Source organism: Sphingomonas jejuensis (genome assembly GCF_011927695.1).
Lineage (GTDB): Bacteria > Pseudomonadota > Alphaproteobacteria > Sphingomonadales > Sphingomonadaceae > Sphingomonas_K > Sphingomonas_K jejuensis.
The window spans coordinates 442,581-553,631 of the sequence record NZ_JAATJE010000001.1 but is presented as its reverse complement, the minus strand read 5'-3'; the positions used below and the strand labels follow the sequence as shown (position 1 = coordinate 553,631).

Sequence of the window (111,051 nt, the reverse complement as noted above, 5' to 3'; positions counted from 1 at the left end):
GCCTCCCCTGTCCGCTCGCCCTTCGCTACCATGGTCATCAGTTCCGAAGCTACAATCCAGACATTGGCGACGGACGCGGCTTTCTCTACGCACAGTTCCGGGCTGCAGACGGCCGCCTCATGGACCTTGCCACGAAGGGATCAGGGCAGACGCCGTGGAGCCGCTTCGGAGACGGGCGGCTGACGCTGAAGGGCGGCGTTCGGGAAATTTTGGCGACCGAGATGTTGGAGGCGTTGGGGGTCGAGACGTCGCGCACCCTTTCCCTCATTGAAACCGGCGAAGAGCTTCACCGCGGTGACGAGCCGTCGCCGACGCGCTCCGCCGTGCTGGTGCGGCTGAGCCACGGACATATTCGCATCGGCACGTTCCAGCGGCTGGCATATTCGCGCGATGTGCACGGTCTCAAGGCGCTGGCAGGCTATGTACTTGCCAACCTGTTCGAAAAGCAGGGCGACGATCCGGTCCGCCTGCTTGAACTGGTTGTCGCCCGCACGGCGCGGCTGGCAGGCAGCTACATGGCTGCCGGCTTCGTGCATGGTGTGCTCAACAGCGACAACATCAACGTAACGGGAGAGAGCTTCGATTATGGCCCTTGGCGATTTGCGCCGGCTTTCGATCCGGGGTTCACCGCCGCCTATTTCGACCATACCGGCCTCTATGCCTTCGCCCGCCAGGCGGAGGCGATCTGGTGGGACGTCGCGCAGCTTGCCTCCGCGCTCAGCCTCATGACCGATGTTTCTGCGTTGGAGCCGGTGCTCGGACGGTTTGCCGCCCTCTACCGCGCGGCGTTGGTGGAGCGGCTGTTCTGGCGGCTTGGCATCGTGGCGCGCGATGGCGATGCAGATGCGGTTCTGGCATCTCGGATCGAGACCGCGCTATTCGAAAGCCAGGTGCCGCTCGACCGCTTTTTCTTTGATTGGCGTGGGGGTCGTTTGCGGCGCGCGAAACAGGACTACGCGCATCCCGCGTTCACTCCGCTTGCAGCCGCACTGGAGGGACGCGCGACCCCCGATGCGCTTGACCACCCTTACTGGTCCGATGCCGAGCCCTGCGCCATGCTGATCGACGAGGTGGAGGCGCTTTGGCGTCCCATCGCGGAGCAGGACGACTGGGCGCCCCTTCATGCGAAGGTGGCGGCCGTGCGGCGAATGGGCGATGCGCTCGCCCGCAGAGGTGCTTGACCGGCGCGACGGCGCATGATCGGGACAAAGCGACCAAAGGAGTGGCGATGGCGGAAAGATTGATCTCGTACGAGCCGGCGACAGGCGAGGTCCTGTGGGAAGGGTTGTCGAGCGATGTCGATGCCGAGATCGCCGCGGCGCGGGAGGCGCTTGCGCCATGGAGCGCCAAGCCGGTCACCTTCCGCATCGAATGCGTCCGCCGCTTCGCCAACGTCGTACGGGTCAGGGCCGAGGCGCTGGCAGACCTGATCGCCCGGGAGACAGGAAAGCCGCTGTGGGAGGCCAAGACCGAGGTCGACAGTGTGGTTGCCAAGGTCGACATCTCGGTCAAGGCCTATGCCGAGCGGACCGGCCACCGCACGCTTGATGGAGCGATGGGGCAGCGCAACAAGCTCCGACACCGTCCCCACGGCGTGCTCGCGGTGCTCGGCCCCTATAATTTTCCGGCCCATTTGCCGAACGGCCACATCGTTCCTGCGCTGATCGCCGGTAATGCGGTGGTGTTCAAGCCGTCCGAAAAGACGCCCGCGACCGGCGCCATGCTGATCGACTGCTACCGTGAGGCAGGCATTCCGGACGGGATCGTGCGCCTGGCGCAGGGCGGGCCGGATGTGGGTCGTGCCCTGTCCTCACATCCCGGGATCGACGGCCTGCTGTTTACCGGATCGGCGATGACGGGTGCGAAGCTGGCCCGGCAATTCGCTGAGACGCCGGGCAAGATGCTCGCGCTTGAGATGGGCGGGAACAATCCGCTGATTTGCTGGGACGTCAGCGACTACCAATCGGCCGCTGCGCTGATCGTGCAGTCCGCCTACATGACGGCCGGGCAGCGCTGCACCGCCGCCCGGCGCCTGATCGTGGAAGACGGCAAGCACCAGCCGTTGCTGGAGGCGCTCACCACGCTGACCAAGCGACTGATCGTGGGCGCGCCGCACGACACCCCGGCGCCCTTCATGGGACCGGTCATCGACAATGCCGCCGCCGACGCGCTGAGCGAGGCGTTCATGACGTTGATGACAAAGGGCGGCCGTCCGATCCTGCACCTTGCGCGGCCGCAGCCGGACAGACCGTTCCTGGGCCCGGCGCTGATCGACGTGACGGACGTTGCCGATCGGCCGGACGAGGAGTTGTTCGGGCCCTTGCTTCAGTTGATCCGCGTTCCCGATTTCGACGCGGCGATGCAGGAGGCGAACAACACGCGCTTCGGCCTGTCGGCGGCGCTGATCGGGGGAAGCCCTCAGCTCTACGAGCGATTCTGGACAGGTGCGCGAGCGGGCATCGTCAACTGGAACCGGCCGACCACCGGCGCGTCGTCGGGCGCGCCGTTCGGCGGCATCGGGATGAGCGGCAATCATCGGCCGAGTGCCTTCTACGCCGCCGACTACAGTGCCTATCCGGTGGTCTCGTCGGAGGTGGAGCAGCCCCGCGCGTCGATCGGGATGGGTCTGAGCGACGGTTGAGGATCAAGTTGACGCTCGCGACGGTGCCAGGCGGTTGACGATCCACCAGGCGCTGCCGACGGTCAGGGCGTCTTCGACCAGACCGGTTGTTGTCTGCCCGTAACGATCAAGGGCCCACATGCGCGCACGGAAGGTCACGAACGAGGAGGCCACCGCCGCCGCCGCCCCGGCGAGCGCCGCAGTTGCCTGCCGATCCCGCGGGGCGAGCGCCGCGCCGGCCACGGCGCCGGTGACGAGCCGTCCCGCGATGCCGGCGGGCACGATGCGGTCGGGCGCGGTCTTCATCTTGTCACCGGCAAGCTCGCCGAGCGCCAGGGCAGCAGTGCCCGCCGACACCAGCGGATGATCGAGAAGCGGCGGCGCGCCGTTCGCGGGTGGAAGGGCACCGCGGCGGGCGGCGTCGGCGACCGCCGCCAGCGGCGTCATGGCACGCGCGCCGGCAACGACGCCGATCAGGATCGATGAAAGCATGGGGGAAGCCTCCGGCAGGTGGTCCCCTCCAAACGCACCCGGGCGGCGGTCGGGCCCCTGCTTCCCCTGGCGCCGGCCCCCGACCCGGGCCCGCCTAGTTCATGCGCTGAGGCAGGTAGGCATCGTCGATATGATCGCTGAAGCGCGTGATCTTGGCATCGAACTTCAGCTTCACCTTGCCGGTCGCACCGTGGCGCTGCTTGGCCACGATCAGCTCGGCGAGGCCGAACACCCGCTCCATCTCCATCGCCCACTTGGCATGGTCGTCGAAGGTCTTGGCATCGTCGCCGTCGATTCCGACCTTCGGTTCTCGCGCGGCGAGGTAGTAATCCTCGCGGAACACGAACAGCACCATGTCGGCGTCCTGCTCGATCGAGCCGGATTCGCGCAGATCCGACAGCTGCGGGCGCTTGTCCTCGCGCTGCTCAACCGCGCGGCTGAGCTGCGACAGCGCGAGGACGGGCACGTTCAGCTCCTTGGCGAGCGTCTTCAGGCCGCGGCTGATCTCCGAAATCTCCTGCACGCGGTTGTCGTTGCCGCCCTTGCCCGCACCCTGCAGCAGCTGGAGATAGTCGACCACGATCAGGCCGATGCCGTGACGCCGCTTCAGCCGCCGAGCGCGGGTGCGCAGCGCGGCGATGGTGAGGCCGGGCGTATCGTCGATGAACAGCGGCAGCGTTTCGAGATCGGCGGCCGCGCGGGCGAGGTTGCGGAAGTCCTGCTGCCCGATCTTGCCCATGCGCAGCGCCTCCGACGAGATGCCGCTGTTTTCCGACAGGATACGGGTGGCCAGCTGATCGGCGGACATTTCGAGCGAGAAGAACGCCACCTTGGCGCCCACCGACCGCTTCTCCTCGATCCCGTCCTCCATGTCGCGGACCCAGCGGCGCGCGGCATTGAACGCGATGTTGGTGGCCAGCGCGGTCTTTCCCATGCCCGGGCGGCCGGCGAGGATCAGCAGGTCGGAGCGGTGCAGGCCACCGATCTTGGCATTGACGGTGTCGAGGCCGGTGGTGATGCCGCTGAGGCCGCCGCCGGCGTTCAGGGCCTTTTCGGCGTTCTCGACCGCCATCTGGGTCGCCTGCTTGAAGGTCTTGACCCCGCCGCCCTCGCCGCCTTCCTCCGCCACGCGGTAGAGCGCGACCTCCGCACCCTCGATCTGCTTCTTCGGATCGACGGCCTCGCTGGTGTCCATCGCCTGGTCGACCATTTCGCGCCCGACGCCCACAAGGGCGCGCAGCAGCGCCAGATCGTAGATCTGCTGCGCGAAATCACGCGCACCGATCAGCGCCGCGCCCGATCCGGTCAGCTGCGCGAGATAGCCGCTGCCGCCCAGCTCCTTCATCGCCTCGTCGCCGTCGAACATCGGCTTCAGCGTGACGGGCGACGCGATCATCGCCTTGTCGACCAGCCGCAGGATGGCATCGTAGATGCGGCCGTGCAGCGGCTCGAAGAAATGCTCCGCGCGGAGCTTTAGCTGGACTTCCTCCGCCAGCCGATTGTCGATCATCATCGCGCCGAGCAGCGCGGCTTCCGCATCGACGTTGGCGGGAAGCGACTGGGCCGCGGCCTCGTCGGCCGAGTGAATCAAGCGAAGCGTATCGGGCATCCGATCCTTGTCTGCCCAAAGCGCCGCGGCGGCAAGATGGGGACAAGGCCCGCCAAGCCTGTGGAAAGGCTGTGGATAAGCTGTTCACGGCCGGTGGGCGCGTTGGTGACCGGCGCTGCGCCGAGCCGGCGAATGGCACCTTGCGCCGGCACGATCGTCCACAGCCGCGGCTTTGCGACGAACGGTGCGGCGCAATGGATCGTTGAGCCGGGCGCGAACTGTCCTTAGAGCTTTGCCATGTCCGACCCGCGCATCATCGCGATCACGCTCGACGAGCGCACGATCATCAAGCGATCGGAAGACATCGAACAGGAAAAGCGCGTCGCGATCGACGACCTGATCGCCGGCAACCACTTCGCGCCGAACCGTGCCATCGCCGCCGGGCATGGTGGGCCGTACCGCATCAAGCTGCGCGTGGAGGAAGGGCGGCTGGCGATCGACACCGCCGACGCCGACGGCCGGCCGCTGGAGACGGTGATCCTGTCGCTGGCCCGGTTCCGCCGGCCGGTGAAGGATTATTTCGCGATCTGCGACAGTTACTACCGGTCGGTCAGGAGCCAGTCGGCCGAGCAGACGGAGACGATCGACATGGCCCGGCGCGGCATCCACAACGAGGCGGCCGAGCTGCTGCGCGAGCGGCTGGCCGGCAAGATCGACGTGGACTTCGAAACCGCGCGCCGGCTGTTCACGCTGCTTTGCGTGCTGCACATCAAGCAATGACCATCGCCATCGACCCCGATCCGCTGATCGCCGCCGCGCGCGCCGCGGCCGTCCATGCCCATGCCCCCTATTCCCGGTTCGGGGTGGGAGCGGCGCTGCTGCTCAGCGACGGAGCGGTCATCACCGGCACCAATTTCGAGAATGCGAGCTATGGCCTGTCGTTGTGCGCCGAAACGGTGGCCACCGCGACGGCGAGCGCACAGGGGCGGCTGCGCGACATCGTGGCGGTAGCGATCATCGGCGGGATGATGGGCGATGACGGGATCGGCGGGACCGATCCCATCCGCCCCTGCGGCCGGTGCCGCCAAGTGCTGAACGAGGCCGCGCAGATGGGCGGCCGGGACCTTCAGGTCTTCTGTTCGGGCGGCGCAGGCGGAGCGGTGGAGCGCCACCGCCTGTCCGACCTGCTGCCCGACGCGTTCGGCCCGCGCGACCTGGGGCTCGGCTGAGCTACCAGCGGCCGTCGGGCTGGCGGCGCCCGGCGATCTCGTCGAGACGCCGCCGGGTGGCGGGAGACAGCCCCTTGGGGAGGGCATCCAGCGCGAAGAAGCGTGCTTCGGCGATCTCCACACCGTCCGGCACGGGGGTGTCGTCCGTGACGCCACTGAACAGGTGCACCGTGTCCCGGCGGCCTTCCGCCTTCGACTGGAAGACGCCTGTCGCCTCCATGCCGGTCACGCGGCAGCCGGTTTCTTCCAGCACCTCGCGCGCGCCGGCGGCTTGGGGGCTTTCGCGCCGCTTGATGCCGCCGCCGGGCAGCACCCAGCGGTCCGTCCGGCCATAGCGGTTGCGCACCAGCAGCAGCCGGCCCGACCGGTCATGGACCATCACCTTGGCACCCGCCGTGGCCCAGCCGGTGAGGGCCAGCAGCCGGCGGCGGGCCCGGTAGGCCAGATCGATCAGCGGTCGCATGCCCCTCCCCCCTTGCTCACCAGCATGAAACCGGCAAGACGCGGCCCACCTGGAGAAAGAACGCCCATGTCCATCCTGTCAGACCGCTGGATCCGCGAGCAGGCGCTGACCACGCAGATGATCGACCCGTTCGTCGAGACGCAGCGGCGCGACGGGTGCATCAGCTACGGCCTGTCGTCCTATGGCTATGACGCGCGGGTGTCCGACGAGTTCAAGATCTTCACCAACGTCGACAACGCGGTGGTGGACCCGAAGGATTTCGCCGCGAACAGCTTCGTCGACCGCAAGACGGACGTGTGCATCATCCCGCCGAACAGCTTCGCACTGGCCCGCACGGTGGAATATTTCCGGGTGCCGCGCGACGTGCTGGTGATCTGCCTGGGCAAGTCGACCTATGCACGGTGCGGCATCATCGTGAACGTGACGCCGCTGGAACCCGGCTGGGAAGGACATGTGACGCTGGAGTTTTCGAACACCACGCCGCTGCCCGCCAAGGTCTACGCCAACGAAGGCGCGTGCCAGTTCCTGTTCCTGAAGGGCAACGAGCCGTGCGAGGTCAGCTATGCCGACCGCGCCGGCAAATATATGGGACAGCGGGGCGTCACGCTCCCGAAGCTTTGAGGAGATGGCGGTGCGCAAGCTGTTGGTCGCGAGTGGAGCCATGCTGCTGGCAGGCTGCGTGCCGGCCGGACGGCCGCCCGAACCCGTCAGCGCGCCGCGCCCGCAGCAGCCGGCGGGGCGGCTGGTGACGGGGTCCGTCAGCGGCACGGTGGCCTATCGCGAGCGCATGGCCTTGTTGCCGGACGCGGTGGTGGAGGTCCAGGTGCTGGGCGCGGCGGGCGAGGTGCTCGGCCGCTATCGACAGGCGACCGACGGCCTGCAGGTGCCGATCCGCTTCACCGTTGCCTATCAGGCGCGAGAGGGCGCGCCGCTGCGGCTGACCGCCCGCATCCTGGACGGCGACGGGCGTGCGCTGTTCGCCTTGCCGGCGCCGCAGCCGATGACGGCGGCGCCGGCATTGATGCTCCAGCGGGTCGGCTGAGAGCAGCCTAGCGGCTGGCGACCTGCGACAGGGCGAGGCCGCGGCGCGCGATGTCGTGCGACATCATCGTGCGGCCGTCCGCCACGTCGAGCGCGACATTCTCTCCGCCGAGCACCTGCGCGTAGAAGGCACGCGATTCCGCATGGCGGCCCGAACGCTGGGCGAGCAGGGCGGCGTTGAGCAGCGCGGACGGCTCGTTCGGTTCAGCGGCGAGCCGCGCCTGGATGATCGTGCGGGCAAGATCGTCCCGCCCGGCGAGCAGCGCCTGCGCGCCATAATGGCTCTGCGCCATCGCCGGGGCGCCCAGACCGCCCGCCATCACCGCCGCGGCGACAATCAGCTTGTTCATCGTGACATCTCCTCTTCCTTGAAGAGAAGATGACTCTTTCATGACAGCGTTGCAACATAATTGTCATCTAACTGTCATTGGTTTGTAACGCAGCGTCAGCGGTTCTTGTGACGGATGTTGGCGGGGCGTCCGCGGCGCTTCATGGGACGGGGCGCACGCTCCCCGACGCCGGTGCGGTCGCGGCTGCGGGGGGCGTCGGGCAGCTCGAACCGCAGCGCGCCGCTGATCGGGTTGGCTTCGGCCAGCCGCAGCTTCAGCCGCTGACCCGACGCGTACACGGTGTCGCCGTCCGCGGAGACCAGCCGCTGCCCCGCCTCGTCATAGCGATACCAGTCGGGCCCGAGCGAGGAAGCGGGTACCAGCCCGTCGCCGCCCAGCCCCTCCACCGTCGCGAAGAAGCCGAACGGCTGCACGCCGGTGATGCGCACGTCGACCTCCTCACCCACCTTGATCGACAGATAGGCGGCGACGTAGCGATCGACTGTCTCGCGCTCGGCCTCCATCGCGCGGCGTTCGTGCCGGCTGATCACCTCGCCGATGCGGGCAAGATCGGCCTGATCGTCGGTGGACAGCGCGGTGGAGGCGGGGATCTCCGCCACCGCGCCGCCGCCGACCAGCTTCGGCCGGGGCAGCGCGAGGCCATGGGCGCCGGCAAGCGCGCGGTGGACCAGGAGGTCGGCGTAGCGGCGGATGGGCGATGTGAAATGCGCGTAGCTGCCGAGCGACAGCCCGAAATGGCCGACATTGGCGGGGCCGTAATAGGCCTGGGTCTGCGATCGCAGCACCTGCTCCATGATCTGCGGGCGCTGGTCGATGTCGCCGACCCTGGCGAGCAGGCGATTGAAGGTGGCGGGCGTCACCACCTGACCGAGCGCGACAGACACGCCGAAGGTGGCGAGATAATCCTTTAGGGCGACGAGCTTCTCGCGGCTCGGCGGCTCGTGGATGCGGTACATGACCGGAGCCTTCTTCGCCTCCAGCGCCTTGGCGGCGGCGACGTTGGCGGCGATCATGTAGTCCTCGATCAAACGGTGCGCATCCAGCCGCTCACGCGGGGCGACGGACAGTATGCGGCCCTTCTCGTCGAGCACGACGCGGCGTTCGGGCAGGTCGAGGTCCAGCGGCTCGCGCGCGTCGCGGGCCTTTGCCAGCGCCCGCCAGCAGGCCCAGAGCTGCTTCAGGATGGCGGTGAGGTCATCGCCGGCGTCCTCGTCCACCAGCCGCTGCGCCTCCTCATAGGCGAGGTTGTGGCGGATGCGGACCAGGGCGCGGGCGAAGCGCCACGACTTGAGCTTGCCATCCGGCGCCACCTGGAGATGGCAGACCATCGACGCGCGGTCCTCGCCTTCCTTCAGCGAGCAGACGTCGGCCGACAGAACCTCCGGCAGCATCGGCACGACGCGGTCGGGGAAATAGACGCTGTTGCCGCGGCGGCGGGCCTCGCGGTCGAGCAGGCTGCCGGGGCGGACATAGAAGCCGACATCGGCGATCGCGACGGCCGCGACAAAGCCGCCGGCGTTGTCCGGATCCTCGTCCGGCGCGGCCCAGACGGCGTCGTCGTGATCGCGGGCATCCTCCGGGTCGATCGCAAGCAGCGGCAGGTGGCGGAGATCTTCACGCCCGCCCTCCCCCAACGGACCGGTGTCGAGGCGGGCGACCAGCGCCGCTTCCTCCTCCACGCCGTCGCCGAACTGGTCGGGAATGCCGTGCTTATGGATGGCGATCAGCGAGAAGCTGCGCGGCTCAAACGGGTCGCCGAGCCGCTCCGTCACGCGGGCGGTGATGCGGGGCGGGCGCCCGGCCTTTTCGGCCAGCACGAGGTCGCCCGCGGCCGCGCCGCCGGCATCGGACACGCGGACGTCGCGGCGTTCGCGCTTGTCGACGCTGCGCAGCCACAGCACGTCGCCTTCCTGATGGAGCACGCCCAGCATCAGCTCGGCCGTGGCGGCGAGCTTCTTCAGCGGATGCGCGATCCAGCCGGACCCTGCCTCCTCCGTGCGCGCGAGGATGCGATCGCCGACGCCGAGCGCGCCCTTTCGCGCCTTTTCCCGCACCCGCAGCCGCGGCGGCGGGGCCGACGCCTCCCAGGCGGCGGGGACCGCGAACGCCTGGCCGCTGTCGTCCACATCGACGATCTTGAGCACCGTGACCTTGGGGACGCCACCGGCCTGATGGAAGGCGCGGCCGGGCGAGGCGTCGATCAGCCCTTCATCCGCCATATCCTTCAGGAGCGCCTTCAGCGCGATCTTGTCCGCCCCGTGCAGGCCGAACGCACGGGCGATCTCCCGCTTGCCGGCGGGCTGATCCGAGGTGCTGATGAAGTCGAGGATCTGCTCGCGCGACGGCAGGCCGGGGGTCTTTTTCATGAGCCAGCATGTAGGGAGCGGCGCCCGCCCCGTCGATGGCGGCTCCTCCGCCGCCGGTCAGCCTCGCCCGTAGCGTGCCCGGAAGGCAGCCGCGAAGGCGGCAAGCCGCCCTTCAACGATCGCGGCGCGCAGCCCGGCCATGAGCTGCTGGTAGAACCAGATATTATGCTCCGTCATCAGCATGGCGCCCAGGATCTCGCCCGAGCGCACCAGATGGTGGAGATAGGCCTTGGACCATTCCGCCACCGGGCTGTCGGGATCGAGCGGGCTCTGATCCTCTGCGAACTTCGCGTTGCGGATGTTGAGAGGGCCGTCCCAGGTGAAGGCCTGGCCCGTGCGCCCGCTGCGCGTCGGCAGCACGCAATCGAACATGTCGACGCCGCGCTCCACCGCGCCGACGATATCATCGGGCTTGCCGACGCCCATGAGGTAGCGGGGCCGGTCCGCCGGCAGCTGTGCGGGGGCATAGTCGAGCACGCCGAACATCGCCGCCTGCCCCTCCCCCACCGCAAGCCCGCCGATCGCGTAACCGTCGAAGCCGATGTCGACGAGCGCGTCGGCCGACGACTTCCTCAAGCCTTCGTCGAGCGCGCCCTGCTGGATGCCGAACTGCGCGGCCGCGGCGGCATGATCCCCGCCGGACAGGAACGCGTCGCGCGAGCGCCGTGCCCAGCGCATCGACCGCTCCATCGCCGCCGCCTGCACCTCATGCGTGGACGTGGTCGGCACCAGCTCATCAAAGGCCATCACGATGTCCGAGCCGAGCAGTCGCTGGATCTCGGTGGAGCGTTCGGGCGTGAGAAGGTGGCGGCTGCCGTCCAGATGCGACTTGAACGCGACGCCTTGTTCGTCCCGCTTGGTCAGGTCCGACAGGCTCATCACCTGATAGCCGCCGCTGTCGGTCAGGATCGGCCGGTCCCAGCCCATGAAGCGGTGCAGCCCGCCCAGTCGCGCGACACGCTCGGCGCCGGGACGCAGCATCAGGTGATAGGTGTTGCCCAGGATGATGTCGGCGCCTGCCGCGCGGACGGTGGCAGGCTTCAGCGACTTGACCGTCGCGGCGGTGCCGACCGGCATGAAGGCCGGCGTGCGGATGATGCCGCGCTGCATCGCGATCTCACCGGTGCGGGCACGCCCATCGGTCGCGTGAACGGAAAAGGCGAAGCGGGTCATGGCTGCGGCTTTCAGGTCAGGCGGCCGGCAGCAGCAGGCTGGCATCGCCATAGGAATAGAAGCGGTAGCCGCTGGCGATGGCGTGCGCATAGGCGGCCTGCATTCGATCCCGCCCCATCAGCGCCGAGACCAGCATGAACAGGGTCGATCGCGGCAGGTGGAAGTTGGTCAGGAGCCCGTCGATGGCCCGGAAGCGGTAGCCGGGGGTGATGAAGATCGCGGTGTCCCCTTCGAACGACTGGATACGGCCATGATCGCCCACCGCGCTTTCGAGAAGCCTGAGCGACGTGGTGCCGACGGCGATCAGCCGCCCGCCGCCCGCGCGCACGGCGTTCATGCGGTCCGCCGCCGCGGCATCGATCCGGCCCCATTCGGCATGCATCCGGTGATCGTCGGTATCGTCCGCCTTGACCGGAAGGAAGGTGCCGGCGCCGACGTGCAAGGTCAGCGTCTCGTGCCCGATCCCTGCATCCGCCAGCGCAGCAAGCAGCGCCGGGGTGAAATGCAGGCCGGCGGTCGGCGCCGCCACCGCGCCGCCGGGGCCGGCGAACATCGTCTGGTAATCGTCGGCGTCGGCGGCATCGGTGCCGCGCCGGGCCGCGATGTAAGGCGGCAGCGGCATCTGTCCCGCGCGTTCCAGCAGCAATTCAACAGGAGCATCGCCTTCGAAGCGCAGCAGCACGCTGCCGTCGTCGGCCTTGTCGTCGACCACAGCCGCGACATCGGCGCCGAAATCGATCCTGTCGGCCGTGCGCAGGCGCTTGGCGCCCTTGACGAAGGCATGCCAGGACCGCGCGCCGGCCCGTTTGTGCAGCGTCGCGCCGACGGTCGCATCGCCCCGGCGGCCGTGAAGCTGGGCCGGGATGACCCGGGTGTCGTTGAAGACCAGGCAATCGCCGGAGCGCAGGTGGCGCGGCAGGTCTGCCACCCCGGCATCCACCATCCGGTCCCCTTCGAGCACCAGCATGCGCGCGGCATCGCGCGGCCGGGCCGGACGCAGCGCGATGCGTTCGGGCGGAAGGTCGAAATCGAAAAGGTCGACCTTCACGGCCGCGGCACCCTTAGTTGCTGGGCGACGCCCCGGCCGGGCGCTGAACCGGCAACGGCACGGTGACGATGGTGGGGGCACCCGGCGCGGGCGCCGGCGCGGCCGCGGGCGGCGCCAGGGTGGCCACCGCATCGGGCACGCCATCGGCCTGGATATAGGCGCGGGCAATGCGGGTGGGCTCGGCCGGCGGCTCACCCTTGGCGATGGCATCGACACCCTGCATGCCGGTCAGCACGCGGCCGAACGCGGTGTAGTTGTTGTCGAGGCTGAGGCGCGGCATCAACACGATGAAGAACTGGCTGTTGGCCGTGTTCGGCTCGTTGGTGCGTGCCGCCGACACCGTGCCGCGGACATGCGGCATGTCGTTGAACTCGGCCACAAGATCGGGAAGCTGCGACCCGCCCTGTCCGGTGCCCTCCGGATCGCCGCCCTGCGCCATGAAGCCGTCGATGACGCGGTGGAAGGTCAGCCCATTGTAGAAGCCCTGCCGGGTCAGCGTCTTGATACGCTCGACATGGTTGGGCGCCTTGTCGGGGCGCAGCTGCACCGTCACGCGCTGCCCGTTCGAGAGGTCGAGCACCCAGATGTTGTCGGGCGTCGCCGCCGGCACCTCGTTGGTGGCGGCCGGACGCTCCGCATCCTCGCGCGCGATGCGCTCGGCCGTGCGGCGGGCTTCCTCCTGCTGGCTCAATTCCTCCACCGACGGCGGCGGCGCCTGCCGCTGGCCTTGGGCGTGCGCGGGTGCGGCAACGGCGAGGGAGAGCGCGATCAGACTGCCGAAAAGGCGCATCCGGGCTGGTTCCTATGTGACTGGGGTTGTTGCGACACTGGCGGTAGAATGTGGCGGCTTGACGGCGCGTGAACCGGTCAGGCCCGCGCCCGCTGCTCAGCCAGCCGCGCAAGCACGTCGCGCTCCACAGCGGGGCTGACGAACTTGCCGATGGTGCCGCCGAACAAGGCGATCTCCTTCACCAGCCGGCTGGCGATCGGCTGCAGGGACACGTCGGCCATCAGGAAGACCGTCTCGATCCGGTCGTTCAGCTGCTGGTTCATGCCGGCCATCTGATACTCATATTCGAAGTCGGCGACCGCGCGGAGGCCCCGCACGATCATGGTCGCGCCCTGCGCCTCGGCGAAGCTCATCAGGAGCGTGTCGAACGACACCACCTGGATGGCGGCGTCGTCGATGCCCGCCACCTCGCGCTCAACGGCGGCGATGCGCTCCTCCACCGAGAACATCGGCGACTTGGACGCATTGGTGGTGACGCCCACCACCAGCCGGTCGACCAGCTTGGTGGCGCGGCGGATGATGTCCATGTGACCGAGCGTGATGGGGTCGAACGTGCCCGGATAGACCCCGATCCGGCTCAACGGTCGCGCTCCACCGCGTAGCGGGCGACCTGCCGGAGCAGGTCCGCCTCCGCCCCGAAGCCGTGGAGATGCTCGACCGCCTGGTCGACCAGCATCGACGCCTGAGCGCGCGCGCGGTCGACGCCGAGGAGCGACAGGAAGGTGGCCTTGCCGGCCGCCGCATCCTTGCCGACCGCCTTGCCGACCGCGGCGGCATCGCCTTCCACATCGAGGAGATCGTCGGCGATCTGGAAGGCGAGCCCGAGGTCGCGGGCATAGCCCCTGAGCCCGGCCCGCCCTTCCGGCGGCACGCGCCCCAAAATCGCACCGGCCTCCAGACAGACGCCGATCAGCGCACCGGTCTTCAGCGCCTGCAGGCGGGTGACGGTGGCGAGGTCGAAGCCGGCGCCGTCGGCGACAAGATCCATCATCTGCCCGCCCGCCATGCCGGCCGGGCCGGACGCGCGCGCAAGCTCCAGCGCGAGCTCGGCCCGGACGAACGGATCGGGGTGCGTGTCGGGATCGGCGACCAGCCCGAAGGCGAGCGCATGAAGGCTGTCGCCGGCGAGGATGGCGGTGGCCTCGTCGAAGGCCTTGTGCACGGTGGGCTTGCCGCGGCGCATGTCGTCGTCGTCCATCGCCGGCAGATCGTCGTGGATCAGCGAGTAGACGTGGATCGCCTCGATCGCGGTGCCGGTGCGCAGCGCGGCCTGCGGATCGACGTTGAACAGCTGCGCGCTGGCGCACACGAGAAGCGGGCGCAGCCGCTTGCCACCGCCGATCGCGGCATGGCGCATGGCTTCGTAGAGCGGGCGGCGCGCATCGTCGGGCACGGGCAGCAGCGCGTCGAATTCCGCATCAACGGCGGCGGCGATCTGCGCCATGGCGGCGCGCAGGTCGGCGGGCAGCGGGGTCGCCACCGGATCAGCCCGCGTCAAAGGGCTGCAAACCGCGGGGCTGCCCGTCCGAACCAAGGCTGATCTTGTCGATCCGCGCCTGCGCGGCGGCCAGCCGCTCGTCACAGCGGGCGCGGAGCCGGTCGCCTTCCGCGTAAAGGGTGATGGCCTGGTCCAGCGGGATCTCGCCGGTTTCCAGCTGGGCGACGATCGCCTCCAGCCGCTTCAGCGCATCCTCGAAAGACAGGTCGGCGGTCTGGGCGTCGGGGTCGCTGCTCATCCCCGGCTTGTGGCGAGCGCGGCCTGAGCGGTCAAGCGAGCGGACCGGCCCTGATCCGATCGGCGCGCGCCGCGTTTAGGGGCTTCAGCCATCAGGAGAGTGCACATGTTCCAGCAACGGAACCCGGCAACGGGCGAGACCGGCGACAGCTTCCCCGAACTGGACGCCGACGCCATCGAGCAGCGGATCGCCCGTGCCGCGGCGGCCTATGCCGAATGGCGGTTGACGCCGGTGGCGGAGCGCGCCGCGCTGCTCAGCGCGATCGGCGACCGGTTCGAGGCGAACCGCGACCGGCTGGCGGCAATCGCGACCTTCGAGATGGGCAAGACGCTCGGTTCGGCAAAGGCGGAGGTGGACAAGTGCATCGCGGCCTTCCGCCATTATGCGGAACACGGCCCCGCCATGCTGGAGGAACGGCGCATCGACCTGGGCGACGGCAAGGCGGCGGCGGCGCGCTGGTACCCGCTCGGCCCCGTGCTGGCGATCATGCCGTGGAACTTTCCATATTGGCAGGTGGTGCGGTTCATGGCGCCGACGCTGCTTGCCGGCAATGTCGGGCTGCTCAAGCATGCCAGCAACGTGCCGGGCACCGCCCAGGCGATCGAGGACATGGTGCGCGAGGCGGGCGGCGCGGACGGGCTGTTCCAGAACCTGCACATTCCGTCGTCGGCCGTCGGCGCGATCATCGACGATCCGCGCGTGGCGGCGGTGACGCTGACGGGGAGCGAGGGCGCGGGCATCCAGGTGGCCGAGCGCGCCGGCCGCAACCTGAAGAAGGTGGTGCTGGAACTGGGCGGGTCCGACCCGTTCATCGTCATGCCGTCGGCCGACATCGAGCAGGCGGCCAGGGTGGCGGTGACGGCGCGCATCCAGAATGCGGGGCAGAGCTGCATCTGCGCCAAGCGCATGATCGTGCACGCGGACGTCTATGACCGGTTCCGCGAGCGCTTTCTGGCCGGGATGAAGGCGGTCAGGGTGGGCGACCCGACCGCCGACGGGACCGACATGGGGCCCTTGTCCAGCGAACAGGGCCTGAAGGACATCCGCGAGCAGGTGGAGCGCGCAAAGGCCGCCGGCGCCACGGTGTCGAGCGTCGGCGACGCACCGGACGGTCCGGGCTGGTATTATCCGCCAACCGTGCTGGAGGACGTGCCGCTGGACGAGGAAATCGCGCGCGAGGAATTCTTTGGTCCGGTCGCCATGCTGTTCCGCGCCGCCGACATCGACGAGGCGATCCGCATCGCCAACGACGTGCCGTTCGGCCTCGGCAGCAGCATCTGGACCACCGATGCGGCCGAGCAGGAGCGCCTGACGCGCGACTTGGAAGCCGGTATGGTCGCCATCAACGCGATGCTGGCGTCCGACCCGAAGGCGCCGTTCGGCGGGGTGAAGCGATCGGGCCACGGACGCGAGCTTTCGTCGCACGGCCTGCACGAGTTCATGAATTTGAAGACGGTGATGCTCGACCAGGCGAGCCCTGCCGCCACGGAATAGGCGGCAGGCATGAAAAAGGGCGCGGCGTTGCGGCCGCGCCCTTCCTCGATCAACGTGCCGCTGGGTTCAGGCGGCGACCACGGCGCGGCCACGGCGCGCGGCCATGCCGACCATGCCGAAGCCCGCGATCATCATCGCCCAGGTCGCCGGCTCCGGCACGGCAGCCGCCGCGACCTCGAAGTTGAAATCGCCGGCCGGACCGTCACCGAAGGCGAACTGGACGTTGTCGACCGCGCCGCGGAACGTGCCGCTCCAGCCCGATCCCACGCCGATGTTGATCGCGCCGACCGCCAGGCTCGATCCGGAGTTACGGGCGATCCACTGATCAAGCGTCAGCTGGCCGCCGTTCGCGTTGGCGAAGGTCGGGCCCAGCGCGTCGCGCGTGGCCCAGAAGATGCCGCTGCTGCGCGTCGCGCTGAGCGTCTGCCAGCTGCCTTCGACGGCATTGGTCTGGTTCTGGTAGACATTCTCCAGGACGAGCGAGCCGGCATAGGAGCCGTCCTTGAACATCTCGAACCGCAGCACCGGCGCGAAAGCCGCACCCGTGTCCGACGCCGGATCACGGAACCAGTCGAACGAGACGGACTGAAGCGATCCGAGCTCGATCAGGCCGCCGAGATTGTACTGCAGGTCAGCCTTGCTGTCGCCGGAGGCCGTGTTGAAGAACACCGAACCATTGCCGCCGCGCGCATAATCGGTGGTGACGCCGAGCGTGGCACCGCCGCCGAGATTGGCCTGATACCAGGTCATGTTGCCCGGCTGGACGGCCGTCTGGCGGGCGCCCGGATTGGTGGTGCGCGTCCCGGTTGCGTCGGTGGTGGTGGTCCCGCCCGCGATCGTCCTGATATCGCCGTTGGTGACGGTCTGCGCCATGACCGGCGTGGCGAAGGCGAGCAGAGTGGTGGCAGCGAAAGCCGCACGAATCATCATGTTAAGCATCCCCCCTTGGTTGCAGGGGGTGCTTAGCAGCTGAGGCCCGAAGGTAAACCTCGATTAAGCATGCGGCCTATGCAGTTATGGGACGCGGGTCGGCGAGCCGCGCCCCACCGTAGGCTCAGTTGCGCGGTCGGAAAGGATCCGGGAAGGCGCCAAACGGGCTGGTCGGCTCCACCTCGCCCGCGTTGATGCGGTCGCGCTGGGCGCGCAGCTCCTCGATCAGCGCCGCACGGTCGCCCTCCAGGCGGCTGTCGACAGGCGCTTCCGTGCCGGCGGCCTTCGCCGCCTTCGCCACCGCCGCGTCGAGTTCGCGCTGCGTGGTGAGGCCCAGCGTCACCGGATCCTTCGGCGTGATGTTGGAGATGTTCCAGTGGCTGCGATCGCGGATCGCGGCGATGGTCGTCTTCGTGGTGCCGATCAGCTTGCTGATGGTGCCGTCCGACACTTCCGGATGGTTGCGGATGATCCAGGCGATGCCATCCGGCTTTTCCGCCCGCTTGGACACGGGCGTGTAGCGCGGCCCCTTGGTACGGCGCACCTGCTCCGGCCCCTTGGACATGACCATGCGGTAGTCCGGGTTCGCCTGCGCCTTGTCGATCTCCTCCTGCGCGAGCTCGTGCGCGCGGACGGGATCGCGACCGGTCAGCTTGGTCGCGGCGGTGTCGTCGGCGATCGCCTGCACCTCCAGCACGTGGAGGCCGCAGAACTCCGCGATCTGCTGAAACGACAGGGACGTGTTGTCGACCAGCCAGGATGCGGTCGCATGGGGCATGAGCGGCTGGGCCACTGAAAGTCTCCAGGTACAAAAAGGGCCGCCCCTTCACGGAGCGGCCGGTGCATGGCGGGAAGATAGACGCAGCCAGGGTCCGGGGCAAGTCGCGCGCCACTTGCCTTTGCGCGGAAGGCGTCTAGGGGAGCATCCATTCGCAAGGACCCGGTGCAATCCCGGGTGGCTACTCCGGCCGCCGATCCGCCGGACAACAACATGCACGATCATCGAAGGCGCCGGTCGGCGCCCGTGCCCTGTTGTGGATTTCTCAATGACATTCGACATCACAGCCTATCGCCGCCAGTGGTTCACCGACGGCGCCAAACGCCACGTACCGCGTGACAGGCGAGATCTTCTTCGCGTCCGTTGACCGGTTCACGCGGGCCTTTGCCGCCGAGAACAGTGCCCGGCACATCCGCATCGACGTGAGCGGGGCCCATTTCTGGGACATCTCCGGTGTCGGCGCGCTCGACAAGATCGTCGCGCGCCTGCGTCGCGAGGGACGGCAGGTCGAGGTGGTCGGCTACAACCGGGCGAGCGCGGACATCGTCGACCGGTTCGCGCTGCACGACAAGACCGGCGTCGAACTGGGGCTGGCGCCGCACTGAGGAACGGGGCGGACGGCGGGGGTCCGGCCGAACGGCCGGGGCTATTCCTGACCGGCGACCGACAGCACGATCTTGCCGACATGGTCGCCGTCTTCCATTCGCCGGTGCGCCTCCGCGGCCTCCGCGAGCGGGAAGACCCGGTCGATCTCGGGCCGGAGGCGACCGTCGGCAACATGCGGCCATACCTCCCGCGCGATCTCGTCTGCGACCAGCGTCTTGAAGCCTACCGGGCGCGCGCGGAGGGTGGAGCCGGTGAGCGTCAGGCGGCGCATCATCACGTCCGCGATGCTGATCTCCGCCCGGGCGCCGCGCTGCACGGCGATGGAGACGTGGCGGCCGTCGGGGGCCAGGCATTTGAGGTTTCGCGGCACATAGTCGCCACCGACCATGTCGAGCACGACGTGGACGCCCTCGCCCCCGGTCAGGTGGGCGACCTCCTCCACGAAGTCAGACATGCGGTAGTTGATGGCGTGGGTGGCGCCGAGGGCGCGGGCGGCCGCGCATTTGTCGTCGGAGCCGCAGGTGACGATCACCTCCAGGCCGAACAGCCCGCCGAGCTTGATCGCCATGGTGCCGATGCCGCTGGTGCCGCCATGCACCAGCACGCGCTCACCCGCGGTCGCGTACGCGCGCTCGAACAGGTTGCTCCAGACGGTGAACAGCGTTTCGGGAAGCGCGGCCGCCTCCACCATCGACAGTCCGGCCGGGATCGGCAGGCACTGTCCGGCGGGCGCGGTGCACCATTCGGCATAGCCGCCGCCCGACACCAGCGCCGCGACCTCCGCGCCGACCGACAGCGTGTCCACCCCTTCCCCCAGGGCCACCACCGTGCCGGCGATTTCCAGCCCGGGGATCGACGGGGCGCCGGGGGGCGGCGGGTAGAGCCCCTTCCGCTGCATAACGTCCGGCCGGTTGACGCCGGCGGCCGCGACGCGAACCAGAACCTCGCCGGCGGCAGGTGCCGGCACCGGGCGGCGCACGGGCCTGAGCACCTCAGGCCCGCCGGCCGCATCGGGATCGATCGCGAGCATATCCGACGGCGAATGAACGGTCATCCGGAGCGCCTCCCCTTTTGAGCGAAGGGGTTTATTGACAGCGACCTCGCCCCGGTCAACGCTGTCGGACATGGACTCGGACGACAGCCTGCCGCGCCGTGCGAACGACCCCCTGGTTGCGCTCCTCGCCCAGGACCTGTCCCCGCTGTCGATCGCCGAACTCGATGCCCGCATCGCCGCGCTGGAGGGGGAGATCGCACGCACGCGGGCGCGCATCAATGCCGCCACGGACCAGCGCGCCAGCGCCGACGCGCTGTTTCGGCGATGAACCGCGGTCGCCCCCACCTGGCGGCCCACCTGATCCTTGATGCGCGGCCCCGCCGTCCCGACATAGCATGGGACGGGAGCGCCACCCCCCGCGCCCCGGAGGAGTAACCAATGCCCTCTTTCGCCCCCGCGCTCGAGACCACCTTGCACAAGGCGCTAACCAACGCGTCCGGCCGCCGCCACGAATATGCCACGCTCGAGCATCTGCTGCTCGCCCTGATCGATGACGTCGATGCCGCCAAGGTGATGGCCGGCTGCGGCGTGGATCTCGGCGAGCTGAAGGACGCCGTCACACAATATCTCGATACCGAGCTGGAGGCGCTGCGCGTCGACAGCGAGACCGATCCGTCGCCCACCAGCGGCTTTCAGCGCGTGGTCCAGCGCGCGATCCTGCACGTGCAGTCGTCCGGCCGCGAGGACGTGACGGGCGCCAACGTGCTCGTCGCGCTGTTCTCCGAGCGGGAAAGCTATGCCGTTTATTTCTTGCAGCAGCAGGACATGAACCGGCTGGATGCGGTCAGCTTCATCAGCCACGGCGTCGGCAAGGGCGGCCAGCCCGCCGAGCCGCGCGAGGTGAAGGGCGCGGCGGACAAGGACGACGCCAAGGAAACCAAGGCGGACGGCGGCAAGAAGCAGGAATCTGCGCTGAAGCAGTTCTGCGTCGACCTCAACGAGAAGGCCAAGGACGGCAAGGTCGACCCGCTGATCGGCCGTTCGTCGGAGGTCGACCGCACGGTGCAGATCCTGTGCCGCCGGTCGAAGAACAACCCGCTCTATGTGGGTGATCCCGGTGTCGGGAAGACGGCGATCGCCGAAGGTCTGGCGCGCAAGATCATCGAGGGCGACGTGCCCGACGTGCTGAAGCCGGCGGTGATCTATTCGCTCGACATGGGCGCGCTGCTTGCCGGCACGCGCTATCGCGGCGATTTCGAGGAGCGGCTGAAGCAGGTCGTGAACGAGCTCGAAAAGCTGCCGCACGCGATCCTGTTCATCGACGAGATTCACACGGTGATTGGCGCGGGCGCAACGTCCGGCAGCGCGATGGACGCGTCCAACCTGCTGAAGCCGGCGCTGTCGGGCGGCACCATCCGCTGCATCGGTTCGACCACCTACAAGGAGTTCCGGAACCACTTCGAGAAGGATCGCGCGCTCTTGCGCCGGTTCCAGAAGATCGACGTCAACGAGCCGTCGGTCGAGGACACGATCAAGATCCTGGCCGGGCTCCGCTCCGCGTTCGAAGGGCACCACAAGGTCCGCTACACGCCCGATGCGATCAAGTCGGCGGTGGAGCTGTCCGCGCGCTACATCAACGACCGCAAGCTGCCCGACAAGGCGATCGACGTGATCGACGAGGTCGGCGCGATGCAGATGCTGGTGGTGCCGTCCAAGCGCAAGAAGGTGATCACGCCCAAGGAGATCGAGCAGGTCATCGCCACCATGGCGCGGATCCCGCCGAAGAGCGTGTCGGCCGACGACAAGCAGCAGCTGGAAACGCTCGAGACCGACCTGAAGCGGGTGGTGTTCGGGCAGAACGCCGCGATCGAGAAGCTGTCCTCCGCGATCAAGCTGAGCCGTGCGGGCCTGCGCGATCCGGACAAGCCGATCGGCAACTACCTGTTCACCGGTCCGACCGGCGTGGGCAAGACGGAGGTCGCGCGCCAGCTCGCCTCCATCCTCGGCATTCCGCTGCAGCGGTTTGACATGTCCGAATATATGGAGCGGCATTCGGTCAGCCGGCTGATCGGTGCGCCCCCGGGCTATGTCGGCTACGACCAGGGCGGGCTCCTCACCGACGCGGTCGACCAGAACCCGCATTCGGTGCTGCTGCTAGACGAGATCGAGAAGGCGCATCCGGATCTGTTCAACATCCTCCTGCAGGTGATGGACAACGGCAAGCTGACCGATCACCACGGCAAGACCGTCGATTTCAGGAACTCCATCCTGATCATGACGACCAATGCCGGCGCGTCCGACATGGCGCGCGAGACTGTGGGTTTCGGCCAGCTGACGCGCGAGGGCGAGGACGAGCAGGCGGTGCAGCGGATGTTCACGCCGGAGTTCCGCAACCGCCTCGATGCGATCGTGCCGTTCGGCTATCTGCCGCCTGAAGTCGTCGCCCGCGTGGTCGACAAGTTCATCCTGCAGCTGGAGCTGCAGCTGGCCGACCGCGACGTGCACATCACGCTGGACGACGAAGCCAAGCAGTGGCTGACCGCCAAGGGCTATGACAAGCTGTATGGCGCGCGACCGATGGGCCGCCTGATCCAGGAGAAAATCAAGCAGCCGCTGGCCGAGGAACTGCTGTTCGGCAAGCTCGTCCATGGCGGCGAGGTCAAGGTGAAGCTGAAGGACGACCAGCTCGTGTTCGAGATGGTCGGCGCCGCGCCCAAGGCGAAGCGCAAGAAGGGCGGCGCCAAGACCGAAGCCGACGCCTGATCCCGGCATGGGGGCGGATCCGCTGCGGCGGGTCCGCCCTTTGCCGTTGCAGGTGACAACGGCCGAAAACCGACGCTAAGACCGGCAGCATGATTGCTGGTGCGACCGCGCTTGCGGACCGATATTGGCGCTCGCGAGTGATCCGATCGGTCGACCATGTCGATGTAAACGAGCGTGTGCACGACGACGCCGGCTGGTCCGCGCGCTACCTTTTCATGACGACCATGTCGGCCGGCATCGCGGTGCTGGGGCTGCTCTTGTCCTCACCGGCGGTGGTGATCGGCGCGATGCTGATCTCTCCGCTGATGGGCCCGATCATCGGCCTGGGCTTCGCGCTGGCGACAGTGGATGCCAAGCAGATCCGCCGAGCGCTGTTCGCGCTGCTGGCCGGCTCCGCGCTGGCCGTGCTGTTCTGCGCCGCGATCGTGCTGTTGTCGCCGCTGAAGAACCTGACGGCGGAGCTTGCCGCCCGCACGCGGCCAAACCTGTTCGACCTGCTCGTCGCCTTGTTCTCGGCGCTTGCCGGATCCTACGCGACCATTCGCGGGCGGGCCGGGACGATCGTGGGCGTGGCGATCGCGACCGCGCTGATGCCGCCGCTCGCCACCGTCGGTTTCGGGCTCGCCACGCTGAACGGCCCCGTGTTCGGCGGGGCGCTGCTGCTGTTCGTCACCAACTTCGTCACGATCGCGCTGACCGCCGCCGTGATGGCGCGGCTCTACAGCTTCGGCCCGAAGCTTTCCCCCAATCAGACGGCCATGCAGCTGACGGTGGTGATCGTCACGCTGGCAGCGCTTGCGATCCCGCTGGGGCTGTCGCTGCGCCAGCTTGCCTGGGAAGGCCGCGCCGGCAGCACATCGCGCCGCGCGATCGAGCAGCTGTTTCCGAGCCAGGCCCGTGTCAGCCAGCTGGACCTGGATTTCGCGCGCGATCCGATCCGGGTGAGCGCGGTGGTGCTGACCCCGCGCTATCGCGGCGATGCCGAGCAGCAGGCGCGCACCGCGCTGCAGTCCAGCCTTGATCGTCAGGTGGACGTCCGCATTCAGCAATATCGCGTCGGCACCGACGCCAGCGACGCGGGTGCAGCGGTGATCCAGGCAGCACAAGCGCGCGCCACCCCAAGCAGCATCGAGAGCGAGGCGGAGGCGACCGCCCGCGAGGTGGCGGCGATCATGGGAGTGGGCCGGGACAGCCTGATGGTCGACGACGCGGCGCGCCGGATCCGCACGCCGGCCGCACCGCTGCCGGGCGCCACGCTGGCCACCTATCGCGCGCTGGAAGCGCGGGCGGCGGCGTCGGGATGGACGGTGGAGCTGGTACCACCCCCGGTGGCGCCCCCGACCGTTGCGTTCGTCGGCGAGGCGTTCGACCAGGGCGCCGTCGACACAGCCGCATGGGGCGCCGCGCGGCTCGGCTACGGCATCAGCATTTCCGGCAGCACGGCTCAGGTCGGGCTGCTGAGCGCCGCGCTCGGCGAGCGCGGCGTCGTAACAACCCGCGGCCCCGGGACCGGACCGGTTGGCGGCGCGGCACTCAGCTGGACGACGACGGCAACCCCTTCCTAACGCTGTTCGGCCATCTCACGCGCAAGCGCGGCATAGCGCCGGGCCTGTTCGCGGCCCTGGGGATCGTCGGTTTCGGACCACCAGCCGAGCTGGAAGGCGAGGTAGGCCAGGCGACAGAAGGCGACGAGCTCCGCCGATGTACCTAGGGCGGCCGCCAAGGCATCGGCCTGAGCGTCGTCCAGGTGATGCTCGATCGCCGCGCCAGCCACGTCCCAGGCGACATCCTGCGGCCCGACCAGATCGTGCGCCTGGGAATGGTCGATCGCATCGGTCTTCAGCACGCGACCGCCGACCTGCAGCCATTCCCAGTCATGCAGCCGCCCGTCGACATGGATCGGTCGCACCGTCGCCTGAAGACGGCCAAGCCGGTCGTCCCCCCATGGCGCAAGCAGCGCCGCCGCCGCCTCCTCCCCGACGACCGTGGCGAGGTTGAAGCGCGCCATTTTGGAAAGCGTCCGGAGCGAGGCACCGGCATGTGTCGGCGGTGGCATGTTCGCCCGCGCGCGGAGGTAGCGGGTCAGGAGATCGAGGTTCCTGGCGGGTGGCAGGCCGAACATCGCATCGTCGATCCAGCGTTCCAGGAGCATGCCGTAGCGCAGGGCGAGCGGCGCCACCGTCAGTCCCCGTTCGGCCAGGAAGCGAGCGCGCTCGCCAGCCGCCACACCGGCCGCATCTAGGCCGATGAACTTGATGCGAAAGGTGCCGCCTGCCGCGACGAGCCGCCATTTCAGCGCCTCGCGTCCGGGATGTGCCGGCAGGTCCGGCCGTCCGACATGCCGGCGCCACCGGCCGCCGGCGACATCCTCCAGCGGGGCCAAAGGCGGGCCGGTCAGGTCTTGGAACCAGCTGGCGAGCGGGTTGCGCCCCTCCAGCACCACGTCGTCAAAGGAGGCGACGTACCGCCTCAAGCGGCTCCAGCGCGCGCGACCGTGCTCGCTCGCCGCGTGGCCGGGGGAACCGGCGTGACTGGGAAGAACCGCAATGTGGTCGAGCCCGACGCCCCGCTCCTCCAGCCAATCAACCGTGCCGAGGATCGAGCTGCCGGACAGCCCCGGGCCTTCGTCGACGATCGCGACCGCTCCGGTGGTAATTTTGGTGGCCAACGTCTCACCGACCGCCGGCGCGCGGCCGAACGGATGCCCGACCGGCCGGAGCGTCGCTGCGGCATCGCTGCCTGCCGCAGCCGCAACGATGGGGGCGAGCGCGGTGCCGATGCTGCGCAGGCCGATCACCTGCGTTCCCGGCTCAAGCACGCGGGCGGCGGCGGCATGGAGTTCCGGATAGAGCGCGTAGAAGGCGAAGCCTTCGGGCCTGCGGACGCAGATCGGCTCGTCGGTGGCGGCGCAGAGATCGAGCGGCGGCAGCGACTGATCGGCAAAGCCGCTCTGCCAGGAGCGGTCGAGCGCCCCCGCCAGCGTGATCAGCGTGCGCATCAGCCCACCTTGGCGCGGCGACCCGGTGTCGCGCCCCCCAGCCTGCTCCATTTCGAGGTCGGCGATGCCCTGCAGCAGCCCGGCGACCTCCAGAAGCAATCGGGCAAGGGCGCCGTGCCAGTCGAGCCCCGCCCCCGTGAGCGACGCCCGAGCCGCGACGATGCGGGCGCATTCTTCGGCGACGGTCGACCACCGCTCCTGATCGCCATAGACGATCAAGCCGCGAGCCTTCGGCCGCTGCGGGGCGGAGCGGCGGTCGGGCGGCGGTGCTGCGTCACCCGTCTCCCCTGCCCGCGCGCCGACATGCGTGGCAACTGGCAATCCGGTGGCCGCATCGCTATTCCCCCGCGACCGGGCGCCTCCGCCCTGCGCTTCAATCAAGGATCGATCATGGGTTTCCGCTGCGGCATCGTCGGACTGCCGAACGTCGGCAAGTCGACGCTCTTCAACGCGCTGACGGAAACGGCCGCGGCGCAGGCGGCCAACTATCCCTTCTGCACGATCGAACCCAATGTCGGCCAAGTCGCCGTGCCCGACCCGCGCATTACCAAGCTGGCGGCGATCGCAAACTCGGCCAAGACCATCGAGACGCAGCTCGGCTTCGTCGACATCGCCGGGCTGGTGCGGGGCGCGTCGAAGGGCGAGGGGTTGGGCAACCAGTTTCTGGGCAACATCCGGGAGGTGGACGCGATCGTCCATGTGCTCCGCTGCTTCGAGGACGGCGACGTTACCCATGTCGAGGGCAAGGTCGACCCGATCGCCGATGCCGAGACGGTCGAGACCGAGCTGATGCTGGCGGACCTGGAAAGCCTCGAGAAGCGCGTGCCCAACCTCGCCAAAAAGGGGCAGCAGGGCGACAAGGACGCCAAGGCCGCCGCCGTGGTGCTGGGCCGTGCGCTCGACCTTCTGCGCGACGGCAAGCCCGCGCGGCTGACCAGCGTCGGAGACGAGGAGGAGCGACGCATCCTTGAGCAGGCGCAGCTGCTGACCGGTAAGCCCGTGCTCTATGTCTGCAATGTCGACGAGAGCGATGCCGCCAACGGCAATGCACTGTCCGCCCGCGTGTTCGAGAAGGCAGCGGCGGAAGGCGCGCAGGCGGTGGTGGTGTCCGCCGCGATCGAGGCGGAGATCGTCACACTCGACCCCGCCGACCGGGCCGAGTTCCTGTCGGACCTGGGGCTGGAGGAGACCGGCCTCGCGCGCGTGATCCGTGCCGGTTACGCGCTGCTCGACCTCATCACCTTCTTCACGGTGGGGCCGAAGGAGGCGCGCGCCTGGACCGTGTTCAAGGGCGCGCGCGCGCCCGAGGCGGCGGGCGTCATCCACTCCGACTTCGAGCGCGGCTTCATCCGTGCCGAGACGATCGCCTATGACGACTATGTCGCGCTGGGCGGCGAAACGGGCGCGCGCGATGCGGGCAAGCTCCGCTCCGAAGGCAAGGATTATGTGGTCGCCGACGGCGACGTGCTGCTGTTCCGCTTCAACGTTTGATGCGGGTCCGGGGCCTTTCCGGGGTGGGGATCGGCACGGGCGATTATGCGCGTCGCTGAGGGGCAGGAGCTGGAGATCTTCGGCTGCTATGGACGTGGCCGCCCCTCAACACGCCACCCACCGTCGCTTTCGAAGTGGATGACGTCCGTGCGGCACGCGAGGAGCTGATCCGTGGCGGAGCCGAGATCATCGGTGAGATCGATTCGTCGAACGGACATGAATGGCTCTAATTTCGCTCGCCGGATGGCCACATCTTCGAGGTGAAGACATTCCCGCAGGGTCCCGGCGCGATTTGAGGCCCCACGAGAAGGAAGCCGCGCATGCCATGGTTCGAGGACTATCAGGTTGGTCAGGTCCGGCGCTTCGGCCGCTACGAGGTCACCGCACAGGGGGTCGTCGATTTCGCCAGGCGCTATGACCCGCAGCCCTTTCACCTGTCGGAAGAAGGCGGGCGCGCGCACCCCTATTTCGGTGGGCTGACGGCGAGCGGGTGGCATGTCACCGCAATGGCGATGGCGATGCTGGTCGCGGAGATGCCGGAGGGCGGCGACCCGGCTGCGCTCGGCGCCTCCGGCATCGATGAATTGCGATGGCTGAAGCCGGTCAAGCCCGGCGACCTGCTGTCCCTGGAAACGGAGGTGATCGACGCGCGCCTGTCCGAAGGACGGCCGGGTCTGGGGCGCCTTCAGGTCCGTACCACCGTGCTGCGGCAGGGTGACGAGCCGGTCTGCCGCTTCACCGCGCTGGTGATGGTCCGCACGCGGCCGTCCTGAACGGCAACGGGGCGGACGAGGCCACCGCCCCGTCCGCCCCGCCAGATGATCGGCTGGATCGGCCTTAGTGCTTCACGCCCGCCCAGATGTTGCGGTACGCCATCCAGGCCAGGCCGGTGAAGATCAGCAGGAAGATCATCACCGCGATGCCGGTCGAGTGGCGGCTCTCCAGCTTCGGCTCCGCCGTCCACACCAGGAAGGCCGACACGTCGCGCGCCATCTGATCGACGGTGGACGTGGTGCCATCCGCATAGGTCACCTGACCGGTGGAGGTCAGCGGCGGCGCCATCGCGATGTTGAGGTTCGCGAAATAGGGATTGAAGTGCAGCCCCTGGCCCGGCTGGCTCTCGGCCGGCAGCGCCTCACCCTCTTCGTTCCGGTAGGTCGCGGGATCGCGGTATCCGGTCAGGAGCGAGTAGATGTAGGCGGCGCCGCCATGGCGCGACTTGGAGATCAGCGACAGGTCGGGCGGCAGCGCATTGTTGTTCGCCGCGCGCGAGGCGACCTCGTTCGGGTAGGGCGGCGGGATGCGATCGGCCGGGACCGACGGACGCGTCGCGGCCTCGCCCGTGTCGGGGTTGATCGAGGGCGACGGCACCGGCCACTGGGTGGCGATCGCCTTCACCTCGGCCTCGCTGTAGCCCAGCGCCTCCAGATCGCGGAAGGCCACCAGCCGCATCGAATGGCAGGCCGAGCAGACCTCGCGATACACCTTAAAGCCGCGCTGCAGCTGCTGGCGATCAAAATGGCCGGTCGGGCCGTCCGATGCGAAGTGCACCTCCTTGGGATGGAGGTGGAAGGCGTGCTCCGCCGTCTCCACGGCGGGCTCCGAGATGTAGGTGATCAGGCCCGAGACGAGCGAGATCAGCAGCGCGCCGACGAAGCCGAGGCCGACGAGGATGCCGACAATGCGAACCATGAGACGTCGTTCCCCTTAAGCCGCCGGCGCCGTCTGCGCGGTCTGCGTGCTGGTCGAGATGGTGGAGCCGCTCTGCCCCTTCAGCACCGCGTCCGTGATCGAACCCGGCATGGGGAGCGGACGCTCGATGCGCGAGATGATCGGAATGATGATGAGGAAGTGTGCGAAATAATAGGCCGCGAAGAACTGCGACAGCATGACGTAGGGCTCTTCAGCCGGCGCGCCGCCCAGGTAGCCTAGTGCGAGCACCGTCGGGATGAGGCCGAACCAGAAGAACTTCTTGTAGATCGGGCGATAGTTGCTGGAGCGCACCGGCGACCGGTCGAGCCACGGCAGGAAGAACAGCAGCAGGATGGCCGAGAACATCGCCAGCACGCCCATCAGCTTTGCGGGCACGAACAGGATGTCGACGGTGAAGGCGCGCAGGATCGCGTAGAAGGGCCAGAAATACCATTCGGGCACGATGTGCGCGGGCGTGGAGAGCGGGTTGGCCGGGATGTAGTTGTCCGGATGGCCCAGGAAGTTCGGCGCGAAGAAGATCAACGCGGCGAACACCAGCAGGAACACGCCCAACCCGAAGCCGTCCTTGGCCGTGTAATAGGGGTGGAAGGGCACGGTATCCTGCGGACCCTTCACCTCGATGCCGGTCGGATTGTTCGACCCCGGGATGTGCAGCGCCCAAATGTGGAGCACGATCACGCCGGCGATGACGAACGGCAGCAGGTAGTGGAGCGAGAAGAAGCGGTTGAGCGCGGCGTTATCCGGCGCGAAGCCGCCGAGCAGCCACACTTGAATCGGCTCGCCGACCAGCGGGATGGCCGAGAACAGGCCGGTGATCACCTTGGCACCCCAGAAGCTCATCTGGCCCCAGGGAAGCACATAGCCCATGAAGGCGGTGGCCATCATCAGCAGGTAGATGACCAGACCAAGGAGCCACACCATCTCACGCGGGGCCTTGTACGATCCGTAGTAGAGGCCGCGGAAGATGTGGAGGTAGACCACGATGAAGAACATCGACGCGCCGTTGGCGTGCGCATAGCGCAGCAGCCAGCCGGAGTTGACGTCGCGCATGATGCGCTCGACGCTGTCGAACGCGACGCCGGCATTGGCGGCATAGCTCATCGCCAGCACGATGCCGGTGATGATCTGCACGGCCAGGGCCGCGCCCGCGAGCACGCCGAAGTTCCAGAAGAAGTTGAGGTTGCGCGGCACTGGATAGCCCGCGCCCACCGCGTTGTAGACCAGCCGCGGCACCGGAAGCCGGTCATCCACCCACTGCATCAGCGGGTGCTTCGGCTTGTACTGCTCAGCCCAGGGAAAGCTCATCTTTCTGTCTTCCTCAGCCGACTTGGATCACGGTGTCGGACGTGAATGCATATTCCGGCACCTCGAGGTTCAGCGGCGCCGGCCCCTTCCGGATGCGCGCCGCGGTGTCGTAGTGCGACCCGTGGCACGGGCAGAAATAGCCGCCGAACTCACCGCGGTTCTCACCTTCCGCCGCGCCGAGCGGGACGCAGCCCAGATGGGTGCATACGCCCATGGTGACGAGCCACTGGCTTTTGCCCTCCTTGGTGCGCTCGGCGAGCGTCTGCGGATCGCGCAGCGACGCGACGGACACCGCGTTGGCGGCGGCGATTTCCTGCGGGGTCAGGTGGCGCACGAACAGCGGCTGGCGGCGGAACTCCGTCTTGACCGCCTGGCCGGCCGGGATCTGCGACACGTCCACCTCGATCGTGGACAGCGCAAGCACGTCGGCCGCCGGGTTCATCTGGTTGATCAGCGGCAGCGCCACAACGCCCGCGCCGACGCCCGCGAAGCTGACGGCGGCGATGTTGATGAAGTCACGGCGACGAACGGCGTCGCCCGCGGACGTGACGGGGGTGTCTCCCAGCCCTTCGCGCGGCGTGTTGTCCGGAAGCCCGCCGTGATCGGTCGTCGTGGCCATGGTTCGATAAAGCCCTTGCGCAACAAGTCCTCGCGCCCTGGCTGTCCGAATCCGTTCCGGGTTGTTCCAAAGCGCGGCCGTCCATCACGACGGCGGTCGGCGGCCTGATAGCCTCCACCCCGCCAACTTGCCAACATCAATTTGACAGGCTTGTGAGCCGGCGGCCCGCGCGCCAAAGGGACGCATGCGGATCGCGCTGGAACAGCCGGAAATCGCCGGCAACGTGGGCGCCGTGCTGCGGCTTGCCGCCTGCTTCGCGGTGCCGGTCGACATCATCGAACCGTTGGGCTTCGCCTGGAGCGATGCGCGGGTGCGGCGCGCCGGCATGGACTATGCCGACCGCGTGGATGTCAGCCGCCATGCCGATTGGGCGGCGTTCCGGGCGGCGCGGCCCGGCCGCATCGTTCTCCTCACCACCCACGGCGACACCGCGCTGTCCGACGTCGCCTTTTCGGCCGACGACATCCTGCTGATGGGATCGGAGGGGTCGGGCGCGACACCGGTTGCACGCGCGGCCGCGGCGATCGCGGCGCGCATCCCGATCGCACCCGGGCTGCGTTCGCTCAACCTGTCGGTCGCCACCGGCATTGCCGTCCACGAAGCCCTTTGCCAGACCGGAGCCCTTCCCCGATGACCGAGCTCGATCCCGAACAGGCCGCCGCCCGCGCCGCGTTCGAGGCGCTGCGCGACCGCATCTGCGCCGAGTTCGAGTCGATCGAGTCGGAGACCGGCAGCGACGCGCGCTTCACCTTCCTCCCGTGGGACCGGCTGGATCCCGACGGGTCACCCGGCGGCGGCGGCGTGCGCGGCCTGATGACCGGCGCGGTGTTCGAGAAGGTCGGCGTCAACGTGTCCACGGTCGCAGGGTCGCTGGGCGAGGAGTTCGGCCGGACGATCCACGGCGCGGCGGATGATCCGCGCTTCTTTGCCACCGGCATCAGCCTGGTCGCGCACATGATGAACCCGCACGTGCCCGCCGTTCACATGAACCTGCGGTTCCTGAACACGACCAAGCGCTGGCACGGGGGAGGCGCCGACCTCAACCCGCCGATCCCCTACGCCGAGGACACCGAGGCCTTCCACGCGGCCATGCGCGGCGCGTGCGCCGGCGGCCCGCCCGGGGACTATGATCGGTTCAAGGCCTGGGCCGACGACTATTTCTTCATCCCGCACCGCGGCGTCCACCGCGGCGTCGGCGGCATCTTCTTCGATCATCTCGAAGGCGACTTCGACAGCCACCTGGCGTTCCAGATCGCGGTCGGCGATGCGTTCCTGTCGTCGTTCGCCGCCATCGTCCGGCACCGGCGACTGGCGCCCTATGACGATGCCGACGTGCGGCGTCAGCTGGAGTGGCGCGGCCGCTATGCCGAATTCAACCTCGTCTATGATCGCGGCACGCTGTTCGGCCTGAAGACCGGCGGCAATGTCGATGCGATCCTGATGAGCCTGCCGCCGCGCGCGACCTGGGCCTGAGCGGTGGCGCGCACGACCATCCCGGCGGGTCAGGTCGCAACCGTCGTCACCGTGCTTGAGATGACGGCGCGGCCGGCGCCCCGCCCGCTGCCGCCATCCCCTCTCCGGCTGGAACGCTGGCGCCGGCCCGGACTGGATGCCTATCGCGCGCTGTTCCGCCGGGTGGGCGGGCCCTGGCTATGGTATTCGCGCCTTGCGATGCCGGACGCGCAGCTGCGCGCGATCCTCGACGATCCGGCGATCGAGGTGAGCGCCGCCGTGGACCGGTCCGGGGTCGAGGTCGGCTTCCTGGAACTCGATTTCCGCCATGCGCCGGTGGGCGAGCTGTCCTATTTCGGCCTGGTGCCGGAATGGGTGGGCCGCGGCGGTGGCGGCTGGCTGATGACCCACGCGCTGGCGCAGCTCTGGCGGCCGGGCGTCGAGCGGGTGCGCGTCGCCACGTGCACGCTGGACCATCCCCGCGCGCTCGGCTTCTACCGGCACCAGGGATTCCGGCCGACGCAGCAGTGGGTCGAGACATTTGCCGATCCGCGCGCCGTGGGGCTGTTGCCGCCCGACAGCGCACCCCACGTCCCGGCGCTGCGCTAGCCGTCGGCGCGTACCGGGCCGGTCGAGGCGCGTGCCACGAGGCGAAAGGGCAGAACGCTCGCCTCCGCCGTCTCCGCCGGCTGGCCGCGCGCCTCGATCAGCAGCTCGGCCGCGCGCGACGCCATGGCCGCGATCGGCTGTGCGATGGCGGTCAATGGCGGGACGCTGAAGCGCGTAATCGGGGTGTCGTCGAAGCTGATGATCGACAGGTCGCCGGGCACGGCGAGCCCGCGGTCCTGCGCCACGTGCAGCGCGGCGAGCGCCATCTGGTCGTTGCTGGCCACAATGGCGGTGACGGGCTGCGGCCCGCTCACCAGCGTTTCCGCCGCAGCCGCGCCCGACCGGAAGGTGAAGTCGCCGTGGCGGACGAGATCATCGCCCGCGGCAAGCCCGGCCGCCGCCATCGCGCGGCGCCACCCCTCCAACCTTGTTACGGACAGCGCATACTCGTCGCTGCCGGTCACGAAGCCGATGCGGCTGTGGCCGAGTTGGACGAGATGGTCCGTCGCCGCCGCCGCGGCCGCGGCCTCGTCCATCGCGATCGAGAAGCCCGCCCCCTCCCCGGCCGATCCGATCCGGGCGAAGGGCACGCGCAGCCGGGTCAGCAGGTCAGTGATGACGGGATTGTCGCCGTGCGGCGGAGTGAGGATGATGCCGTCCGGATGAAGCGAGGAGATGGCGGCGCTGATCTCCCGCTCCACATGCGCGGCATGCGTGTCCACCAGCTCAAAGATCATGCGATAGCCGTGCTCGGCGCATTTGAGCATGCCGCCCAGCAGCATCTGGTCGACCCAGTCGGTGCCGCCGTCGGACTGCCACCCCTCGATCGTGCGATCCCGATCGTTGAGCGCGAGGATGAGGTAGGAGCGTGATCCGCCCATGCGCCGGGCGGCAAGGCTGGGCACATAGCCGAGCTTGGCGACCGCCGCCTCCACCCGCTCCAGCACCGCGGGGCGGACGTGCGGCTCCTTGTTGATCACCCGGGACACGGTCTGCAGCGACACGCCGGCTTCGGCTGCGACATGTTTGATGGTCACGGTCTGGCGGCGCATCGGCGACATGGTCTCCCCGCCACCGCCTCTGCCAGCAACCTTGCCGGTTCCGCAAGTCGCGGGCGGTTGAACGTTCACAACGGGGCCGGTACCCCCTGCTCGCAAAACAGGGAGAGTATCATGACGAAGCTTGACGGCGGGCGCGGGGTTGGCCGTCGCGCGGTGATCGCGGGACTTGGTGCCGCCGCGGTGACGGGGTGCGCAACGACGCCGCGACCACGCGCCGCCACGACCGAAGCCGATCCGGACCTCGGACCCTATGTGGTCGTGCTGGACCCCGACACGCCACCGGCCGCGCTTCAGGCGCGGCTGGACGCGATCTTCCGGGAGCAGGAACGCGCGCACTTCACCGACCGGCGCTATGCCGTGCTGGCGAAGCCCGGACGCTATCCGCTCGACATCAACGTCGGCTTCTTCACCCAGGTCGCGGGGCTCGGGCGGGTGCCGGGCGAGGTCGTGATCGACGGCCATGTCCACTGCGAGGCGGACTGGAACAACGGCATGGCGCTGGTCAATTTCTGGCGTGGCGTGGAGAACATGGCCGTGCGTCCGCCGGACGGCGCCGACCGCTGGGCCGTGTCGCAGGCCGCACCCTATCGCCGCATGCACCTCCATGGCGACCTGGCGCTGGACGATGGCGGCTGGTCCAGCGGCGGGCTGATCGCGGACAGCCGCATCGACGGGACGGTGCGCTCCGGATCCCAACAGCAGTGGCTGACCCGCACCAGCGCGATCGGCGCATGGGAGGGATCCAACTGGAACATGGTGTTCGCAGGCGTCGAGGGCGCGCCGCCGACCAGCTTTCCGGAGCCGCCCTTCACCACCCTGCCCGCCGTGCCGCTGATCCGCGAAAAGCCCTTTCTCCACATCGATGCCGACGGGCGCTGGGGAGTGTTCGTGCCGGCCGTACGCCGCGATGCGCGGGGACCGAGTTGGGGCGCTGGCCCGGGTCTCGGCCGCACGATCCCGCTCGATCGCTTCCTGATCGCACAGCCGGGCATGTCGGCGGCCGAGATCAACCTCGCCCTGAGCGCGGGGCAGCACCTGCTGCTGACGCCTGGCGTTTATCCTCTGGACGCGCCGATCCGTGTCATGGAGGCCGGTACGGTGGTGCTGGGCCTGGGCCTCGCCACGCTGCTGGCGAACGGCGGCACCAAGGCAATGACGGTTGACGATGTCGCGGGCGTCGTGGTGGCGGGGGTGATGTTCGATGCCGGGCCGGCGTTGTCGCCCGTGCTGCTGGAGATCGGCCCGCGTGGCGCATCCGGCGACTTCCGCGCCAACCCGGTCAGCCTGTCCGATCTCTACTTCCGCGTGGGCGGCGCGACCGTTGGCAATGCGACAACCTCGCTGGAGATCAACAGCCACCATGTGCTGGGCGACCACCTGTGGATCTGGCGCGCGGACCATGGCGACCGCGCGGGCGGGCGGGTGCATGTCGGCTGGGACGAGAGCACGGGCGACCAGGGCCTGGTCGTCAACGGCAACGACGTGACGCTCACCGGGTTGTTCGTGGAGCATTACCAGAAATACCAGACGCTCTGGAACGGAGAGCGAGGGCGAACCCTCTTCTACCAGAACGAACTACCCTACGATCCACCAAGCCAGGCGGCCTATATGGCCGGCAACACCCGCGGCTGGGCGGCGTACAAGGTCGCGCCGCATGTGCAGGACCATAAGGCCACCGCGATGGGCATCTATGCCAACTTCACGGCCGATCCGTCGATCGTGCTGGAAAGCGCGGTGGAGGTGCCGCGACGGCCGGGCGTCCGGATCGACCATGTCACCATCATCTCGCTGGGCGGGGGCAAGGGCACGATCGCGCATCTGGTGAACGAGGCGGGCGACGCCGCGCGGCCGGGCGCGATCCGCCAGACGCTGCTCCACTATCCCTGAGCGCAGAGGGGCGGCCGGCGCGATCGGCCGCCCTGTTGCAAATGGGCGCCAGCGCCGCGGGAGCTGCCGTCCACCCAATCCGAACATCTTGACAATCTCGCGCGCTTTTCGGAAATGAACGTTCACAACCAGGCCGCGACAACAAGCGAGCCAGATCAATAAGGGGAGGAACTCATGCGGAGCTTCAACGCTCGCTCGCTGTCTCGTTTCGCTGTTGGCGCATCCATGCTGGCGCTGATGCCGGCCGCCGCGCACGCGCAGGACGCGGCATCGACGCTCGGCAACACCGGCCCGTCCGAGATCCAGCCCACCCCCGGCATCGAGGAGGATAGCGGCGAGGAGATCGTCATCACCGGCATCCGCGCCTCGCTTCAGGCGGCCGTTGATCTGAAGCGCAATGGCCAGGGCGTCGTCGACGCGATCTCGGCCGAGGACATCGGCAAGTTCCCCGACACCAACCTGGCCGAGTCGCTCCAGCGCATCACCGGTGTGTCGATCGATCGATCGAACGGCGAAGGCTCCACCGTCACCGTCCGCGGCTTCGGTCCGGAATATAACCTGGTAACGCTCAACGGCCGCCAGATGCCGACGTCGACGCTGGGTGACGGCGCCAGCCCGCCCGCATCACGCTCGTTCGACTTCGCCAATCTCGCTTCCGAAGGCATCGCCGCGGTGGAGGTCTACAAGACCGGCCGTGCCGCCGTGCCGTCGGGCGGCATCGGTTCCACCATCAACATCCGCACGCCCCGTCCGCTGGATCGTCCCGGCCTGCGCGGGTCGATCGCGGTGCGCGGTGTGCTCGACACGTCGCAGGACGACGATCAGAGCATCACCCCGGAAGTGTCGGGCATCATCAGCTCGACCTTCGGCAGCGACGACCAGTTCGGCGTGCTGGTGACCGGCATCTACCAGAAGCGCAACGCCCGCACGAACACCGGCTCCGTCGGCTTCGGCAACGCCTTCCTTGGCACGGAGAACGACTGGGGCACGCTCGGGCCGGAAGGGCCGAACGTCATCAACCGCCCCGGCCCGACCGATGTGTACGAGATCCCGCAGAGCGCGGCCTACAACATCAACAATTTCGAGCGTGAGCGCATCAACGGGCAGGCGGTTCTGCAATTCCGCCCCGCCGACGCCCTGACCGCGACCGTGGATTTCACCTATTCACGCAACAAGGTGGAAGCGCGCGACAACAGCGTGGGCATTTGGTTCAACTTCGGCGACACCACCACCCAGTGGACGGACGGCCCCGTGGCCGGTCCAGTGTTCTACACGGAGCGGTTCGGGCCGGGTAAGGACCTGTCCTATTCGGGCGCGCTGACCGCCAACGTCAGCGAAAACAAGTCGCTGGGCGGCAACCTGACTTGGGAGGCGCCGGGCGGCGTCACCGTCGTGCTCGACGCGCACCATTCCACGGCAGAATCGAAGCCGTCCAACAACTTCGGCAGCAGCATGTCGGTGGGCACCGCGGTCTTCGGCGTGCAGTCCCAGACGGTGGACTTCACCAAGGAGCTGCCGATCATCTCCTACATCATGCAGCCGGGCATCGACGCGCTTGACGCATCGCGGATCAACGCCACCGGCAACTCGTTCCGCAACGCTTACTTCAAGGACGAGATCAACCAGGTCCAGCTGTCGGGCCGTTACGATCATGACGGGGATTTCCTCGACTCGATCGATGTCGGCTTCTCCTATGTCGAGAACCGCGTGCGTTCGGCCTATGGCTTCATCCAGAACGACACCTGGGGCGGCCTCGGCACCCCGGCTGATCTGCCGGACGACATCTTCGAGCTCGTCACCCTGCCCGACAAGTTCAAGGGCGTGTCCGGGTCCGGCGACGGCATCATCCCGGCCTTCTACAGCTTCGACATCGCGCGGCTGGTCAACCTGCTCGAGGATCGCTTCGGCATCTGCAGCCGGCCGCTCGGCGGAACCCCGCTCGGCGACGGCTGCCTTGCGACCTTCGATACGGACCGCCGGATCACGGAAAAGACCATCTCGCCATTCATCCAGGCGAACATGGAATTCGACGTGCTCGGTCGCGACGCTCACATCATCGCGGGCGTCCGCTATGACCAGACGAACGTAGAATCGACCTCGCTGACGCCGATCCCGACCGGCACCGCATGGGTCGCGGTGGGCGAGTTCAACATCATCTACGGCTCCTCGACGGACTTCCTGCCGAACAAGGGCAGCTACGACAACTGGCTGCCGGCGATCGACGTGGACGTGGAGCCGCTGGACGGCCTGAAGCTTCGCGCGTCCTACAGCCACACCATCACGCGGGCCGATTACGGCAGCCTGCAGGGCGGCCTGACCCTCAGCCGGCAGTTCGGCATCGCCGGTGGCGGCGGGCAGCAGGGCAACCCGAACCTGGTTCCCTTCCTGTCGAAGAACATCGATCTTTCGGCAGAGTGGTATTACGACGATACCAGCTACGTCTCGGCCGGCTATTTCCGGAAGCGGGTGAGCAACTTCATCAACTCGCAGGAGGTCGAGCGGAGTGCGTTCGACCTGCGCAATCCCGCTGACGGGCCCCGATTCAGGGCCGCGCAGGCGGCGCTGGGCGGAACCACGGACGTGGGCCTGATCCGCGACTATATCCTGCGCAACTTCACCAATGGCGTGGAAGTCGCCCGCGACGCTCAGGGCCAGCCGGTGCTGGACCAGAACGGTCGCTACACGGGTCGGATCTTCGGCCTGGCGGAAGACGGCCTTGTCGACTTCCGGGTCGGCACGCCCTTCAACTCCGATCAGACAGCGACGATCGACGGCTTCGAGTTCGCGATCCAGCACAGCTTCTGGGACACGGGCTTTGGTACGATCCTGAACTACACGGTGGTGCGCGGTGACACCGACTTCGATAATGCGCTGGACCCCAATGTCGGCCAGTTTGCGCTGGCGGGCCTGAGCGACAGCGCCAATGCGGTGCTCTACTATGACCGTGGTGGGCTGCAGGCGCGCGTCGCCTACAACTGGCGCGCAGAGTTCTATGCCGGTGGCAATCCGAACCCGACCTATGTCGAGGATTACGGGCAGGTCGACGCCAGCGCGAGCTACGAGTTCGTGCCGGGGCTGACGGGCTTCGTGGAGGCGATCAACCTGACCAACGCCAGCCGGCGGGGTCATCGTCGATCGGACAACTTCGTTACCTTCTCGCAGCCGGGCTTCGCGCGCTATTCCGCGGGTGTTCGCTTCAACTTCTGATCCGATCCGGCAGGAGCCACCCCGCAGCGGCGGGGTGGCTTTTTCCGCCGGGCGAGAGCAGACCCACGGTTGATGCACGAGGATCGGACAGCCCCTCCGCAGCCGAGCCGGCCCGTTCGCCGCGTCGTGATCGTCGGCGGCGGCACGGCCGGCTGGCTAGCGGCCTGCGTCATCGCTGCGCGGATCGACAAGGCCCTCGCCGATCCGCTGACCGTCACCATCATCGAGTCCCCCGACATCCCCACGATCGGCGTCGGCGAGGGCACCTGGCCCACCATGCGCCGTACGCTGGAACGGATCGGCATCGCAGAAAGCGACTTCCTCCTCGCCTGCGATGCGTCCTTCAAGCAGGGATCGCGGTTCATCGGCTGGCGCACGGGCGCGGCGGGCGACAGCTACCTTCACCCCTTCACGCCTCCGCCCGAGGCCGATCCGCAGGCGGTGGTGCAGGACTGGGCCGCGCGAGCAGACGGCCCCTTTGCCGATCACGCCACCACGCAGGCGCGCATCTGCCGCGACCATCTGGCACCGCGGCAGCGCGCGATGCCCGATTATTCCGGCGCGCTGAATTATGGTTACCACCTCGACGCGGGCAAGCTGGCAGCGCTGCTGACGCGGCGGGCGCAGGCGCTGGGTGTTCGCCACCTGCGCGACCATGTGCTGGCGGTCGAGCGGACACCCGACGGCGACATCGCGGGCGTCGTGCTGCGGGACGCGGGCGCGGTGTCCGGCGACCTGTTCATCGACTGCACCGGCCATGCCGCGATGCTGATCGGCGGCGCGCTGGACGTGCCGTTCGTGGATCGGAGGGACATCCTGCCGAACGACCGCGCGCTTGCCGCCCAGGTTCCGGTTGCGGCCGACAGCATGATCGCCTCGCAGACCGACGCGACGGCGCATCGGGCGGGCTGGATCTGGGACATCGGCCTTCCCACCCGGCGGGGGATCGGTTGCGTCTATGCCTCTGCGTTTATGGATGACGACGAGGCAGCGGAGGTCTTGGCGGCTTACATCGCCCAAGCGGTTCCGGGATCCACGATCAGCCCCGCCGCCTTTCGCCGGCTTGCGTTCCGCTCCGGCCACCGCGCGCGCTTCTGGGAGCGCAACTGCCTGGCGTTGGGCCTGTCGGCGGGCTTTCTGGAGCCGCTGGAGGCGTCGGCCATCGTCCTGATCGAGCTGTCGCTGGATGCCCTGCTCGATGATTTCCCACCCGACCGAGAGACCATGGCGATCCAGGCGGACCGCTTCAACGCGTTGTTTCGGGAACGATGGGACCGCATCGTCGAGTTCCTGAAGCTGCATTATGTTCTGAGCGAACGGAGCGAACCCTATTGGCTCGCGCATCGCACGGCCGACAGCGTGCCGCCTCGCCTCGCTGCCATGATGCGGCTGTGGCGGCATCGCGCGCCGTCGCGCCGCGACCTGCCGCTTGCCGAGGAGCTGTTCCCGGCGGCGAGCTACCAATATGTGCTCTACGGCATGGGCTTTCCCCCGCCCCCTCCCCCGCTGGTCCGGCCCGAAGGTCAGGGCGCGGCCGGGCGGCTGCTCAGGCAGGTGGCGGAGCGCGGGCGCGGCCTGGCGGCGAGCCTTCCCACCAACCGCGCCTATCTGGACGCGCTGAGGGCCGCGACGGCGCCCGCGTCCCTGGAGACACAGCTCACATGACCGCTCATCAGCTGCTCGGCTCCGACCGGCACCGGGACCTTCGCGTGCGCGCCGAGCGCGGGGCGGCGCTTGGCGATGCGGTGATGACCAGCCTGGTGGTTCCCGCCGAGTTCCGGCGTGTGCAGGACGAGTACCCGATCCTCTTCCGCATGAATCAGGAGCGGACCGACTTCGTGGCGCTCGCGCTGTTCGGGTTCGAGAATGGCGAGAACCTGTTTCTTAAAGGGGATCGGTGGGACGCGCGGTACCGGCCGCTGGCGTTGGCCATCCAGCCCTTCCTGATCGGCCATGCCGCCCCCGACAGCGACGTGCGGCAGGTGCATGTCGACACCGCCAGCCCGCGGATCAGCGGCGATGGCGAGGGAATTCGGGTGTTCGACGGGGACGGCCGCCCGACGCCCTATCTGGAGGAGGTGGCCGAGCTTCTGGGCGAGCTCGACGCGGGCTATCGCGAGTCCGCCGCCTTCTTCGCCGCGCTTCGGCAGCACAACCTGCTCGAACCCTTCACGCTCGAGATCGAGTTGGACGACGGGTCCATCAACCGTCTGGTCGGCTACCATGCCATCGACGAGCAGAAGCTGGCCGCACTGGGGCCGGATGCGCTCGGCGCGCTTCATGGCGAAGGCCACCTGATGCCGATCTTCATGGCGGTCGCCTCGCTCGGCCGCATCGCGGAGCTGGTGGCGCGGAAGAACCAGCGCAATGCCGATGGCTGACGCCGACCCCGGCATCTTCGCCGGCCTCGCCGCCGTGCCGGAGGTTGCGGTTGCCGACCAGGCTGCGCTCGACCGGCTGCTCGCCAGCGCAACGAAGCCGTTCGTGGTGCGCGGCCTGGTGTCCGACTGGCCTCTGGTCGAGGCGGGGCGGCGGTCCGCCGCGGACGCGCGGGCCTATCTGGTCGAACATGCGCGCGACGTGCCGTTCACCGTATCCGTCGGCACGGCGGAGAGCGGCGGCAGGCTGTTCTACGACGACGCCATGCAGATGAACTTCCGCATGGCGCGCGCGAAGCTCGCCGACATCTTCGCGCAGATCGCGCGGGAGGACGGCGCGGCCGATGCGCGGCCCATCTATCTCGCGTCGGTCGACGTGCACCAGTTCTTCGACGGCCTGCATGCCGCCAACCATGTCGACCTGGGTGCGCGCCAACCGATCGCCAGCATCTGGATCGGCACCCGGACGCGCATTGCCGCGCACAACGACCTGCCGCGGAACCTGGCCTGCGTCGCGGTCGGGCGGCGGCGGTTCACGCTGTTCCCGCGCGACCAGTTCCGCAACCTCTACCTGGGACCGATCGACCACACCCCGGCGGGACGTGCCGTCAGCATGGTCGACCTGCACCATCCCGACCACGCCCGACATCCGCGGTTCCGCGAGGCGCTGGAGCACGCGCAGGTCGCCGACCTGAACGCGGGCGACGCGATCTTCATCCCGTCCATGTGGTGGCACCATGTGGAGGGGCTGGCCGCGTTCAACGTGCTGGTGAACTATTGGTGGAAGGACACGCCGCGCTGGATGGGGAACCCGCAGGATGCGCTGAACCACGCCCTGCTCGCGATCCGCGACCTGCCCGAAGACGAGAAGCGGCACTGGCGCGATATGTTCGACCACTACATCTTCGGTGACGGGACGGCCGTGACAGCCCATATCCCCGAAGGCGCGCGCAGCGTGCTCGATCCGCTGACGCCGGAGAGCGCCGGGCGGCTGCGCGCCTATCTGCTGCGGGCGCTCAGCCAATGACTGTGGATGCTCCGCGGATCTGCCGGGTCGTCGTAGCCGGCGGCGGCACTGCCGGCTGGATGACGGCCGCGGCGATCGCGCGCACCATGGGCCGCACCGTCCAGGTCACGCTGGTGGAATCGGAAGCGATCGGCACCGTCGGTGTCGGCGAATCCACGATCCCGCCCTTGATCGCGTTCAACCGGCTGCTCGGCATCAACGAGGCCGAGTTCATGCGCGAGACGCAGGCCACCTTCAAACTCGGCATCCTGTTCGACGACTGGAAGCAGCTGGGCCACAGCTACTTCCATTCCTTCGGCCTGACCGGCCGCGACCATTGGTCTGCCGGCTTCCAGCATTTCTGGCTGAGCGGCCTCGAGCGCGGCCATGATGCGCCCTATGACGAGTATTGCCTGGAGCTTGTCGCTGCCCTGGAAGGTCGGTTCGGCCATCTGCCGGGAGACCAGGCCAACTACGCCTATCAGCTCGATTCCGCCCGCTACGCCGGTTTTCTGCGGCGCATGGCGGAAGGCGACGGGACGGTGCGGGTGGAAGGGCGCATCACCGCCGTCGAGCTTGACGGCGAGAGCGGCGACATTGCCGCGCTGATGCTCGATGGCGGCCGGCGGATCGATGGCGACCTGTTCATCGATTGCACCGGCTTTCGCGCGCTGCTGATCGACGGCGCGCTCCATGCCGGGTTCGACGATTGGACCCATTATCTTCCATGCGACGCGGCGATCGCGGTGCAGACCGAGAGCCTGGCACCGCCGGTGCCGTACACCCGTGCGATGGCGCATGACGCGGGCTGGCAATGGCGTATCCCGCTGCAGCATCGCACGGGCAATGGGATCGTCTACTGCACCCGCTATCTCGATCATGAGGCGGCGCTGGCACGGCTGCTCGGCAACATCGAAGGCCCTACGCTGACCGAGCCCAACCGCCTCCGCTTCGTCACGGGTGCGAGGCGGCGGCAATGGCACCGCAACTGCGTGGCGATCGGCCTGTCGGGCGGGTTCATGGAGCCGCTGGAATCGACCAGCATCCACCTTATCCAGCGCGCGGTCCTGCGCCTGATCCGCATGTTCCCTACGGACGGGATCAGCGCGCGTGACGTCGCCGAGTTCAACGACCAGCAGATGGTCGACATGGTGCAGATCCGCGACTTCCTCGTCCTGCACTACAAGGCAACAGAACGGCGTGACAGCGCCTTCTGGCGGCAGTGCGCGGACATGGATGTGCCCGACACGCTCACCCAGAAAATCGAGCTGTTCCGCGAAACCGGTCGCGTGTTCCGCCGCAACGAGGAGCTGTTCGGCGAGAACAGCTGGGTTCAGGTGATGATGGGTCAGGGCATCGTGCCGCGCAGCCACCATCCCATCGCCGAGAAGCTGAGCGATGACGAGCTCGCCAGACTGCTGTCGACATTGCGCGAGACGGTCAGGAAGTCGGTTGCCGGCATGCCGAACCATGCCGCCTATGTCGCGAGTTATTGCGGGGCCGCCGCCTGACGGGAAGTCAGGCGGACAGCTTCTCCGCCTCTCGTGGATCGCCGGCAAGCTGGCGGTAGATCTGCCCCGCCATGACGGTGAAGAAGACGGAGATCACGGCGTTCAGAAGGCCGCTGACCAGCAGGGTCAGGAGCGTTCCCACCGGCCCCGGCTGACCGCCCGATGCCAGCGACACGACGATGCCGAACACGATGGTGACAAAAACACTCACGATGAACGACACGACGACGAGCACCAGGAGAATGCCAAACAGGCGCCAGAAATTGCCGCGGCTGAGCGCCCAGCTGCGCCGGAGGATCGCGATGGGGCCGACGCCTTCGTAGGCCGCGACCGCGGGGCTGAGGAAGCCGATGCGCACGCCGCCATAGGCAAACAGGATGAGGAGCAGCAGCCGTCCGATCGCCGCGCCCACGGCCCCCATCGTCGCGGTGAGGATGCCGCCGATCACGCCGGCCGCCGCACCCGCCACGACCCCGAGCAGCAGCATTGCGATGAACAAGGGAACGCTGCGCCTGAGACCGACCGCCAGCGCCTCGCCGACCGACACGCCCGACCTTCCCGTCAGAAGCAGCACCGCGACCGTGCCGACGATCAGCAGCGCGATGACCGGCAGCCCCCAAAGGTACCAGGATCCTTCGAACACAGTGAAGTCGGTGTTGCCCGACGCCGCGAAGGCCTCCAAGCGCGGCTGTAGCACCAGATACTGGAAGATGACCCCCGGCAGCGCGAGCAGCGTGAACGCGATCGGCCACAACAGCGCAGCATTGGCGAACACCCGCTGGCGCGTTTCGGTCCATGCGCGATCGATCGACAGGCTTTGCATCGGCAGCGTTCCCCTTTTCCGCCGGTTCGGCATGTTGATCGGGAGGCTTGCAGCAAATCGCCCGAGCCGCCAAGTCCGCATCATGCTGGCTGAGGTGGATGGCGTCGAATGGCAGGTGTCAGCCGGCCTGACCGACTATGACGAGGCCGTGCGTATCATGGAGGATCGCGCCGCCGCGATCGCGGAGGGTCGCGCGCGCGAGCTGATCTGGCTGGTCGAGCACCCGCCGCTCTACACCGCTGGAACCAGCGCAGATCCCGCCGAGCTGATCGACCGGCGCTTCCCCGTCCATCCGAGCGGACGGGGTGGCCGTTACACCTATCATGGACCCGGCCAGCGCGTCGTCTACCTGATGCTGGACCTGGGCACGCGCGGCCGCGACGTGCGGGGCTTCGTCCACGCGCTGGAGGACTGGGTGATCGCCGCGCTGGCCGATGCCGGGGTTCCCGCACGCGCGGTCGACGGACGGGTCGGCATCTGGACGGACCTTGCCGGCGGGGTGGAGGCCAAGATCGGCGCCATCGGCGTGCGTGTCCGGCGATGGGTCACCATGCACGGTTTGTCGGTCAACATCGCACCCGATCTGTCGCACTTCGGGGGCATCGTGCCGTGCGGGCTGCCCGACTACCCCGTCACCAGCTTGAAAGCCTTGGGGAAAGATGCCACGGTCGCCCAATTCGACGCATGGCTCCAAATGCGTTCCGAAGCGTTCCTCGCACGCCTCCCCCGAAAGAAGAACTCTTGAGGGGTGAAGATTTTGTGTCTATCGGTTGAGACGATTTGGTTCTCGCGGGTCACCCGGCCGGCCAAATCGCGAGAAATAGGGAGCTTCAAATGCGTGCAATTCTTTCCAAGCTGATGACCGGTTCCGCGGTTGCCGGTGCGGCCCTGCTGGTCGCGGCCTGCGGCGGCACCGAGACGGTCAACACCTCGAACACCGTCACGACCGACATGAACGACATGGGCATGATGGACGGCACCACCACCGACAACATGACCGGCGTCGACGGCGCGATGGGCAACGACATGATGATGTCGAATGACACCATGATGTCGAACGACAGCATGATGTCGAACAACATGTCGGGCGACATGATGTCGAACAACATGAGCGGCAACGCCATGTAATCGGCCTGGCGCCCGCATCCGCGGGTGCCGCTGGTTTGAAGGGGCCGTCCGGATCGTCCGGGCGGCCCTTTTTCGTGGCGCGTGCTCCGAACCCCGGCTGCGTGCAGCAGGGCGCGATCGTTCCGCCCCCGCGTTGCCGGAAGGACTCACCCGCACCCGCTTGTGCGTGGAATCCCAGCAAAATCCTTGGCGTTCACCATGTCCCGCGATAGCAAGGCGGAACCGGTTCGAGAGGATCAAGATGGCTTCGACTTGGCTCGGGCGGATCGCCGCCTTCGCTTTGGCGGCGTGCGCCGCCGCAACACCTGCTTCCGCGCAATTCTTCTGGAAGGCCCCTGACCTGACCTCGCCCGCCGCTCGCGGGGACGAGCCGAACATCGGCTTTTCGCTTCCCGGCGCCACGCCGGAGGAACTGCGCGCCGGCGTGCTCTGGAACATGCGCACCGGCCTGAACGTGGCAGCGCTGCAGTGCCAGTTCGATCCCACGCTGTTGACGCTCAACCAGTACAACCACCTGATCAACCATCACCGGGTGGAGCTGGCGGACGCCTATCAGACGCTGCTCGGCTATTTCCGGCGCATCGACCGGCGCCAGGGCCAGTCCAACTTCGACAAGTTCGGCGATCGCACCTACAACGGCTTCTCGACCGTGCGCGGGCAGCTGACCTTCTGCGCCACGGCCGCGCAGGTCGGGCGGCAGGCGCTGTTCGCCCCGCGCGGCGAGCTGTGGCGCGTGGCGCAGCAGCGACTGCTTGAGCTGCGGCGCAGCCTGCTTCCCGGCGGCGAGCAGCAGTTCCCCGCCGCGAGCGTGCAGCAGGTCCAGTTCGCCCGCGTGCTGGGCCCCGACTGCTTTGACCGTCGCGATCGCCTGCGCCGCCAATGCGGCGGCCGGGCGCGCTGAGGCGCTTCAGCGCAGTCCCAGTGCCTTGTGGTTCTGGAGCGTGAGCCGCCAGCGCGGCCGCTCCATCACCAGCGCCACCGCGGCATCCTCCGCCGCCTGGCGATTGGCGCCGTCCATCGGCTGAACGAGGTGATGGGAAAAATCCCACGCCTCCAGCGCGGCCGGATCGATCCCGGGCTGCGGCCAGACGAGCTTCAGCTCGTCACCCGCGCGCTGCACCACGTCGGTGCCGGCCTTGGGGCTGATGCAGAGCCAGTCGATCCCGGGCGGCGCGGCGATCGTGCCGTTGCTTTCCACCGCCAGCTCGAACCCTGCTGCATGAAAGGCGTCGATCAGCGGTGGATCCAGCTGCAACAGCGGCTCACCCCCCGTCACCACCACATAGGGACGTTCGCCGGACGCATCGCCCCACAGCGCGCGCGCGGCGGAGGCGAGCGCATCGGCATCGCGAAACCGTCCGCCGCCGTCACCGTCCAGCCCCACGAAGTCGGTGTCGCAGAACCGGCACTGTGCGGTGGCGCGATCCTCCTCGCGGCCTGACCACAGGTTGCAGCCTGCCATGCGTACGAACACTGCGCGCCGCCCCGCCTGCCGCCCTTCCCCCTGGAGCGTCAGGAACATCTCCTTGACGGCATAGCTCATGGCCGGGCTGCGTAGACCGTCGGATCGGACAGGCCGGCGGCGACGAAGCCGCCGTGACGCAAGCGGCAGGCGTCGCAGAGGCCGCAGTGCACCGCCTGGCCGGACGGCGCCGGCGCGGGATCGTAGCAGGACCAGCTCATGCCGGCATCAAGCCCGAGCCGATCAGCCTCGCGCGCGATATCGGCCTTCGTCATGTCGATCAGCGGGGCATGGACGGTGAAGCGTTCCCCTTCCACCCCGGCCTTGGTGGCGACGGCAGCCAGCGCCTCGAACGCGCGCAGGAACTCCGGCCGGCAATCGGGGTAGCCGCTGTAATCGAGCGCATGGACGCCGACGAACAGGTCGCGCGCACCCGCCGCCTCCGCCCAGCCCAGCGCAAGCGACAGGAACAGCGTGTTGCGCGCGGGCACATAGGTGGGCGGGATGACGCCTTCCTTCACGCCGTCCTTCGGCACGTCGATGTCGGCGGTGAGCGCCGATCCGCCGAAGCCGCGCAGGTCAAGCGGCACGACGATGTGCCTTTCCGCCCCCAGCTTGGCCGCGATCCGACCGGCCGCCGCGATCTCTACACGATGCCGCTGATTGTAGTCGACGGTCAGCGCCAGCAGCCGAAATCCCGCTTCCTTCGCCATCGCCGCGACGGTCATGGAGTCCATGCCGCCCGACAGGAGAACGACGGCGAACGGTGCCGTCCCGCTCATTGCGCCGGCGCCAGCGACGACAGCGGAATCGGCCACACGCTGGCGCAAAAGGCGCAATCGACGCGGATGATGCCGTCAGCATCGGCCATGTCACGCCGTTCTTCCTCGGGAAAGCGGGAGATCACGTCGGCGACATGCTCAGGATCGCAGCGGCAGGCATTGGTCAGCGCCGCGCCACCCAGCACCCTGACCTCGCCCTCGTCATGGAACAAGCGCCATACGATCGTCTCCAGCGGCAGGTCACCGTCGAGCAGCTCGTCCGCCTTCACCGTCGATCCCAGTGTCTCGACATGGCCCCATTCGGGATGATCGAGCCGGGTGTGAAGCCGCTCGCGCCCTTCCTCCCCTTCCGCCAGATGCTGCATCAGCAGGCCACCCGCCACGCATCCGCCGTCCTGATGGCCAACGGCGATCCGCACCAGGCTGGGGATCTGCTCGGACTGCTCGAAATAGCTTTCGGCGGCCTCGGCCAGCGAGGAACCGTCCAGGGGCACGATCCCCTGATAACGCTGCCCCGCAGCACCGTCGAAGGTGATCGCAAGATAGCCGGAGCCGAACAGCGCGAACAGCGACGGGTCGGCCGGCAGCTCGGCCAGCTTGTCCGGATCATGCTTCAGATAACCGCGCACCTCGCCGCCGCGATAATCGCAGACGAGCAGGTCGACAGCCCCGCCGCCGGTCTGCGCCTGCATCGTCATCTGGCCGCCTTCATCCTTCAGCGTCGCGCCCAGCAGCGCGGTCAGCACCAGCGCCTCCGCCAGCACGCGCTCCAGCACGGGGGGATAGGCGTGCGCCGCCAGCACCTTGTCCAGCGCCGGCCCCAGCCGCACCAGCCGGCCGCGGGCGTTGCGATCCGGAATGGCGAAACCAAGGCTCCGGTCCATGTCCGTGCGCGCAGCATCCACCTGCTTTGTCTCGTTCGTCACCCGATCATCCCGAAGCACCAGAGAAGAACGGCCTTCTGTGCGTGCAACCGGTTCTCCGCCTCGTCGAACACGAGCGAACGGGGACCGTCGATCACGCTGGCCGTCACCTCCTCACCGCGATGCGCGGGGAGGCAGTGCAGGAAGTGGGCATTGCGGGCCGCCTTTTCCATAAGCGCGTCCGTCACCTGGAACGGCATCATCGCCGCCAGCTTCTCGTCGGCATGCGCCTGGCCCATCGAGATCCAGCTGTCGGTGACGATCACGTCGGCACCGGCCACAGCGCTTGCGGCATCGCGGTGGATGGTGATGCCGGCGCCGCGCGCCCGTGCGTCATCGCAAATGCCCCGGTCCGGATCATAACCTTCGGGCACGCCCACCGAGACGTGGAAGCCAAGCAGGCCCGCCGCCTCGACGATCGAATGAAGCACATTGTTGCCGTCGCCCAGCCACGCCCAGCGGCTGCCGGGAAGCGTCAGCCCATGTTCCTCAAGCGTCTGCAGGTCCGCCACGATCTGGCAGGGGTGCGACCGATCGGTGAGCGCGTTCACGACCGGCACGCTTGCCTCCGCCGCGAACTCGATCAGCTTGGCATGATCATCGGTGCGGAGGGTTATGCCATCCACGAAACGGCTGAGGACGCGCGCGGTATCGGCGATCGTCTCGCCACGTCCAAGCTGCGTCGATCCGCTGTCCAGCACCAGCGCCGAGCCGCCGAGCTGCCGCATCGCCATGTCGAACGACACGCGCGTGCGGGTCGAGCTTTTCTCGAACACCGTCGCCAGAACATGCCCGGCGAGCGGTGCGTCGGCGTCCACCCTGCCCTTCGGCCAGCCGGCGCGCGCAGCCTTGCGCCGATGCGCCTCGTCCAGGATCGCGCGCAGGCCGGCGGAGCCGGCATCGGCCAGGTCGCGGAAATGGCGCACTGTCACCATTGATGCCGCCCGTCGAGATCGATGATCCTGATCGTTGAGCGATCGAGATCCTGTGCCATGCGGACATTGTAGCCGGCCTTCATCGAGCCGTCGTTCGCCTCGAAGTCCTGCGAAAGCTGATGCGTCACCATGCCGCAGGTGGCGCAGCTGTAATGCTGCGTGCTGTTGGGCGCGTAGGTGAGAAGTGCCTCCTCGTCGCTCAACAGCGTGAAATCGGCCGGCGTCGAATAGCCCCATAATGCGCCGACGCGGTCGCAGTAGGTGCAGTTGCACCGTGTCAGCGTGTCGGGAGTTGGCGCCTCGAACCGGACCGCGCCGCAGTGACAGCTTCCCTGGATCATGGCGTCCTCCTACTCGTCGGCAGCCGGCACATAGACACGGGCCGCCGCCGACAGCTTTTCGACGAATTCGGCGACATGCTCCTCGCCGATCACCAGCGGCGGCAGGATGCGGACGACATTCTCGCCCGCCGCGACGGTCAGCAGCCCATGCTCGTCGCGCAGGTGCGCGACGAAGCGCCGGCTGTCCGACTTCATCTTCAGGCCGAGCATCAGGCCGGTGCCGCGCACGCCTTCGAACAGGTGATCATGGTTGGGGATCATCTGCTCCAAGGCGCCGCGAAGCCGCTCGCCCATGCGCGTGACATTCTCCAGGAAGCCGTCGGCAAGCACTGCGTCCAGCACCGCCTCGCCCGCAGCCATCGCCAGCGGATTGCCGCCGTAGGTGGACCCGTGCGTTCCGATCACCATTCCCCTGGCGGCATGCTCGGTCGCAAGGCAGGCGCCGAGCGGGAAGCCGCCGCCAATGCCCTTCGCCACCGCCATGATATCGGGGGTGACGCCGTAGAGCTCGTGCGCGAACAGCTTGCCGGTCCGGCCGTAGCCGCACTGCACCTCGTCGAGGACGAGCAGCAGCCCCTTGTCATCCGAGATCCGGCGCAGGCCCTGCAGGAACTCGCGCGACGCCGGGCGGATACCGCCCTCGCCCTGGATCGGCTCCACCAGGAAACCCGCCGTGTTCTCGTCCACTGCCGCCTCGGCTGCGGCGAGATCGTCAAAAGCGACGACGGTGAAGCCTCCCAGCAGCGGATCGAACCCGCTCCTGAGCTTTTCCTGATCGGTCGCGCTGATCGTGCCGATCGTGCGGCCATGAAAGGCGTTCTTGAAGGTGATGAGCGTGTGCCGCTCCGGATTGCCGTTGGCATGGTGGAAGCGACGCGCTGTCTTGATCGCGCACTCCACCGCCTCGGCGCCCGAGTTGGTGAAGAACACCGTGTCGGCAAAGGTGTTGTCGACCAGCCGCTGCGCCAGCGCCTCGCCCTGCGGGCTGCCATAAAGGTTGGACACGTGCATCAGCGTCGCGGCCTGCCGCTGGATCGCCTCGATGAGGCCCGGGTGGCTGTGACCCAGGAGGTTGACCGCGATGCCGCTCGCGAAATCGAGGAGCCGCGCGCCGCTTTCGTCGATCAGGTGGCAGCCCTCGCCGCGCACCGGTCGCACCCCGCAGCGCGGGTAGACGGGCATGAGCGGGGTGATGGCCATCGCTGAAACTCCTTCGAAACGAACGAAATGGTCGGGTGCGGACTCCGGCAAACGCAAAAAGGCGGCCATGCCGGGCCGCCTGTCGATGCTTATTAGTCGCTCGCCGATGCCGGTCAACTCGCCGCTTGCCAGCGCCCGCGCTTGTGTCATCCTGCCGGGAACGGGGTCGCAGCGAGTCATTCTGTCAGGGGGACGAATGCGATGGACGACGTCAGCGATCGTCAGCGGCTGATCGGTCAGATCGTCAGCTGGCTCGTGGGGCTCCACCTGTTGATCGATGCCGGCATGCTGATCTTCGCGCCGCAACTCCTCGCGGCCGAGTTCCAGGCGACCGGTTGGCGGCTAGCGAGCGCCCCGATCATCGGCCTCACCGCGCTCGCGGCATCGTTCCTTTATCTGCTCCCGCGTACCCGCATGGTGGGTGCCATCCTCATCACCGGCTTCGTCGGCGGCGCGCTTGCAACGGTGGCACGCATCTATCCCGGCTTGAACCTCCACATCCTGTTCCTGGCCGGGATCGGTTTGTCTGCCTGGGTCGGACTGATGCTGCGGGACCGGTCGCTGCGATCGCTGATCCTCGCCGGCTGACGGATCAGTTCTTCAGCTTCCACCCGCTTCTCAGCAGCGCGTAGCAGAGCAGGCCCATGCCGATGTTGATGGCAAGCAGCAGGCCCGCGCCCAGCACCACGTTTGAGTCGGCCTCGCTCAGGAACCCGTAACGGAAGCCGGAGATGATGTAGAAGAACGGGTTGGCGTGGCTGATCGTGCGGAACACGGGCGCCAGCGCATCCACGGAATAGAAGGTACCCGACAGCAGCGACAGCGGCGCCACCACGAAATTGGTGACGGCGGCGGCATGATCGAACTTTTCCGCCCAGATCGAAGTGAGCACGCCCAGGAAGGCCAGGAAGCCGGCGCCGCCCAGCCCGAACCACAGGATCGCCCAGCCATGCGTCGGCACCACATGGACGCCCGGCCACAGCAGCATCGCCAGCCAGACCGCAAACCCCACAAGCACCGCGCGCGTCACGGCGGCCAGCACCAGCCCGGCGAGAAGCTCCAGCGTGGACAGGGGCGGCATCAGGTAATCGACGATCGTCCCCTGGATCTTGCCGACCAGCAGCGAAAAGGACGAGTTGGCGAAGGCGTTCTGCATCATTCCCATGACGATCAGGCCCGGCGCGATGAAATCCGCGAAGGGAACGCCCATCACCGTGCGGCTGCGTCCGCCAAGCGCCACGGTGAAGATGGCGAGGAACAGCAGGGTGGTGATCGCCGGCGCCCACACGGTTTGGAGCTGCACCTTGAAGAAACGGCGCACCTCCTTCACATAGAGCGCCTTCAACCCCGGCCAGTTGACGCGGCCGATGGCGGCCTCGCCGAAGGGGGGAAGCGTTCCGGGACTGCGCTGGTCGGGCATGGCCGGCACGCCTACCGGGTGCCTCCCCGGCCCGCAAGCCGCCGGAACAGATCACCTGAAGAAGGACGACAATGGCCTGGACTGACGAGCGCATCGATCAGCTGAAGACGATGTGGGAAAAGGGCCTGACCGCCAGCCAGATCGCCGAGGAGCTGGGCGGCGTCAGCCGCAACGCCGTGATCGGCAAGGCGCATCGGCTGGGCCTGCAGGCCCGCCCGTCGCCGGTGAAAGAAAAGGACACAAAGGCGCCGGTGGTGGCCGACATCCAGTCGGGCGAGACACCGGACGCGTTGGCCGCGCCCTTTGCCACCGACAGCAACGAGGCGGAGCCCTCCCCGGCCGAGATCGCCGCTGTCGAGGACGAGGCCGAAGAGGCCGAGGAGGATGCGAACGAGACGGCCGCCGAGGTCAGGGCCGCGCAGCCGCAGTTCCGCTCGATCGGCCCGGGCGGCTTCGTCCGGCAGACGCCGGGCGAGCAGCAGCCGCCAGCGACCCCTGCTCCGCCCCGCCGCCTGGTTCCCGCACGCCCGGGCGCCGACATGGCGGGCAAGACGTCGCTGCTGGAGCTGAACGACCGCATCTGCAAGTGGCCGATCGGCCACCCGGGCGAACCCGATTTCCACTTCTGCGGCGAGCCGGCCAACCCGGGCTTCCCCTACTGCGTCGACCATTGCAGCAGCGCCTATCAGGCGCAGATCCCGCGGCGCGATCGGCGGGCACCGCCGCCGCTGCCCTTTGGCGGCCCGCGCCGCTGATCCCGGTCAGCCGACCATCCTGAGCGACGCCGGTGCAGCCTGCATCGGCGTCACCATCACCACCGCGCCGGTGATCGCATGCGCCGGCGACCGCGTGGGCGACACGGCAAGCATTGCGCTCCGCCCGTGCGCCGGTCCGGAGAGCCGGACGGAAAGCCGCAGCGTCTCGCCGGCGGACAGTACGCGTTCCGCCATATCGGCCACCGCGTCGCGATCGTCGCTGCCGACCAGGTCCGCAAGCGTCCGGGATGCGCCCGGATCGCCGCACAGCGCAGCAAAGCCCGCACCGGCCTCGACCAGGCAGCCCCGCAGGTTGATCCGTGCGGTGGCCGCCCCTGCGTCGTCGATGAGCGCCACCAGGGCGTCACGCTCAGCCGCCGCCCGGATCGCGGCGGGATCGAGCACATCGAACAGCAGCGCCACGCCGCGGTCGGTTGGAAAGGCATGGAGGTCGAGCGTCCGGTCTCCGGTCGCGTCGGCAATCTCCGCACGGCGCGCCTCGTGCGTCACGCTGACGCGCATCAGCATGCGCTCCACTGCAGCGGCGCTGTTGCGCCCGAACAGCTCGGCGACAGACAGGCCCTGCATCGCCGCCACGGCGCTGCTCCAATGGTCGCAGGCGGCCCGGTTGGCGCTGATCAGCCGCAAGCGCTCGTCAAACATGACGAAACCCTGCGCCATCCGCTCCACCGCCATCGCGGCGGGCCCGACCACCTCTCCGCTCGCGTCGCAGCGCCGCTCGTAATTCTCGATGGACAGAAGCACGGTTTTCGGTCGGCCGTGATTGGTAACCAGGACCGGTCCGCGCATCGCCCGGTCCTGCCACAGCCCGAAATTGCGGCACACCTCCGCTGCGGTGGCCCGCGTGGCCCCGTCCGCGTCGCTCAACATTCTCAGCTCCGACTTTCCTTCGTGATCAGCCGCTTGGATGGCGGCGAAGCGCTGACGATTATCCTTCCGAACGCTTCGGTCCGGACCGATCGGCAGGTCGCTTGGCGTGCCGCCCGATGCCCCGTATAACGGTGGGAGCATGACCGACCTGTTCGGGCGCCCGCCCGCCACGACCGACAGCTATGATGCTTCCTCGATCGAGGTGCTCGAAGGGCTGGAGCCGGTGCGCCGCCGCCCCGGGATGTATGTCGGCGGAACCGATGCCCGCGCGCTGCACCATCTGGCAGCAGAGGTGCTCGACAACTCGATGGACGAGGCAGTCGCCGGTCATGCCAGCCGGATCGAGATGGTGCTGGATGCCGGCAACCGGCTCACCATCTCCGACAACGGCCGCGGCATCCCCGTCGATCCGCACCCCAAATATCCGGGCAAGTCGGCGCTGGAGGTGATCCTCTCAACCCTCCATTCCGGCGGGAAGTTCGAGGGGAAGGCCTATGCCACCTCCGGCGGCCTGCACGGCGTCGGCGTCAGCGTCGTCAATGCGCTGAGCGAGGACACGGTGGTGGAGGTCGCGCGCAACCGCACGCTTTATCGCCAGCGCTTCGCCAAGGGGCAGACACTTGGGCCGATCGAGGAGGTCGGCGCCGCGCCCAACCGTCGCGGCACCACCGTGGCCTTCACCCCCGATCCGGAGATTTTTGGCGAGCTTCGTTTCGAGCCTGCGCGCCTGCACCGGCTTGCCCGCTCAAAGGCGTATCTGTTCGCCGGCGTGGAGATCCGCTGGCGGTGCGATCCGTCCCTGATCGAGGCGGGCGACGCCACCCCGGCGGAGGCCGTGTTCCAGTTTCCGGGCGGCCTGTCCGATCATCTGCGGGAGCAGGTCGGCGGCCGCGAATGCGCCACCGCCGACTTCTTTGCTGGCCGGCAGTCCTTTCCCGACGATCAGGGCCGCGTCGAATGGGCGGTTGCGTGGCCGCTCTTCTCGGACGGCGGCCACAGCTACTACTGCAATACCATCCCGACGCCGGATGGCGGCACGCATGAAACGGGGCTGCGCGCCGCGCTGACCAAGGGGCTGCGTGGCTTTGGCGAGCTGATCGGCCAGGGTCGGCGCGTGAAGGAGCTGGCGGCCGAGGACGTGGTGGTCTCGTCGGAGCTGATGCTGTCCGTCTTCATCCGCGATCCGCAGTTTCAGAGCCAGACAAAGGATCGGTTGACCAGCCCCGAAGCCGCCCGACTGGTGGAAGGGGCGATCCGCGACCAGTTCGACCATTTCCTCTCGGACAACATGGACCGCGGGCGCGCGCTGCTCGCCTTCGTGCTCGACCGGATGGACGACCGGCTCCGCCGCAAGGCCGAGCGCGAGGTGAAGCGCAAGACCGCCACCAGCGCCAGGAAGCTGCGCCTGCCCGGCAAGCTGACCGATTGCGCGTCCGAAGGGCCGCAGGGGACCGAGCTGTTCATCGTCGAAGGCGACAGCGCGGGCGGCTCTGCCAAGCAGGCGCGCGACAGGAAGACGCAGGCCGTGCTGCCGATCCGCGGCAAGATCCTGAACGTGGCGTCCGCCGCCACCGCCAAGATCGGTGCAAACAACGAGATCGCCGACCTGATCCAGGCACTGGGCTGCGGCACGCGGGACCGTTTCCGATCCGACGACCTGCGCTATGAGCGCATCGTGATCATGACGGACGCCGATGTCGACGGCGCGCATATCGCCACGCTGCTGATGACCTTCTTCTTCCAGGAAATGCCCGACCTCGTCCGGCAGGGGCACCTCTACCTTGCGCAGCCGCCACTCTACCGGCTCGTGGCCGGCGCCAAGAGCGCCTATGCTCGCGACGATGCGCACCGCGCGGAGCTGGAGCGGACCGAGTTCAAGGGCAAGAAGGTGGAGGTCGCCCGCTTCAAGGGGCTGGGCGAGATGAACCCGGGGCAGCTGCGCGAGACCACGATGGACCCGAAGTCGCGTTCCATGCTGCGCATCACGCTGCCGCAGGAATATGAGGAGCGGGCCGGCGTTCGCGATCTCGTCGACCGGCTGATGGGCAAGAGCCCGGAGCATCGCTTCCGCTTCATCCAGGACAATGCCGCCCGGATCGAGGAAGACGCGATCGACGCCTGAACGGAAACGGGGCGGCATCGCTGCCACCCCGTCCCGATGTTACAGGATCGTCCCGATCAGGCGGTCACGGCCGACGAACGGCGACGACGCAGCGCCGACCCGACCAGCCCGAAGCCGCCGATCATCATCGCCCAGGTGGCCGGCTCCGGCACGGCCGCCGGCGCTGCGGACAGGCCGAACAGCGAACGATCGGTCTGTCCCAGGAAGCTGAACGCGCCCGTCTGCAGGTTCACCTGGTACAGCCCGCGGCCGTCCTGCGCATAGCCGACGCCGAGCGAGTCGATGTCGAAGCTGTCGCGCGGGCCGAAGTTGACGCCAGTCGCGCCGACCGTGGTCAGCACGCCCGTGTTGTTTGCGAGCCGCGCCAGCACGTCATTCGTGCCTGAGCTGTCGATGGCGTACAGCTGGCTGTCTGCGGTGTTCCCGGTCTGCGCGGCAGGCGTGTAGGCCAGCGCGGTCACGTTCGGCGTCGTACCCGCATTCGGATCGCCAGCGCCGTAGGCGACGGGCGTCGCCACCAGCTGGATCGAGCCATCATTGGGATTGATGACGTAGTTGGCGCCCGTGTTGCTGACGATGCGAATGCGGTCGATCGTCGGGTTGAAATCGAACCCGAAGTTCGTGCCCGTCAGCGCGAGCGGTCCGCCGATCGCCGTGGCAGCGGCGGTGGCGGTGTTGATGGTGTAGAGCCTCAGGTCGCTGCCGAGGCCATAGAGCTGACCGTTGGCCGAACGGAAGTCGAGCGCGAGCAGCGTCGCCTCCGTGCCCGTGATCAACCGCGACGACACGGTGGTGCCCGGCGCGGCGCTGTTGATGGTGACCAGGTTGTTCTGCTCGTCGACGCCGAACAGCGTGGCGGCGCTGGCCGGCACCGCGACGGCCGACAGGGCGATAGCGGTAACAATCGTCATCTTACGCATGGTGCAACCCCTTGTTGATGATACCCAACGAGAAGGGAACGTTAATCAAGATTAACGCGTTCCGCTCTCCCCGCTTGGTCGAAGCCGCTTTTCCATCCGGGGGTATATTCCCCATCTAAATGGGGGGTCGGATCAAATGAACTTGTGGCCCGCCTCGCTCCGCGTGCGGATCAGGCTGGTCATCAGCAGCCGGATCAGGTCGCCCTGCCGGGCGGTGCCGGTCTTGGCGAAGATCTGCTTCAGGTAGGTGCGCAGTGTCGGCACCTTCACGCGCATCCGCTCGGCCGCTTCGGTGACGGAGTTGCCTTCGGCCAGGAGCGCCGCCACCCGGATCTCCGAGGGCGACAAGCTGTAGACCTGGCAGATCGGCTTCAGCAGTTCGCCTACGTCGATGTCGGGCGTGAACACATACACGATCGCCACCGGATCGGACGGATTGGCGGGCGCCCGCTCCACCGGCAGCACGGCCGCGATCAGCGCGCGGCGCTCGCCCTTGCGCCGCAGGGACACGACCGGCGAGCGCGCATCGGAGGGTGCCTCGCTACGCGCGCGATTGCTGGCGATGACATGCTCGATTGCGACGCGCAGCTTCACCGCGTCGGCGGGGTCGGTCGCAGCGAATCCGCGCCCCACGCGGCGCACGCCGTCCACGTCGTCCAGCAGCCCGCGCCCGGCATCGTTCAGGAAAATGATGTGACCCGCGCCGTCCAGCAGCATGATGGCGATGTCTGTGCTGTTGAGCGCCGATGCCAAGCCGTCCAGCCGCCGGCGCTGCGCGCGATTGAGCAGCCACAGCTTGAAGTAGCCCGCCAGCACCGGTTGCAGGCGCTGCGCCATCATTTCGCTGGGCAGCAGTACCGCCGGATCGCCGCCGTCGTGCACGGTGGTCATCACCAGTCGCTGGTGCGCGTCCGACGCGATCGGCAGGGACAGGATGCGCCATCCGTCGCTTCCCACCGTCAGGTCCTGCCAGCTGGAGCTCGCCTGCTCGCTGCGCCAGTCGTGGAGACTCGACTGTTCGGCAATCGCCGCCAGACCGGATGCAAGCGCGTCGTCGGTCGCCGGCCGCCCATAGGCATAGACGGGCTCCGGCGTCCGCCCGTCGTCATAGTGGATCGTCAGCGCCCCGCCGCGCGCACCCGTCCGTTCGACATATTTGGACAGGATCCAGCCGAGATCATCGTCGAAGGATTCGGGCAGGTCGGCCGCTCCGACCTGGAACAGCGGGTGCGGCGGTGCAGGAGGAGCGTCAACCGCCATGATGTGCCCCGCCGCCCCCTCTTGTGCCCTTGCCCTTGTCGGGCTGCTTTCGACCTAACTTGCGGTGCTTATCGCTTGTTCCGCTTTCTGCGTCCATGCATCAACCAGGCTTCGGACCTTCTTCTGTCGCCACTGCGGCAAGGGTGCCACCAGCCAGTAGCGCAGCTCCCCACCCGCCTCGCGGTCGAGCTCCACCACCCGGCCAGCAGCGACATCGGCGGCCGCAAGCAGGCTCGGCACCCGCGCGCGGCCGAGACCGGCGGCGGCCGCATCGATGGCAAGTCCCGCGTCCGCGACCACCAACGCGGCGCCGTCCACCTCCCCGCCAGCCCAGCCGATCAGCCCGGCATCGGCCGCGCCGTCCGGCGCCGCCACGATCGAGACCGACCCGTCGCAGACGGGTGCACCCTCATGCTCACCCGGTCCCGTCGTCCACAACATCGCGAGGTCGAGATTGGCTTCGGTGAAGTCCACCGCGCCGTCCGTCGCCATCAGGCGGAAGCTCGTGTCGGGCGCCTGTCGGCGATAATCGGCGATGCGCGCGCTCAGCCATTTGGCCGTCAGGTCGCGCGGCGCCGCCACCGTCAGCGTGGTGGAGGATTGGCCGGCCCGCATCGCGCGCACCGACTCCTCGAACTGCAAGAAACCCTCGCGCAGCGCCGGCAGGCCATTTTCCGCTTCCGGCGTCAGCTCCAGCCCGCGGGTCGTCCGCCGGAACAGCACGGTGCCCAGCGTATCCTCCAGCGCACGGATCTGCTGGCCCACCGCGGCCGGCGTCACCGCCAGCTCATCGGCCGCGCGGGTGAAGGACAGGTGGCGGGCCGCAGCGTCCAGCACGCGCAAGCCGTTCAGGGGCAGGTGCGTCCGCTTCACGGCGTCACCGCCGGCGCGACCAGCCCGAACCGGGGGATCGCCGCGTCGAAGCTGGTGCCGTCGGCAAGCAGCATGCGGAAGCTTCCGAACATCTGTCCGCTGGGGGTGCCCAGCGGACAGCCGGACACATAATCGAAGCTTTCACCGCACGCGATCACCGGCTGCTCCCCCACCACGCCGTCGCCCTCCACCTCGTGCCGGGCGCCGCGCCCGTCGGTGATGATCCAGTGGCGGCTGATCAGCTGCACCGGCTGCGTGCCGCCATTCTCGATCCGGATATGGTAGGCCCAGAACCACTTCCCGCGCGACGGCTGCGACTGTTCCGCCAGATAGCTGACCGACACGCGGACGGTTACGCCAGCGGTGGTCTTGGCATGGGGGAACAGCGCCTTCACAGACCAGCCGCCTTCAATGCGCGGTCGAGATCCTCGATCAGGTCGTCCGGATCCTCCAGCCCGATGTTCAGGCGCAGCATGCCTTCGGTCACGCCCATCCTGATCCGCTCTGGCTCGGCCACGCCGCTGTGCGTGGTCGAGGCATTGTGCGTCATCAAGGATCGCGAGTCTCCGATGTTGTTCGAGATGTCGATCAACTCCAGCGCGTCGAGCAGCGCGAAGGCCTGCGCGCGGCCACCGTCCAGCACCAGCGTCATGATGGTGCCGCCCGCCGCCATCTGCCGCATGGCCAGCGCATGCTGCGGGTGGCTCTTGAGCGCCGGATACAGCAGCCGCGGCACTCTCGCCTCGATGGCGCGCGCGACGGCAAGCGCCGTCTCGCTCTGCCGCCGGATGCGCAGGTCGAGCGTCTCCAGCCCTTTCAGCACGACCCAGGCGCTGAACGGGCTGATGGTCGGCCCGGTATTCCGCACGAACGGCAGCAGCACGTCGTCGATGAAGGCACGGGTCCCGCACACCGCACCCGCCAGCACGCGGCCCTGCCCGTCCATCATCTTGGTCGCCGAATAGGCGACGACATCGGCGCCATGCTCCATCGGTCGCTGGAGCGCCGATGTGGCGAAGGCGTTGTCGACGACGGTGACGATGCCGTGCGCCCGCGCGAGGGCGCAGATCGCAGTCAGGTCGGCCACCTCCAGCGTCGGGTTGGCCGGCGTCTCAAAGAAGAAAACCTTGGTCTTCGGCCGGATCGCCGCAGCCCAAGCGTCGGTGTCGGACGCGTCGACGATCGTCACGTCGATTCCGAAGCGAGGCATCAGATGGTCGGTCAGCCAGCGACACGACCCAAACATCGTGCGCGCCGCAACCATGTGGTCGCCCGCCGACAGCTGGCAGAGCAGCGCCGCCGTCATCGCCGCCATGCCCGATGCGGTGGCGCGCGCCGCCTCCGCCCCCTCCATGAGGGCGATGCGCTGTTCCAGCATCTCCACCGTCGGGTTCTGGAGGCGCGAATAGGTCATGCCCGCCTGCTCGCCGGCGAAGCGCGCCGCCGCATCCGCAGCGCAGTCGTAGGAGTAGCCGGAGGTCAGCATCAGCGCCTCGGACGTCTCGCCCCAATCGCTGCGCGCGGTGCCGCCGCGCACGGCCTGCGTCGCGGCACGCCAGCGTGTGGTGATCGACCGGTCCTGCCCCGTGCCTCGCTTCATGGCCCTGCTTTGAAAGGCGCGGGCGGGTGCGTCAATGCACCCCGGCCGCGCGTGCCAATCGATCGTCCAGCCGGTCGCGCGCGGCGAGCACCGCGCCCCTGCGCGCTTCCCCGAGCTCCCGGTCCAGGAAGTGGCGGGTCAGCCGCAATCCGCCGATCGCCTCGTCCAGCGTCCCGGCGCTTCCGCTCAGCAGGAAGGCGGGCAGCGGCAGCAATCGAGCCTCGTGCCCGGCAGCCGCCGACCGCGACACCGCACGCGCGCTTTTCGGGCTGACGAAGGCCAGGTCGTCGGCCCGCTCCGTCACCACGCAGCGGGTCAGGTCCAGCCCGACCCCCAGCGCGGTCAGCAACAGAAGCTCGAACCGCACCAGCGCCGCCGCCCATCCGCGCGCAGACGGTGCCGCTTCCACGGCACCCAGCAAGCCCGACAGCGCATCGAACATGGCCGGATCGCTCTGCCCTTCCGGCAGCACGGCGGCGGCGAGCGCCGTCGACCACTCGATCGCGGCGGCCGGCAGGGGCTCCGACAGCAGCGGCGCGCGGCTGTGCACCAGCTCGGCCGTCATGGCAGGCAGCTGCGTATCGACACGCGCCCGATACTCCGCGCGGACGATATTTCCTGGCACCAGGATCGGGCGGAGCCGCCGGGATTGCCCGCCCCGCACATAGCCCGCCAGCATGCCGTCCGCCGGCGTCATCGCCCGCACGATCGCGCCGTGCTCGCCATGTCCGCGAGCGCCGAGCACGATGGCATCCGTCAGGACGTGCATCGGCCTGCCGGCACCCGGCGCGGCTCAGCCGCCGGCATGGAAATGATCATGGACGATCTGCGCCACCGCACGCGACACGCCGGGTGTCTTTGCGAGATCCTCCAGCGATGCCGCCCGCACCGCGCGTGCCGTGCCGAAACGCATCAGCAGCGCCTTCTTGCGCGCAGGACCGATGCCCGGCACCTCGTCCAGCGGGCTGACGCCCAGCGCCTTGGAACGCTTGCCGCGGTGGGCGCCGATCACGAAGCGGTGCGCCTCGTCGCGCAGGCGCTGCAGATAGAACAGCACGGGCGAATTGACGGGCAGCGTCAGCTCGCGCCCGTCCAGCATGTGGAAGACCTCCCGCCCCTCGCGGCCATGGTCCGGCCCCTTGGCGACGCCGATCAGCACCACGTCCTCGACGCCCAGCTCCTCCAGCGCCTCGCGGGCGACCTTCAGCTGTCCCTTGCCGCCGTCGATCAGCACCAAGTCCGGCCAGTCGCCGCCGTCGCGATCCGGATCCTCGTCGCGCGCGCGGGCGAAGCGGCGGCCGATCACCTCGCGCATCATCGCATAATCGTCGCCGCCGACCGTGTCCTTGTTCTTGATGTTGAACTTGCGGTAGCTGTTCTTGCGGAAGCCTTCCGGCCCCGCGACGATCATCGCGCCCAGCGCGGCCGTCCCCTGGATATGGCTGTTATCATAGACTTCGATCCGGTTGGGCGGGCCTTCCAGCTCAAACAGCTCGGCCAGCTCGCGCAGGATCTTCCCCTGCGTGGTCGATTCCGCCAGATGCCGGTCGAGCGCTTCCGAGGCGTTGCGCTTCGCCTGCTCCATCAGCCGGCGGCGATCGCCGCGCTGCGGTTCCGAGATCACGACCTTGGCTCCCGCGCGCTCGCCCAGGGCTTCGGCGATCAGCTCGGGCTCGGCCGGCATGCGGTCGACCAGGATGGTGCGCGGCGGGGGCACCTCCTCGTAGAATTGCGCCATGAAGCTTGCCAGCACCTCCGCTTCCGGCACGCCGTCGGTGTGCGTGGGAAAGAAGCTCCTGTGCCCCCAGTTCTGGCCGCCGCGAATGAAGAAGGCCTGGATGCACATCACGCCGGCATTGCATGCCAGCGCGAACACGTCCGCATCGCCGACGCCGTCCGCATTGATCGCCTGCGCGCCCTGGATGAAGGTCAGCGCCTTCAGCCGGTCCCGCAGGATCGCCGCCAGCTCGAAATCCAGATCGGCCGCGGCCTTCTCCATCGCCTCGCCCAGCTTCTTCTGCACGGCCGACGACTTGCCCGCGAGAAACGCCTTCGAATCCGCGACCAGCTCGGCATAGGCGGCCTCGTCGATCCGCCCGACGCACGGCGCGGAGCAGCGGCGGATCTGGTGCAGCAGGCAGGGCCGGGACCGATTGGCGAAGAAGCTGTCGGTGCAGCTTCTGAGCAGAAAGAGCTTCTGCAGCGCATTGAGCGTCCGCGTTACCGATCCGGCACTGGCAAACGGCCCGAAATAGTCGCCCTTCGCGCGCCTCGCGCCCCGATGCTTCTGGATGCGCGGAAAGGCATGGTCCTGCCGCAGCAGGATGAAGGGGAAGCTTTTGTCGTCGCGCAGCAGGACGTTGTATGGCGGGCGGTACCGCTTGATGAGCTGCGCCTCCAGCAGCAGCGCCTCCGCCTCGCTGTTGGTGGTGACGATCGTCATGCCGCGGGTCTGCGCGACCATGCGGCTCAGCCGCTTGGGCAGCCGCGCCACCTGTGTGTAGTTGATCACCCGCTGCTTCAGCGCGCGCGCCTTGCCGACATACAGCACCTCGCCGCGGCCATCGAGCATCCGGTACACACCCGGCCGCGCCGGCAGCGTCTTCAGCACGTTGCGGATCGCGGCGACGCCGGCGTCGATGTCGGGCTTGTCGCTGCCGCGCACCGTGTAGGTCGCGCGTTCCTCGTTGAAGCGATCGGTCGTTTCTGTGTTCACCGGCTGAATCTAGGTAGCCCGGGGCCGTGAAGCCACCCCTTCACAGCCGCCAGGTGATGCCGCTCAGAAGCTCAATGTCTGGCGTGTCGGCGTTCAGCCCGACATAGGCCGCGACATCCAGCTGCACCCCGTCGCTGAGCCGCCATGTCGCATAGGCGTCGGCAGTCGCCTCGGTCGCCCCGCCCGCCTCCTCGTTTCTGATCGCGTAGAGCTCGGTGCCGACGGCGACCCGCTCGCCGAGTGCCGCCTCGATCCCGGCCACCCCGCCCCAGGCGAAATGCCGCCCGTCGCCGTCCTCGTCCGCGGCGGCCGCGACCGTCGGCGTCAGTCCCAGCGTGAGGATTTTTCCCAGCGGGATCTGCACCGGCGCGACGACCTCAACCGACCAGTCGCCCTGCCCCAGCCGGTCTCCGCCGGTCGGCAGCGTGGCGCCAAGCTGCAGGCCGAAGGACACACCGTCGTCGCCACCATCGACGATGCGCCGGCGCAAGCCGACGGTCAGATCGCCAACGCCCTCATGCTGTTCGATCCGACCGCCCATGACGTCGCGGACACGAACCAAGGGCGAAAGGCCGACCCGGAGATCGAACTCGTCGCCCAATCCGAAGCGGAGGACGGTGTCGGCGATCAGCGTCTCGTCCGTGCGATCAGCTCCGTCGCGGGTCCGCGCCCAATCGACAGCGCCGATCTCGAGCTGCACCGCGCCGCCCTCGATCACGCACGGCGTGACGACGCGGTCGGGGCGATCCGAGCAGAAGGGGGAGAGCGCCTGCGCCGAACCGGTACTCGGCATCACGATGGCGGCCGCGGCCAGCACCGGCCGCCAAGCCGCCCACCGCATCAGTTCAATCGGCCAAGGCCCGAGATCGTGCGATCGATCAGCGGCCGGTCGGCTCCGGCATCCAGCCGGTCGGCCAGCAGCCGCGCCGCCGCGGCGGATGCCGCATCGGCCGCACTGCGCCGGACATCGGCAAGCGCGCTCCGCTCGGCCGCCGCGATCTTGGCTTCCGCCATGGCCGTACGCCGCTCGATCAACTGAGCGGCGTCAGCCTGCGCCTTGGCCAGGATCGCATCGGCCTCGCGCCGCGCACCGTCGCGCACCGCCTCGGCGTCGGCGGCGGCGGTTGCCGCGCGCCCCTCATATTCTGCCTTCAGCGCTTCCGCCTCGGCCCGCAGCCGCGATGCATCGTCAAGCTGCGCGCGGATGGTCGCGATGCGTCCGTCCAGCGCCTTGCCGATGGCCTTGCCGATCCCGCGCCACACCAGCAGCGCAATCAGCAGCAGCATGGCGAGGGCAACCCAGCCCTCCGCCTCCAGCCCGAGCGCGGCGGGCGCGGCGACATGCTCGCCACCCGCACCGCTGATCGAACCGGTGATACCTTCATGACCCATGTCGGTCGGCGCCAGCGGCTCCGACGAGAAGGGGTCGGCCAGGTTGGCCGCGACCGTTGCCGATCCGTTGCTGGGATTAGCCATGCGCCACCTCCCGCACGGCCGCCCGTGCCGCCGCCTCGTCGATGTCGATGCCCGCCAGACGCCGGACGATGTCCTGCGCCGCTTCGGCCGCGACCGTGTCGATGTTGGCGAGCGACTCCGTCCGTGCTGCGGCGATCCGCGCTTCCGCCGCAGCAACGCGCGCCTCGGCCTCGGCATCTGCCGCCTTCACGCGGCCTTCCGCATCCCGCGCGGCGGCCGCCTTGGCCTCCGCTGTCTGATGCGCGGCCGCGTCGCGGGCCTCGTCCATCCGCTTGCGCCATGCCGCCTCGGTCTCGTCGGCAGCTGCGCGTGCCCGCTCCGCCGCGACAAGGTCGTCGGCGATGCGGCGGTCACGCGCGTCCACCACCTGCTCCACCTTCGGCAGCATGCCGCGGCCGATGGTGAAGTAGACGAGCCCGAAGGTGATCAGCAGCCAGAAGATCTGCGAGGCATAGGTGCTCGCGATCTGGTCGATCTGAGGCATGGCGTTTGGTCCGGTCCCCGTTCGCTTAGGCGACGAAGATCAGCAGAACCGCGATCACGAAGGCCAGCAGGCCCAGGAGCTCGGCGGCGGCGAAGCCGATGAACAGGCGGCCCTGCTGGCCGTCCGAAGCGGCCGGGTTGCGCAGCGCGCCTTCGAGGAACTTGGCGAAGACATTGCCCACGCCCAGCGCGGCCAGACCGGCACCGATGGCGGCCAGACCGGCACCGAGCAGCTTTGCGGCTTCTGCGTCCATGAAATAACTCCTTCGTGTAAGCTGTTGTTTTAGTGAAGATTGACCGCGTCGTTCAGGTAGAGCGACGTCAGCAGGGCGAAGACATAAGCCTGGATGGCGCAGACCAGCAGCTCCAGCGCCGAGATGGCGACCATCAGCAGCATGGACGGCAGGCTGACGACCACGGGCGTCCACCATGCGGCGTTGGCACCGGACACGACGAAGCCGGCCAGCACCTTCAGAAGAATATGCCCCGCCATCATGGCGACGAAGAGACGCAGTCCCAGGCTGAACGGGCGCACCAGGAACGACACCAGCTCCACAAAGAAGATCAGCGGGATCATCGGGAGCGGCGTGCCGTGCGGCACGAACAGCGAGAAGAAGTGGAAGCCGTGCCGTGCAAAGCCGATGATCAGCACCATGGAGAAGCTGATGATGGCGAGCACGCCCGTAACGGTCAGGTGGCTGGTGACGGTGAAGGCATGGAGCCCGGGGATGATGCCGATGGGCAACAGGCCCAGCAGATTGGCCACCAGGATGAACATGAACAGCGAGAAGACATAAGGGACGAACCGGCGGCCTTCGGGGCCGATGTTGGCGGTCAGCATGCCGGCGATGAAGCCATGGACGCTTTCGACCGCGGCCTGCCAGCGGCCGGGCACCAGCTCGCGCTTCATGCCGCCTAGCATGAACACCCAGAGCACGCCCAGCGTCAGCACCATCCACAGCGCGGAATTGGTGAAGCTCAGGTCCAAGCCCCCCACCTCGATCCGCCCGAACAGCGGTTCAATGGTGAACTGGTGCATCGGGTCGATCTTGCCGCTTTCAGCCCCGGTGGCCAATTTTCAACCCATCCCTATGCGCAGCGGCGCCCGGTGTTATTCCGGACGCTCGCTGGAGATCCTCACGATGTTCCTCAACGCCGCAGCGACGCCCAGCGTCATCAGCAGCAGGAGGAGCCAGGGGGTGGTCCGCAGCCAGCTGTCGAGCAGCCAACCGATGAGCGCACCGCCACCAAGACCTCCGATCAGCTCAGCCAAGACGCGATTGCCCTGGGAATAACCCTTCCCTGGGCCGCGCTTCGACCGTCCCGTGCGGATCGATTCGTCGGCGCGGACCTTGGCCAGCCGCTCGTCGAGCTGCGTGAGCCGCGGGTCCGCCCCGCCATGGTCCTGGCCGTTTCCGCCTTCCATCCCGCCTCCCTGCCAGCCACCGCGCGATGCGGGGGCGCGGCTTGGATTTGCGCGACGGCGGACGGTCCCGCCAGAGCGCGGCCCGTTTAGGAAGGGGGTGTCGCCAAGTCAACCGCAGCGGCAGGCGCGCTCGACAGCCGCATCGACCCTGTCAGGGTACAGGCCGCCGGCCGGGAACGCAGTCGGCCGCCGATCCCGAACAGGTCAGAGCGCGGGGCAGTTGGCGGCGGTGGGCGGCGGATCGCCCTCGCCCCGCACGCGCCAGGTGCCGTCGTCGGACTGGTAGGCGTGGCCGGGCTGAACCCGCGTCGCAAGCGTGCGACAACCGATCGCCGCCGCCATCTGCTCGACGCTGACCGGACGACCAGCCACGCGCTCCGTGTAGACGGCGCGTCGGCGAATGTTGATCGAATCGACCTCCGCCCGCACCGCGCCCGACACCTGGCCGCGAATGCCGAGATAGCCGTCCGCCTTCTCGCCCACCGTTCCGGCGGCGATGGCGGCGCGAACGGCCCCGCTCTCCTGCGCGGCGGCCGGCATGGCGACAAGCGCGAGCCCGGCCGCGGCACCGGCGGCCAGCACGATGGTGGACAGACGTGTCATTGCGGGAACAGCTCCGGATTTTCCTCGATGATCGCCTCGGCATCACGTTCAAGCCTCAGCAGAACCTCCTGCCGGACATTGACGTTCAGATTGATCTCGATCGGCCGTTCCGGCGCCTGCACCTGGACGCACGCGCCCAGCATCAGCACCAGCCCGGCCATGGTCGCGGTGCGCACGGTGGTCATGCCGCCCCGGCTCGCACCCTGATCAACGCCCGTCAACATCCGCATGCTCCTATGACGCTGTCCGGCTGACCGGTGGCTGAACGCCGCTGGGCGCCGGGAGCGCGGGATCGGGCGCGTTGATCGCGTCCGGCAACCGCTCGCGCAGCAGCTCCTCCGGATCGCCGAACCCGCGCAGCGACGCCAGCAGCCCGCGGAAGGGCGCCTCCACCCGGATGTTGAACAGGAACGGCAGGTTGGTGAACTGGCTGAGGATCATGCTCGCCCGCGTCCGCGGTGTCGCGCGATTGACGCCGCCGAAGCGGACCTGCGTCACCATCTCGCCGTCGATCGCCCCGTCCAGCGCGATGGTCAGCTGATTGTAGCGGATGGACCGCAGCGCATCGAACGCCAGTTTTCCCCAGGTGCCGAGATCGGCGTTCGACAGCTCGCCATTATAGGCGAGGGTGCCGCCCCCCTCACGCGACATCAGCGTGCCGCCCTCGATCCGCCCGCCCTCCCGGTTGAACAGGATCGGCAGCCGCCCGTCGAACGTCCCCGTGGCCGCGAGATCCTCGAATTCGAACCTCCCGATGGATTTTGCGGCATCGAGTGCGTTCACGTCGAACACCATGCGCCGCTCCGCCTGCTCGGCGAAATCGAGGAGCGTCGGCTCGAGCGTCAGCGTGCCGCCGGCCAGCGGCCAGCTGCCGCCGGCCACCTCCACCCGCCGCTCGGGCAGCAGGCGGTATCGCACGGCACCGTTCAGGATTTCGATACCGGGATTGACGCTGCCGATGGTGGCGACCTGCCCGGGCGCCGTCTGCAGGCCCAGCAGGTCGACGAATTGCATCCGGGTCGTCAGCCCGCTGACCGGGCCGAACGCAGCGGCCAGCGCCGCATTCTGGGTCCCGAACTCGCCGGTTGAGGTGACGCCGCCCGGGCCCCAGGCGATCCGCCCGCTGCCGTCGACCAGCGCGTCCACCTCCGCGACCACGCCAAGCGTCAGCCGCGTCAGCTGCTCGGGCTGGAACCCGTCCGGCGTGAAGCGGATGCCCGGCACAGTCAGCGCAGCGGCACCCGTCCCGGCCTTCAGGTCGTGGCGGATGGCAACGTCGACGATCTGTGCATCGTTGGCCGGCAGTCGCAGCGTCGCGTCCGCCACGATCCCGTCGCCGCCCAGGCGGAACCGCATGTCACGCGCCACCAGCCGCTCGAATCGGCCCGGCTCCACGGCGTCGGTCAGCCCGATGTCACCCGCCAGCGTCAGCGCCCCGCCGGCGAAGCGCCAGTCGCCGGCCGCGTCGCCGATGACAAGCGGGATCCCGCCGATGGTCGCGCCGCCGCCGGCGAACTTCCCGGACGGGCCGCCCCCGCCGAACCGCCCATCCACTTCGGCGATCCGGACGTCCGTGCGGCGCGCCGCGTTTCCAACCGCCAGCACGAGGTCGCTGAGCGTGAAGGCGCCCGCTCGCGGCTGCAGCCTGGCCGATCCCGCCTGCACGTCCAGCGGCGTGCTGCCGATCGTGCCGGTGATCGCGGGGCTGGCGATGCTGAGCGGAGCCAGCCCGCCACCATCCACCACCCGGCGCCCCGCAGCCGGGCAAAGATCAAAGCCGCCCGGCGCCAACCGCGCCGCGCCGATGGACACAAGGCGGTAGCGGACCGGCACGCAGCCCGGATCCACCATCAGCGCGCCTGCACGCGTCAGCTGTGCGGCGACCGGCAGGTCCAGTCCCTCGACCCGACCGCCTGCCAACGGTCCATCAAGCGTGGCCCGCGTCGTGATGCGGGTCGCACCACCACCGCCGGTGGTGAAGCGCACGGGCGCCAGCGCGATCCGTGCGTTGTCGGCGGCATATGGCTGGACGCGCACCAGCCCGGTGATCGCGGCCGTGGCGCGAGGCTGGCGGAGCACCGCGCTTACGGCGGGCAGGCCGCCGCCGGACAGGGTCAGCTGCCCGTCCAGCCGGCGCTGTCCACCAGGCCAGCCGAGCGCCACCGCCGCGCCGTCCGCGATCGCCAGCTGCGCACCGCTGGCGCTGGTCGCATCCAGCTGGGACAGGCTCAACATGCCCTGGCCGCTTGCTTCCTGCCGGGCCACGAACCGCGCGCGCAGGGCGAAGTCTCGGGCGGCGCTGGCCGAGGCATCACCGATCCGCGCGAGCAACGGCGACACCGGCGTTCCCGCCGTGCGCTCGTCGAGCCGCAGCAAGGGCGTCATCAGGCTGCGGTCGACCGCCGCTCCATTCACCGCCAGCTCGCCATCCAGACTGGTCACGCGGCCGATCGACCAGTCGCCCGCCAGCGTCGCCTGCGCCGCACGCGCGCCGGCGAGCCGCGCCTGCCGGCCAGCCAGCTCGATGCGCCCGTCGGTTCCGGATGACGATCCCGCAAAACTCGTCTGCCCGACAACGGCGTTCAGGACGCCGCCGGATGAGGAGAGCTGCGCCACGTCGAAGTCGGCGACACCCTGCCAACGGTCCAGCGCTTCGCCCAGTGCGGCGTCCAGCTGCACGGTCGCGCTGGCGATGGCCGCATCGCCGCACGCGGCCGACCGCACGCGCACTGGCCCATCGATCAGCGGCTGCCGGTCAACCGTCTCCAGCCCCACCGCCGCAACCACGCCCTCGGCCGTGCAGCCACCCAGCGCCAGCCGCGGCGCCCGCGCCACCAGCCGCCCGGCAAAACCGTCGGCGAGATTGCCGCGACCGTCGATCCTGGCGGAAATCCTGCCCGCCTCTGTCAGGAGATCGAGCCGCGCTTCCTCAAGCGCGACGTCGAAATCGGGCAGCCGGATCGGGGCGCCCGGCGTCGGCGGCGGCAACAGCCTGTCGACCGCGCCCAGCCTGATGCGTCCGTCCACGAAACGTCCGCGCAGCCGCACCCCGCCCGCGCTCGCACCCGTGACCACCGGTCCGTTCAGCCCGACGCTGATCTGCAGCTCGGCCCAGTCGGCGGTCAGGTCGGGCGCGGCGGGATCGCCGATCACTACATCCTCGATCCGCTGGCTGGTGACGCCGATCTCCGTCACGCGGTACCGTGCTTCCACGCCGCGGCGGGCAAGCTCCCGGTCGACGAGCCCGGATGCGATCTCGATCCGCTGCGACCACAGGATCGCGGCCGCCACCAGCAGGAACGCACCCACCGCCAGGAACAGACGCCGGGCCGTCACGCGGCGCGCGGTGCGCGGCGCGGTCGCCTCTGCTCCTGCCTCCGGTTCGATCGGTCACTCTCCCCCCGTTGCGGGACCTCGCGTCCCCCGACTGACGCTCAACCGTTAGTCGAGCCATCCGGTGCCGTCATCCTCCACGTTGCACGATTGCGCACGGCTGAACCGGCTTCTAACCAGCACCGATGGCGGACGGCACCGGCAATGATGGGCATCGCGCACGGCTGCGCACCCGCCTGCTCGAGGGCGGCGGAGAAGCGCTGCTGGATCATGAGCTGATCGAATATCTGCTGGCCCTCGCGATCCCGCGCCGAGACACGAAGCCGCTGGCGAAGCGGCTGCTCGCCGAACATGGCGGCATCGGCGGGCTGTTGTCGGCCGATCCGGAAGCCATGCGCCGGTCGGGTGCGGGGGACACCGCAATCGCCGCGATCAAGGTCGCACAGGCAGCCGCCGTGCGGCTGTTGCGGGCGGAAGTCGCCGCGCGCCCTGTGATCGGCAGCTGGGACGCGCTGCTCGACTATCTGCGCGCCGACCTCGCCCATGTCGCGGTGGAGCGGGTCCGCGTGCTTCACCTCAACGGCAAGAACATGCTGATCCGAGACGAGCTGATGGCCGAAGGTTCGATCGACCAGGCGCCGATTTATGTGCGGGAGGTGGTGCGCCGCGCGATCGATCTCGGCTCGGCCAGCATCATCCTGGTCCATAACCACCCGAGCGGCGATCCCTCGCCCAGCCGCCAGGACATCGCCATCACGCGCGACATCGCGGAGGCCGCAAAGCGTATGGGCATCGCCGTCCACGACCATGTCATCATCGGGCGCGACGGCCATGCCAGCCTGCGCGCGCTCGGCCTCATCTAGGGCGCGGCTGGCCCACGTGGAAAATGAAAGGGGCGACCGTTGCCGGCCGCCCCTCGATCACTGCTTGTGCTGCTGGGCGATCAACCCTGCAGGAAGGTGGTCAGCTCGCCGCGTGACACCTTGCTGTTGCTGTCGGTGTCCGCCTGAGCGAAGGCCGCATTGGCCCAGCTGGCGCTGTCACCCTCGGCCGCACCGCCCGGCTGACTGGCGCGAAGCGCGGTCATCCAACGGCCGAACTCGGCCTGCGTCAGCTCGCCATCGGCATCACCGTCATAGTTCGCGAACTCGGCCTCGACGACCTGCGCGACAGTGTCTGCGCTGTTCGTCGTTGCGGCCTCGGCCGTTGCAGCCTCCGTCGTCGCAGTCTCGGCGGCCGGTGCTGCCTCGCTCGTCACGACATCCTCGGCGGCCGTCTCCGGCTGCGCGGGGAGCGTGTCGGCGGGCGCTGCCTGCTCGGCAGGGGGCGTCGACTGCGGCTGTGGCGCAGTCTCCTGCGCCATCACGGGCGACGCCGCCATCATGGTCGCGGACAGAAGAAGTGCCTTAATCATCGTCGTAACTCCTTGATATTCCATCAAGTAGCCGGCTTTCGTGCCGGCGGCCCTCCAATATTGGGGCTCCGTTCGGGGAGTCATCACTTCAAACCACCGCTCACCCCCGCTAGGGCTCCGCTCATCCCGTCGCCATCCAGGAACCGCCATGATCCCGCGTTACGCCCGCCCCGCCATGACCGCACTTTGGGAGCCGGACAGCCGGTTCCGCATCTGGTTCGAGATCGAGGCGCATGCCCTCGACGCCATGGCCAACCTGGGCATCGTGCCAAAGGACGCCGCGGCTGCCGTCTGGGCGCGCGGCGCCTTCGATGCTGCGCGCATCGATGAGATCGAGGCCGTCACGAAGCACGACGTGATCGCGTTCCTGACCAACGTGGCCGAGCATGTGGGGGACGAGGCGCGATTCCTGCACCAAGGCATGACGTCGTCGGACGTGCTCGACACCTGCCTTGCCGTGCAGCTGGCACGGGCGACCGACATTCTGCTGGACGACCTTGATCAGCTGCTCGCCGCGATCAAGCGCCGGGCGTTCGAACACAAGCTGACACCCACAATCGGGCGCAGCCACGGCATCCACGCCGAACCCGTCACCTTCGGGCTGAAGCTCGCGCAGGCCTATGCCGAATTCAGCCGCGCCCGCGCGCGCCTCGTCGCGGCCCGGGCGGAAATCGCCACCTGCGCAATTTCGGGTGCCGTCGGCACCTTCGCCAACATCGATCCGCGAGTGGAGGCGCATGTCGCCGCCAAGATGGGGCTGACGGTCGAACCCGTCTCCACGCAGGTCATCCCGCGCGATCGCCACGCCATGTATTTCGCGACGCTGGCGGTGATCGCCTCCTCGATCGAGCGGCTCGCGACCGAGGTGCGCCACCTCCAGCGCACGGAGGTGCTGGAGGCGGAGGAATATTTCTCGCCCGGCCAGAAGGGTTCGTCGGCGATGCCGCACAAGCGCAACCCGGTGCTGACCGAGAACCTGACCGGGCTGGCGCGCATGGTCCGCGCCTATGCCGCGCCCGCGATGGAGAATGTCGCTCTGTGGCACGAGCGCGACATCAGCCATTCGTCGGTCGAGCGCTACATCGGCCCCGATGCCACCATCACGCTCGATTTCGCGCTCGCCCGAATGACCGGCGTCGTCGACAAGCTGCTGATCTATCCGGATCGCATGCAGGCGAACCTCGATCGCATGGGCGGGCTCGTGCACTCGCAGCGCGTCCTGCTCGCGCTCACCCAAGCGGGGATGAGCCGGGAGGATGCCTATGCCGCGGTTCAGCGCAACGCCATGCGGGTGTGGGAATCGGATGGGCGCCTGTCGCTGATGCAGCTCCTGAAGGACGATGCCGACGTGTCGGCGCGGCTCAGCGATGCCGAGATCGAGGAGCGGTTCGACCTCGGCTATCACTTCAAGCATGTGGACACGATCTTCGACCGGGTATTCGGCCCGGCCTGATCGCCGCGTCAGCTGCCCGGCGTGGGCTCGTTCTCGCCGGTCGACGGCTCAGTCCGCGACAGCGCGAGCGCGGCTGCAGGGCCTTCGCTGTCCAGCACGCCCAAGACGCGCGTGGCGAACTCGGCCATGTCCCCGCCGTGCGGCTGGTAGGCTACCGGCCGCAGGAGCGCGCGAGCCTGGTCCAGCTGATCGCGTCGCAGCGCCACCTGCGCGGCCTGCATCTTCAGCCCCATGTCGTGCGGCGCCAGCTCCTGCGCGCGCAGCAAGGCCATTTGGGCGTTCTCGGTCGGCGTGATGCCCTGCTCGGTAAAGCTGCGGAAGAACAGCAGCAGCGGCATGGGATGATCAGGCTCGATCCGGTTGGCGCTCAGGAACCATCGCCGCACGGCGTTCCACGTTGCGGCATCGGTCGCCCCGTCTCGCCGCGCGATCGCCATGGCCGCCATGCCGCGATAGATCAGCGCCTCGGCCATCCTCGGGTCGGCGGCGATCGCCCGGTCGGCAGCGGCGGCGGCCGCGTCCAGATTGCCCATGTCGAACTCGGCCTCGGCCAGAACGCGCTGTGCCACCGGGTCGTCCGGATAGGGTGCCGCCGCGCGCTGCGCCATCCGCAGCACATCTGGTGCAGTCTCGCGATTGACACCGCGGGTCGACCGGATCCGCGCGTCCATCACCGCCGCCGCGCCCGTGCTGAGCGGTGTCACGGTCACGGCATCGATTGGAAGCTGCGCGGGCTGCAGCGTCAGGGACATGATGCGGCGCTGGTGCAGATAGTCGTTCAGCTCATCCTGAAGCGCGTCCATGTCGCCGAACGCCGCGCTCGCGGCCCGCGGCGTCTCGCCTGCATTGATACGCCCGATATAGTCGGTCAGCTGCCCGCTCCGCCCGGGTTTGAACGTCAGCATGTGCGTCAGCAGCCACCCACGGCCATAGAGCGCGTCGTGCTCATTGTCCCGGCGCGGCCGCATCTCGTTGGCGAGCATCCGGTCGACGGGCAGCGGATTGCCCGTCAGCAAGCCCCATGCGCGATAGAGCGGCGGCCGGCCGAACTGCACGGATCCGTCCTCCCGCAAGTCGGCGGTCGCATGGAACTCGGCATAACCTTCCACCAGCCAGGGCGGCAGTGCGGTGTGCGCGAAATGGGTCAGCATGATGTGGTGGGTATATTCGTGCAGCAGCACCGCATCGGCGGAGAGCACATGCGGACCGCTTTCCGTGCGGCGGGGCACGAACGCGACGGAGCCGCTCGCCCTTGGAATATAGAAGCCTGCGACCGACCGGCTGCCGGACAGCTGCCGGATCGTGTCCATGTTCCTGACCATGTAGACAGTGACGCGGTTGCCCGGACTGACCGGATCGTCCGGGATGTTCCGCATCAGCCGCACGGCGCGGTCGAACCTCTCCAAACGCTCCGCATAGCGGCGGACGTCCTCGGCGTCGTCGTCCGCATACACGATGAAGTGAGCGGAACTCGCCTGGTGCCAGGCGGCGGCGGCTGGATGGCACGCGAAAAGTGCCAACGTCCAGAAGATGATACCCCGCATCGACCCCTCCGATACCTGCGACGGAAGGTTAGGCTGGGCGCCTCCTCCCTGACAAGGCGCTGTGAGCGGTCAGCAGGCGGTTTTCAGGGCCGTGTCGTCGGCGATGATCGGCCGCTGGTTCGCCAGGATCATGCCCAGCATCCGGCTCCACCGGCTGCCGAACCAGGCTTCGCCCATCTCCACGCCGACGATGCCGTCGCCCCGCAGCGTCGATGACGCCTCCACATCGTCCAGCCGCGTCAGTTCCCGGTCGGTGATCGCAAAGAAGCACCGCACCAAGGGCCGGTCAGTCGAGCGGTCCAGCGTGCCCAGAACAACACCAAGCCGGTTGGTCCGCATCCGCACCAGCGTGCCGGTCGGATAGATGCCGATCGACGCAATGAATGCGTCCAGCACGCCCGGGTCAAAGTGCCCGTCCCAGTCCTTCATGCGATTGAGGGCATCGCCGGGCGTCCAGGCGCTCTTGTAGCAGCGATTGGACGTCACCGCGTCATACACGTCGCACACGGCCCCCATCCGTGCATGGATGGACAGCTGCTCGGCGGTCAGTCCGAACGGATAGCCATTGCCGTCGACCCGCTCATGATGATGCAGGCAGACATCCAGCGCGATCGCCGACATCTCGCTGTCCGCTTTCAAAAGATCGTGGCCGAGCACCGGATGGTCGCGCATCACGGCGAACTCCTGGTCACTCAGCGCGCCCGGCTTCATCAGCACGGCGTCGGGCACGCTCATCTTGCCGATGTCGTGCAGCAACCCGGCCATGCCGATCTCGCGAATCGTTTCCTCCGGCAGCCGCAGCTTGCGCCCAAGGTTGATCATCAGGGCGCACACGGCCACCGAGTGCATGTAGGTATATTCGTTTTTGCGCTTCAGCCGGGTCACCCGAATCAGCGCGGACGCGTCGTTGAACACCTGCTCGGCGATCTGTTCGACAACCGGCCCCACGTCGGCTGGGCGCACCGCCTTGCCGAGCCGCGCTTCCTTGAACATCCGGGTGACTGCTGCGCGGGATTCCTGGACCAGCGCCGCTGCGCGTTCCAGCTCGCGGGCCTGCCGCTCCTCCTCCGACTCGATCCGTCGCGCGGGTGGTGGACGCTTCTGCACGGGCGCGGATGCCGGCGCGCCTGCGTCAACCTCGACTTCGGCAACAGGCGCCCCCCCCCGATCGGTATCGATCACGAACATCTCGGCGCCACCATCGCGCGCCAGCTCCAGCGCGCGCTCGTCCTCGATCAGGAAACGGCGGCGCCAGAATGGATGCAGCCACCACGATCCTTCGATCGCATGCACATACATGCCGACACAAAGCTGATCACGACGGACGCGTAGAAGCATGTTGTGACGGCTCTCCCCCCGGAAAACGTCACTTTAGCCCCGACAATCTTAACATAGAGTAAGCTGGCAGGAGTTAGCCGAGCGCCGCCTTCAGCTTGGAAAAGAAGCCGTGGCTCGCCGGGCACTCGTCTCCGGTTTCGGTCGCACGGAATTCTTCCAGCAGCTCCTTCTGACGCGACGACAGCTTCGTCGGCGTCTCCACCTGGATCTCCACCACCATGTCGCCGCGACCGCGTCCGGACAGCACCGGCATGCCGACGCCGCGCTTGCTGATCTGCTTGCCCGACTGAATGCCGGCGGGGATGCGGATCTGGTGCGTCTCTCCATCGAGACCGGGGACCTCGATCTCGCCACCCAGCGCCGCCGTGGTGAAGCTGATGGGGCAGCGCGCGAACAGGGTCGTGCCCTCCCGCTCGAACAGCGGATGACGCTTCACATGGATGAAGACGTAAAGATCGCCGGACGGACCGCCACGCGCACCCGCCTCGCCTTCGCCGGTCATGCGGATCCGCGTGCCCTCGTCGACGCCGGGGGGGACGTTCAGGGACAGCGTCTTGCGCTTGTCGACCTGGCCCTCGCCATGACAGGCGGCGCATGGCTCGGCGATTACCTCGCCCGCGCCGTGGCAGGTTGGGCAGGCCCGCTCGACCACGAAGAAGCCTTGCTGCGCGCGCACCTTGCCGGCCCCGCCACAGGTGGGGCAGCTCCGCGCGCTGGTGCCCGGCTTTGCGCCGCGCCCGCCACACGGCTCGCACGCCGCGGAGACGTCCACGGTGATCTCCGCCGCCTTGCCGGCAAAGGCCTCCTCTAGCGAGATCTCCATGTCGTAACGCAGGTCGGCACCGCGCCGGGCGGCGGTGCGCCCTGCCCCCGGGCCGCCGCGCCCGCCCATGAACTCGCCGAAGATGTTCTCGAAGATGTCGGAGAAGCCGGAAAAATCCTGCTGCCCACCGCCGAAGCCACCCTGCTGGAACGCAGCCTTGCCGAACCGGTCATAGGCCGCGCGCTTCTGCGGGTCCTTCAGGCAGTCATAGGCTTCACTGACGGCCTTGAACTTGGCTTCGCTGTCCTTGCAGCCGGCGTTCTTGTCCGGGTGATATTGCATGGCAAGCTTGCGGTAGGCGGACTTGATGGTCTGGCCATCCGCCGTGCGCTCCACGCCTAGCAGCTCATAATAGTCGATGTCGGTGCTCATCGGTCCCCGCCCATATTGAACCGCCCGCCCCGGACCTGTCGAAGCAGATCTTGTTCTCCGAAGGGAGAACGCCGCCTCGACAGGCCCGGCACGGTCGGCGCCACCTGACGGTTACGCCTTGTTGCTGTCGTCGACCTCGGAGAACTCGGCATCGACCACGCCGTCGTCCGACGCGGCACCGCCCTGCGGCTGGTCCGCGCCCGGAGAGGCCTGCGCCTGCTGCTCGCGCTCGTAGATCGCCTGACCCATCTTCATGGACACCTGGGCCAGGGCCTGCGCCTTCTCGGTCATCTGCGCCGGCTCGCCGCTTTCGACGGCGGTCTTCGCTTCGGCCACGGCAGCCTCGATCTCCGACTTCAGCGACGCGTCGATCTTGTCGCCATTGTCGGCGAGCTGCCGCTCGGTCGTGTGGATCAGGCTCTCTGCGTTATTCTTCGCCTCGGCTGCCTCACGGCGCTTCTTGTCGTCCTCGCTGAAGCGCTCGGCATCCTTCACCATCTGGTCGATGTCGGCATCGCTGAGACCGCCCGACGCCTGGATCTTGATCTGCTGCTCCTTGCCGGTGCCCTTGTCCTTGGCTGACACGTTGACGATGCCGTTTGCGTCGATGTCGAACGTCACCTCAATCTGCGGCACGCCGCGTGGCGCCGGCGGGATGCCGATCAGGTCGAACTGACCCAGCATCTTGTTATCCGCCGCCATCTCGCGCTCGCCCTGGAAGACGCGGATGGTCACCGCATTCTGGTTGTCGTCCGCGGTCGAATAGGTCTGCGACTTCTTGGTCGGGATCGTGGTGTTGCGATCGATCATGCGGGTGAACACGCCACCCAGCGTCTCGATGCCCAGCGACAGCGGCGTCACGTCCAGGAGCAGCACGTCCTTGACGTCGCCCTGGAGCACGCCCGCCTGAATGGCGGCGCCAATCGCGACCACCTCGTCCGGGTTGACGCCCGTGTGCGGCTCCTTGCCGAAGAAGCCCTTCACCACCTCGCGCACCTTCGGCATGCGGGTCATGCCGCCGACCAGCACCACCTCGTCGATGGCATCGGCCTTCAGCCCCGCGTCGGCCAGTGCCTTGCGGCACGGCTCCAGCGTCCGCTTGACCAAATCGTCGACAAGCCGCTCCAAGTCCGCTCGGCTGATGGACTTCACCAGGTGCTTCGGCCCGGTGGCGTCCGCCGTGATGAAGGGCAGGTTCACCTCAGTGGTCTGCGCCGACGACAGCTCGATCTTGGCCTTCTCCGCGGCTTCCTTCAGCCGCTGCAGCGCCAGCTTGTCCTTCGTGAGGTCGATGCCCTCGTCCTTGCGGAAGCCCTCGGCGAGGTAGTCGACCAGCTTGTTGTCGAAATCCTCGCCGCCCAGGAAGGTGTCGCCGTTCGTCGACTTCACCTCGAACACGCCATCGCCGATCTCCAAGATCGAGACGTCGAACGTGCCGCCACCCAGGTCGTAGACCGCGATCGTCTTGCCGTCGTTCTTCTCGAGACCGTAGGCCAGCGCCGCCGCCGTCGGCTCGTTGATGATGCGCAGCACCTCAAGACCCGCGATCTGGCCGGCGTCCTTGGTTGCCTGGCGCTGGGCGTCGTTGAAGTAGGCGGGAACCGTGATCACCGCCTGGGTCACCGTCTCGCCCAAGTAGGACTCGGCGGTCTCCTTCATCTTCTGCAGCGTGAAGGCGCTGATCTGCGACGGGCTGTAATCCTTGCCGCCCGCCTGCACCCACGCGTCGCCGTTCTGGCCGCGCACGATCTTGTACGGGACCAGCTCGGTGTCCTTCTTGGTGACCGGATCGTCGAACCGGCGGCCGATCAGGCGCTTTACCGCAAAGATCGTGTTGTCGCCGTTGGTCACCGCCTGGCGCTTTGCCGGCTGCCCGATCAATCGCTCGCCATCCTTGGCGAAGGCGACGATCGAGGGCGTCGTGCGCGCGCCCTCGGAATTCTCGATCACCTTGGGCTTGCCGCCTTCCATGACGGCCACGCAGCTGTTGGTCGTGCCCAGGTCGATACCGATCACTTTTGCCATGCTTGCTCTCTCGCACCCCGTTTCCTGACATCCGGGCGCACTGTCTCCCCGGCGCACGGATGTCTCTGTTACGGCGGCGATATAGGTGGGCTTTGCCCCCCATCAAGAAGGGCGTAGAAGCGGGAAGGAACCAACCTTGCCCGGAATTGCCGCCCGTGAAGATCCTTGCCGCCCTTGCCCTTCCCCTCGCCGTCCTCGCCGGCTGCTCCCAGCCGGAACTGCATGCGGAAGGCGGCTGGGTGCAGCTGCCGGCGGTGCCGGGCAATCCGGCGGCCGCATATTTCACGTTGAAGGGCGGCGTGGAGGACAATGCGCTGATCGCGGTCACCGCGCCGCGCGCGCTGCGCGCCGAACTGCACCAGTCGATGCAGCAGGGCGGCATGGCCGCGATGGAACCAGTTCGCCGCGTGCCCGTGCCTGCCCGCGGCGAAACCGTATTGGCGCCCGGGGGCACGCACGTCATGCTGTTCGGGCTCGATCGCTCGATTGCATCAGGACAGGGCGTGGAGCTCCTTCTGACGTTCGAGGCGGGCCCGGCGATCCGCTATACCCTTCCCGCGCGCACGGCGGCGGAGGGCGCGCCGGAACGCTGAGGCATGTCCGTCGCGATCCGCCGACCGCTGACCGAACAGGAGCGCGCCCTTGCCCGGTCGGTGTTCGGCGATGCCATCGACTATGATCCGGTGCGCATCGTCGATGGCAAATGGATCTTCTTCCAACCTGCCGGCGTCGCCATGGCCCCCATGGGACACATTCACTTCCACCCGAAGGGCGGCGTCTTCCGCGCCGATTTCGCGGCGGCACCCCTGTCGCTCCAGGGGCTGTTCATCCACGAGATGACCCATGTCTGGCAGGCGCAGACACGCGGGCGCTGGTGGCTGCCGCTGATGCGGCACCCTTTCTGCCGCTATGATTATTCGCTTCGCGCCGGCTGGCCTCTCCACCGCTACGGCATCGAACAGCAGGCGACGATCGTGCAGCACGCCTTCCTCGCCCGCCACGGCCAGACCGCACCCGGCGCCCCACCCCGCTCTCAGCTGGAGAGCGTGCTGCCGTTCCGGTCGTGAGCGCTCAGCCCTCCGCGAAGAGCTTCTAGGAACTTGGCATCTGTGAGCTGATGATGTTCGAGGAGCGACAAGCTCCTTCCTGTACCGGCGGCTGAGGCTGTATCGGGCTCAGATCCGGGCACGCATAAGCATATTCGGCCGTGGCCAGCGCGACGCGGCGCGCTAAGGGGTTAAGGTGCACGCTGCAATCATCACTGCCTTCAAGGATCCGGACATGCTCGCGCGGCTTGCCGACGCGTTGCTGGGACGCGGCTTCAAGCTGTTCATCCACGTCGACCGCAGAAGCCGGTTCGATCCTGAGCTGCTTGATGATCTGGTTCGGCGTGGATGCGTCGTCGATCGCCGCTACCGCATCGTCTGGGGCGGCTACACACATCTCCTTGCCATCACAGACTTGATGCGCCGTGCGCTACGAGATCCCGCCGTCGACTATGTGCATACCTTGTCGGGGCAGGACTATCCGATCAAGGACCGATCATACTTCGATCAGGTATGTGACGGTCGCGCTTTTATATCGTGGGAACCACTCGCCGAAACGCCGGAAGAGGTCCGGGACCGCTTCGACCAGTACAAGCTTCTCTATCCTGTTGAGTGGTGGCGCTCTATTCCCGGACCCATTGAGCGTCCGCTGCGTCGCCTTCAGCGCATTTTTGGCATCCGGAGGAAAGGCACGCGCGACTTCAATCGGTCCGCTATCTTCAAGGGACTGGTCTGGCTGTCGCTGCCAGCCGACGTGGCGCGCCACGCAGTTGAGAGCCCGGCTGCTCATCGCCTCCTCCGGGACCTGCGCTTCAGCTATCTTCCAGAAGAATTTTTCTTCCAAACCATGATCGCGAATTCGCCCTTTTCGGATCGGGTTGCGCATGATGATTTGCGCTACATGGATTGGGGACCCCGCGACGGCGTGAGGCCGGCCGTGCTCGACGCACGGGACGAAGACGCGCTTGCCCGCAGCCCCGCGCTTTTTGCGCGCAAGTTCGATTCCCGCCGCTCGGCCGAGCTGCTTCAGGCGCTTTCCGCAGCGGAGAGCGCGGCGGCCGCGTAGTTCCGTTCGGCAAGCGAGTGAGCGCGAAGCCAATCCCGGTCATCCTCCAGCCACCGCGCAACCAAATCCTCGAAGGTCACCGGCAGCTGAAGCCGCTCCCATGCCGCAGCACCGTTCCGGGACAGGCGCTCGTAAAGCGCGGGGTTGTCGAGCAACTGTTCCACTCGGTCGGCCAGCGCCCCGGCGTTGCCGGCCGGGAAGATCAGCGCACTCACACCGTCCACGATATTGCCGCTGAACATCGGGTGGTCGGACGCAACAATCGGCGTTCGCGACACCAGCGCCTCGTAGATCGTCAGCGGCAGACCCTCCGGATAGTCATGGTGGGAGGGCACGATCACCATGTCGGCCGCGCGCATCATCGGGACGACGTCACGATTGGCCACCTTGCCGTGAAGCGTGACTGCGTCGGCAACGCCCTTTTCCTCGGCAAGCGCTCTCAGGCGCTCGATGTCTCCGCCCCCCAGAAGGTCGACCCTGACCTTGCGTCCGCGCTGCCGTAGCACCCCAGCAGCTTCGACCAGATCGTCGACCCCTTTTGATCGAGCAAGCGCGCCTGCAAACAGCAGCGTCACGGCGCCGTCATTGCTGGCGGAACATTTTGGTTCCTGCTCGTGCGGCGTTCGCGCCGGCGCCCAGTCCCACGGGATGATTTTGCGCCGATCCACGCCGATCTCCGCCAGTTGCGCGCTTGCTCGCCTCCCATGATTGCCAACCGCGCCCACGACGCCGGCATTCAGGAGGCGCGCCATAAGCATGTTGCGCAACTGGCCACGACGACCGCTCGCCGCAAAGCTATCAGCAAGGACGACGAGCGTCCGTCGCCGGCGCCATGCTGCCCAGACCAGAACAGGCCACAAGGGGGTTCGCAGAACCAATTGGGCGGGATCGACTTGGTCGAGCAGCCGCCACCACTGGCGCAGGGAAAGGGCGTAACCGCGCGGGCCCAGCCCGATTGCGCGCGGGCCGTCGGGAAGAACCTCGTCAAAGGCGCTCTCGGTAACGACGTTGAGGACCGTCACCGGCCTCTCTGCGCGCGCAAGCCCGGCCTTGAAGTCGACGGAGCGCCGCTGCGCCTGGTAATCTTCCTCACCGCCACTTCGCAGGTTCAGAAACGCCGCGCGAAAATCGCCATATTGGATGAAGAGCAGCGGGGCCGCGCCGGCAACCCTGCCCGGCGGGCCTCCCTGCGCCACGCCTCAGCCCGCCTTCGCCACCCCGACCATCGCGGGCCTGAGGAGGCGGTCGCGGATGGTGTAGCCGGCCTGCATCTCCTGCACGATGGTGCCCGGCGCGGCATCGGCGGACGGCACCTCGATCATCGCCTGATGCTTGTTGGGATCAAGCGGCTGGCCGACCGACTCGATGCGCGCGATGCCGTTGCGCTCGAACACGGCGGTCAGCTCGCGCGCGGTCGCCTCCAGGCCGGCGACGAGGCCCTTGAAGCGCTCCTCGCCGCGCAGCTCGGCCGGGATCGCATCCAGCGCCCGGCCCAGATTGTCGGCGACCGACAGCATGTCGCGCGCGAAACCGGTTGCGGCATATGCGCGTGAGTCGGCCGCTTCCTTTTCGAGCCGGCGGCGGACGTTCTGCGTCTCGGCCTGCGCGTAAAGCGCGGCTGCCTTTGCCTCGGCCAGCTGCGCTTCCAGTTCGGCGGCGCGGTCATGCTCGGCGAGTTCCGGCGCGGCAGCGGCGGTTTCCTCGCGCAGGTCGTCCTGCCGCGGGTCAACGGTCGGGCGGTCGGTGTCGGTCATTGTCCAGGTCCGTCAAAAAAGTCTGTCGTGGGCGCTTCAATGGGAGCCGGCCGGCTCCGGCGCAACCTCTACCGCATCAGCCGCGACAGCGCCTGCGCGGTGAAATCAACCATCGGCACCACCCGGGCATAGTTCAGCCGGGTCGGTCCGATCACTCCGACCACGCCAACCACGCGCCCGTCGGGCCCACGATAGGGCGCCGCGATCACCGACGATCCGGACAGCGCGAACAGCGTGTTCTCAGACCCGATGAAGATGCGGGTCGATCGGCCCTCGCGCGCGCTGTCCAGCACGCGGGCGATCTCCTCCTTGCCCTCCAGCTCGTCGAGCAGCTGACGCACGCGGTCGAGATCGGCCGCCGCCGCCGGATCGATCAGCCGCGCCTGCCCTCGCACGATCAGCACCGGCCGGCGGGCACCGTCCTCCGACCACATCGCAATGCCGCGCGCCACCAGGTCGCGTGCGGCGCGGTCCACGCCGGCGCGCCCGTCCGCCAGCTCGGTCTCCAGCCGCGCGCGCGCCTCGCCCAGCGTCAGCCCGACCAGCCGCTCGGTCAGGAAGTTGCTTGCCTGTGAGAGCGTCGTCGGGGACGTGCCGGGCGCCAGGTCGAGCACGCGGTTCTCCAGGCTGCCATCCGCGCCCACCAGCACGGCCAGCGCCTGGTTGTCCGACAGCGGCATGAAGCCGACCTGCCGCAGCACCATCTCGCGCGGCGGCACCAGTACCAGCCCCGCACAGTGCGACAGGCCGGACAGGGCAGCGGTCGCCGCCGCCACCGCCGTTTCCACGCGCCCGCCCTCTTCCAGCCCGCGGGCGATGGCGGCGCGTTCCTCCGGGCTCGGCTCGGCGGCCTGCATGATCCCGTCGACGAACAGCCGCAGCCCGCGATCGGTCGGCATCCGCCCAGCCGACGTGTGCGGCGCCGCCAGCAGGCCTGCATCCTCCAGGTCCGCCATGACGTTGCGGATGGAGGCGGCCGACAGGTTCAGGCCCGATCGCGACAGCGTGCGCGATCCTATCGGCTGGCCGGTTTCCAGATAGCCTTCCACCACCAGCCGAAAGATGTCGCGCGCCCGGTCGCTGAGTTCGATCACCGACTGCATGGTTGTCATATGGGTTTGGCGCGGCGCCCGCTCAACGCATCCGGCGGGAAATGAAGATCATCAGGAGCCCGACCGCGGCGATGATCGATCCGTTGGTGATCCACTGCTGGCTGCCGATCATGAAGCTCTCCGCGGGCCAGCGGATCCAGCCGCGCCCCTGCGCCAGAAAGAACAGGCCAACGATTGCCAGCACGATGCCGGCCGAGGAAAGGATGGTCTTGGTCCGCATGGCCGGATCATGGCCGCTCCCGCCACCAAACGCCAGCCATGTCGACCCTCACCGCCGCCCGACAAGTCCTTCGATGGGCAGCAGCGACGGCGCCTCGCGCAGCCTGGTGCTGCCGCCGTCGCCGGCCGCCTTGTTGCAGCCGAGGTCGTAATGAAGCTCCTGCGTGGCGCCGCTGAGCTCGGTCCAGGTGACATGCACCCCAGACTGGTCGGTGGCATAGCTTTCGCAGCCCGCCTCCCCCGGCACCACGTCGCGCCGTTCCTCCGTCGGCCGCAGGGGTGACAGCAACGCCTTGAACGCCTGATATCGCGCTGGCGTCAGGCGGAACCCGCGCTCGCCCGTCGTCGCCGTGAAGCGTTCGCCCACGAACAATCCGGTCCCGTCCGGCTGCACCGTGACGGCATAGACCGGGCAGGTCCCGTAGCAGGGCGAGGTCCGGTATGTGATGCTTTCGACCTCGATCGGCCGTGGCTGCGCCCCGGCCCCGCCCAGCGCGACGTCGGACGTCATCTGGCAGCCCGCCAGCAGCATCGCCGCGCCGCAAATGGTCGCCGTCCGCATCGTCACTCTCCCTCATCAGCGCACCAGCCACTGGCGCAGGTGCGCCATCGGGTCTAGGTGCCGGCGCTTGTCCTTCAGGAGCCTGAACAACATGCGTCCATCCGGCCGCGCCGCAGACCAGATGCGCGCAATCTCGATTGAACCGGGTTTCACGCGCCATGCGGAGGGGTCGGTCCTCGTCTCCTTCGGCGACACCCGCGTCCTCGTCACTGCGTCTGTCGAGGAGCGGCTGCCGCCCTGGCTGCGCGGCAAGGGCGAAGGCTGGGTCACGGCCGAATATGGCATGCTGCCCCGCGCCACCCACACCCGCGGCAATCGGGAAGCCGCCAAGGGCAAGCAATCCGGCCGCACGCAGGAGATCCAGCGCCTGATCGGTCGGTCGCTGCGCGCCGTGACCGACCTGAAGCTTCTGGGCGAGCGGCAGATTACGCTCGACTGCGACGTCATCCAGGCGGACGGCGGCACCCGCACCGCTGCCATCTCGGGCGCGTGGGTGGCGCTGCGCCTCGCCGTCGACGGGCTGAAGCTGCCGGTGGACCCCATCCAGCGCCAGGTCGCTGCGGTGTCGTGCGGCATCGTCGGCGGCACGCCTGTCCTCGACCTCGATTATGTCGAGGATTCATCGGCAGATGCGGACGCCAATTTTGTGCTGATCGACAATGGCACAATGGCGGAGGTGCAGGCGACGGCCGAAGGCGCATGTTATGACGAGGAAGCGCTTCTCCGCCTCCTCCGGCTGGCGCGGATCGGTTGCGGAGAGATCTTCGCAGCGCAGCGCCGGGCGATCGGCGCATGAGCTATCAGGACGCACGGCGGCTTGGCCCCGGCCGCCTGGTCGTCGCCAGCCACAACCCGGGCAAGGTGCGGGAGATCACCGCGCTGCTCGGTCCGTTTGGCATCGAACCGGTGTCGGCCGCTTCGCTCGACCTGCCGGAGCCGGAGGAGACCGGCACCACCTTCATCGCCAATGCCGAGCTGAAGGCACGGCTTGCCGCCGATCTTTCCGGCCTTCCCGCGATCGCAGACGACAGCGGCCTTTGCGTGGAGGCGTTGAACGGCGACCCCGGTATCTTCTCCGCGCGCTGGGCCGGCGAGGCAAAGGATTTCGGCTTCGCCATGCAGCTCGTCCATGACCGCATGGAGGCGACCGGACCGGATCATGGCCGCGACGCCCATTTCGTGTGTGCGCTCGCCGTTGCCTGGCCCGACGGGCACCTCGAAAGCTTCGAGGGGCGGGTCGATGGCATCCTCGTCTGGCCGCCCCGTGGCGATCGTGGCTTCGGCTATGATGCGATGTTCCAGATGGACGGCCATGCCGAGACCTTCGGTGAGATGGACCCGGCGGAAAAGCACCGTGTCAGCCACCGGGCGGACGCCTTCGCCAAGCTGGTGGCCAAGCTGATCGCGTGAGCGTGGCGGCGCCGATCCTCCATCGGGCGCCTCAGTCGCATGCGGAGGCCGGACCGGCCGATGATCAGCCGCTCGCGCTCTACGTCCATTGGCCGTTCTGCGTCAGCAAGTGCCCGTATTGCGACTTCAACAGCCATGTGCGCGACCGGGTCGATCAGGATGCCTGGGCGGCAGCGCTGCTGGCCGATCTCGCGCACGAGGCGGCGATGCTGCCCGGCCGCCGCCTCGGATCGATCTTCTTCGGAGGCGGCACGCCGTCGCTGATGCCGCCGGCAACCGTCGCCGCGCTGATCGACGCCGCGACCCGGCATTGGAGCGCGGCAACCGACCTGGAGATCACGCTGGAGGCCAATCCATCCTCGGTCGAGGCGGCGCGCTTTGCCGATCTTGCCGCGGCTGGCGTCAACCGGGTCTCTCTCGGCCTCCAGGCGCTCGACGACGCTGCGCTCCGCTTCCTTGGCCGCGCGCATGATGTCGCCGAAGGGCTCGGCGCGCTCGATGTCGCGCAGGCGAGCTTCGCCCGCGTCAGCTTCGACCTCATCTATGCCCGCCCCGGACAGGACGAGGCCGCCTGGGACGCGGAGCTTGCCCGTGCGCTGGGCTTCGGCACCGGCCACCTCTCGCTCTACCAATTGACGATTGAGCCCGGCACCCGCTTCGCCACCCTTGCCGCACAGGGCCGCCTTCAGCCGTTCGACGAGGACCTGGGCGCGCTCCTGTTCGAACTCACGCAGGCACGCACCGCGGCCGCCGGCCTTCCCGCTTACGAGGTCTCGAACCATGCCCGGCCGCACGAGCGGAGCCGGCACAATCTCACCTACTGGCGCACCGGCGACTATGCGGGCGTCGGTCCGGGTGCGCACGGCCGACGGGGCGGCATGGCCACCGTTCGCCACCGCAAGCCGGAAAACTTTTTGTCGGCCGTCCAGCGCAACGGCCACGGCCTCCAGTCGGAAGACGCGCTCACCCCCGCCGATCGCGCGTCGGAAGCGCTGCTGATGGGGTTGCGCCTCACCGAAGGCGTGGACGTGGACAAGATCCGCGCCCGCACGGGCGTGGACATGATTCTCGACGAGCGTGCCGTTGACCGCCTGATTGCCCACCGGCTGCTCTGGCAGGACGGGCCGCGGCTCGGCGTCACGCCGGCCGGCATGCTCGTGCTGAACAGCGTGCTGGGCGAAATCGTCGCCTAGTCGTCGAAGCGGGCCGGCGCCGGCGAGATGACCTGCGTGGTGCCCTGCCCGACCTGATAGACCACCAGCGCTCGTTCCGCCGTGCCGTCGCGCCCGAAGCGGAAAGCTCCGTCGATGCCGCCAAACCCACCCTCGTCCGTCAGCTCGCGCACCGGAAAGGGCGTTCCCACCCGCCAGTCGCGCGCGATCCGTTCCACCAACAGCGTCGCGTCATAGCCAAGGCTGGCGATGCGGTAGGGCGCCGTCGAATAGCGTGCCCGGTACCGACGCGCGAACTGATCGTAGAGCTCGTTGCCCACCCCGGCGAACCATGCGCCATTGAGCGCGGCGTTGGTGCCGATGTCCGCTTCCGCCGCCCACAGCTCCGTGCCCAGGATCCGCGCCTCAGCGCCATTTCCGCGTCGGACGAGCGGCACCGCCTGCACGGCGATGCGGCCGCCGTCAGCGATCAACAGCGCCTCGTATCCCGGCGACAGGCGCCCCACGGCCGTTCGCAGCGATGCCGGCGACCGGTCGAAATTCTCCATGGAGACGACGCTGCCACCCGCGGCCTCCACCGACCGGATCATGGCGGCGGACGCCCGCTGCCCATAGGTGCCGGACGGGACCAGCGCCGCAAAGCGGGTGATGCCGCGGCTGCGCGCATGGCGGACGACCCGGTCGATCGACTGGGACGGGCTGTACCCCATCACAAAGGTCCCATCCCCCGCGACGCTCACGTCGTTGGAGAAGCTGACGATCGGCACGCCCGCCCGCGCGGCGATCGGCGCGGCCGCGCGCACGTCGGTGGACAGCAGCGGCCCCAGGATGAGCCGGGCCCCCTCCGCGATCGCGCGCTGCGCGGCGCCTGCGGCACCAGGTGCCGTGTCATAGGTGGTGATGCGCACCCGCGTGCTGTTCGCATCGAGGAGCGCCAGGTTCGCGGCATTGGCCAGCGATTGGCCGACACCCGCATTGCTGCCGCTCAGCGGGACCAGCAACGCGATACGGTGGCGGTCCTGGTCCTGCGGAAGCCCAGGGGTCGGGGTCGTCGGACGCGGGGCGGGCGTGGTCACCGGCGGCCGTTCGTCCGGCGCCGGCGTCGGCCCGCGCGGCACGATCGTCTGGCAGCCGGCGAGCAGCAAGGCCGACGCTGCGAACACCATGCCTCGCATCGCCGCGCGTCTGGTCGCTTGCGGCTCGATCATCGCGTCCGCCATATACTTAACCCCATGCCTGAACTCTCTCCCGGCCTCTACATCGTCGCGACACCGATCGGCAACTTGTCCGATCTCTCGCCCCGCGCCGCGCAGATCCTACGGGAGGCGGACCTCGTGCTGGTGGAGGACAGCCGCGTCACGGCCCGCCTGTTGCGGGAGGCGGGATCCACCCGCCCGATGGCGCCCTACCATGATCACAACGCCGATCGGGTCCGCCCCGGCATCGTCGCGCGCTTGGCCGCGGAGGCGGTGGCGCTCGTCTCCGACGCGGGCACGCCGCTTGTGTCCGATCCGGGGTTCAAGCTGGTGCGCGATGCGCGCGACGCGGGGCATGCCGTCACCACCATTCCAGGCCCCTGCGCCGCCATTGCCGCCCTGACGCTCGCCGGGCTCCCAACGGACCGGTTCCTGTTCCTCGGCTTCCTGCCCCCAAAGGCGAAAGCGCGCCTGGATGCGATTGCGGAGGTCGCGGCCGTCCGCGCCACGCTGATCCTCTATGAAAGCGGCCCGCGGCTTCATGCGACGCTGACCGCGCTGGCAGAAGGCCTCGGCGACCGTCCCGCCGCGGTCGCGCGCGAGATCAGCAAGACCTTCGAGGAATGCGTCGACGGCACGCTCACATCGCTTGCCGCCCGCTACGCCGAAGCTCCGCCGAAAGGGGAGATCGTCGTCGTCGTCGGCCCGCCGGGCGATGCGCCCCGCATCGCGGCCGAGCAGGTCGACGAGGCACTTGCCGCCGCGCTTCAGCGATTGTCGCCAGCCCGGGCCGCCAGCGAGGTGGCGCAGGCGACCGGGCATGATCGACGCGATCTCTACGCCCGCGCGCTGCAGATGAAGGACCGTTGATGCCGCGTGACCGCCGGGCTGCCGAGCGACGCGGCCGCGCCGGGGAGACCGCGGCAGCCTGGTGGCTGAGGCTGAAGGGCTGGACCATCCTGGATCGCCGCGTCCGCACGCCGCTCGGCGAGGTCGACCTGATCGCGCGGCGTGCCGGGCTGGTCGCCTTTGTCGAAGTGAAGACGCGGGCGACGGGCGCCGAACTGGACCTTGCGATCGACCATCGTCGCCTGTCCCGCGTCGCGGCCGCCACGGAGATGTTGGCACATCGCTATGCGGCGCCCGGCGACGACATCCGCATCGATGTCGTGCTGATCGCGCTGTCCCGCCCCTTTGCGCTTCGCCACATCGAGAATGCCTGGATCGGGTGACAACGGCGCTGATGCCGCCTAGAGCCGCCGCCGAACGACAGGAGTGGCCCCAATGGCGTTGACCGCCGCCGTCCAGATGGACCCGCTGGAAGACATCGGCATTGCCGGGGATTCCACCTTTGCCCTGATGCTGGCCGCCCAGGCGCGGAACATCCGGCTGTTCCACTATGATGCGGCCGATCTCAGCTGGAGCGACGGGCGTCTGCGCGCCGCGGCGCGACCGGTGACCGTGCAGCGGGTGGAAGGAGATCATTTCTCCGCCGGAGACGCGGTGTCGCTCGATCTCGGCCGCGACGTCGATGTCGTGCTGATGCGCCAGGATCCGCCGTTCGACCTCGGCTACATCACCGCGACCCACCTGCTGGAGCGGATCGCGGGCGAAACGCTGGTGGTCAACGATCCGGTGGCCGTCCGCAACGCGCCGGAAAAGCTCTGGGTGCTGGATTTCGCGCGCTTCATGCCGCCCACGCTGATCACGCGCTCGCTGGCCGAAGTCCGCGCCTTTCACGACCGCCACGGCGACATCGTGGTGAAGCCGCTCCACGGGAACGCCGGCGCCGCCGTCTTCCGGATCGGCGCGGACGGCGCCAACATGGGATCGCTCGTGGAACTGTTTGGCCATGTCTGGCGCGAGCCGTTCATGGTGCAGCGTTTCCTGCCGGAGGTGCAGGGCGGCGACAAGCGCATCGTCCTTGTCGACGGAGAGGTCGCGGGCGCGATCAACCGCCTGCCCGGCAAGGGCGAGATCCGGTCCAACCTCGCCGCCGGCGGCCGCGCGGAGGCAGCCACGCTGACCGACGAGGAGCGCGAGATCTGCGCCGCGCTCGCGCCCGCGCTTCGCGCCCGCGGGCTGGTGTTCGTCGGCATCGACGTGATCGGCGGCAAGTGGCTGACCGAGATCAACGTCACCTCGCCCACCGGCATCGTCGCGATCGACCGGTACAATGGCACGGACACCGCCGGGATGATCTGGGACGCGATCGACGGGAGGCTTGCGGCGCGATGAGCGACTGGATCGTCGACCTGATCAACCGCACCGGTTACCTGGGTGTAGCCTTTCTGATGTTCCTGGAAACGGTGTTCCCGCCGATCCCGTCGGAAGTGATCATGCCGGTCGCAGGCGTGCAGGCGGCGCAGGGCACGCTCAACCTGTGGGGCGTGATCGCAAGCGGCACGGGCGGGGCGATGCTGGGCAACATGTTCTGGTATTTCGCGGCGCGCAGCGTCGGCATCGCGCGCTTCAAGCCCTTCATCGATCGCTGGGGCCGCTGGCTGACGATCGACTGGCACGAGATCGAGCGCGCGCAAAAGCTGTTCGGCCATTACGGATCGGCGTTCGTGTTCATCGCGCGCATGCTGCCGACCGTCCGGTCGCTGATCTCCATCCCCGCCGGCTTCCTGAAGCTGCGCCTGTCCAGCTTCATCATCTGGTCGACGCTGGGCACCGCGATCTGGACCGGCGCGCTGACGGGGGCCGGATGGTGGCTGGGGCAGCGGTTCGAGAACCGGATCGACGATTTTGTCGGGCCGATCTCCAACGCGGTGATCGCGCTCATCCTCGCCTCCTACCTGTGGCGCCTGATCTTCTGGCGCCCGGCGCCGAAGGAGAGCGCCACCGATCAGGCACGCGGGTGAGCATTCCGGTACACGTCCATCAGGTGCGCGGCATCAACGGCGGTGTAGACCTGCGTTGAGCTGAGCGAGGCATGGCCGAGCAGCTCCTGCAGCTGCCGGAGGTCGGCACCGCGGCCGAGCAGATGGGTCGCAAAGCTGTGGCGCAGCGCGTGCGGCGTCGCCCGCTCCGACAGGCCGAGCCCCCGGCGCGCGCGGCGCACGGCGCGCCGGACCACGGCCGGGTCGAGCGCCCCGCCGCGCGCGCCCCTGAACAGCGGCAGGTCCCGCTCCACCCCCCAGGGGCAGAGCGCGGCATAATGGGTGATCGCGTCGGCAAGCTGCGGCAGGATCGGCACGATCCGGGTCTTTGCACGCTTGCCCGTCACCGCCAGCCGGTCGCCCAGCGGCAGCACGGCGCCGGTCAGCGACAGCGCTTCCCCGATGCGGAGCCCGGCGCCGTAGAGCAGCAGCAGCACCGCCCAGTCCCGCGCGCCGATCCACGGGTCGGATGCTTCCTCCGCCACCGTCTGCCCAAGCGACACGGCATCGTCGGGGCTGAGCGGCCGCGGCACGCCCCGCTTCACCTTGGGCCCGCGCACGCGCGGTGCGGCGGCGCCGTGGAAGTCGAGAAAGCCGCGAATGGCGGAAAGCTCCCGCGCGGCCGAGGCGTTGCCGATCCCCTCCCCCCGACGGGCCGCCAGATGCGCGCGCAGGTCGGCGGGCGTGAGGGCGGCCAGCGTCGCCGCATCCACCGCACCGCCGAGATGATGCTGAAGAAAGCGCACCAGCCGCGCCGCCGTCGCCGAATAAGCGCGCACCGTATGCGCCGAGCGCCGCCGATCCCGTGCGAGATGATCGCGCCAGGCGCTCACCAGCGGATGGGTTTCATCCATGACGACACCTCTGCGCGGCGGACACCAGCCGCCCGGCAGGCGCGGACGCGGGCCGGCGCGCATCCGGAAGTTGATGAAATTGACGATACGTCCCCGTCACCTTCGGCTCGCCCACAGCATCTCGCGAGATCGAAGGAGGAAGGATCGCACAGGCATCGATGAGGGCCACGTCCCCTGCCTGCCACAAGGGCCATGCTGTAGGACAGCGGATATCGCGCAGGGCATGTGAGCCGGCGTGACGATGATCGTGCGGGAGTGGGTGGGGAGCGGCCCATCCGCTTGCCGGGGTTCCATCGCGTTAAGCTGCCGTTCTTTCGGGCATGGCGGCAGGTGATCTCGGATCCCGGTGCAAGGGCTTCGGCCTCCGTGACCTAGACCGTCGCGCCGACTTCCACCACAATCTGCAGGGAGAGCATATTGCCTTGGAGCAGTTCGGATGTTCGCTGCAGCGCGTAAAGGAGCGTGGTCGTTTGCTCTTTTGCTCAGAGCGGCTCCTGCAGCCGCTCAAACTCCTCCTCCGCTATTGGCGCCTTTAGAGTTCTTTCAGCCGACCCCTCGTGAGCATTCAGTCTCTGCCAAGTGCGGTACAGATAGCGTGGTGTTGACGTGGGCGTTTGATGGAGAGGGCACAACCTTGCTGTCTTTGAATTATGCAGGGCGCACTTTTCCCACTGAGCAACTCGATCAGATGCAAGCTTGGATTGGAGAGATCGGCGGCGATGTGCTGATCGATGTAGAATGCGCCGTTGGCGCGGCGTCATTTAGGATCATCGAAGCACAAGCTGCCGGCACCAGAATGGCTCGTCAGATCCAAGTGCACTGGTCCGAACATGAGCTGTACGAATTCGCCAGATACAACTTCGATGGCGTTGCGCTTTCCAGTCCGGCTACCCGTTGAAAAGGCTTGGGCCTTTTCTTCAGATACAATGCTGCCGGCGCAGCGGGCGACTTGCCAGGAACGTCAAAGCTACTCGAGGGGACCATTCAGCGATTACCGCGGAGAGTTCTTTCGTGGTGCCACCCAATGGCCGCTTTTGGTGGAAAGCGGACATTCGCGCGATAGCAAAATCCGGGTCCGCTAGGGTTAAAAACGGACCCGGGCCGGACAGATCAGGCAGGAAAATGAATTCCGCATAGTTTGTTGCCGTCTGGGTCGCGAAAATAGGCAAGTTCGACTGTCCCCAGCGATGCCGTATTACGCGGGCCGGGCGGGGCTTCGATCGAGGTGCCACCGTTGGCGACCGCGGTATCATGAAGCAGTTTCACCTGCTCAGGGGAGTCGCAGGAAAAGGCGACGGTGCTGCCATTGGCGACGCTTGCCGGTTCGTCGTTAATCGGCTGGCTGACGATGAAATTAGTTCCGTTGCCACTATTATAGATCAGACGTGTATGGCCGCTGTCGGCGATGTTCCGCGTCCCTTCCCTAGCGCCCAAAGTGGCGAGCACCGTGTCGTAGAAGCGCTTCGACCGTTCGATATCGTTCGATCCGACCATGGTGTGAAAAAGCATGCGGGATCTCCTTGAGGCTGATCGACTTCCGATCGCCACTAGCCTTCTCACCTAACCGGCCGTTGGGACGCGGTCACCCTTGGGTCGTCGAAATGTCCGCTTTTTGGGCGGAAGCGGACGCGACGTTGAAGGGCGTCGCGAAGCTTGCGCTCTCCCAATCGCCTTGTTGGATCCGGGCACGCTGCAAAGGTAGGCGGGGGGGGCGGTAAACAGGCTGAGAGAAATGTACGCTTCGGATGAGGCGCTAGGTGATGGCTGGCGTTGAAGGGGGCGGCATGCCGCATTCCGGACAGCGAGCGGATTCGGGACACGTCGTGCGACGTCCTCAATTCAGTCGGTCCGACACGTCGGCCGTAGACTTCGTCAGCCGGCCACGCGGCCAGCGTTCTTCCGGATGGTTGGTGGTCCGACCCGCGTCCGGGCTTCAGCGGAGAGCATCATGATTGCGCCCTTCACGATCACCATCCCCGACGAACGGCTGGCCGCGATCAGAGCCAAGGTGGAGGCATATGACTGGAGCCAGCTGCCGGACGCGGGGGGCTGGTCGGCGGGGGTCGGGGTCGGTGACCTGAAACGGATCGCCGCCTACTGGCGGGACAGCTTTGACTGGCGCGCGGTCGAGCGGCGCCTCAACGCATTGCCGAACTTCATGGCCGAGGTTGAGGGCGAGCATCTCCACTTCGTTCATGTGAAGGGCGACGGTTCGAAGCCGCCGGTCCTCCTCCTCCATGGCTGGCCGGGCTCCTATCTCGAGTTCGAGCGGCTGCTGCAGCCGCTCGCCGCGGACGGGCACGATGTCGTGGTTCCCTCGCTTCCCGGCTTCGCCTTCTCCAACCCGATCACGCGGCCGATCGGCGCGCGTCGGGCCGCGGCGCTTGTGCAGGAGCTGATGACTCGGTTGTTCGGCGACGCCCGCTACTTCATCCAAGGCGGCGACTGGGGCCATGCCGTCGCGACCTGGGCCGCGCATGACCGACCGGATGCCCTCCACGGCATCCACCTCAACATGATGACCGTGCGTGCGGCGGACGCCCAGCCGACGACCGACGCGGAACGGTCGTTCGCCGCCCGGCGCGCCGCGATCGCCGATCAGGAGAGCGCCTATTTCCTGGAGCAGGAAACCCGCCCGCAGACGCTTGGCGCCGCGATGGCCGACAGCCCGGTCGGGGCAGCGGCGTGGATCCTGGAAAAGTTCGGCAAGTGGGCCGACCTTCCGACGACCGCCGACGGCGACCCCGACATCTGGAGCAAATTTTCCGAGGAGGAACTCCTCACCACCATCATGCTCTACGTCGCGCCGGGTTCGTTCGTGACGTCGACCTGGATCTATTATGGCAGCCGGCTGGAGAAGGCGCGGACGCTTCCGGCGGGCACGCGCATCCGGGTGCCGACCGGCATCGCGGCCTTTCCCGATCCGGTGTTCCTGCCGCCGCCGCGCTCCTTTGTGGAGAAGACCTACGACGTCGTGCACTGGACCGACATGCCGCGGGGCGGGCATTTTGCCGCTTTGGAGGAGCCGGAGCTGATGCTGGCCGACCTGCGCGCCTTTATCGCCACCGTTTCAGAAGCGCGCGGCTGAGGTCGCGGCTCGATCCTACCCGCGCTGTGTGGCGCTGACGGGCTCGGCAGGCGTTGCGCGCTGGCACACCGCCTCTCCGGCTCTCGCCGGAGTGGCAGTAGACCCGCGGGACCGCGATCAGACGGTCAGCAGCAGCAGCGGGTTCTCCAGCAGGCGCTTCACCTCCTGCACGAAGCTGGCGGCGTCCCAGCCATCCACCACGCGGTGGTCGCAGCTGGTCGACAGGTTCATCAGCTTGGCGCGCACGATGTCGCCGTCGGCATCGAACACCGGCCGCTCCACGATGCGATTGACGCCGACGATCGCGACCTCGGGCCGGTTGATGACAGGCGTGGACACCACGCCGCCGATCGCGCCCAGCGAGGTGAGCGTGATGGTGCCGCCCGCCATCTCCTCGCTCTTCGCCTTGCCGCTGCGGGCGGCGTCGGACAGGCGCGACACCTCGGCCGCCAGCTCCCACACGCTCAGCCCGTCGGCGTTGCGGATCACCGGCACCATCAGCCCGGCGTCGGTCTGCGCGGCCATGCCCATGTGCACTGCGCCCGACCGGGTGACCACGCCCGCCTCGTCATCGTAGCGCGCGTTCATCATCGGGAACTTGGGGATCGCCTTGCACAGCGCCGTGATCAGGAACGGCAGCAGGGTCAGCTTCGGCAGGTCGCCGCGGCCCGCGTTCATTTCCGCGCGCACCGCCTCCACCGCGGTGACGTCGATCTCCTCGACATAGGTGAAGTGCGGGATGTGGCGCTTGGACGCGGCCATGTTCTCCGCGATGCGGCGGCGCATGCCGATCACGCGCACCTGCTCGTCGGGTCGGGCGGCCGCACGCTGCGTGGCGCCGGCGGTGGCGGTGCCGCTGTCGTAGCGCAGGAAGGCGTCGAGATCGGCGTGGCGGATGCGCCCGTCGGCCTGCGGCTTCACCTGGCCGAGGTCGATCCCCAGGTCCTTGGCGCGGGCACGCACGGCGGGGCTGGCGAGGATGGCGCGGTCGCGGCCGGGTCCGCCGTCTGCCTGCGCACCGCCGTGCTCCTGCGAAGGCAGGAGCCCAGGGTTGTCTGCCCCGTCCTGTCCACCCTGGGCCCCTGCCTTCGCAGGAGCACTCGGGCGCGTCGGTGCCTGTGCGGGCGCAGGGAAGCGCGCCTCCACCTCCGTCACTTCCTCGACGCCCGGATTCTCGGCCGCGACCGCGTCGGCGGGCTGGGCGGCGGCGGGGGCCTCCGCCTCGGCCGCTTCGGTCTCGATCACCGCCAGCGCGGAGCCGATCGCGATCACGTCGCCCTCGGCGCCCGCCACCTCGACCACGGTGCCCGCAACCGGGCTTTCCATCTCGACGGTCGCCTTGTCCGTCATCATGTCGGCCAGCCGGCCGTCCTCCTCGACCCGGTCACCGACCTTGACGTGCCAGGCGACGATCTCGGCCTCGGCGATCCCTTCGCCGATGTCGGGCAGGCGGAAAGTAAAGCGTGCCATAGCGATCAGTCCTTCATGATCTTCTTGATCGCCTCGCGGATGCGCACGGGACCCGGGAAATAGGCCCATTCGAGGCTGTGGGGATAAGGCGTGTCGAAGCCGGTGACGCGCTCCACCGGCGCTTCGAGCGCATAGAAGCAGCGCTCCTGCACCTGCGCGGAAAGCTCCGCGCCGAAGCCGGACGTGCGCGTCGCCTCGTGCACGATCAGGCAGCGGCCGGTCTTCTCGACGGAGGCGGCAACCGTGTCGATGTCGAGCGGCAGCAGCGTGCGCAGGTCGATCACCTCCGCGTCGATGCCCTGCTCCTCGACCACCGACAGCGCGACATGGACCATGGTGCCATAAGCGAGGATGGTGAGCCCGGCGCCCGGGCGCACGATCTTCGCCTTGCCGAGCTCCACCCGGTAGTGGCCGGCCGGCACCTCGCTCGCCGGGTGCTTGCTCCACGGCTGCACGGGGCGGTCATAATGGCCGGAGAACGGGCCGTTGTAGATGCGCTTGGGCTCGAAGAAGATCACGGGATCATTGTCCTCGATCGCCGCGATCAGCAGCCCCTTGGCATCATAGGGCGTCGACGGAATCACCGTCTTCAGGCCCGCGACATGGGTGAAGATCGCTTCGGGCGACTGCGAATGCGTCTGCCCGCCGAAGATGCCGCCGCCGAACGGCGACCGCACCGTGATCGGTGCGGTGAACTCGCCTGCCGAACGGTAGCGGAGCCGTGCGGCCTCCGAGATCAGCTGGTCCATCCCGGGGTAGATATAGTCGGCGAACTGGATCTCCGGCACCGGGCGCAGCCCATAGGCACCCATGCCGACCGCGACGCCGATGATGCCGCATTCGTTGATCGGCGTGTCGAACACGCGCGTCTTGCCGTATTTGGCCTGCAGGCCCGCGGTGGCGCGGAACACGCCGCCGAAGAAGCCGACATCCTCGCCCATCACGACCACGTTGGGGTCGCGCTCCATCATCACGTCCATGGCGCTGTTGATCGCCTGGATCATGTTCATGCGCGGCGTGGTGGGCGCCTCCGCCTCTGCGCTAACGATGGTGTCGGTCATATGCCTGCTGCCTCGCGCTCGTCGCGCATCTGCCTTGCCTGCTCCAGAAGATGCGCGGGCGTGTTCTCGAACACGCCTTCGAACATCGTGTCGAACGGCTGGTGCATGCCGTGCCCCAGGATGCCGTTCGTTTCCGCCTGCTTCTGCGCGGCCTTCACCTCTTCGGCGCAGTCGCGGTCCATCGCGGCGTGCCGCTCCTCGTCCCACTCGCCCGTGGTGATCAGATGCTGCTTCAGCCGCGCGATCGGGTCGCCGAGCGGCCAGGCCGCGCCTTCGTTGGCGGACCGGTAGCCCGACGGATCGTCGGACGTGGAATGCGCCTCCGCCCGGTATGTGAAGAACTCGATCAGCGTCGGGCCCTGGTTGGTGCGCGCACGCTCCGCCGCCCATTCGGTCGCGGCATAGACGGCGAGCGCGTCGTTCCCGTCGACGCGGAGCCCGGCAATGCCGTGGCCCACCGCGCGCGCCGCAAAGGTCGTCGCCTCACCGCCGGCGAAGCCGGAGAAGGACGAGATCGCCCACTGGTTGTTGACGACGTTCAGAATGACGGGCGCCTGGTAGACGGCCGAAAAGGTGCAGGCCGAATGGAAGTCGCCTTCCGCCGTCGACCCTTCCCCGCACCAAGCGGCGGCGATGCGCGTGTCGCCCTTGATCGCCGATGCCATCGCCCAGCCCACCGCCTGCGGCACCTGCGTCGCGAGGTTGCCGGAAATGGAGAAGAAGCCGAACCGCTTTTCCGAATACATGATCGGCAGCTGCCGCCCCATCAGCTTGTCGCCGCTGTTGGAGTAGATTTGGTTCATCATGTCGACCAGCGGGCAGCCCCGCGCGATCAGCAGTCCCTGCTGGCGATAGCTGGGAAAGCACATGTCGTCGGGCGCCAGCGCATGGGCCTGCGCCACCGCGATGGCCTCCTCGCCAGTGCACTTCATGTAGAAGCTGGTCTTGCCCTGCCGCTGGGCGCGGAACATGCGCTCGTCAAAGGCGCGGGTCAGCGCCATGTGGCGCAGCATGGTGCGCAGCCGGTCGGGCGACAGGCGCGGATCCCACGGGCCGACGGCCCGGCCGTCGTCATCCAGCACGCGCACCAGGCCATAGGCGAGATCGCGGAAATCGGCGGGCGCCGCATCGGCGGCGGGGCGTCGCGCCTCCCCGGCGGGCGGCACGGTCACATGGTCGAAGTTCGCCTCTTCGCCGGGGCGCGCGGGCGGCTCCGGCACATGCAGGCGAAGCGGCGGCAGATTGGGCCGGCTGGTTGCGTCAGACATCCTTGCTCCTCGCGGCGGCTCTCCGGCCACGCTTGGGGCAGGCTGTTAGGATGTTGCAAGCGGATTGGCGAGATGGGTGGATCGAAGCGCAACGCCGCCCAACGGCCGTCACGCAACAAGATGCGCTCCGGAGCCGTCCTTGCGGACGCGCGGGCGCGGCAATCCGGGCGCGCGCGACAGGAGCTTACAAACAGGCCTTCAGATTTTTTGGCGGAACCCCCGCCCCGCCCCGCCCGGCTGCGGGCCGGGCGGGGGCGAGGAAAGGGCGACTCGCCGTCAGTTGGTCGGGAAGCCGCGCTTCTTCAGGAGCGCCGACACGTCCGGGTCGCGACCGCGGAACTGGCGATAGGCCTCCGCCCGGTCGGTCTCGTTGCCCGTCGACAGCAGGATGGTGCGGAACCGGTCGGCGACCGTGCGGTCCCACGGCCCGCCCGCTTCCTCGAACGCCGCCCAGGTGTCCGCGTCCATCGTTTCCGACCAGAGATAGCTGTAATAGCCGGCCGAGTAGCTGTCGGACGAGAACAGGTGATTGAACTGCGGCAGGCGGTGCCGCATCACGATCTCCCGCGGCATGCCCAGTTCGGCCAGCGTCTCCCGCTCGAACGCGTCCACGTCCGTCACCGGCTCGGCCCGGTTGTGCAGCCGCATGTCGACGATCGCCGACGACAGATATTCCACCGTCGCGAAACCCTGGTTGAAGGTCTGCGAATCGAGGATGCGCTGCCTGAGTTCGGCCGGAAGCGGCTCGTTCGTCTGGTAGTGACGGGCGAACCGGTCGAGGATCTCCGGCGTCATCAGCCAGTTCTCGTTGACCTGACTGGGGAACTCCACGAAGTCGCGCGGGACGCCGCCCAGTGCCGGATAATAGACGTCCTGCAGCAGGTAATGGATGTTGTGGCCGAATTCGTGGAACAGCGTCTCGGCATCATCCAGCGAGATGAGCGTCGGCTGGCCCCCGGCGCCCTTGGTGAAGTTGTTGTTGTTTGACGATAGCACGTTGCGCTCGCCGCCAAGTCCCTGCTGGCTGCGATAGGTGGTCATCCACGCGCCCGACCGCTTGCCGTTGCGCGCGAAGTTGTCGAGGTAGAACAACCCGACATTCTCGCCCGTGCGCTTGTTGGTGACGGCAAAGGTGCGCACGTCCGGATGGAAGACCGGTACCGCGCCCGTGTTCTCGGTGAACTCCAGATCGTAGAGCTGGCCGGCCGCCCAGAACAGGGCGTTGACCATGTTGTTGAGCTCGAAATAGGGCTTCAGCTGCTGCTGATCGAGGTCGAAGCGGGCCTTCCGGACCTTCTCCTGATAGAAGCGGTAGTCCCACGGCTCGATCGTGATGGCCTGGCCATCGGCGCGGGCGATCTCCTGCTGCGCGGCCACCTCTTCGCGCACGCGCGCCACCGCCGCCGGCCACACGCGCATCATCAGCGCCTCGGCCCGCGCCGGATCCTGCGCCATGGTGTCGTCCATGCGGTAGTTGGCGTGCGTCGCGAAGCCGAGCAGCCGGGCGCGCTCGGCGCGCAGCCGCAGGATATTCGCGATGACCTGGTTGGTGTCGTTGGCATCGCCATTGTCGCCGCGGTTGACGAAGGCCGTCCAGACACGCTGCCGAAGCGCGCGATCGGTGGCGAAGGTCAGCAGTGGATCAACGGACGAGCGCGTGTTCTTGATCGCCCACTTGCCCCCCTGCCCCATCTCGGCAGCGGCGGCGGCATAGGACGCCTTCAGGCTGTCGGGGATGCCGGCCAGCTGCGCCTCGTCCTCGACGACGATCGCCTTTTCTTCGTCGGCAAGCACCTTGGCCGAGAAATCGGCGAACAGCGTGGCCAGCTCCTGGTTGATGGCGGTCAGCCGCGCCTTCTGCTCGCCCTGGAGCGCGGCGCCCTCCCGCACCATGCGGCGATAGTCGCGCTCCACGATGCGGAGCTGCTGCGGGTTGAGGCCGGCCGACTGGCGCCCGTCATAGACCGCCTTCACGCGGGCAAAGAGCGCGGGATCCAGCGTGATCTCGTCGAACGCCGCGGCCAGACGCGGGCTCCACTCGCGCTCGATCGCCTGCACCTCGGGGTTGGACAGGTTGCTGGTCTGCACGCCCCACATGGCGAACACGCGGTCGGCGCGGCCGCCGGCCAGCTGCATCGCCTCGTTGACGTTGGCGAAGGTCGCGGGCGCGCGGTTGTCGCGGATCGCCGCCATCTCGGTGCGAAGCTCGTCGATCGCCGCCTGGAAGGCCGCCGGGAACTGCGCCGGGCGCATCTTGTCCCATGGCGGGACGCCCTCGAACGGGCCGGTCCACATGGGGCCGATCGGATTGTCGCCGGTGGCGGGCGCGGCGGCGGCGGCGGCCGGCTGCGTCCGCGCGGGCGCCGGCGTTGCCGATGCGGTCGTCTGAGCAGAAGCCATGGTCAAACTCGCGAAAAGAGAGGTGCCGGCAGCAAGAATTGCGATTCGCACGTACGAAAGCTCCTCAAGGAAAAAGTGAAAAGCAGGGAGGATCAACGCCTTCTGCCAAGGCGGCGCTGAACCCTAACCGAACGGAACGCGAAGCGCGAGCGATGCTGCACCGCGGCAGCGGCAGCGCGGAGCAACAAGGTTCCGGCAACGAAATTGCTCTATGTTACATTGCTATGCAATCATGCTGCGCTGCACTATCGTGCAACCAAGCGAGCGTGAGCGCGTTTGGAACCGGACCTATTATGAACATCGCACAACACGCCACCCTTTCCGCTGCCTTTGCGCAGGCGACAGCAGCCCGGTCCCGGCCGGGCGTCGGACGCATCGCGCTCATCGGCAATTTCCTTCCGCGGTTGTGCGGCATCGCCACCTTCACCAGCGACATCTACAACGCCTTTGTGGACCGTTTCCCCGAGGTGGCGGTGGACGTCTACGCGATGAACGACGGCGTCCAGGACTATGACTATCCCGCGGCCGTCGTGGGCACGATCGAGGAACAGGATGGCTTTTCCTACCTCGATGCCGCCCGGCGGATCGAGGAAAGCGGCGCCGACCTCGTCTGGATCCAGCACGAATACGGCATCTTCGGCGGCGATGCCGGCGAGCATATCCTGAAGCTGACCGACCGGGTGACGCTGCCGGTGGCGGTGACGCTCCACACCGTGCTCGAAAAGCCCAACGCGTCGCAGCGGCGCGTGATGGAGGCGCTCGTCGCCCGCGCGGCGAAGCTGATCGTCATGGCGGACCAGGGCAAGGTCCAGCTGATGGAGATCTACGGCGCGCGCGCGGACCAGGTCGTGGTCATTCCGCACGGCGTGCATGATCGCCCGCTGGTCGACACCGATGGGTACAAGGCGCGCTTCGGCCTCGAAGGCCGCGAGGTCGTGCTGACCTTCGGCCTCCTGTCGCCGGGCAAGGGCATCGAGACGATGATTGCGGCGATGCCGGCGATCGTCGCCACGCGGCCGGACGTGCAATATATCGTCCTGGGCGCGACCCACCCAAACCTGCTCGCGCGCGAGGGCGAGGCCTATCGCGAGAAGCTGATGGCGCAGGCCCGCGACCTCGGCGTGTCCGAGCATATCAGCTGGGTGAACGACTTCGTCGAGACGGACGAGCTGCTCGACTGGCTGACGGCGGCCGACGTCTATGTCACGCCCTATCTCAACCCCGCGCAGATGACGTCCGGCACCTTGTCCTACGCCGTGGGGCTGGGAAAGCCGGTGGTATCGACGCCCTATGTCCATGCCGCGGAGATCCTGGCGGACGGGCACGGCCGGCTCGTCGGGTTCGGCGACAGCGCCGGCTTTGCGCGCGAGATCATCGACCTTCTGGAGCATCCGACCGTTCGCGAGAACGTGCGGCTGCGCAACTATGCACTTGGCCGGACAATGATCTGGCCGCGACTGGCGGAGGCCGCGATGACATCTTTCGAGGACGCGATCGCAACGCTTCCAACCCCGTTGAAGGCGAACCGGGCCCTGCCCTCCATTCCGGAGACGGTGGCGTTCGACGCGGTGGAGCGGTTGAGCGATTCCACGGGCATCCTACAGCACAGCATCTTCGCGGTGCCGGACCGGCGCCACGGCTACTGCGTCGACGACAATGCCCGCGCGCTCATTCTGATGCACCAGCTGGACGTTCCGGCCTCGTGCTACGACCGCTGGACACCGATCTACGCGTCCTTCGTGCAATATGCCTGGAACCAGGATCGTAACTGCTTCCGCAACTTCATGAGCTTCGATCGCCGCTGGCTGGAGGAGGAAGGGTCGGAGGACAGCTCCGCCCGCGCCTTCTGGTCGCTCGGCATCACCGCGCGCGATGCGCGGCACCTGGCCGACCGGCGCTGGGCGCTCGCCTTCTACGACCAGTGCATCGATTTCGCACTGTCGGTCGGGTCGCCGCGCGCCCATGCGTTCGTGATGCTCGCCGCCGTTGCGCGGCTGGACGCCGATCCGTCGCACGATCCGTCGCGCCGCATGCTGGAACGGTCCGGCAACGCGCTGATGGCGCTGGTCGATGCGGTGTGCCGGCCGGACTGGGCCTGGTTCGAGATCGTCCTCGCCTACGACAATTGCCGCCTTCCCGAAGCGCTGCTCAGGGCCGGGCTCCAGCTCGGCCGGCAGGACTATGTGGAGCGCGGCATCGAGACGCTGGAGTGGATCGTCGCGCAGCAGACCGCGAAGGCCGGGCACTTCCGCCCCGTGGGATCGGAAAGCTTCGGGCGTGAGCTCGCGCCGCCCCTGCCCTTCGACCAGCAGCCGCTGGAGGCCTGGGCGACGATCGAGGCCTGTGCCGCGGCACTCGACGCGACCGGCGACCTCGTCTGGCGGGATGAAGCAGTGCGCGCCTATCGCTGGTTCCAGGGCGAGAACGACCTGCACATGCCGCTCGGCGATCCGGCCGATGGCGAGTGCTTCGACGGCCTGATGCCGAACGGGGTGAACCAGAATCGCGGCGCCGAGTCCGTGCTCGCCTTCCATCTTGCGACGGCGGCCATTAAGAGCCTCGTGGGGCGCGGCACCGGCCAGCAGGGGGTGATCGCGCGTCGTTGACAACGGTCGCGAGGATCAATGCTCGACCTTTTCCATCATCCGCTGAAGCTGCGGGCCGACCCGTCCCGGGTCGTGGTCCGGCCCTTTCACCTGCCGTGGAAGGAGCCGACTGACGGCGAGCCCGACCGGACGGAGAAGCTGGCGCGCGAGGTGATGCGCCTCGACATGCGCACGGTGCGATCCGAGCTCGCCCTGGTGCGCCGCGATTTCGAGCAGCGCCACTGGCAGACCGAGCGCGTCTTTGCGCAGCGTTACCAGGAGATCGAGCAGCAGGTCGGGTTCGACGGCAGCTCGCTTCGGCCCGAGATGCGGCAGCTGATCGGCGCTTATTTCTGCCACGAGTACAGCTATGCCGCCGCCGCACTGATGAACCCCAGCGTCGTGCGCCATCCCGATCAGTCGGGCCTGCAGCCCGGCGCCGTCCGCTTCCTGATGTCGCTGCGCGCGGTCGGCGAAGGGCACATCTCCTCCATCGCGTTTCGCGAAGGCATCATCACGGCCGATCGCGAGCTTGAGCTGATGCCGGAGCCGCCGTTCGCGACAGCGGCCAATTCGGTTGAGGTCGGCGCGAACCGGCTGGACGGGGCGGTTACCGTGCACCGGCACGAAGACAGCACGCTGTCCGGCACCGTGATCTTCCCGATCACGGAGGCGCAGCGCAACGGTCTGGAGGACCTGCGCCTCGTCGAGTTCACGCATGACGACGGCCGCACCGAATGGCTGGGCACCTACACTGCCTATTCCGGCCATTCGATCCGGTCGGAGCTGATGCGGACAACGGACTTCCGCTCGTTCACGCTCGAACCGATCGAGGGCGATGCCGCCCGCAACAAGGGGTTGGCGCTGTTCCCGCGCGCGCTCGACGGCGGCTACAAGATGATCGGGCGGCAGGACGGCCAGAACCTGTACCTGATCGAATCCGACCGGCTCGACCGGTGGGAAGGCGGCCGCATGATCCTGGAGCCGCGCTTCCCCTGGGAGCTCATCCAGATCGGCAATTGCGGCCCGCCCATCGAACTGGACGAAGGCTGGCTGCTGCTGACCCACGGCGTCGGCGCGATGCGCAAATATTCGATTGGCGCTGCGCTCCTGGACAAGAAGGACCCGTCCAAGGTGCTCGGCCGGTCGCGCCAGCCGCTCATCTCCGCCGCCGACGAGGACCGGGAAGGCTATGTCCCCAACGTGGTCTACACCTGCGGCGGGCTGAAGGTCGGGGGTGACATCTTCATCCCCTATGGCGTCGCAGATTCCAGCGTGGCGTTCGCCTCGATCAGCATCGAAAGCCTGGTCGCCAACATGTAGGCCGCACGCGGGCAGGCATCGACGCCTGCCCGCCCGCACCGGCGATCAGCGCGCCTCGACGACCTGTTCGATGGTGCCGAAGATCGGGTGGTGGCGATCGTCCTCCGCCCAGATCCGCACGGTGTCGCCGCGCTTCAGGAACGGGGTGACCGCCTGGCCGCCCGTGATCGTCTCGATCGTGCGCAGCTCGGCCAGGCAGCTGTAGCCGACGCCGCCATCGGGGATCGGCTTGCCCGGGCCGCCATGGGCATCGCGGTTCGACACGGTTCCCGATCCGATGATCGTGCCCGCCCCCAGCGACCGGGTGCGCGCGGCATGCGCGATCAGCGTTCCGAAATCGAAGGTCATGTCCTCGCCCGCATCGGCGCGGCCGAACGGGCGGCCATTGAGGTCGACCATCAAGCGGCGGTGAAGCTTTCCGTCCCGCCACCAGGAGCCGAGCGCGTCCGGCGTCGCGAACACGGGGGAAAAGGCGCTTGCCGGCTTCGACTGGAAGAAGCCGAAGCCCTTCGCCAGCTCGGCGGGGATGAGGTTGCGCAGCGACACGTCGTTGGTGAGGCCGACGAGGCGCACCGCGGCAAGGGCCTCCTCTCGGCTGGCGCCCTGCGGCACGTCGCCCGTCACGACGACGACCTCCGCCTCCAGGTCGCAGCCCCAGCTTTCGTCCGCGAGCGGGATGGGATCGCGGGGCCCGAGGAAGCCGTCCGAACCACCCTGGTACATCAAGGGATCGGTCCAGAAGCTGTCCGGCAGCTCAGCACCCCTGGCCTGACGAACCAGGGCGACATGGTTCACATAGGCCGATCCGTCGGCCCACTGATAGGCGCGCGGCAATGGTGCGGCCGCTTCGCGCTCGTGAAAGCGGTTCCGCGGGATGGCGCCATGCTCCAGGTCGGTCGCGAGGTTGCGGAGCGACGGCTCCACCACCGACCAGTCATCCAGCGCCGCCTGCAGGGTTGGAACGATGTGCCGTGCCTCCGCGCACCAGGCGAGGTCGTTTGAGACCACCACCAGACGTCCGTCGCGGCCATCCTTGAGGCTTGCCAGTTTCACGCCGCTCTCCCGATCAATATCGCCGCCATGGTTGCGGCATTGCGGGCAGCCTAGGCGCTTACCCGGCGAACTTCCACTCGGGCACGCCGGGCACGTCGACGCGGAAGGTGAACAGCCCGCCGGCGAGCGGCTGGGACGCGCGCTCTTCGTCCGACAGGCCGGTGCGTGCGCTGGTGACATAGGCGGTTCGCCGGTCGTCGCCGCCGAACACGATCATCGTCGGCCGGCTGACCGGCAGCGGCACAGACTGCACGACCTCCCCATCCGGCGCGATGCGGACGACACGGCCACCGTCGAACAGCGCCGACCAGTAGAAGCCTTCCTCGTCGAACGATCCGCCGTCCGGACGTCCCTGCCCGTGCGGGAACCGCACCAGCGTCCGTTCGCCCGACAGCGCCCCGTCGCGATAGTCATAGCGCCGCAGCATGTGGCTGGGCGTGTCGGCATGGTGGAAATGCCCATCAAGGCTGAACGCCGCGCCGTTCGCGGTCATCATGCCGCCCTGCACGCTCAGGATCGTGCCGTCCGAATCGAGCCGGTAAAGGCCGGCATCGGGCGCGTCCTTCGCCGCGTTCATGGTGCCGGCCCAGAAGCTTCCGTCCGGTGCCACCCGCCCGTCGTTGAAGCGGTGATGCGGCCGGTCGGCCAGCATCTGCGCGCCAAAGGGCCGGACCGCTCCTTCGAAGCTGTCCACCAGCGCAAAGCCGGACGCGGTGGCCAGCACCAGCCCGCCCCCTTGCCGGAAGCCGAAGCATCCGACCGCCTCGTCGAAGGTCCGCACCTCGTCATGCCCGCTCCCCGGATCCAGCCGGTGCATTTCGCGCGCATTGATGTCGACCCAGTAGAGCCGGCCCTCATCCTCCAGCCAGCGGGGCCCCTCCCCAAGGTCGGCCTTGGCATCCAGCAGCATTTCGGGGGTCATCATGGCTCTCAATCAACGCGCGCATCCGATATGGCGCCGTCATTGAGCCTGTAGCCGCCTTCCGCCGTCGTCAACACGGCGTCCCGGCCGAGCTTCGCCCGGAGCCGCGAGACGTGAACTGCAATCGCATTGGTGCCGGTGTCGAACGATCGGCCGAGCACCACCGCGCGCAGCGTGGCGAGGGACACGGCCCCACCGGCGCAGGCCAGGGCATGCAGCAGCGCGAACTCACGCGGTGCAAGCTGAAGCCGGACGCCGCGCAGCCGCGCTTCCCGCTCGACGACATCGAGTTCGAGCCGGCCGCGAACAAGCCGCCCGCCCCGCTCCTCAAGGACGATCGCCATGATCTCCTCGGCCAGGGCCGACGATGCGCCGGCCGACGCATAGCGCACGCACAGATCACCGATCCTGCTTCGCAGCAGCGCCGTGCCCCCCTCCCGCATCGTCCGGAGCATAGTTGATCTGCGTCGGTCAGCCTCGCCGGTCGGCTCCGGATCGGATCATTATCTCCAATGCCGCCCGGCATTGTCGCGAGACCTGCGCGGCCGGATCGCCGGCGCCGCGGTCGAGCAGTTCAAGAGCGAGGTCCAGTTTGGGTGTCGCGTCGGCCAGCGCCAACCAGGCCGAGGCTCTGAGGCGTGCGCTCGGGTGGGTGCGGGCGAAATCGGTTGCGAGTTCCTGGCCGTCCGGACCGCCGATGTGCGCCACAATCGAGACGAGCGTCTCCGTGGCCGATGTGCCCAGAAGGCCGGTAATCACGCCTCCTTCGGGATCGAAGCGATATTGATCGCGCCATGGCAGCAGCGGATCCGTGAACATGATGTTGATCGACACCGACAGGCTGTCCGGTGGAAGCTGGCGATGAACGTCGCGGTGGGCGCGGTACATCATCGTACGACCGGGCGTGAGCCGGTCCCGGCCGCGCGGGACGAGGGCCACAGCCTCGCCCGGCAGGCCGGCTGCGCCGGCGCCGTCATGCTCCCAATAGTCGCTCCAGTAGCCCGGCCCATGATGCCCCGTGGTCAGGAAGGAGAAATTGTGATCATGGGCGACGCCGTAGAAGAAGGGCGCCGTACCACTCGCCCGGACGACCAGGTCGTCCGCCGCCGGCCAGATGGCCGCGCGCAGAAACCAGCCGGGTCCGCCCGGATGGAGGATCAGCACCTGCCCCCCATACCGGTTGCGGCCGTCCTGCCGTCCGTCGTCGTCCATCAGCAGGCTCTTGGCTGCCTGCGCGACCGCATCGGGGTTGGTGCCGAAGCGGTGCAGCATGGCGCCCGCCGCCGTCATCGCGTCGTCGTCGCGCGGGTCCACCGGATTGCGCATGAGCCAGTCGACCAGCACCTCCTGCGAGATCGGCGCGGCCGCAGGATCGACCGTAATGTCGCGCGGCATCAGGCGGCGCCCGAGTTCGACAGGAGCCCGCGGTGCGCGGCCTCTCGCACCTCCGGATGCGGGTCGCCTTCCAGTCGCAGGAGACTGGCGCGGCCGGCATCGTCGTCGAGCATCCCGATCAGGCGCGCTGCCAGCCAGCGGAGGCTGAAATCCCGAGCTTCGAGCAAGCGGCCGATCGCGGGGAGCGCGTCGGCCCGCGCCATGGACGTCAGCATGGTCGCCAGCATCGCGAGGCGCGACGCCCCGTCGTCGATCGCGCTCGCGCCCATGATCATGCCCTGGTCGTCGTGGACGCGCGCATAGCATGAGCGGCCGGAGTGGATCGCGGCGCGCAGCAGCACCGCGGGACGATCCACGCGCCAGAGCATCCCGTCGCGCCGCCCGTCCTCCCGAACGATCCGATCGGCGCGCAGGGCGTGCCAGCGCCCGGCGATCAAGCGCGGCGCGTCATGCAGCGTGAACGCGTCGTCGATCGGCGAGCCGCGCCATCGCTGCACGGCGGCCGATCCGGACAGCAGGCGGTGGAGCACCACCTGTCCGCCGACCCGCACGCTGGGTGGAACCGGGGCGACATTCCGCAGAACGAGCGAGACCGTCGCCTGCGCGGACGACCCGATCACCACCGCCCGCTCCGGGCCCGCCGCGGTTGCAATCAGGGGCAGCTCGAGCAGCGGCTCTGCCGCGATGAGGTCGGACAGGTCGACCAGAAGCGGACGGATCCAGCGGACGTCCTGAAGCAGCGGTCGCAGCCGCCGTTCCATTTCCGCCGCATGCGGTGCCGGAGACGTCAGCAGGTGCTGCAATCGCCGGAGGTCTGGCTGGCGTTCGATCGCCGTGCGCGCGCGAGCGGTCGCGCGGGTGAGCCGGCGGGTTATCGTCCCGTCGTTCAGGCTTCGATCGAGACCAGCGGTGGAGGGCATCGCTCAGCGACGGGTGGGGTCGCCCGATGCAACGGCGATGACGATGTCGAACGGCGTCGCGTCGGCCGCGGCGCCGATCATGGAGCCGAACAAGCCGATGCGGCTGGGCAGGTCCGGAAGGGCGCGAGCAGCCGTCCGGTGCACCGATCTGCGTTGGGTCGTCATGCCGATAGCCTCCTTGTGCAAGCCT

110 protein-coding genes, 1 pseudogene and 1 other annotated feature (1 of these 112 cut by a window edge) are annotated in these 111,051 nt (G+C 68.3%); of the genes and pseudogenes, 44 read left to right on the top strand and 67 right to left on the bottom strand.

Translation table 11 applies throughout. The features are described from left to right. Positions 1 to 1,181, top strand: partial view of a protein adenylyltransferase SelO family protein gene (locus tag GGR88_RS02770; protein WP_425338458.1) — the 3' portion only. The gene continues 235 nt to the left of window position 1, outside the view; only the last 1,181 of its 1,416 coding nucleotides appear in the window; the start codon falls outside the window, past its left edge; the stop codon is at positions 1,179 to 1,181. A 47-nt stretch (positions 1,182 to 1,228) separates the two neighbouring features. Next, positions 1,229 to 2,641 (top strand): succinylglutamate-semialdehyde dehydrogenase, encoded by a 1,413-nt coding sequence (gene astD / locus GGR88_RS02765; protein WP_167952769.1) that lies wholly within the window; start codon positions 1,229 to 1,231, stop codon positions 2,639 to 2,641. Positions 2,642 to 2,644: 3 nt separating this feature from the next. Here the strand turns inward: astD and GGR88_RS02760 are convergent, their stop codons facing one another. Together GGR88_RS02760 and GGR88_RS02755 are read right to left on the bottom strand one after the other, a co-directional pair. Further along, complete coding sequence (locus GGR88_RS02760) at positions 2,645 to 3,112, bottom strand: DUF4126 domain-containing protein (protein ID WP_167952767.1); 468 nt, start codon at positions 3,110 to 3,112, stop codon at positions 2,645 to 2,647. 94 nt (positions 3,113 to 3,206) lie between these two features. Beyond that, positions 3,207 to 4,721 (bottom strand): replicative DNA helicase, encoded by a 1,515-nt coding sequence (locus tag GGR88_RS02755; RefSeq protein WP_167952765.1) that lies wholly within the window; start codon positions 4,719 to 4,721, stop codon positions 3,207 to 3,209. A gap of 237 nt (positions 4,722 to 4,958) precedes the next feature. Between GGR88_RS02755 and GGR88_RS02750 the strand changes: the two genes are divergently transcribed. Together GGR88_RS02750 and GGR88_RS02745 are read left to right on the top strand one after the other, a co-directional pair. After that, entirely contained in the window at positions 4,959 to 5,441 is a 483-nt protein-coding gene (locus GGR88_RS02750) for a UPF0262 family protein (protein WP_167952763.1), read from the top strand. Beyond that, a complete protein-coding gene (locus GGR88_RS02745) occupies positions 5,438 to 5,890 on the top strand; it encodes a cytidine deaminase (RefSeq protein WP_167952760.1) in 453 nt (150 codons plus the stop codon). Before GGR88_RS02750 ends, GGR88_RS02745 begins: the two co-directional genes overlap by 4 nt. Before the next feature lies 1 nt (position 5,891). Here GGR88_RS02745 and GGR88_RS02740 read toward each other — a convergent pair whose 3' ends face one another. After that, on the bottom strand, positions 5,892 to 6,353 hold the full coding sequence (locus GGR88_RS02740) for an NUDIX domain-containing protein (protein WP_167952758.1): 462 nt from the start codon (positions 6,351 to 6,353) through the stop codon (positions 5,892 to 5,894). Between the two features lie 66 nt (positions 6,354 to 6,419). Here GGR88_RS02740 and dcd point away from each other — a divergent pair, with 66 nt between their 5' ends. Further along, the gene (dcd, locus tag GGR88_RS02735; RefSeq protein ID WP_167952755.1) at positions 6,420 to 6,974 is read left to right on the top strand and encodes a dCTP deaminase; all 555 of its coding nucleotides are present in this window, start codon (positions 6,420 to 6,422) and stop codon (positions 6,972 to 6,974) included. A gap of 10 nt (positions 6,975 to 6,984) precedes the next feature. Next, on the top strand, positions 6,985 to 7,395 hold the full coding sequence (locus GGR88_RS02730) for a YbaY family lipoprotein (RefSeq protein ID WP_167952753.1): 411 nt from the start codon (positions 6,985 to 6,987) through the stop codon (positions 7,393 to 7,395). 7 nt (positions 7,396 to 7,402) lie between these two features. Here the strand turns inward: GGR88_RS02730 and GGR88_RS02725 are convergent, their stop codons facing one another. The 8 genes from GGR88_RS02725 to GGR88_RS02690 form a co-directional block, all read right to left on the bottom strand. Next, positions 7,403 to 7,744: a tetratricopeptide repeat protein gene (locus GGR88_RS02725; protein ID WP_167952751.1), complete on the bottom strand. Its 342-nt coding sequence runs from the start codon at positions 7,742 to 7,744 to the stop codon at positions 7,403 to 7,405. 95 nt (positions 7,745 to 7,839) lie between these two features. Continuing rightward, positions 7,840 to 10,110 (bottom strand): ribonuclease R family protein, encoded by a 2,271-nt coding sequence (locus tag GGR88_RS02720; RefSeq protein ID WP_167952749.1) that lies wholly within the window; start codon positions 10,108 to 10,110, stop codon positions 7,840 to 7,842. A gap of 57 nt (positions 10,111 to 10,167) precedes the next feature. Beyond that, the gene (tgt, locus tag GGR88_RS02715) at positions 10,168 to 11,283 is read right to left on the bottom strand and encodes a tRNA guanosine(34) transglycosylase Tgt (protein ID WP_167952747.1); all 1,116 of its coding nucleotides are present in this window, start codon (positions 11,281 to 11,283) and stop codon (positions 10,168 to 10,170) included. A gap of 16 nt (positions 11,284 to 11,299) precedes the next feature. Beyond that, positions 11,300 to 12,331: a tRNA preQ1(34) S-adenosylmethionine ribosyltransferase-isomerase QueA gene (gene queA, locus GGR88_RS02710; protein ID WP_167952745.1), complete on the bottom strand. Its 1,032-nt coding sequence runs from the start codon at positions 12,329 to 12,331 to the stop codon at positions 11,300 to 11,302. Positions 12,332 to 12,344: 13 nt separating this feature from the next. Further along, positions 12,345 to 13,121: a peptidylprolyl isomerase gene (locus GGR88_RS02705; RefSeq protein ID WP_167952743.1), complete on the bottom strand. Its 777-nt coding sequence runs from the start codon at positions 13,119 to 13,121 to the stop codon at positions 12,345 to 12,347. Positions 13,122 to 13,198: 77 nt separating this feature from the next. Continuing rightward, positions 13,199 to 13,702 carry a pantetheine-phosphate adenylyltransferase gene (gene coaD, locus GGR88_RS02700; protein ID WP_167952741.1) on the bottom strand — a complete coding sequence of 168 codons (504 nt, stop codon included), beginning with the start codon at positions 13,700 to 13,702 and terminating at the stop codon, positions 13,199 to 13,201. Beyond that, positions 13,699 to 14,565, bottom strand: a complete 867-nt coding sequence (locus GGR88_RS02695) for a polyprenyl synthetase family protein (RefSeq protein ID WP_167954310.1) — start codon at positions 14,563 to 14,565, stop codon at positions 13,699 to 13,701. Before GGR88_RS02695 ends, coaD begins: the two co-directional genes overlap by 4 nt. A 40-nt stretch (positions 14,566 to 14,605) precedes the next feature. Next, positions 14,606 to 14,857, bottom strand: a complete 252-nt coding sequence (locus tag GGR88_RS02690; RefSeq protein WP_167952737.1) for an exodeoxyribonuclease VII small subunit — start codon at positions 14,855 to 14,857, stop codon at positions 14,606 to 14,608. A gap of 105 nt (positions 14,858 to 14,962) precedes the next feature. On the opposite strand from GGR88_RS02690, the gene GGR88_RS02685 reads away from it, so the two are divergent. Further along, complete coding sequence (locus GGR88_RS02685) at positions 14,963 to 16,351, top strand: NAD-dependent succinate-semialdehyde dehydrogenase (protein ID WP_167952734.1); 1,389 nt, start codon at positions 14,963 to 14,965, stop codon at positions 16,349 to 16,351. Positions 16,352 to 16,417: 66 nt separating this feature from the next. Here GGR88_RS02685 and GGR88_RS15175 read toward each other — a convergent pair whose 3' ends face one another. Both GGR88_RS15175 and GGR88_RS02675 read right to left on the bottom strand, forming a co-directional pair. Beyond that, a complete protein-coding gene (locus GGR88_RS15175; RefSeq protein ID WP_245196421.1) occupies positions 16,418 to 17,281 on the bottom strand; it encodes a PEPxxWA-CTERM sorting domain-containing protein in 864 nt (287 codons plus the stop codon). Positions 17,282 to 17,405: 124 nt separating this feature from the next. Then, on the bottom strand, positions 17,406 to 18,074 hold the full coding sequence (locus GGR88_RS02675; protein WP_167952731.1) for a cell cycle transcriptional regulator TrcR: 669 nt from the start codon (positions 18,072 to 18,074) through the stop codon (positions 17,406 to 17,408). 140 nt (positions 18,075 to 18,214) lie between these two features. Next, positions 18,215 to 18,270: a sequence feature (sul1 is cis-regulatory element that is thought to sense ions involved in sulfur or methionine metabolism; They are found in Alphaproteobacteria), on the top strand. A 109-nt stretch (positions 18,271 to 18,379) separates the two neighbouring features. On the opposite strand from GGR88_RS02675, the pseudogene GGR88_RS02670 reads away from it, so the two are divergent. Beyond that, a pseudogene (locus GGR88_RS02670) lies at positions 18,380 to 18,664 on the top strand (STAS domain-containing protein); the annotation flags it as partial. Between the two features lie 41 nt (positions 18,665 to 18,705). On the opposite strand, the gene GGR88_RS02665 reads toward GGR88_RS02670, so the two are convergent. Beyond that, positions 18,706 to 19,719, bottom strand: a complete 1,014-nt coding sequence (locus GGR88_RS02665) for an NAD(P)H-quinone oxidoreductase (protein ID WP_245196420.1) — start codon at positions 19,717 to 19,719, stop codon at positions 18,706 to 18,708. 70 nt (positions 19,720 to 19,789) lie between these two features. Between GGR88_RS02665 and GGR88_RS02660 the strand changes: the two genes are divergently transcribed. From GGR88_RS02660 to GGR88_RS02650, 3 genes are all read left to right on the top strand, one after another. Next, positions 19,790 to 19,987 (top strand): DUF1192 domain-containing protein, encoded by a 198-nt coding sequence (locus tag GGR88_RS02660; protein WP_167952729.1) that lies wholly within the window; start codon positions 19,790 to 19,792, stop codon positions 19,985 to 19,987. A gap of 110 nt (positions 19,988 to 20,097) precedes the next feature. Beyond that, the gene (clpA, locus tag GGR88_RS02655) at positions 20,098 to 22,422 is read left to right on the top strand and encodes an ATP-dependent Clp protease ATP-binding subunit ClpA (RefSeq protein ID WP_167952727.1); all 2,325 of its coding nucleotides are present in this window, start codon (positions 20,098 to 20,100) and stop codon (positions 22,420 to 22,422) included. Between the two features lie 137 nt (positions 22,423 to 22,559). Continuing rightward, a complete protein-coding gene (locus tag GGR88_RS02650; protein ID WP_342449700.1) occupies positions 22,560 to 23,987 on the top strand; it encodes a DUF389 domain-containing protein in 1,428 nt (475 codons plus the stop codon). On the opposite strand, the gene GGR88_RS02645 is transcribed toward GGR88_RS02650, so the two are convergent. Next, the gene (locus GGR88_RS02645; RefSeq protein WP_167952723.1) at positions 23,984 to 25,639 is read right to left on the bottom strand and encodes a hypothetical protein; all 1,656 of its coding nucleotides are present in this window, start codon (positions 25,637 to 25,639) and stop codon (positions 23,984 to 23,986) included. The two genes, GGR88_RS02650 and GGR88_RS02645, sit on opposite strands and share 4 nt — an antisense overlap. A 171-nt stretch (positions 25,640 to 25,810) precedes the next feature. On the opposite strand from GGR88_RS02645, the gene ychF reads away from it, so the two are divergent. Both ychF and GGR88_RS02635 read left to right on the top strand, forming a co-directional pair. Beyond that, positions 25,811 to 26,911, top strand: a complete 1,101-nt coding sequence (gene ychF, locus GGR88_RS02640) for a redox-regulated ATPase YchF (RefSeq protein WP_167952721.1) — start codon at positions 25,811 to 25,813, stop codon at positions 26,909 to 26,911. Positions 26,912 to 27,231: 320 nt separating this feature from the next. Next, positions 27,232 to 27,684 (top strand): MaoC family dehydratase, encoded by a 453-nt coding sequence (locus GGR88_RS02635; protein WP_167952719.1) that lies wholly within the window; start codon positions 27,232 to 27,234, stop codon positions 27,682 to 27,684. Positions 27,685 to 27,748: 64 nt separating this feature from the next. Here GGR88_RS02635 and GGR88_RS02630 read toward each other — a convergent pair whose 3' ends face one another. Genes GGR88_RS02630 through petA form a run of 3 tightly spaced genes read right to left on the bottom strand, consistent with a single transcriptional unit; the run spans position 27,749 to position 30,548 of the window. Further along, positions 27,749 to 28,603 (bottom strand): cytochrome c1, encoded by an 855-nt coding sequence (locus GGR88_RS02630; protein WP_167952717.1) that lies wholly within the window; start codon positions 28,601 to 28,603, stop codon positions 27,749 to 27,751. Positions 28,604 to 28,618: 15 nt separating this feature from the next. Further along, complete coding sequence (locus GGR88_RS02625) at positions 28,619 to 29,929, bottom strand: cytochrome b (RefSeq protein WP_167952714.1); 1,311 nt, start codon at positions 29,927 to 29,929, stop codon at positions 28,619 to 28,621. Between the two features lie 13 nt (positions 29,930 to 29,942). Next, complete coding sequence (gene petA / locus GGR88_RS02620; protein WP_167952712.1) at positions 29,943 to 30,548, bottom strand: ubiquinol-cytochrome c reductase iron-sulfur subunit; 606 nt, start codon at positions 30,546 to 30,548, stop codon at positions 29,943 to 29,945. Positions 30,549 to 30,732: 184 nt separating this feature from the next. Here petA and GGR88_RS02615 point away from each other — a divergent pair, with 184 nt between their 5' ends. Genes GGR88_RS02615 through GGR88_RS02605 form a run of 3 tightly spaced genes read left to right on the top strand, consistent with a single transcriptional unit; the run spans position 30,733 to position 32,609 of the window. Then, positions 30,733 to 31,182, top strand: a complete 450-nt coding sequence (locus GGR88_RS02615) for a tRNA (cytidine(34)-2'-O)-methyltransferase (protein WP_167952708.1) — start codon at positions 30,733 to 30,735, stop codon at positions 31,180 to 31,182. Next, entirely contained in the window at positions 31,179 to 32,021 is an 843-nt protein-coding gene (gene hemF, locus GGR88_RS02610; protein ID WP_167952704.1) for an oxygen-dependent coproporphyrinogen oxidase, read from the top strand. Before GGR88_RS02615 ends, hemF begins: the two co-directional genes overlap by 4 nt. A 3-nt stretch (positions 32,022 to 32,024) precedes the next feature. Continuing rightward, entirely contained in the window at positions 32,025 to 32,609 is a 585-nt protein-coding gene (locus tag GGR88_RS02605) for a GNAT family N-acetyltransferase (protein ID WP_342449699.1), read from the top strand. Here GGR88_RS02605 and GGR88_RS02600 read toward each other — a convergent pair. Next, positions 32,606 to 33,670, bottom strand: a complete 1,065-nt coding sequence (locus GGR88_RS02600) for a LacI family DNA-binding transcriptional regulator (RefSeq protein ID WP_167952702.1) — start codon at positions 33,668 to 33,670, stop codon at positions 32,606 to 32,608. The genes GGR88_RS02605 and GGR88_RS02600 overlap by 4 nt on opposite strands. A gap of 111 nt (positions 33,671 to 33,781) precedes the next feature. On the opposite strand from GGR88_RS02600, the gene GGR88_RS02595 reads away from it, so the two are divergent. The 6 genes from GGR88_RS02595 (at position 33,782) to GGR88_RS02570 (ending at position 43,659) form a co-directional block, all read left to right on the top strand. Then, on the top strand, positions 33,782 to 35,557 hold the full coding sequence (locus tag GGR88_RS02595; RefSeq protein WP_245196419.1) for an adenylyl cyclase: 1,776 nt from the start codon (positions 33,782 to 33,784) through the stop codon (positions 35,555 to 35,557). Positions 35,558 to 35,782: 225 nt separating this feature from the next. Next, positions 35,783 to 38,764, top strand: coding sequence for a TonB-dependent receptor (locus GGR88_RS02590; protein WP_245196418.1), 2,982 nt, complete (start codon positions 35,783 to 35,785; stop codon positions 38,762 to 38,764). A gap of 72 nt (positions 38,765 to 38,836) precedes the next feature. Continuing rightward, complete coding sequence (locus tag GGR88_RS02585; RefSeq protein WP_167952696.1) at positions 38,837 to 40,429, top strand: tryptophan halogenase family protein; 1,593 nt, start codon at positions 38,837 to 38,839, stop codon at positions 40,427 to 40,429. Beyond that, complete coding sequence (locus GGR88_RS02580; protein ID WP_167952693.1) at positions 40,426 to 41,145, top strand: SapC family protein; 720 nt, start codon at positions 40,426 to 40,428, stop codon at positions 41,143 to 41,145. Before GGR88_RS02585 ends, GGR88_RS02580 begins: the two co-directional genes overlap by 4 nt. Beyond that, positions 41,138 to 42,169 carry a cupin-like domain-containing protein gene (locus tag GGR88_RS02575; RefSeq protein WP_167952690.1) on the top strand — a complete coding sequence of 344 codons (1,032 nt, stop codon included), beginning with the start codon at positions 41,138 to 41,140 and terminating at the stop codon, positions 42,167 to 42,169. The genes GGR88_RS02580 and GGR88_RS02575 overlap by 8 nt, the downstream gene beginning before the upstream one ends. Then, entirely contained in the window at positions 42,166 to 43,659 is a 1,494-nt protein-coding gene (locus tag GGR88_RS02570; protein WP_167952688.1) for a tryptophan halogenase family protein, read from the top strand. The genes GGR88_RS02575 and GGR88_RS02570 overlap by 4 nt, the downstream gene beginning before the upstream one ends. Positions 43,660 to 43,666: 7 nt before the next feature. Here the strand turns inward: GGR88_RS02570 and GGR88_RS02565 are convergent, their stop codons facing one another. Further along, the gene (locus GGR88_RS02565) at positions 43,667 to 44,482 is read right to left on the bottom strand and encodes a DUF7847 domain-containing protein (RefSeq protein ID WP_167952686.1); all 816 of its coding nucleotides are present in this window, start codon (positions 44,480 to 44,482) and stop codon (positions 43,667 to 43,669) included. Between the two features lie 82 nt (positions 44,483 to 44,564). On the opposite strand from GGR88_RS02565, the gene lipB reads away from it, so the two are divergent. From lipB to GGR88_RS02550, 3 genes are all read left to right on the top strand, one after another. Further along, positions 44,565 to 45,227 (top strand): lipoyl(octanoyl) transferase LipB, encoded by a 663-nt coding sequence (gene lipB, locus GGR88_RS02560; RefSeq protein WP_167952684.1) that lies wholly within the window; start codon positions 44,565 to 44,567, stop codon positions 45,225 to 45,227. Positions 45,228 to 45,316: 89 nt separating this feature from the next. Continuing rightward, the gene (locus GGR88_RS02555) at positions 45,317 to 45,610 is read left to right on the top strand and encodes a hypothetical protein (protein WP_167952682.1); all 294 of its coding nucleotides are present in this window, start codon (positions 45,317 to 45,319) and stop codon (positions 45,608 to 45,610) included. A gap of 241 nt (positions 45,611 to 45,851) precedes the next feature. Next, positions 45,852 to 46,511 (top strand): hypothetical protein, encoded by a 660-nt coding sequence (locus GGR88_RS02550; RefSeq protein ID WP_167952680.1) that lies wholly within the window; start codon positions 45,852 to 45,854, stop codon positions 46,509 to 46,511. 6 nt (positions 46,512 to 46,517) lie between these two features. Here GGR88_RS02550 and queE read toward each other — a convergent pair whose 3' ends face one another. Genes queE through GGR88_RS02520 form a run of 6 tightly spaced genes read right to left on the bottom strand, consistent with a single transcriptional unit; the run spans position 46,518 to position 51,253 of the window. Further along, a complete protein-coding gene (gene queE, locus GGR88_RS02545) occupies positions 46,518 to 47,153 on the bottom strand; it encodes a 7-carboxy-7-deazaguanine synthase (RefSeq protein ID WP_167952678.1) in 636 nt (211 codons plus the stop codon). Continuing rightward, entirely contained in the window at positions 47,150 to 47,854 is a 705-nt protein-coding gene (queC, locus tag GGR88_RS02540) for a 7-cyano-7-deazaguanine synthase QueC (RefSeq protein ID WP_167952676.1), read from the bottom strand. The genes queE and queC overlap by 4 nt, the downstream gene beginning before the upstream one ends. Next, positions 47,851 to 48,738: an Hsp33 family molecular chaperone HslO gene (hslO, locus tag GGR88_RS02535; protein WP_209023272.1), complete on the bottom strand. Its 888-nt coding sequence runs from the start codon at positions 48,736 to 48,738 to the stop codon at positions 47,851 to 47,853. Before hslO ends, queC begins: the two co-directional genes overlap by 4 nt. 38 nt (positions 48,739 to 48,776) lie before the next feature. Continuing rightward, on the bottom strand, positions 48,777 to 49,712 hold the full coding sequence (gene argF / locus GGR88_RS02530; protein WP_167952666.1) for an ornithine carbamoyltransferase: 936 nt from the start codon (positions 49,710 to 49,712) through the stop codon (positions 48,777 to 48,779). Next, positions 49,706 to 50,053, bottom strand: coding sequence for a GFA family protein (locus GGR88_RS02525; RefSeq protein ID WP_167952664.1), 348 nt, complete (start codon positions 50,051 to 50,053; stop codon positions 49,706 to 49,708). Before GGR88_RS02525 ends, argF begins: the two co-directional genes overlap by 7 nt. 9 nt (positions 50,054 to 50,062) lie before the next feature. After that, positions 50,063 to 51,253 carry an aspartate aminotransferase family protein gene (locus GGR88_RS02520; protein ID WP_167952662.1) on the bottom strand — a complete coding sequence of 397 codons (1,191 nt, stop codon included), beginning with the start codon at positions 51,251 to 51,253 and terminating at the stop codon, positions 50,063 to 50,065. A gap of 201 nt (positions 51,254 to 51,454) precedes the next feature. On the opposite strand from GGR88_RS02520, the gene GGR88_RS02515 reads away from it, so the two are divergent. Next, positions 51,455 to 51,841 carry a DoxX family protein gene (locus GGR88_RS02515; RefSeq protein ID WP_167952660.1) on the top strand — a complete coding sequence of 129 codons (387 nt, stop codon included), beginning with the start codon at positions 51,455 to 51,457 and terminating at the stop codon, positions 51,839 to 51,841. 4 nt (positions 51,842 to 51,845) lie between these two features. Here the strand turns inward: GGR88_RS02515 and GGR88_RS02510 are convergent, their stop codons facing one another. Continuing rightward, positions 51,846 to 52,673, bottom strand: a complete 828-nt coding sequence (locus tag GGR88_RS02510; protein WP_167952658.1) for an ABC transporter permease — start codon at positions 52,671 to 52,673, stop codon at positions 51,846 to 51,848. A 71-nt stretch (positions 52,674 to 52,744) separates the two neighbouring features. Here GGR88_RS02510 and GGR88_RS02505 point away from each other — a divergent pair, with 71 nt between their 5' ends. Further along, positions 52,745 to 53,428, top strand: coding sequence for a GcrA family cell cycle regulator (locus GGR88_RS02505; protein WP_167952656.1), 684 nt, complete (start codon positions 52,745 to 52,747; stop codon positions 53,426 to 53,428). A gap of 6 nt (positions 53,429 to 53,434) precedes the next feature. Here the strand turns inward: GGR88_RS02505 and GGR88_RS02500 are convergent, their stop codons facing one another. Next, positions 53,435 to 54,319: a type II toxin-antitoxin system prevent-host-death family antitoxin gene (locus GGR88_RS02500; RefSeq protein ID WP_167952654.1), complete on the bottom strand. Its 885-nt coding sequence runs from the start codon at positions 54,317 to 54,319 to the stop codon at positions 53,435 to 53,437. A 139-nt stretch (positions 54,320 to 54,458) separates the two neighbouring features. Between GGR88_RS02500 and parE the strand changes: the two genes are divergently transcribed. Further along, on the top strand, positions 54,459 to 56,441 hold the full coding sequence (parE, locus tag GGR88_RS02495; protein ID WP_167952652.1) for a DNA topoisomerase IV subunit B: 1,983 nt from the start codon (positions 54,459 to 54,461) through the stop codon (positions 56,439 to 56,441). A 56-nt stretch (positions 56,442 to 56,497) separates the two neighbouring features. Here the strand turns inward: parE and GGR88_RS15170 are convergent, their stop codons facing one another. The 16 genes from GGR88_RS15170 to GGR88_RS15580 form a co-directional block, all read right to left on the bottom strand. Continuing rightward, the gene (locus GGR88_RS15170) at positions 56,498 to 57,361 is read right to left on the bottom strand and encodes a DUF4394 domain-containing protein (protein WP_245196417.1); all 864 of its coding nucleotides are present in this window, start codon (positions 57,359 to 57,361) and stop codon (positions 56,498 to 56,500) included. Between the two features lie 132 nt (positions 57,362 to 57,493). Beyond that, a complete protein-coding gene (locus GGR88_RS02485) occupies positions 57,494 to 58,621 on the bottom strand; it encodes a helix-turn-helix transcriptional regulator (protein WP_167952650.1) in 1,128 nt (375 codons plus the stop codon). Positions 58,622 to 58,675: 54 nt separating this feature from the next. Then, positions 58,676 to 59,494: a LysR family transcriptional regulator gene (locus GGR88_RS02480; RefSeq protein ID WP_167952648.1), complete on the bottom strand. Its 819-nt coding sequence runs from the start codon at positions 59,492 to 59,494 to the stop codon at positions 58,676 to 58,678. Then, on the bottom strand, positions 59,491 to 59,889 hold the full coding sequence (apaG, locus tag GGR88_RS02475) for a Co2+/Mg2+ efflux protein ApaG (protein ID WP_167952646.1): 399 nt from the start codon (positions 59,887 to 59,889) through the stop codon (positions 59,491 to 59,493). Before apaG ends, GGR88_RS02480 begins: the two co-directional genes overlap by 4 nt. Next, positions 59,886 to 61,094, bottom strand: a complete 1,209-nt coding sequence (locus tag GGR88_RS02470; protein WP_167952644.1) for a trans-sulfuration enzyme family protein — start codon at positions 61,092 to 61,094, stop codon at positions 59,886 to 59,888. The genes apaG and GGR88_RS02470 overlap by 4 nt, the downstream gene beginning before the upstream one ends. Before the next feature lie 31 nt (positions 61,095 to 61,125). Continuing rightward, a complete protein-coding gene (gene recO, locus GGR88_RS02465; RefSeq protein ID WP_167952642.1) occupies positions 61,126 to 61,863 on the bottom strand; it encodes a DNA repair protein RecO in 738 nt (245 codons plus the stop codon). A 24-nt stretch (positions 61,864 to 61,887) separates the two neighbouring features. After that, the gene (uvrC, locus tag GGR88_RS02460) at positions 61,888 to 63,810 is read right to left on the bottom strand and encodes an excinuclease ABC subunit UvrC (RefSeq protein WP_167952639.1); all 1,923 of its coding nucleotides are present in this window, start codon (positions 63,808 to 63,810) and stop codon (positions 61,888 to 61,890) included. 40 nt (positions 63,811 to 63,850) lie between these two features. Further along, complete coding sequence (locus GGR88_RS02455) at positions 63,851 to 64,603, bottom strand: transporter (RefSeq protein WP_167952634.1); 753 nt, start codon at positions 64,601 to 64,603, stop codon at positions 63,851 to 63,853. 47 nt (positions 64,604 to 64,650) lie between these two features. After that, entirely contained in the window at positions 64,651 to 65,286 is a 636-nt protein-coding gene (locus GGR88_RS02450; RefSeq protein ID WP_245196416.1) for a F0F1 ATP synthase subunit B, read from the bottom strand. Next, a complete protein-coding gene (locus tag GGR88_RS02445; protein WP_167952631.1) occupies positions 65,279 to 65,770 on the bottom strand; it encodes a F0F1 ATP synthase subunit B family protein in 492 nt (163 codons plus the stop codon). Before GGR88_RS02445 ends, GGR88_RS02450 begins: the two co-directional genes overlap by 8 nt. Positions 65,771 to 65,795: 25 nt before the next feature. Then, on the bottom strand, positions 65,796 to 66,023 hold the full coding sequence (locus GGR88_RS02440) for a F0F1 ATP synthase subunit C (RefSeq protein WP_167952629.1): 228 nt from the start codon (positions 66,021 to 66,023) through the stop codon (positions 65,796 to 65,798). Between the two features lie 29 nt (positions 66,024 to 66,052). Beyond that, positions 66,053 to 66,808, bottom strand: a complete 756-nt coding sequence (locus GGR88_RS02435; RefSeq protein ID WP_167954302.1) for a F0F1 ATP synthase subunit A — start codon at positions 66,806 to 66,808, stop codon at positions 66,053 to 66,055. A gap of 72 nt (positions 66,809 to 66,880) precedes the next feature. After that, positions 66,881 to 67,195, bottom strand: coding sequence for an AtpZ/AtpI family protein (locus tag GGR88_RS02430; protein WP_167952627.1), 315 nt, complete (start codon positions 67,193 to 67,195; stop codon positions 66,881 to 66,883). Positions 67,196 to 67,399: 204 nt separating this feature from the next. Next, positions 67,400 to 67,798: a YdbL family probable chaperone protein gene (locus GGR88_RS02425; RefSeq protein ID WP_167952626.1), complete on the bottom strand. Its 399-nt coding sequence runs from the start codon at positions 67,796 to 67,798 to the stop codon at positions 67,400 to 67,402. Next, positions 67,795 to 67,983 carry a YnbE family lipoprotein gene (locus GGR88_RS02420; protein WP_167954301.1) on the bottom strand — a complete coding sequence of 63 codons (189 nt, stop codon included), beginning with the start codon at positions 67,981 to 67,983 and terminating at the stop codon, positions 67,795 to 67,797. Before GGR88_RS02420 ends, GGR88_RS02425 begins: the two co-directional genes overlap by 4 nt. A 49-nt stretch (positions 67,984 to 68,032) precedes the next feature. Further along, positions 68,033 to 71,134 carry an intermembrane phospholipid transport protein YdbH family protein gene (locus GGR88_RS15580; protein WP_167952623.1) on the bottom strand — a complete coding sequence of 1,034 codons (3,102 nt, stop codon included), beginning with the start codon at positions 71,132 to 71,134 and terminating at the stop codon, positions 68,033 to 68,035. Between the two features lie 182 nt (positions 71,135 to 71,316). Here GGR88_RS15580 and radC point away from each other — a divergent pair, with 182 nt between their 5' ends. Next, positions 71,317 to 71,994: a RadC family protein gene (gene radC / locus GGR88_RS02410; protein ID WP_167952621.1), complete on the top strand. Its 678-nt coding sequence runs from the start codon at positions 71,317 to 71,319 to the stop codon at positions 71,992 to 71,994. An 80-nt stretch (positions 71,995 to 72,074) separates the two neighbouring features. On the opposite strand, the gene GGR88_RS02405 is transcribed toward radC, so the two are convergent. Beyond that, positions 72,075 to 72,545, bottom strand: coding sequence for an EF-hand domain-containing protein (locus tag GGR88_RS02405; protein WP_167952619.1), 471 nt, complete (start codon positions 72,543 to 72,545; stop codon positions 72,075 to 72,077). A 148-nt stretch (positions 72,546 to 72,693) separates the two neighbouring features. On the opposite strand from GGR88_RS02405, the gene purB reads away from it, so the two are divergent. After that, positions 72,694 to 73,998 (top strand): adenylosuccinate lyase, encoded by a 1,305-nt coding sequence (purB, locus tag GGR88_RS02400; protein ID WP_167952617.1) that lies wholly within the window; start codon positions 72,694 to 72,696, stop codon positions 73,996 to 73,998. A gap of 8 nt (positions 73,999 to 74,006) precedes the next feature. Here purB and GGR88_RS02395 read toward each other — a convergent pair whose 3' ends face one another. The 4 genes from GGR88_RS02395 to dnaK form a co-directional block, all read right to left on the bottom strand. Continuing rightward, positions 74,007 to 75,542 carry a tetratricopeptide repeat protein gene (locus GGR88_RS02395; RefSeq protein ID WP_167952615.1) on the bottom strand — a complete coding sequence of 512 codons (1,536 nt, stop codon included), beginning with the start codon at positions 75,540 to 75,542 and terminating at the stop codon, positions 74,007 to 74,009. 69 nt (positions 75,543 to 75,611) lie between these two features. Beyond that, complete coding sequence (locus GGR88_RS02390) at positions 75,612 to 76,880, bottom strand: HD-GYP domain-containing protein (RefSeq protein ID WP_167952613.1); 1,269 nt, start codon at positions 76,878 to 76,880, stop codon at positions 75,612 to 75,614. A gap of 73 nt (positions 76,881 to 76,953) precedes the next feature. After that, on the bottom strand, positions 76,954 to 78,075 hold the full coding sequence (dnaJ, locus tag GGR88_RS02385) for a molecular chaperone DnaJ (protein WP_167952611.1): 1,122 nt from the start codon (positions 78,073 to 78,075) through the stop codon (positions 76,954 to 76,956). Positions 78,076 to 78,186: 111 nt separating this feature from the next. Next, positions 78,187 to 80,100, bottom strand: a complete 1,914-nt coding sequence (gene dnaK, locus GGR88_RS02380) for a molecular chaperone DnaK (RefSeq protein ID WP_167952609.1) — start codon at positions 80,098 to 80,100, stop codon at positions 78,187 to 78,189. A gap of 155 nt (positions 80,101 to 80,255) precedes the next feature. Here dnaK and GGR88_RS02375 point away from each other — a divergent pair, with 155 nt between their 5' ends. From GGR88_RS02375 to GGR88_RS02365, 3 genes are all read left to right on the top strand, one after another. Beyond that, the gene (locus GGR88_RS02375; protein WP_167952607.1) at positions 80,256 to 80,693 is read left to right on the top strand and encodes a copper chaperone PCu(A)C domain-containing protein; all 438 of its coding nucleotides are present in this window, start codon (positions 80,256 to 80,258) and stop codon (positions 80,691 to 80,693) included. 3 nt (positions 80,694 to 80,696) lie between these two features. Beyond that, entirely contained in the window at positions 80,697 to 81,167 is a 471-nt protein-coding gene (locus tag GGR88_RS02370; RefSeq protein WP_167952605.1) for a vgr related protein, read from the top strand. Between the two features lie 175 nt (positions 81,168 to 81,342). Continuing rightward, complete coding sequence (locus tag GGR88_RS02365) at positions 81,343 to 82,212, top strand: beta-1,6-N-acetylglucosaminyltransferase (RefSeq protein WP_167952603.1); 870 nt, start codon at positions 81,343 to 81,345, stop codon at positions 82,210 to 82,212. Here GGR88_RS02365 and GGR88_RS15575 read toward each other — a convergent pair. The 5 genes from GGR88_RS15575 to GGR88_RS02340 form a co-directional block, all read right to left on the bottom strand. Further along, complete coding sequence (locus GGR88_RS15575; RefSeq protein WP_167952601.1) at positions 82,173 to 83,408, bottom strand: glycosyltransferase; 1,236 nt, start codon at positions 83,406 to 83,408, stop codon at positions 82,173 to 82,175. The genes GGR88_RS02365 and GGR88_RS15575 overlap by 40 nt on opposite strands. Positions 83,409 to 83,411: 3 nt before the next feature. Continuing rightward, the gene (gene grpE, locus GGR88_RS02355; protein ID WP_167952599.1) at positions 83,412 to 83,966 is read right to left on the bottom strand and encodes a nucleotide exchange factor GrpE; all 555 of its coding nucleotides are present in this window, start codon (positions 83,964 to 83,966) and stop codon (positions 83,412 to 83,414) included. Between the two features lie 68 nt (positions 83,967 to 84,034). Then, positions 84,035 to 85,078: a heat-inducible transcriptional repressor HrcA gene (hrcA, locus tag GGR88_RS02350; RefSeq protein ID WP_167952597.1), complete on the bottom strand. Its 1,044-nt coding sequence runs from the start codon at positions 85,076 to 85,078 to the stop codon at positions 84,035 to 84,037. A 22-nt stretch (positions 85,079 to 85,100) separates the two neighbouring features. After that, positions 85,101 to 85,298 carry a hypothetical protein gene (locus tag GGR88_RS02345; protein ID WP_167952595.1) on the bottom strand — a complete coding sequence of 66 codons (198 nt, stop codon included), beginning with the start codon at positions 85,296 to 85,298 and terminating at the stop codon, positions 85,101 to 85,103. Positions 85,299 to 85,346: 48 nt separating this feature from the next. Continuing rightward, on the bottom strand, positions 85,347 to 85,859 hold the full coding sequence (locus tag GGR88_RS02340) for a DUF6438 domain-containing protein (RefSeq protein ID WP_167952593.1): 513 nt from the start codon (positions 85,857 to 85,859) through the stop codon (positions 85,347 to 85,349). A gap of 91 nt (positions 85,860 to 85,950) precedes the next feature. Between GGR88_RS02340 and rph the strand changes: the two genes are divergently transcribed. From rph to hemW, 3 genes are read left to right on the top strand one after another with little or no spacing between them, the layout of a single operon-like run. Then, the gene (gene rph / locus GGR88_RS02335; protein WP_167952591.1) at positions 85,951 to 86,655 is read left to right on the top strand and encodes a ribonuclease PH; all 705 of its coding nucleotides are present in this window, start codon (positions 85,951 to 85,953) and stop codon (positions 86,653 to 86,655) included. Next, the gene (gene rdgB / locus GGR88_RS02330) at positions 86,652 to 87,269 is read left to right on the top strand and encodes an RdgB/HAM1 family non-canonical purine NTP pyrophosphatase (RefSeq protein ID WP_167952589.1); all 618 of its coding nucleotides are present in this window, start codon (positions 86,652 to 86,654) and stop codon (positions 87,267 to 87,269) included. The genes rph and rdgB overlap by 4 nt, the downstream gene beginning before the upstream one ends. A 14-nt stretch (positions 87,270 to 87,283) precedes the next feature. Next, positions 87,284 to 88,462: a radical SAM family heme chaperone HemW gene (gene hemW / locus GGR88_RS02325; RefSeq protein WP_167954300.1), complete on the top strand. Its 1,179-nt coding sequence runs from the start codon at positions 87,284 to 87,286 to the stop codon at positions 88,460 to 88,462. Here hemW and GGR88_RS02320 read toward each other — a convergent pair. Further along, complete coding sequence (locus GGR88_RS02320; RefSeq protein ID WP_209023178.1) at positions 88,459 to 89,649, bottom strand: penicillin-binding protein activator; 1,191 nt, start codon at positions 89,647 to 89,649, stop codon at positions 88,459 to 88,461. The genes hemW and GGR88_RS02320 overlap by 4 nt on opposite strands. Before the next feature lie 24 nt (positions 89,650 to 89,673). Here GGR88_RS02320 and rsmI point away from each other — a divergent pair, with 24 nt between their 5' ends. The 4 genes from rsmI to GGR88_RS02300 are packed head-to-tail and all read left to right on the top strand — an operon-like array spanning position 89,674 to position 92,504. Then, on the top strand, positions 89,674 to 90,507 hold the full coding sequence (gene rsmI, locus GGR88_RS02315; protein ID WP_167952586.1) for a 16S rRNA (cytidine(1402)-2'-O)-methyltransferase: 834 nt from the start codon (positions 89,674 to 89,676) through the stop codon (positions 90,505 to 90,507). Further along, positions 90,507 to 90,869 (top strand): YraN family protein, encoded by a 363-nt coding sequence (locus GGR88_RS02310; RefSeq protein WP_167952584.1) that lies wholly within the window; start codon positions 90,507 to 90,509, stop codon positions 90,867 to 90,869. The genes rsmI and GGR88_RS02310 overlap by 1 nt, the downstream gene beginning before the upstream one ends. Positions 90,870 to 90,921: 52 nt before the next feature. Then, on the top strand, positions 90,922 to 91,875 hold the full coding sequence (gene gshB, locus GGR88_RS02305) for a glutathione synthase (RefSeq protein WP_167952582.1): 954 nt from the start codon (positions 90,922 to 90,924) through the stop codon (positions 91,873 to 91,875). Next, entirely contained in the window at positions 91,872 to 92,504 is a 633-nt protein-coding gene (locus tag GGR88_RS02300) for a DedA family protein (RefSeq protein WP_167952580.1), read from the top strand. Before gshB ends, GGR88_RS02300 begins: the two co-directional genes overlap by 4 nt. Here the strand turns inward: GGR88_RS02300 and GGR88_RS02295 are convergent. Next, a complete protein-coding gene (locus GGR88_RS02295) occupies positions 92,489 to 93,376 on the bottom strand; it encodes a tyrosine recombinase XerC (protein WP_167952578.1) in 888 nt (295 codons plus the stop codon). The genes GGR88_RS02300 and GGR88_RS02295 overlap by 16 nt on opposite strands. Before the next feature lie 436 nt (positions 93,377 to 93,812). On the opposite strand from GGR88_RS02295, the gene GGR88_RS02290 reads away from it, so the two are divergent. After that, complete coding sequence (locus GGR88_RS02290) at positions 93,813 to 94,274, top strand: hypothetical protein (RefSeq protein WP_167952576.1); 462 nt, start codon at positions 93,813 to 93,815, stop codon at positions 94,272 to 94,274. A gap of 212 nt (positions 94,275 to 94,486) precedes the next feature. Here the strand turns inward: GGR88_RS02290 and GGR88_RS02285 are convergent, their stop codons facing one another. Then, complete coding sequence (locus tag GGR88_RS02285; protein WP_167952574.1) at positions 94,487 to 94,885, bottom strand: VOC family protein; 399 nt, start codon at positions 94,883 to 94,885, stop codon at positions 94,487 to 94,489. A 439-nt stretch (positions 94,886 to 95,324) separates the two neighbouring features. Here GGR88_RS02285 and GGR88_RS02280 point away from each other — a divergent pair, with 439 nt between their 5' ends. Then, positions 95,325 to 96,464, top strand: coding sequence for an epoxide hydrolase family protein (locus GGR88_RS02280; RefSeq protein ID WP_167952572.1), 1,140 nt, complete (start codon positions 95,325 to 95,327; stop codon positions 96,462 to 96,464). A gap of 117 nt (positions 96,465 to 96,581) precedes the next feature. On the opposite strand, the gene GGR88_RS02275 is transcribed toward GGR88_RS02280, so the two are convergent. The 4 genes from GGR88_RS02275 to GGR88_RS02260 form a co-directional block, all read right to left on the bottom strand. After that, positions 96,582 to 97,934, bottom strand: a complete 1,353-nt coding sequence (locus GGR88_RS02275) for a dihydrolipoamide acetyltransferase family protein (RefSeq protein ID WP_167952570.1) — start codon at positions 97,932 to 97,934, stop codon at positions 96,582 to 96,584. A gap of 5 nt (positions 97,935 to 97,939) precedes the next feature. After that, positions 97,940 to 98,944, bottom strand: a complete 1,005-nt coding sequence (locus GGR88_RS02270; protein ID WP_167954299.1) for an alpha-ketoacid dehydrogenase subunit beta — start codon at positions 98,942 to 98,944, stop codon at positions 97,940 to 97,942. 47 nt (positions 98,945 to 98,991) lie between these two features. Beyond that, complete coding sequence (locus GGR88_RS02265) at positions 98,992 to 100,263, bottom strand: thiamine pyrophosphate-dependent enzyme (RefSeq protein ID WP_167952568.1); 1,272 nt, start codon at positions 100,261 to 100,263, stop codon at positions 98,992 to 98,994. A 276-nt stretch (positions 100,264 to 100,539) separates the two neighbouring features. Beyond that, positions 100,540 to 102,663: a M3 family metallopeptidase gene (locus GGR88_RS02260; protein ID WP_167952566.1), complete on the bottom strand. Its 2,124-nt coding sequence runs from the start codon at positions 102,661 to 102,663 to the stop codon at positions 100,540 to 100,542. Positions 102,664 to 102,956: 293 nt separating this feature from the next. On the opposite strand from GGR88_RS02260, the gene GGR88_RS02255 reads away from it, so the two are divergent. Together GGR88_RS02255 and GGR88_RS02250 are read left to right on the top strand one after the other, a co-directional pair. Beyond that, a complete protein-coding gene (locus GGR88_RS02255; RefSeq protein ID WP_167952564.1) occupies positions 102,957 to 105,269 on the top strand; it encodes a glycosyltransferase family 4 protein in 2,313 nt (770 codons plus the stop codon). Between the two features lie 18 nt (positions 105,270 to 105,287). Continuing rightward, entirely contained in the window at positions 105,288 to 106,571 is a 1,284-nt protein-coding gene (locus GGR88_RS02250; protein WP_167952562.1) for a glycoside hydrolase family 130 protein, read from the top strand. Between the two features lie 45 nt (positions 106,572 to 106,616). On the opposite strand, the gene GGR88_RS02245 is transcribed toward GGR88_RS02250, so the two are convergent. The 6 genes from GGR88_RS02245 to GGR88_RS02220 are packed head-to-tail and all read right to left on the bottom strand — an operon-like array spanning position 106,617 to position 111,026. After that, entirely contained in the window at positions 106,617 to 107,624 is a 1,008-nt protein-coding gene (locus GGR88_RS02245; RefSeq protein WP_167952560.1) for a fumarylacetoacetate hydrolase family protein, read from the bottom strand. Between the two features lie 58 nt (positions 107,625 to 107,682). Next, positions 107,683 to 108,549 carry an SMP-30/gluconolactonase/LRE family protein gene (locus tag GGR88_RS02240; RefSeq protein ID WP_167952558.1) on the bottom strand — a complete coding sequence of 289 codons (867 nt, stop codon included), beginning with the start codon at positions 108,547 to 108,549 and terminating at the stop codon, positions 107,683 to 107,685. A 5-nt stretch (positions 108,550 to 108,554) separates the two neighbouring features. Next, complete coding sequence (locus tag GGR88_RS02235) at positions 108,555 to 109,001, bottom strand: winged helix-turn-helix domain-containing protein (protein WP_167952556.1); 447 nt, start codon at positions 108,999 to 109,001, stop codon at positions 108,555 to 108,557. 16 nt (positions 109,002 to 109,017) lie between these two features. Then, on the bottom strand, positions 109,018 to 109,941 hold the full coding sequence (locus tag GGR88_RS02230) for a transposase (protein ID WP_167952554.1): 924 nt from the start codon (positions 109,939 to 109,941) through the stop codon (positions 109,018 to 109,020). Continuing rightward, positions 109,941 to 110,861, bottom strand: coding sequence for a HEAT repeat domain-containing protein (locus tag GGR88_RS02225; RefSeq protein WP_167952552.1), 921 nt, complete (start codon positions 110,859 to 110,861; stop codon positions 109,941 to 109,943). Before GGR88_RS02225 ends, GGR88_RS02230 begins: the two co-directional genes overlap by 1 nt. Before the next feature lie 3 nt (positions 110,862 to 110,864). Then, the gene (locus GGR88_RS02220) at positions 110,865 to 111,026 is read right to left on the bottom strand and encodes a hypothetical protein (protein ID WP_167952550.1); all 162 of its coding nucleotides are present in this window, start codon (positions 111,024 to 111,026) and stop codon (positions 110,865 to 110,867) included. Between the last annotated feature and the right edge of the window lie 25 nt (positions 111,027 to 111,051).

Bases quoted from the DNA above. Each gene is read 5' to 3' on its own strand.
- rsmI (WP_167952586.1), top strand. From the start codon at position 89,674: ATGCCTGAACTCTCTCCCGGCCTCTACATCGTCGCGACACCGATCGGC.
- GGR88_RS02220 (WP_167952550.1), bottom strand. From the start codon at position 111,026: ATGACGACCCAACGCAGATCGGTGCACCGGACGGCTGCTCGCGCCCTT.
- petA (WP_167952712.1), bottom strand. From the start codon at position 30,548: ATGGCCACGACGACCGATCACGGCGGGCTTCCGGACAACACGCCGCGC.
- GGR88_RS02665 (WP_245196420.1), bottom strand. From the start codon at position 19,719: ATGACCGTTCATTCGCCGTCGGATATGCTCGCGATCGATCCCGATGCG.
- grpE (WP_167952599.1), bottom strand. From the start codon at position 83,966: ATGACCGACACCGACCGCCCGACCGTTGACCCGCGGCAGGACGACCTG.
- GGR88_RS02240 (WP_167952558.1), bottom strand. From the start codon at position 108,549: ATGATGACCCCCGAAATGCTGCTGGATGCCAAGGCCGACCTTGGGGAG.
- GGR88_RS02580 (WP_167952693.1), top strand. From the start codon at position 40,426: ATGACCGCTCATCAGCTGCTCGGCTCCGACCGGCACCGGGACCTTCGC.
- GGR88_RS02690 (WP_167952737.1), bottom strand. From the start codon at position 14,857: ATGAGCAGCGACCCCGACGCCCAGACCGCCGACCTGTCTTTCGAGGAT.
- GGR88_RS02515 (WP_167952660.1), top strand. From the start codon at position 51,455: ATGGACGACGTCAGCGATCGTCAGCGGCTGATCGGTCAGATCGTCAGC.
- argF (WP_167952666.1), bottom strand. From the start codon at position 49,712: ATGGTGACAGTGCGCCATTTCCGCGACCTGGCCGATGCCGGCTCCGCC.
- GGR88_RS02320 (WP_209023178.1), bottom strand. From the start codon at position 89,649: ATGATCGAGCCGCAAGCGACCAGACGCGCGGCGATGCGAGGCATGGTG.
- recO (WP_167952642.1), bottom strand. From the start codon at position 61,863: ATGCACGTCCTGACGGATGCCATCGTGCTCGGCGCTCGCGGACATGGC.
- GGR88_RS02300 (WP_167952580.1), top strand. From the start codon at position 91,872: ATGAGCGACTGGATCGTCGACCTGATCAACCGCACCGGTTACCTGGGT.
- GGR88_RS02435 (WP_167954302.1), bottom strand. From the start codon at position 66,808: ATGCACCAGTTCACCATTGAACCGCTGTTCGGGCGGATCGAGGTGGGG.
- GGR88_RS02250 (WP_167952562.1), top strand. From the start codon at position 105,288: ATGCTCGACCTTTTCCATCATCCGCTGAAGCTGCGGGCCGACCCGTCC.
- GGR88_RS02265 (WP_167952568.1), bottom strand. From the start codon at position 100,263: ATGTCTGACGCAACCAGCCGGCCCAATCTGCCGCCGCTTCGCCTGCAT.
- gshB (WP_167952582.1), top strand. From the start codon at position 90,922: ATGGCGTTGACCGCCGCCGTCCAGATGGACCCGCTGGAAGACATCGGC.
- queC (WP_167952676.1), bottom strand. From the start codon at position 47,854: ATGAGCGGGACGGCACCGTTCGCCGTCGTTCTCCTGTCGGGCGGCATG.
- GGR88_RS02750 (WP_167952763.1), top strand. From the start codon at position 4,959: ATGTCCGACCCGCGCATCATCGCGATCACGCTCGACGAGCGCACGATC.
- GGR88_RS02635 (WP_167952719.1), top strand. From the start codon at position 27,232: ATGCCATGGTTCGAGGACTATCAGGTTGGTCAGGTCCGGCGCTTCGGC.
- GGR88_RS02600 (WP_167952702.1), bottom strand. From the start codon at position 33,670: ATGTCGCCGATGCGCCGCCAGACCGTGACCATCAAACATGTCGCAGCC.
- GGR88_RS02590 (WP_245196418.1), top strand. From the start codon at position 35,783: ATGCTGGCGCTGATGCCGGCCGCCGCGCACGCGCAGGACGCGGCATCG.
- GGR88_RS02440 (WP_167952629.1), bottom strand. From the start codon at position 66,023: ATGGACGCAGAAGCCGCAAAGCTGCTCGGTGCCGGTCTGGCCGCCATC.
- GGR88_RS02340 (WP_167952593.1), bottom strand. From the start codon at position 85,859: ATGCGGACGGCGACCATTTGCGGCGCGGCGATGCTGCTGGCGGGCTGC.
- GGR88_RS02230 (WP_167952554.1), bottom strand. From the start codon at position 109,941: ATGCCGCGCGACATTACGGTCGATCCTGCGGCCGCGCCGATCTCGCAG.
- radC (WP_167952621.1), top strand. From the start codon at position 71,317: ATGGCGGACGGCACCGGCAATGATGGGCATCGCGCACGGCTGCGCACC.
- GGR88_RS02575 (WP_167952690.1), top strand. From the start codon at position 41,138: ATGGCTGACGCCGACCCCGGCATCTTCGCCGGCCTCGCCGCCGTGCCG.
- GGR88_RS02595 (WP_245196419.1), top strand. From the start codon at position 33,782: ATGACGAAGCTTGACGGCGGGCGCGGGGTTGGCCGTCGCGCGGTGATC.
- GGR88_RS02615 (WP_167952708.1), top strand. From the start codon at position 30,733: ATGCGGATCGCGCTGGAACAGCCGGAAATCGCCGGCAACGTGGGCGCC.
- GGR88_RS02270 (WP_167954299.1), bottom strand. From the start codon at position 98,944: ATGAACATGATCCAGGCGATCAACAGCGCCATGGACGTGATGATGGAG.
- GGR88_RS02510 (WP_167952658.1), bottom strand. From the start codon at position 52,673: ATGCCCGACCAGCGCAGTCCCGGAACGCTTCCCCCCTTCGGCGAGGCC.
- ychF (WP_167952721.1), top strand. From the start codon at position 25,811: ATGGGTTTCCGCTGCGGCATCGTCGGACTGCCGAACGTCGGCAAGTCG.
- GGR88_RS02310 (WP_167952584.1), top strand. From the start codon at position 90,507: ATGCCGCGTGACCGCCGGGCTGCCGAGCGACGCGGCCGCGCCGGGGAG.
- parE (WP_167952652.1), top strand. From the start codon at position 54,459: ATGACCGACCTGTTCGGGCGCCCGCCCGCCACGACCGACAGCTATGAT.
- dcd (WP_167952755.1), top strand. From the start codon at position 6,420: ATGTCCATCCTGTCAGACCGCTGGATCCGCGAGCAGGCGCTGACCACG.
- GGR88_RS02625 (WP_167952714.1), bottom strand. From the start codon at position 29,929: ATGAGCTTTCCCTGGGCTGAGCAGTACAAGCCGAAGCACCCGCTGATG.
- clpA (WP_167952727.1), top strand. From the start codon at position 20,098: ATGCCCTCTTTCGCCCCCGCGCTCGAGACCACCTTGCACAAGGCGCTA.
- hslO (WP_209023272.1), bottom strand. From the start codon at position 48,738: ATGGACCGGAGCCTTGGTTTCGCCATTCCGGATCGCAACGCCCGCGGC.
- GGR88_RS02760 (WP_167952767.1), bottom strand. From the start codon at position 3,112: ATGCTTTCATCGATCCTGATCGGCGTCGTTGCCGGCGCGCGTGCCATG.
- GGR88_RS02565 (WP_167952686.1), bottom strand. From the start codon at position 44,482: ATGCAAAGCCTGTCGATCGATCGCGCATGGACCGAAACGCGCCAGCGG.
- queE (WP_167952678.1), bottom strand. From the start codon at position 47,153: ATGAGCTATGCCGTCAAGGAGATGTTCCTGACGCTCCAGGGGGAAGGG.
- purB (WP_167952617.1), top strand. From the start codon at position 72,694: ATGATCCCGCGTTACGCCCGCCCCGCCATGACCGCACTTTGGGAGCCG.
- GGR88_RS02585 (WP_167952696.1), top strand. From the start codon at position 38,837: ATGCACGAGGATCGGACAGCCCCTCCGCAGCCGAGCCGGCCCGTTCGC.
- GGR88_RS02445 (WP_167952631.1), bottom strand. From the start codon at position 65,770: ATGCCTCAGATCGACCAGATCGCGAGCACCTATGCCTCGCAGATCTTC.
- GGR88_RS02255 (WP_167952564.1), top strand. From the start codon at position 102,957: ATGAACATCGCACAACACGCCACCCTTTCCGCTGCCTTTGCGCAGGCG.
- GGR88_RS02520 (WP_167952662.1), bottom strand. From the start codon at position 51,253: ATGGCCATCACCCCGCTCATGCCCGTCTACCCGCGCTGCGGGGTGCGA.
- GGR88_RS02755 (WP_167952765.1), bottom strand. From the start codon at position 4,721: ATGCCCGATACGCTTCGCTTGATTCACTCGGCCGACGAGGCCGCGGCC.
- GGR88_RS02405 (WP_167952619.1), bottom strand. From the start codon at position 72,545: ATGATTAAGGCACTTCTTCTGTCCGCGACCATGATGGCGGCGTCGCCC.
- GGR88_RS02290 (WP_167952576.1), top strand. From the start codon at position 93,813: ATGTTCGCTGCAGCGCGTAAAGGAGCGTGGTCGTTTGCTCTTTTGCTC.
- hemF (WP_167952704.1), top strand. From the start codon at position 31,179: ATGACCGAGCTCGATCCCGAACAGGCCGCCGCCCGCGCCGCGTTCGAG.
- astD (WP_167952769.1), top strand. From the start codon at position 1,229: ATGGCGGAAAGATTGATCTCGTACGAGCCGGCGACAGGCGAGGTCCTG.
- GGR88_RS02550 (WP_167952680.1), top strand. From the start codon at position 45,852: ATGGCTTCGACTTGGCTCGGGCGGATCGCCGCCTTCGCTTTGGCGGCG.
- GGR88_RS02260 (WP_167952566.1), bottom strand. From the start codon at position 102,663: ATGGCTTCTGCTCAGACGACCGCATCGGCAACGCCGGCGCCCGCGCGG.
- GGR88_RS02285 (WP_167952574.1), bottom strand. From the start codon at position 94,885: ATGCTTTTTCACACCATGGTCGGATCGAACGATATCGAACGGTCGAAG.
- GGR88_RS02725 (WP_167952751.1), bottom strand. From the start codon at position 7,744: ATGAACAAGCTGATTGTCGCCGCGGCGGTGATGGCGGGCGGTCTGGGC.
- GGR88_RS02685 (WP_167952734.1), top strand. From the start codon at position 14,963: ATGTTCCAGCAACGGAACCCGGCAACGGGCGAGACCGGCGACAGCTTC.
- GGR88_RS02695 (WP_167954310.1), bottom strand. From the start codon at position 14,565: ATGGCGCAGATCGCCGCCGCCGTTGATGCGGAATTCGACGCGCTGCTG.
- GGR88_RS02370 (WP_167952605.1), top strand. From the start codon at position 80,697: ATGTCCGTCGCGATCCGCCGACCGCTGACCGAACAGGAGCGCGCCCTT.
- GGR88_RS02745 (WP_167952760.1), top strand. From the start codon at position 5,438: ATGACCATCGCCATCGACCCCGATCCGCTGATCGCCGCCGCGCGCGCC.
- hrcA (WP_167952597.1), bottom strand. From the start codon at position 85,078: ATGACAACCATGCAGTCGGTGATCGAACTCAGCGACCGGGCGCGCGAC.
- GGR88_RS02430 (WP_167952627.1), bottom strand. From the start codon at position 67,195: ATGGAAGGCGGAAACGGCCAGGACCATGGCGGGGCGGACCCGCGGCTC.
- GGR88_RS02500 (WP_167952654.1), bottom strand. From the start codon at position 54,319: ATGTTGAGCGACGCGGACGGGGCCACGCGGGCCACCGCAGCGGAGGTG.
- dnaK (WP_167952609.1), bottom strand. From the start codon at position 80,100: ATGGCAAAAGTGATCGGTATCGACCTGGGCACGACCAACAGCTGCGTG.
- GGR88_RS02280 (WP_167952572.1), top strand. From the start codon at position 95,325: ATGATTGCGCCCTTCACGATCACCATCCCCGACGAACGGCTGGCCGCG.
- GGR88_RS02705 (WP_167952743.1), bottom strand. From the start codon at position 13,121: ATGCGCCTTTTCGGCAGTCTGATCGCGCTCTCCCTCGCCGTTGCCGCA.
- GGR88_RS02720 (WP_167952749.1), bottom strand. From the start codon at position 10,110: ATGAAAAAGACCCCCGGCCTGCCGTCGCGCGAGCAGATCCTCGACTTC.
- GGR88_RS02390 (WP_167952613.1), bottom strand. From the start codon at position 76,880: ATGCTTCTACGCGTCCGTCGTGATCAGCTTTGTGTCGGCATGTATGTG.
- GGR88_RS02345 (WP_167952595.1), bottom strand. From the start codon at position 85,298: ATGCGGACCAAGACCATCCTTTCCTCGGCCGGCATCGTGCTGGCAATC.
- rdgB (WP_167952589.1), top strand. From the start codon at position 86,652: ATGAGCTATCAGGACGCACGGCGGCTTGGCCCCGGCCGCCTGGTCGTC.
- GGR88_RS15170 (WP_245196417.1), bottom strand. From the start codon at position 57,361: ATGCGTAAGATGACGATTGTTACCGCTATCGCCCTGTCGGCCGTCGCG.
- rph (WP_167952591.1), top strand. From the start codon at position 85,951: ATGCGTCCATCCGGCCGCGCCGCAGACCAGATGCGCGCAATCTCGATT.
- GGR88_RS02420 (WP_167954301.1), bottom strand. From the start codon at position 67,983: ATGACCACCGTGCGCACCGCGACCATGGCCGGGCTGGTGCTGATGCTG.
- lipB (WP_167952684.1), top strand. From the start codon at position 44,565: ATGCTGGCTGAGGTGGATGGCGTCGAATGGCAGGTGTCAGCCGGCCTG.
- GGR88_RS02275 (WP_167952570.1), bottom strand. From the start codon at position 97,934: ATGGCACGCTTTACTTTCCGCCTGCCCGACATCGGCGAAGGGATCGCC.
- GGR88_RS02455 (WP_167952634.1), bottom strand. From the start codon at position 64,603: ATGCCGAGTACCGGTTCGGCGCAGGCGCTCTCCCCCTTCTGCTCGGAT.
- GGR88_RS02630 (WP_167952717.1), bottom strand. From the start codon at position 28,603: ATGGTTCGCATTGTCGGCATCCTCGTCGGCCTCGGCTTCGTCGGCGCG.
- GGR88_RS02570 (WP_167952688.1), top strand. From the start codon at position 42,166: ATGACTGTGGATGCTCCGCGGATCTGCCGGGTCGTCGTAGCCGGCGGC.
- GGR88_RS02740 (WP_167952758.1), bottom strand. From the start codon at position 6,353: ATGCGACCGCTGATCGATCTGGCCTACCGGGCCCGCCGCCGGCTGCTG.
- GGR88_RS15175 (WP_245196421.1), bottom strand. From the start codon at position 17,281: ATGATGATTCGTGCGGCTTTCGCTGCCACCACTCTGCTCGCCTTCGCC.
- GGR88_RS02295 (WP_167952578.1), bottom strand. From the start codon at position 93,376: ATGGATGAAACCCATCCGCTGGTGAGCGCCTGGCGCGATCATCTCGCA.
- GGR88_RS02395 (WP_167952615.1), bottom strand. From the start codon at position 75,542: ATGCGGGGTATCATCTTCTGGACGTTGGCACTTTTCGCGTGCCATCCA.
- GGR88_RS02225 (WP_167952552.1), bottom strand. From the start codon at position 110,861: ATGCCCTCCACCGCTGGTCTCGATCGAAGCCTGAACGACGGGACGATA.
- dnaJ (WP_167952611.1), bottom strand. From the start codon at position 78,075: ATGAGCACCGACATCGACTATTATGAGCTGCTAGGCGTGGAGCGCACG.
- GGR88_RS02525 (WP_167952664.1), bottom strand. From the start codon at position 50,053: ATGATCCAGGGAAGCTGTCACTGCGGCGCGGTCCGGTTCGAGGCGCCA.
- GGR88_RS02450 (WP_245196416.1), bottom strand. From the start codon at position 65,286: ATGGCTAATCCCAGCAACGGATCGGCAACGGTCGCGGCCAACCTGGCC.
- GGR88_RS02505 (WP_167952656.1), top strand. From the start codon at position 52,745: ATGGCCTGGACTGACGAGCGCATCGATCAGCTGAAGACGATGTGGGAA.
- GGR88_RS02235 (WP_167952556.1), bottom strand. From the start codon at position 109,001: ATGCTCCGGACGATGCGGGAGGGGGGCACGGCGCTGCTGCGAAGCAGG.
- GGR88_RS02485 (WP_167952650.1), bottom strand. From the start codon at position 58,621: ATGGCGGTTGACGCTCCTCCTGCACCGCCGCACCCGCTGTTCCAGGTC.
- GGR88_RS02470 (WP_167952644.1), bottom strand. From the start codon at position 61,094: ATGAAGCGAGGCACGGGGCAGGACCGGTCGATCACCACACGCTGGCGT.
- GGR88_RS02555 (WP_167952682.1), top strand. From the start codon at position 45,317: ATGCGTGCAATTCTTTCCAAGCTGATGACCGGTTCCGCGGTTGCCGGT.
- GGR88_RS02660 (WP_167952729.1), top strand. From the start codon at position 19,790: ATGGACTCGGACGACAGCCTGCCGCGCCGTGCGAACGACCCCCTGGTT.
- tgt (WP_167952747.1), bottom strand. From the start codon at position 11,283: ATGACCCGCTTCGCCTTTTCCGTTCACGCGACCGATGGGCGTGCCCGC.
- GGR88_RS02425 (WP_167952626.1), bottom strand. From the start codon at position 67,798: ATGACACGTCTGTCCACCATCGTGCTGGCCGCCGGTGCCGCGGCCGGG.